This is a genomic window from Priestia sp. JNUCC 25 (genome assembly GCF_053667915.1).
Genome location: NZ_CM132211.1, coordinates 305,172 through 420,265, shown reverse-complemented (window position 1 = coordinate 420,265; position 115,094 = coordinate 305,172). Strand labels below are relative to the sequence as shown.

The 115,094-nt window shown below is 38.8% G+C and carries 108 protein-coding genes, 17 tRNA genes, 3 rRNA genes, 2 pseudogenes and 3 riboswitches (2 of these 133 cut by a window edge); of the genes and pseudogenes, 35 read left to right on the top strand and 95 right to left on the bottom strand.

Annotation, left to right across the window (positions count from 1 at the left end; translation table 11 throughout):
- Positions 1 to 74, top strand: the final stretch of a protein-coding gene (gene thiC / locus JNUCC25_RS02295; protein ID WP_454222713.1) for a phosphomethylpyrimidine synthase ThiC. 1,696 nt of this gene lie to the left of the window's left edge; 74 of the gene's 1,770 nt are visible here — the last part of the coding sequence; its start codon lies beyond the left edge, outside the window; it ends in the stop codon at positions 72 to 74.
- Positions 52 to 240: a hypothetical protein gene (locus JNUCC25_RS02290; RefSeq protein WP_029325275.1), complete on the top strand. Its 189-nt coding sequence runs from the start codon at positions 52 to 54 to the stop codon at positions 238 to 240. Before thiC ends, JNUCC25_RS02290 begins: the two co-directional genes overlap by 23 nt.
- A gap of 315 nt (positions 241 to 555) precedes the next feature.
- On the opposite strand, the gene JNUCC25_RS02285 is transcribed toward JNUCC25_RS02290, so the two are convergent.
- The 8 genes from JNUCC25_RS02285 to queG form a co-directional block, all read right to left on the bottom strand.
- Positions 556 to 1,011 carry a VanZ family protein gene (locus tag JNUCC25_RS02285; protein WP_223269067.1) on the bottom strand — a complete coding sequence of 152 codons (456 nt, stop codon included), beginning with the start codon at positions 1,009 to 1,011 and terminating at the stop codon, positions 556 to 558.
- 260 nt (positions 1,012 to 1,271) lie between these two features.
- Positions 1,272 to 2,168, bottom strand: a complete 897-nt coding sequence (locus JNUCC25_RS02280) for a cation diffusion facilitator family transporter (RefSeq protein WP_029325274.1) — start codon at positions 2,166 to 2,168, stop codon at positions 1,272 to 1,274.
- Positions 2,169 to 2,312: 144 nt separating this feature from the next.
- Positions 2,313 to 3,344 (bottom strand): DUF3231 family protein, encoded by a 1,032-nt coding sequence (locus JNUCC25_RS02275; RefSeq protein ID WP_029325273.1) that lies wholly within the window; start codon positions 3,342 to 3,344, stop codon positions 2,313 to 2,315.
- 104 nt (positions 3,345 to 3,448) lie between these two features.
- Positions 3,449 to 4,627, bottom strand: coding sequence for a sporulation protein YhbH (gene yhbH, locus JNUCC25_RS02270; RefSeq protein WP_013055180.1), 1,179 nt, complete (start codon positions 4,625 to 4,627; stop codon positions 3,449 to 3,451).
- Between the two features lie 324 nt (positions 4,628 to 4,951).
- Positions 4,952 to 6,847, bottom strand: a complete 1,896-nt coding sequence (locus JNUCC25_RS02265) for a PrkA family serine protein kinase (protein ID WP_013055179.1) — start codon at positions 6,845 to 6,847, stop codon at positions 4,952 to 4,954.
- 458 nt (positions 6,848 to 7,305) lie between these two features.
- Positions 7,306 to 7,779, bottom strand: coding sequence for a tRNA (uridine(34)/cytosine(34)/5-carboxymethylaminomethyluridine(34)-2'-O)-methyltransferase TrmL (gene trmL, locus JNUCC25_RS02260; protein WP_016762878.1), 474 nt, complete (start codon positions 7,777 to 7,779; stop codon positions 7,306 to 7,308).
- Positions 7,780 to 7,843: 64 nt separating this feature from the next.
- A complete protein-coding gene (locus JNUCC25_RS02255) occupies positions 7,844 to 8,731 on the bottom strand; it encodes an amidase domain-containing protein (RefSeq protein WP_013055177.1) in 888 nt (295 codons plus the stop codon).
- Between the two features lie 72 nt (positions 8,732 to 8,803).
- Positions 8,804 to 9,940, bottom strand: coding sequence for a tRNA epoxyqueuosine(34) reductase QueG (queG, locus tag JNUCC25_RS02250; RefSeq protein ID WP_029325271.1), 1,137 nt, complete (start codon positions 9,938 to 9,940; stop codon positions 8,804 to 8,806).
- 129 nt (positions 9,941 to 10,069) lie between these two features.
- Here queG and JNUCC25_RS02245 point away from each other — a divergent pair, with 129 nt between their 5' ends.
- Positions 10,070 to 10,735, top strand: a complete 666-nt coding sequence (locus JNUCC25_RS02245) for a B3/B4 domain-containing protein (RefSeq protein ID WP_029325270.1) — start codon at positions 10,070 to 10,072, stop codon at positions 10,733 to 10,735.
- Positions 10,736 to 10,850: 115 nt separating this feature from the next.
- Here JNUCC25_RS02245 and JNUCC25_RS02240 read toward each other — a convergent pair.
- From JNUCC25_RS02240 to JNUCC25_RS02140, 21 genes are all read right to left on the bottom strand, one after another.
- Positions 10,851 to 10,924 (bottom strand) — tRNA-Gly (locus JNUCC25_RS02240).
- 72 nt (positions 10,925 to 10,996) lie between these two features.
- Positions 10,997 to 11,078, bottom strand: a tRNA-Leu gene (locus tag JNUCC25_RS02235).
- Positions 11,079 to 11,108: 30 nt separating this feature from the next.
- Positions 11,109 to 11,197, bottom strand: a tRNA-Leu gene (locus JNUCC25_RS02230).
- Between the two features lie 14 nt (positions 11,198 to 11,211).
- Positions 11,212 to 11,285, bottom strand: a tRNA-Cys gene (locus JNUCC25_RS02225).
- Positions 11,286 to 11,317: 32 nt separating this feature from the next.
- A tRNA-Gly gene (locus JNUCC25_RS02220) sits at positions 11,318 to 11,392 on the bottom strand.
- A 5-nt stretch (positions 11,393 to 11,397) separates the two neighbouring features.
- A tRNA-Gln gene (locus tag JNUCC25_RS02215) sits at positions 11,398 to 11,472 on the bottom strand.
- A gap of 28 nt (positions 11,473 to 11,500) precedes the next feature.
- Positions 11,501 to 11,576: transfer RNA gene (locus JNUCC25_RS02210), tRNA-His, on the bottom strand.
- A gap of 30 nt (positions 11,577 to 11,606) precedes the next feature.
- Positions 11,607 to 11,680 (bottom strand) — tRNA-Trp (locus JNUCC25_RS02205).
- A 5-nt stretch (positions 11,681 to 11,685) separates the two neighbouring features.
- A tRNA-Tyr gene (locus JNUCC25_RS02200) sits at positions 11,686 to 11,769 on the bottom strand.
- Positions 11,770 to 11,779: 10 nt separating this feature from the next.
- Positions 11,780 to 11,855 (bottom strand) — tRNA-Thr (locus JNUCC25_RS02195).
- 25 nt (positions 11,856 to 11,880) lie between these two features.
- Positions 11,881 to 11,956 (bottom strand) — tRNA-Phe (locus JNUCC25_RS02190).
- A gap of 15 nt (positions 11,957 to 11,971) precedes the next feature.
- Positions 11,972 to 12,047 (bottom strand) — tRNA-Asp (locus tag JNUCC25_RS02185).
- A gap of 3 nt (positions 12,048 to 12,050) precedes the next feature.
- A tRNA-Met gene (locus tag JNUCC25_RS02180) sits at positions 12,051 to 12,127 on the bottom strand.
- An 11-nt stretch (positions 12,128 to 12,138) separates the two neighbouring features.
- A tRNA-Val gene (locus JNUCC25_RS02175) sits at positions 12,139 to 12,214 on the bottom strand.
- Positions 12,215 to 12,237: 23 nt separating this feature from the next.
- Positions 12,238 to 12,312 (bottom strand) — tRNA-Glu (locus tag JNUCC25_RS02170).
- A gap of 21 nt (positions 12,313 to 12,333) precedes the next feature.
- Positions 12,334 to 12,425, bottom strand: a tRNA-Ser gene (locus JNUCC25_RS02165).
- A gap of 3 nt (positions 12,426 to 12,428) precedes the next feature.
- Positions 12,429 to 12,503 (bottom strand) — tRNA-Asn (locus JNUCC25_RS02160).
- A gap of 9 nt (positions 12,504 to 12,512) precedes the next feature.
- Positions 12,513 to 12,628: ribosomal RNA gene (gene rrf, locus JNUCC25_RS02155) — 5S ribosomal RNA — on the bottom strand.
- 109 nt (positions 12,629 to 12,737) lie between these two features.
- A 23S ribosomal RNA gene (locus JNUCC25_RS02150) occupies positions 12,738 to 15,673 on the bottom strand.
- A gap of 225 nt (positions 15,674 to 15,898) precedes the next feature.
- Positions 15,899 to 17,450 (bottom strand): 16S ribosomal RNA (locus JNUCC25_RS02145).
- Together the 16S, 23S and 5S rRNA genes with 17 tRNA genes alongside form the textbook arrangement of a ribosomal RNA operon.
- 342 nt (positions 17,451 to 17,792) lie before the next feature.
- The gene (locus JNUCC25_RS02140) at positions 17,793 to 18,659 is read right to left on the bottom strand and encodes a nucleotidyltransferase-like protein (RefSeq protein ID WP_013055174.1); all 867 of its coding nucleotides are present in this window, start codon (positions 18,657 to 18,659) and stop codon (positions 17,793 to 17,795) included.
- A 222-nt stretch (positions 18,660 to 18,881) separates the two neighbouring features.
- Here JNUCC25_RS02140 and JNUCC25_RS02135 point away from each other — a divergent pair, with 222 nt between their 5' ends.
- Positions 18,882 to 19,241, top strand: a complete 360-nt coding sequence (locus JNUCC25_RS02135) for a YgzB family protein (RefSeq protein ID WP_013055173.1) — start codon at positions 18,882 to 18,884, stop codon at positions 19,239 to 19,241.
- A gap of 22 nt (positions 19,242 to 19,263) precedes the next feature.
- Here JNUCC25_RS02135 and perR read toward each other — a convergent pair whose 3' ends face one another.
- From perR to JNUCC25_RS02105, 6 genes are all read right to left on the bottom strand, one after another.
- The gene (gene perR, locus JNUCC25_RS02130) at positions 19,264 to 19,698 is read right to left on the bottom strand and encodes a peroxide-responsive transcriptional repressor PerR (RefSeq protein WP_013055172.1); all 435 of its coding nucleotides are present in this window, start codon (positions 19,696 to 19,698) and stop codon (positions 19,264 to 19,266) included.
- A gap of 254 nt (positions 19,699 to 19,952) precedes the next feature.
- On the bottom strand, positions 19,953 to 20,423 hold the full coding sequence (gene bcp / locus JNUCC25_RS02125; RefSeq protein WP_013055171.1) for a thioredoxin-dependent thiol peroxidase: 471 nt from the start codon (positions 20,421 to 20,423) through the stop codon (positions 19,953 to 19,955).
- Positions 20,424 to 20,492: 69 nt separating this feature from the next.
- Complete coding sequence (locus JNUCC25_RS02120) at positions 20,493 to 20,885, bottom strand: ion channel (protein ID WP_013055170.1); 393 nt, start codon at positions 20,883 to 20,885, stop codon at positions 20,493 to 20,495.
- A 92-nt stretch (positions 20,886 to 20,977) separates the two neighbouring features.
- Complete coding sequence (locus JNUCC25_RS02115; protein WP_013055169.1) at positions 20,978 to 21,763, bottom strand: ABC transporter permease; 786 nt, start codon at positions 21,761 to 21,763, stop codon at positions 20,978 to 20,980.
- A 9-nt stretch (positions 21,764 to 21,772) separates the two neighbouring features.
- Positions 21,773 to 22,564, bottom strand: coding sequence for an ABC transporter permease (locus JNUCC25_RS02110; RefSeq protein ID WP_013055168.1), 792 nt, complete (start codon positions 22,562 to 22,564; stop codon positions 21,773 to 21,775).
- Positions 22,557 to 23,570 (bottom strand): ABC transporter ATP-binding protein, encoded by a 1,014-nt coding sequence (locus JNUCC25_RS02105; protein ID WP_013055167.1) that lies wholly within the window; start codon positions 23,568 to 23,570, stop codon positions 22,557 to 22,559. The genes JNUCC25_RS02110 and JNUCC25_RS02105 overlap by 8 nt, the downstream gene beginning before the upstream one ends.
- A gap of 202 nt (positions 23,571 to 23,772) precedes the next feature.
- Between JNUCC25_RS02105 and JNUCC25_RS02100 the strand changes: the two genes are divergently transcribed.
- From JNUCC25_RS02100 to JNUCC25_RS02090, 3 genes are all read left to right on the top strand, one after another.
- Entirely contained in the window at positions 23,773 to 25,071 is a 1,299-nt protein-coding gene (locus tag JNUCC25_RS02100; protein WP_013055166.1) for a glutamate-1-semialdehyde 2,1-aminomutase, read from the top strand.
- Positions 25,072 to 25,207: 136 nt separating this feature from the next.
- The gene (locus JNUCC25_RS02095; protein WP_170960132.1) at positions 25,208 to 25,381 is read left to right on the top strand and encodes a hypothetical protein; all 174 of its coding nucleotides are present in this window, start codon (positions 25,208 to 25,210) and stop codon (positions 25,379 to 25,381) included.
- 323 nt (positions 25,382 to 25,704) lie between these two features.
- Positions 25,705 to 26,793, top strand: a complete 1,089-nt coding sequence (locus JNUCC25_RS02090; RefSeq protein WP_013055165.1) for an FUSC family protein — start codon at positions 25,705 to 25,707, stop codon at positions 26,791 to 26,793.
- A 35-nt stretch (positions 26,794 to 26,828) separates the two neighbouring features.
- On the opposite strand, the gene JNUCC25_RS02085 is transcribed toward JNUCC25_RS02090, so the two are convergent.
- From JNUCC25_RS02085 to fabL, 5 genes are all read right to left on the bottom strand, one after another.
- Complete coding sequence (locus JNUCC25_RS02085) at positions 26,829 to 28,580, bottom strand: ABC transporter ATP-binding protein (protein WP_013081549.1); 1,752 nt, start codon at positions 28,578 to 28,580, stop codon at positions 26,829 to 26,831.
- 169 nt (positions 28,581 to 28,749) lie between these two features.
- Positions 28,750 to 29,286, bottom strand: a complete 537-nt coding sequence (gene ntdP, locus JNUCC25_RS02080) for a nucleoside tri-diphosphate phosphatase (protein ID WP_013055163.1) — start codon at positions 29,284 to 29,286, stop codon at positions 28,750 to 28,752.
- A gap of 195 nt (positions 29,287 to 29,481) precedes the next feature.
- A complete protein-coding gene (locus tag JNUCC25_RS02075; protein WP_013055162.1) occupies positions 29,482 to 29,742 on the bottom strand; it encodes a YgaB family protein in 261 nt (86 codons plus the stop codon).
- 189 nt (positions 29,743 to 29,931) lie between these two features.
- Positions 29,932 to 30,225, bottom strand: a complete 294-nt coding sequence (locus JNUCC25_RS02070) for a gamma-type small acid-soluble spore protein (protein ID WP_013055161.1) — start codon at positions 30,223 to 30,225, stop codon at positions 29,932 to 29,934.
- Positions 30,226 to 30,322: 97 nt separating this feature from the next.
- Positions 30,323 to 31,072 carry an enoyl-[acyl-carrier-protein] reductase FabL gene (gene fabL / locus JNUCC25_RS02065; protein WP_013055160.1) on the bottom strand — a complete coding sequence of 250 codons (750 nt, stop codon included), beginning with the start codon at positions 31,070 to 31,072 and terminating at the stop codon, positions 30,323 to 30,325.
- Between the two features lie 116 nt (positions 31,073 to 31,188).
- Between fabL and JNUCC25_RS02060 the strand changes: the two genes are divergently transcribed.
- Positions 31,189 to 31,413 carry a hypothetical protein gene (locus tag JNUCC25_RS02060; protein ID WP_025752758.1) on the top strand — a complete coding sequence of 75 codons (225 nt, stop codon included), beginning with the start codon at positions 31,189 to 31,191 and terminating at the stop codon, positions 31,411 to 31,413.
- Between the two features lie 34 nt (positions 31,414 to 31,447).
- Here the strand turns inward: JNUCC25_RS02060 and mutY are convergent, their stop codons facing one another.
- Complete coding sequence (gene mutY / locus JNUCC25_RS02055) at positions 31,448 to 32,542, bottom strand: A/G-specific adenine glycosylase (protein ID WP_013055158.1); 1,095 nt, start codon at positions 32,540 to 32,542, stop codon at positions 31,448 to 31,450.
- 239 nt (positions 32,543 to 32,781) lie between these two features.
- On the opposite strand from mutY, the gene JNUCC25_RS02050 reads away from it, so the two are divergent.
- Positions 32,782 to 33,762: a metal-dependent hydrolase gene (locus JNUCC25_RS02050; RefSeq protein WP_029324552.1), complete on the top strand. Its 981-nt coding sequence runs from the start codon at positions 32,782 to 32,784 to the stop codon at positions 33,760 to 33,762.
- A 63-nt stretch (positions 33,763 to 33,825) separates the two neighbouring features.
- Here JNUCC25_RS02050 and JNUCC25_RS02045 read toward each other — a convergent pair whose 3' ends face one another.
- A complete protein-coding gene (locus JNUCC25_RS02045) occupies positions 33,826 to 34,095 on the bottom strand; it encodes a YfhJ family protein (RefSeq protein WP_013055156.1) in 270 nt (89 codons plus the stop codon).
- A 135-nt stretch (positions 34,096 to 34,230) separates the two neighbouring features.
- On the opposite strand from JNUCC25_RS02045, the gene JNUCC25_RS02040 reads away from it, so the two are divergent.
- Complete coding sequence (locus JNUCC25_RS02040; RefSeq protein ID WP_013055155.1) at positions 34,231 to 34,386, top strand: small, acid-soluble spore protein K; 156 nt, start codon at positions 34,231 to 34,233, stop codon at positions 34,384 to 34,386.
- 78 nt (positions 34,387 to 34,464) lie between these two features.
- Here the strand turns inward: JNUCC25_RS02040 and JNUCC25_RS02035 are convergent, their stop codons facing one another.
- Positions 34,465 to 34,779: a YfhH family protein gene (locus JNUCC25_RS02035; protein ID WP_013055154.1), complete on the bottom strand. Its 315-nt coding sequence runs from the start codon at positions 34,777 to 34,779 to the stop codon at positions 34,465 to 34,467.
- Positions 34,780 to 34,861: 82 nt separating this feature from the next.
- On the opposite strand from JNUCC25_RS02035, the gene JNUCC25_RS02030 reads away from it, so the two are divergent.
- Positions 34,862 to 35,515: an SDR family NAD(P)-dependent oxidoreductase gene (locus JNUCC25_RS02030; protein WP_013055153.1), complete on the top strand. Its 654-nt coding sequence runs from the start codon at positions 34,862 to 34,864 to the stop codon at positions 35,513 to 35,515.
- A gap of 290 nt (positions 35,516 to 35,805) precedes the next feature.
- On the opposite strand, the gene recX is transcribed toward JNUCC25_RS02030, so the two are convergent.
- Positions 35,806 to 36,615 (bottom strand): recombination regulator RecX, encoded by an 810-nt coding sequence (gene recX / locus JNUCC25_RS02025; RefSeq protein WP_098278441.1) that lies wholly within the window; start codon positions 36,613 to 36,615, stop codon positions 35,806 to 35,808.
- Positions 36,616 to 36,711: 96 nt separating this feature from the next.
- Between recX and JNUCC25_RS02020 the strand changes: the two genes are divergently transcribed.
- The 4 genes from JNUCC25_RS02020 (at position 36,712) to JNUCC25_RS02005 (ending at position 39,837) form a co-directional block, all read left to right on the top strand.
- Entirely contained in the window at positions 36,712 to 37,614 is a 903-nt protein-coding gene (locus tag JNUCC25_RS02020; protein ID WP_098278440.1) for a TIGR01777 family oxidoreductase, read from the top strand.
- 61 nt (positions 37,615 to 37,675) lie between these two features.
- Positions 37,676 to 38,803 carry an amidohydrolase gene (locus JNUCC25_RS02015; RefSeq protein WP_013055150.1) on the top strand — a complete coding sequence of 376 codons (1,128 nt, stop codon included), beginning with the start codon at positions 37,676 to 37,678 and terminating at the stop codon, positions 38,801 to 38,803.
- A gap of 255 nt (positions 38,804 to 39,058) precedes the next feature.
- Complete coding sequence (locus JNUCC25_RS02010) at positions 39,059 to 39,619, top strand: GNAT family N-acetyltransferase (protein WP_013055149.1); 561 nt, start codon at positions 39,059 to 39,061, stop codon at positions 39,617 to 39,619.
- Between the two features lie 101 nt (positions 39,620 to 39,720).
- Positions 39,721 to 39,837: a YfhE family protein gene (locus tag JNUCC25_RS02005; protein ID WP_013055148.1), complete on the top strand. Its 117-nt coding sequence runs from the start codon at positions 39,721 to 39,723 to the stop codon at positions 39,835 to 39,837.
- Positions 39,838 to 40,261: 424 nt separating this feature from the next.
- Here JNUCC25_RS02005 and JNUCC25_RS02000 read toward each other — a convergent pair whose 3' ends face one another.
- The 7 genes and pseudogenes from JNUCC25_RS02000 to JNUCC25_RS01970 all read right to left on the bottom strand — a co-directional run bounded on the left by JNUCC25_RS02000 (position 40,262) and on the right by JNUCC25_RS01970 (position 50,561).
- Positions 40,262 to 42,403 (bottom strand): PAS domain-containing sensor histidine kinase, encoded by a 2,142-nt coding sequence (locus JNUCC25_RS02000; RefSeq protein WP_029324556.1) that lies wholly within the window; start codon positions 42,401 to 42,403, stop codon positions 40,262 to 40,264.
- A gap of 332 nt (positions 42,404 to 42,735) precedes the next feature.
- Complete coding sequence (locus tag JNUCC25_RS01995; protein WP_029324558.1) at positions 42,736 to 44,088, bottom strand: amino acid permease; 1,353 nt, start codon at positions 44,086 to 44,088, stop codon at positions 42,736 to 42,738.
- Between the two features lie 159 nt (positions 44,089 to 44,247).
- Positions 44,248 to 44,328, bottom strand: a riboswitch (glycine riboswitch).
- Positions 44,329 to 44,527: 199 nt separating this feature from the next.
- Positions 44,528 to 45,878, bottom strand: a pseudogene (locus tag JNUCC25_RS01990) (FAD-binding oxidoreductase).
- 340 nt (positions 45,879 to 46,218) lie between these two features.
- On the bottom strand, positions 46,219 to 47,604 hold the full coding sequence (gene rlmD, locus JNUCC25_RS01985) for a 23S rRNA (uracil(1939)-C(5))-methyltransferase RlmD (protein ID WP_029324560.1): 1,386 nt from the start codon (positions 47,602 to 47,604) through the stop codon (positions 46,219 to 46,221).
- Positions 47,605 to 47,766: 162 nt separating this feature from the next.
- On the bottom strand, positions 47,767 to 48,576 hold the full coding sequence (pdaA, locus tag JNUCC25_RS01980) for a delta-lactam-biosynthetic de-N-acetylase (protein WP_064471275.1): 810 nt from the start codon (positions 48,574 to 48,576) through the stop codon (positions 47,767 to 47,769).
- 94 nt (positions 48,577 to 48,670) lie between these two features.
- Positions 48,671 to 50,212, bottom strand: coding sequence for a fumarate hydratase (locus tag JNUCC25_RS01975; protein ID WP_013055143.1), 1,542 nt, complete (start codon positions 50,210 to 50,212; stop codon positions 48,671 to 48,673).
- Between the two features lie 163 nt (positions 50,213 to 50,375).
- Positions 50,376 to 50,561 carry an SE1561 family protein gene (locus tag JNUCC25_RS01970; RefSeq protein WP_013081532.1) on the bottom strand — a complete coding sequence of 62 codons (186 nt, stop codon included), beginning with the start codon at positions 50,559 to 50,561 and terminating at the stop codon, positions 50,376 to 50,378.
- Between the two features lie 203 nt (positions 50,562 to 50,764).
- On the opposite strand from JNUCC25_RS01970, the gene yfkAB reads away from it, so the two are divergent.
- Positions 50,765 to 51,883, top strand: a complete 1,119-nt coding sequence (gene yfkAB / locus JNUCC25_RS01965) for a radical SAM/CxCxxxxC motif protein YfkAB (protein ID WP_454222703.1) — start codon at positions 50,765 to 50,767, stop codon at positions 51,881 to 51,883.
- Positions 51,884 to 51,919: 36 nt separating this feature from the next.
- Here yfkAB and JNUCC25_RS01960 read toward each other — a convergent pair whose 3' ends face one another.
- A complete protein-coding gene (locus JNUCC25_RS01960; protein ID WP_013081530.1) occupies positions 51,920 to 52,720 on the bottom strand; it encodes a YfkD famly protein in 801 nt (266 codons plus the stop codon).
- A gap of 141 nt (positions 52,721 to 52,861) precedes the next feature.
- Positions 52,862 to 53,917, bottom strand: coding sequence for a calcium/proton exchanger (cax, locus tag JNUCC25_RS01955; protein ID WP_013055139.1), 1,056 nt, complete (start codon positions 53,915 to 53,917; stop codon positions 52,862 to 52,864).
- A 200-nt stretch (positions 53,918 to 54,117) separates the two neighbouring features.
- On the opposite strand from cax, the gene JNUCC25_RS01950 reads away from it, so the two are divergent.
- Entirely contained in the window at positions 54,118 to 54,534 is a 417-nt protein-coding gene (locus JNUCC25_RS01950; RefSeq protein WP_029324566.1) for a pyridoxamine 5'-phosphate oxidase family protein, read from the top strand.
- Between the two features lie 146 nt (positions 54,535 to 54,680).
- Here the strand turns inward: JNUCC25_RS01950 and JNUCC25_RS01945 are convergent, their stop codons facing one another.
- The 3 genes from JNUCC25_RS01945 to JNUCC25_RS01935 all read right to left on the bottom strand — a co-directional run bounded on the left by JNUCC25_RS01945 (position 54,681) and on the right by JNUCC25_RS01935 (position 55,940).
- Entirely contained in the window at positions 54,681 to 55,064 is a 384-nt protein-coding gene (locus JNUCC25_RS01945) for an OsmC family protein (protein WP_029324570.1), read from the bottom strand.
- 205 nt (positions 55,065 to 55,269) lie between these two features.
- Positions 55,270 to 55,758 (bottom strand): phenolic acid decarboxylase, encoded by a 489-nt coding sequence (locus JNUCC25_RS01940; protein ID WP_029324572.1) that lies wholly within the window; start codon positions 55,756 to 55,758, stop codon positions 55,270 to 55,272.
- Between the two features lie 20 nt (positions 55,759 to 55,778).
- Positions 55,779 to 55,940, bottom strand: coding sequence for a DUF3237 domain-containing protein (locus tag JNUCC25_RS01935; protein WP_157835281.1), 162 nt, complete (start codon positions 55,938 to 55,940; stop codon positions 55,779 to 55,781).
- Between the two features lie 193 nt (positions 55,941 to 56,133).
- Between JNUCC25_RS01935 and JNUCC25_RS01930 the strand changes: the two genes are divergently transcribed.
- Complete coding sequence (locus JNUCC25_RS01930; protein ID WP_064471274.1) at positions 56,134 to 57,318, top strand: MFS transporter; 1,185 nt, start codon at positions 56,134 to 56,136, stop codon at positions 57,316 to 57,318.
- 15 nt (positions 57,319 to 57,333) lie between these two features.
- On the opposite strand, the gene JNUCC25_RS01925 is transcribed toward JNUCC25_RS01930, so the two are convergent.
- On the bottom strand, positions 57,334 to 58,257 hold the full coding sequence (locus JNUCC25_RS01925) for a cation diffusion facilitator family transporter (RefSeq protein ID WP_029324576.1): 924 nt from the start codon (positions 58,255 to 58,257) through the stop codon (positions 57,334 to 57,336).
- A 15-nt stretch (positions 58,258 to 58,272) separates the two neighbouring features.
- The gene (locus JNUCC25_RS01920) at positions 58,273 to 58,590 is read right to left on the bottom strand and encodes an ArsR/SmtB family transcription factor (protein WP_013055133.1); all 318 of its coding nucleotides are present in this window, start codon (positions 58,588 to 58,590) and stop codon (positions 58,273 to 58,275) included.
- A gap of 208 nt (positions 58,591 to 58,798) precedes the next feature.
- On the opposite strand from JNUCC25_RS01920, the gene JNUCC25_RS01915 reads away from it, so the two are divergent.
- Both JNUCC25_RS01915 and JNUCC25_RS01910 read left to right on the top strand, forming a co-directional pair.
- Positions 58,799 to 58,948: a BH0509 family protein gene (locus JNUCC25_RS01915; protein WP_013055132.1), complete on the top strand. Its 150-nt coding sequence runs from the start codon at positions 58,799 to 58,801 to the stop codon at positions 58,946 to 58,948.
- A 224-nt stretch (positions 58,949 to 59,172) separates the two neighbouring features.
- Positions 59,173 to 61,092, top strand: a complete 1,920-nt coding sequence (locus tag JNUCC25_RS01910) for a heavy metal translocating P-type ATPase (protein ID WP_064471273.1) — start codon at positions 59,173 to 59,175, stop codon at positions 61,090 to 61,092.
- A gap of 230 nt (positions 61,093 to 61,322) precedes the next feature.
- Here the strand turns inward: JNUCC25_RS01910 and JNUCC25_RS01905 are convergent, their stop codons facing one another.
- From JNUCC25_RS01905 to JNUCC25_RS01895, 3 genes are read right to left on the bottom strand one after another with little or no spacing between them, the layout of a single operon-like run.
- On the bottom strand, positions 61,323 to 62,162 hold the full coding sequence (locus JNUCC25_RS01905; RefSeq protein ID WP_013055130.1) for a YihY/virulence factor BrkB family protein: 840 nt from the start codon (positions 62,160 to 62,162) through the stop codon (positions 61,323 to 61,325).
- A 14-nt stretch (positions 62,163 to 62,176) separates the two neighbouring features.
- Positions 62,177 to 62,515: a hypothetical protein gene (locus JNUCC25_RS01900; RefSeq protein ID WP_013055129.1), complete on the bottom strand. Its 339-nt coding sequence runs from the start codon at positions 62,513 to 62,515 to the stop codon at positions 62,177 to 62,179.
- Positions 62,516 to 62,554: 39 nt separating this feature from the next.
- The gene (locus JNUCC25_RS01895; protein ID WP_013055128.1) at positions 62,555 to 63,028 is read right to left on the bottom strand and encodes a low molecular weight protein-tyrosine-phosphatase; all 474 of its coding nucleotides are present in this window, start codon (positions 63,026 to 63,028) and stop codon (positions 62,555 to 62,557) included.
- A 176-nt stretch (positions 63,029 to 63,204) separates the two neighbouring features.
- Here JNUCC25_RS01895 and JNUCC25_RS01890 point away from each other — a divergent pair, with 176 nt between their 5' ends.
- Positions 63,205 to 63,432, top strand: coding sequence for a DUF1128 domain-containing protein (locus JNUCC25_RS01890; protein ID WP_013055127.1), 228 nt, complete (start codon positions 63,205 to 63,207; stop codon positions 63,430 to 63,432).
- 182 nt (positions 63,433 to 63,614) lie between these two features.
- Positions 63,615 to 63,716: riboswitch (purine riboswitch) on the top strand.
- An 83-nt stretch (positions 63,717 to 63,799) separates the two neighbouring features.
- Positions 63,800 to 65,536, top strand: coding sequence for an adenine deaminase (gene ade, locus JNUCC25_RS01885; RefSeq protein WP_029324581.1), 1,737 nt, complete (start codon positions 63,800 to 63,802; stop codon positions 65,534 to 65,536).
- A gap of 239 nt (positions 65,537 to 65,775) precedes the next feature.
- Here the strand turns inward: ade and JNUCC25_RS01880 are convergent, their stop codons facing one another.
- The 4 genes from JNUCC25_RS01880 to hmpA form a co-directional block, all read right to left on the bottom strand.
- Positions 65,776 to 66,522 carry a CAP domain-containing protein gene (locus JNUCC25_RS01880; protein ID WP_013055125.1) on the bottom strand — a complete coding sequence of 249 codons (747 nt, stop codon included), beginning with the start codon at positions 66,520 to 66,522 and terminating at the stop codon, positions 65,776 to 65,778.
- A gap of 359 nt (positions 66,523 to 66,881) precedes the next feature.
- The gene (locus JNUCC25_RS01875) at positions 66,882 to 67,394 is read right to left on the bottom strand and encodes a type 1 glutamine amidotransferase domain-containing protein (RefSeq protein ID WP_013055124.1); all 513 of its coding nucleotides are present in this window, start codon (positions 67,392 to 67,394) and stop codon (positions 66,882 to 66,884) included.
- A 143-nt stretch (positions 67,395 to 67,537) separates the two neighbouring features.
- Complete coding sequence (locus JNUCC25_RS01870; protein WP_029324584.1) at positions 67,538 to 68,827, bottom strand: lysine N(6)-hydroxylase/L-ornithine N(5)-oxygenase family protein; 1,290 nt, start codon at positions 68,825 to 68,827, stop codon at positions 67,538 to 67,540.
- A 72-nt stretch (positions 68,828 to 68,899) separates the two neighbouring features.
- Positions 68,900 to 70,081 (bottom strand): NO-inducible flavohemoprotein, encoded by a 1,182-nt coding sequence (hmpA, locus tag JNUCC25_RS01865; RefSeq protein ID WP_029324587.1) that lies wholly within the window; start codon positions 70,079 to 70,081, stop codon positions 68,900 to 68,902.
- 216 nt (positions 70,082 to 70,297) lie between these two features.
- Here hmpA and JNUCC25_RS01860 point away from each other — a divergent pair, with 216 nt between their 5' ends.
- Together JNUCC25_RS01860 and JNUCC25_RS01855 are read left to right on the top strand one after the other, a co-directional pair.
- A complete protein-coding gene (locus JNUCC25_RS01860; protein ID WP_013055121.1) occupies positions 70,298 to 70,747 on the top strand; it encodes an Rrf2 family transcriptional regulator in 450 nt (149 codons plus the stop codon).
- A 173-nt stretch (positions 70,748 to 70,920) separates the two neighbouring features.
- Positions 70,921 to 71,052: a YflJ family protein gene (locus JNUCC25_RS01855; protein ID WP_016762840.1), complete on the top strand. Its 132-nt coding sequence runs from the start codon at positions 70,921 to 70,923 to the stop codon at positions 71,050 to 71,052.
- Positions 71,053 to 71,100: 48 nt separating this feature from the next.
- Here the strand turns inward: JNUCC25_RS01855 and JNUCC25_RS01850 are convergent, their stop codons facing one another.
- Together JNUCC25_RS01850 and JNUCC25_RS01845 are read right to left on the bottom strand one after the other, a co-directional pair.
- Positions 71,101 to 72,186: a nitric oxide synthase oxygenase gene (locus tag JNUCC25_RS01850; protein WP_064471272.1), complete on the bottom strand. Its 1,086-nt coding sequence runs from the start codon at positions 72,184 to 72,186 to the stop codon at positions 71,101 to 71,103.
- 99 nt (positions 72,187 to 72,285) lie between these two features.
- Positions 72,286 to 73,218 (bottom strand): D-2-hydroxyacid dehydrogenase, encoded by a 933-nt coding sequence (locus tag JNUCC25_RS01845; protein ID WP_064471271.1) that lies wholly within the window; start codon positions 73,216 to 73,218, stop codon positions 72,286 to 72,288.
- Positions 73,219 to 73,479: 261 nt separating this feature from the next.
- Between JNUCC25_RS01845 and JNUCC25_RS01840 the strand changes: the two genes are divergently transcribed.
- Complete coding sequence (locus JNUCC25_RS01840) at positions 73,480 to 75,036, top strand: ABC-F family ATP-binding cassette domain-containing protein (protein WP_013055117.1); 1,557 nt, start codon at positions 73,480 to 73,482, stop codon at positions 75,034 to 75,036.
- 194 nt (positions 75,037 to 75,230) lie between these two features.
- On the opposite strand, the gene JNUCC25_RS01835 is transcribed toward JNUCC25_RS01840, so the two are convergent.
- Positions 75,231 to 76,127 (bottom strand): hypothetical protein, encoded by an 897-nt coding sequence (locus tag JNUCC25_RS01835; protein WP_029324593.1) that lies wholly within the window; start codon positions 76,125 to 76,127, stop codon positions 75,231 to 75,233.
- Between the two features lie 163 nt (positions 76,128 to 76,290).
- On the bottom strand, positions 76,291 to 77,628 hold the full coding sequence (locus tag JNUCC25_RS01830; RefSeq protein WP_029324596.1) for an ATP-binding protein: 1,338 nt from the start codon (positions 77,626 to 77,628) through the stop codon (positions 76,291 to 76,293).
- 368 nt (positions 77,629 to 77,996) lie between these two features.
- Between JNUCC25_RS01830 and msrA the strand changes: the two genes are divergently transcribed.
- A complete protein-coding gene (gene msrA / locus JNUCC25_RS01825) occupies positions 77,997 to 78,512 on the top strand; it encodes a peptide-methionine (S)-S-oxide reductase MsrA (protein ID WP_029324598.1) in 516 nt (171 codons plus the stop codon).
- A gap of 49 nt (positions 78,513 to 78,561) precedes the next feature.
- On the opposite strand, the gene JNUCC25_RS01820 is transcribed toward msrA, so the two are convergent.
- Both JNUCC25_RS01820 and JNUCC25_RS01815 read right to left on the bottom strand, forming a co-directional pair.
- Positions 78,562 to 80,199 carry a family 14 glycosylhydrolase gene (locus tag JNUCC25_RS01820; RefSeq protein WP_013055113.1) on the bottom strand — a complete coding sequence of 546 codons (1,638 nt, stop codon included), beginning with the start codon at positions 80,197 to 80,199 and terminating at the stop codon, positions 78,562 to 78,564.
- A 104-nt stretch (positions 80,200 to 80,303) separates the two neighbouring features.
- A complete protein-coding gene (locus JNUCC25_RS01815; RefSeq protein WP_029324600.1) occupies positions 80,304 to 81,458 on the bottom strand; it encodes an endonuclease in 1,155 nt (384 codons plus the stop codon).
- A gap of 287 nt (positions 81,459 to 81,745) precedes the next feature.
- Between JNUCC25_RS01815 and JNUCC25_RS01810 the strand changes: the two genes are divergently transcribed.
- Positions 81,746 to 82,222: a hypothetical protein gene (locus JNUCC25_RS01810; RefSeq protein ID WP_013055111.1), complete on the top strand. Its 477-nt coding sequence runs from the start codon at positions 81,746 to 81,748 to the stop codon at positions 82,220 to 82,222.
- A 50-nt stretch (positions 82,223 to 82,272) separates the two neighbouring features.
- On the opposite strand, the gene essA is transcribed toward JNUCC25_RS01810, so the two are convergent.
- From essA to JNUCC25_RS01745, 13 genes are all read right to left on the bottom strand, one after another.
- On the bottom strand, positions 82,273 to 82,770 hold the full coding sequence (essA, locus tag JNUCC25_RS01805; protein ID WP_064471269.1) for a type VII secretion protein EssA: 498 nt from the start codon (positions 82,768 to 82,770) through the stop codon (positions 82,273 to 82,275).
- Positions 82,748 to 85,930, bottom strand: coding sequence for a type VII secretion protein EsaA (gene esaA, locus JNUCC25_RS01800; protein WP_064471268.1), 3,183 nt, complete (start codon positions 85,928 to 85,930; stop codon positions 82,748 to 82,750). Before esaA ends, essA begins: the two co-directional genes overlap by 23 nt.
- Positions 85,927 to 90,405 carry a type VII secretion protein EssC gene (gene essC, locus JNUCC25_RS01795; protein ID WP_029324604.1) on the bottom strand — a complete coding sequence of 1,493 codons (4,479 nt, stop codon included), beginning with the start codon at positions 90,403 to 90,405 and terminating at the stop codon, positions 85,927 to 85,929. The genes esaA and essC overlap by 4 nt, the downstream gene beginning before the upstream one ends.
- A gap of 12 nt (positions 90,406 to 90,417) precedes the next feature.
- On the bottom strand, positions 90,418 to 91,722 hold the full coding sequence (gene essB, locus JNUCC25_RS01790; RefSeq protein ID WP_013055107.1) for a type VII secretion protein EssB: 1,305 nt from the start codon (positions 91,720 to 91,722) through the stop codon (positions 90,418 to 90,420).
- A gap of 14 nt (positions 91,723 to 91,736) precedes the next feature.
- Positions 91,737 to 91,976 carry an EsaB/YukD family protein gene (locus JNUCC25_RS01785; protein ID WP_013055106.1) on the bottom strand — a complete coding sequence of 80 codons (240 nt, stop codon included), beginning with the start codon at positions 91,974 to 91,976 and terminating at the stop codon, positions 91,737 to 91,739.
- A 93-nt stretch (positions 91,977 to 92,069) separates the two neighbouring features.
- Positions 92,070 to 92,363, bottom strand: coding sequence for a WXG100 family type VII secretion target (locus JNUCC25_RS01780; protein WP_013055105.1), 294 nt, complete (start codon positions 92,361 to 92,363; stop codon positions 92,070 to 92,072).
- A 372-nt stretch (positions 92,364 to 92,735) separates the two neighbouring features.
- Positions 92,736 to 93,128 (bottom strand): SseB family protein, encoded by a 393-nt coding sequence (locus JNUCC25_RS01775; RefSeq protein WP_013055104.1) that lies wholly within the window; start codon positions 93,126 to 93,128, stop codon positions 92,736 to 92,738.
- A 61-nt stretch (positions 93,129 to 93,189) separates the two neighbouring features.
- A complete protein-coding gene (locus tag JNUCC25_RS01770) occupies positions 93,190 to 93,789 on the bottom strand; it encodes a WXG100 family type VII secretion target (RefSeq protein ID WP_029324609.1) in 600 nt (199 codons plus the stop codon).
- Positions 93,790 to 93,898: 109 nt separating this feature from the next.
- Positions 93,899 to 94,216, bottom strand: a complete 318-nt coding sequence (locus JNUCC25_RS01765) for a hypothetical protein (RefSeq protein WP_013055102.1) — start codon at positions 94,214 to 94,216, stop codon at positions 93,899 to 93,901.
- Between the two features lie 252 nt (positions 94,217 to 94,468).
- Positions 94,469 to 95,674: a DEAD/DEAH box helicase gene (locus JNUCC25_RS01760; protein WP_013055101.1), complete on the bottom strand. Its 1,206-nt coding sequence runs from the start codon at positions 95,672 to 95,674 to the stop codon at positions 94,469 to 94,471.
- A 370-nt stretch (positions 95,675 to 96,044) separates the two neighbouring features.
- Complete coding sequence (locus JNUCC25_RS01755; RefSeq protein WP_231101658.1) at positions 96,045 to 97,139, bottom strand: ATP-binding protein; 1,095 nt, start codon at positions 97,137 to 97,139, stop codon at positions 96,045 to 96,047.
- A 293-nt stretch (positions 97,140 to 97,432) separates the two neighbouring features.
- Positions 97,433 to 98,185: an STAS domain-containing protein gene (locus JNUCC25_RS01750; protein ID WP_013055099.1), complete on the bottom strand. Its 753-nt coding sequence runs from the start codon at positions 98,183 to 98,185 to the stop codon at positions 97,433 to 97,435.
- On the bottom strand, positions 98,172 to 98,831 hold the full coding sequence (locus JNUCC25_RS01745) for a cobalamin B12-binding domain-containing protein (protein ID WP_029324612.1): 660 nt from the start codon (positions 98,829 to 98,831) through the stop codon (positions 98,172 to 98,174). The genes JNUCC25_RS01750 and JNUCC25_RS01745 overlap by 14 nt, the downstream gene beginning before the upstream one ends.
- 142 nt (positions 98,832 to 98,973) lie before the next feature.
- Between JNUCC25_RS01745 and JNUCC25_RS01740 the strand changes: the two genes are divergently transcribed.
- A complete protein-coding gene (locus JNUCC25_RS01740) occupies positions 98,974 to 99,123 on the top strand; it encodes a DUF952 domain-containing protein (protein ID WP_350494489.1) in 150 nt (49 codons plus the stop codon).
- 241 nt (positions 99,124 to 99,364) lie between these two features.
- Here the strand turns inward: JNUCC25_RS01740 and JNUCC25_RS01735 are convergent.
- From JNUCC25_RS01735 to corA, 3 genes and pseudogenes are all read right to left on the bottom strand, one after another.
- Positions 99,365 to 99,697, bottom strand: a pseudogene (locus JNUCC25_RS01735) (response regulator); the annotation flags it as partial.
- Positions 99,690 to 101,276 (bottom strand): DcuS/MalK family sensor histidine kinase, encoded by a 1,587-nt coding sequence (dcuS, locus tag JNUCC25_RS01730; protein ID WP_013055096.1) that lies wholly within the window; start codon positions 101,274 to 101,276, stop codon positions 99,690 to 99,692. The gene dcuS and the pseudogene JNUCC25_RS01735, both read right to left, overlap by 8 nt.
- A 154-nt stretch (positions 101,277 to 101,430) precedes the next feature.
- On the bottom strand, positions 101,431 to 102,396 hold the full coding sequence (gene corA, locus JNUCC25_RS01725) for a magnesium/cobalt transporter CorA (RefSeq protein WP_029324616.1): 966 nt from the start codon (positions 102,394 to 102,396) through the stop codon (positions 101,431 to 101,433).
- Positions 102,397 to 102,547: 151 nt separating this feature from the next.
- Between corA and JNUCC25_RS01720 the strand changes: the two genes are divergently transcribed.
- Complete coding sequence (locus JNUCC25_RS01720) at positions 102,548 to 103,003, top strand: ferritin-like domain-containing protein (protein ID WP_013055094.1); 456 nt, start codon at positions 102,548 to 102,550, stop codon at positions 103,001 to 103,003.
- A gap of 54 nt (positions 103,004 to 103,057) precedes the next feature.
- Here the strand turns inward: JNUCC25_RS01720 and JNUCC25_RS01715 are convergent, their stop codons facing one another.
- Positions 103,058 to 104,224: a M20 family metallopeptidase gene (locus JNUCC25_RS01715; protein ID WP_029324619.1), complete on the bottom strand. Its 1,167-nt coding sequence runs from the start codon at positions 104,222 to 104,224 to the stop codon at positions 103,058 to 103,060.
- 143 nt (positions 104,225 to 104,367) lie between these two features.
- On the opposite strand from JNUCC25_RS01715, the gene JNUCC25_RS01710 reads away from it, so the two are divergent.
- On the top strand, positions 104,368 to 105,423 hold the full coding sequence (locus JNUCC25_RS01710) for an aromatic acid exporter family protein (protein ID WP_013055092.1): 1,056 nt from the start codon (positions 104,368 to 104,370) through the stop codon (positions 105,421 to 105,423).
- Positions 105,424 to 105,455: 32 nt separating this feature from the next.
- Here JNUCC25_RS01710 and JNUCC25_RS01705 read toward each other — a convergent pair whose 3' ends face one another.
- A complete protein-coding gene (locus tag JNUCC25_RS01705) occupies positions 105,456 to 106,910 on the bottom strand; it encodes an alanine/glycine:cation symporter family protein (RefSeq protein WP_013055091.1) in 1,455 nt (484 codons plus the stop codon).
- Between the two features lie 254 nt (positions 106,911 to 107,164).
- Between JNUCC25_RS01705 and JNUCC25_RS01700 the strand changes: the two genes are divergently transcribed.
- A complete protein-coding gene (locus tag JNUCC25_RS01700) occupies positions 107,165 to 107,917 on the top strand; it encodes a lipase family protein (RefSeq protein WP_035439339.1) in 753 nt (250 codons plus the stop codon).
- Between the two features lie 25 nt (positions 107,918 to 107,942).
- Here the strand turns inward: JNUCC25_RS01700 and JNUCC25_RS01695 are convergent, their stop codons facing one another.
- Complete coding sequence (locus tag JNUCC25_RS01695) at positions 107,943 to 108,431, bottom strand: DinB family protein (RefSeq protein ID WP_029324622.1); 489 nt, start codon at positions 108,429 to 108,431, stop codon at positions 107,943 to 107,945.
- A 346-nt stretch (positions 108,432 to 108,777) separates the two neighbouring features.
- Between JNUCC25_RS01695 and JNUCC25_RS01690 the strand changes: the two genes are divergently transcribed.
- Positions 108,778 to 109,017, top strand: a complete 240-nt coding sequence (locus JNUCC25_RS01690; protein WP_013055088.1) for a hypothetical protein — start codon at positions 108,778 to 108,780, stop codon at positions 109,015 to 109,017.
- Between the two features lie 45 nt (positions 109,018 to 109,062).
- Here the strand turns inward: JNUCC25_RS01690 and JNUCC25_RS01685 are convergent, their stop codons facing one another.
- On the bottom strand, positions 109,063 to 109,587 hold the full coding sequence (locus JNUCC25_RS01685) for a type 1 glutamine amidotransferase domain-containing protein (RefSeq protein ID WP_029324624.1): 525 nt from the start codon (positions 109,585 to 109,587) through the stop codon (positions 109,063 to 109,065).
- 305 nt (positions 109,588 to 109,892) lie between these two features.
- Between JNUCC25_RS01685 and JNUCC25_RS01680 the strand changes: the two genes are divergently transcribed.
- On the top strand, positions 109,893 to 110,315 hold the full coding sequence (locus JNUCC25_RS01680) for a DoxX family protein (protein ID WP_025601701.1): 423 nt from the start codon (positions 109,893 to 109,895) through the stop codon (positions 110,313 to 110,315).
- A gap of 69 nt (positions 110,316 to 110,384) precedes the next feature.
- Here JNUCC25_RS01680 and JNUCC25_RS01675 read toward each other — a convergent pair whose 3' ends face one another.
- The 4 genes from JNUCC25_RS01675 to JNUCC25_RS01660 all read right to left on the bottom strand — a co-directional run bounded on the left by JNUCC25_RS01675 (position 110,385) and on the right by JNUCC25_RS01660 (position 114,163).
- Positions 110,385 to 111,548 (bottom strand): M20 family metallopeptidase, encoded by a 1,164-nt coding sequence (locus JNUCC25_RS01675; protein ID WP_064471266.1) that lies wholly within the window; start codon positions 111,546 to 111,548, stop codon positions 110,385 to 110,387.
- A gap of 229 nt (positions 111,549 to 111,777) precedes the next feature.
- Entirely contained in the window at positions 111,778 to 112,575 is a 798-nt protein-coding gene (locus tag JNUCC25_RS01670; RefSeq protein ID WP_013055084.1) for a HoxN/HupN/NixA family nickel/cobalt transporter, read from the bottom strand.
- A 134-nt stretch (positions 112,576 to 112,709) separates the two neighbouring features.
- Positions 112,710 to 112,892: riboswitch (cobalamin riboswitch) on the bottom strand.
- Between the two features lie 105 nt (positions 112,893 to 112,997).
- Positions 112,998 to 113,417: an organic hydroperoxide resistance protein gene (locus tag JNUCC25_RS01665; protein ID WP_013055083.1), complete on the bottom strand. Its 420-nt coding sequence runs from the start codon at positions 113,415 to 113,417 to the stop codon at positions 112,998 to 113,000.
- Positions 113,418 to 113,569: 152 nt separating this feature from the next.
- Positions 113,570 to 114,163: an undecaprenyl-diphosphatase gene (locus JNUCC25_RS01660; RefSeq protein ID WP_013055082.1), complete on the bottom strand. Its 594-nt coding sequence runs from the start codon at positions 114,161 to 114,163 to the stop codon at positions 113,570 to 113,572.
- A gap of 152 nt (positions 114,164 to 114,315) precedes the next feature.
- Here JNUCC25_RS01660 and JNUCC25_RS01655 point away from each other — a divergent pair, with 152 nt between their 5' ends.
- Positions 114,316 to 115,047 carry a response regulator transcription factor gene (locus tag JNUCC25_RS01655; protein WP_269150811.1) on the top strand — a complete coding sequence of 244 codons (732 nt, stop codon included), beginning with the start codon at positions 114,316 to 114,318 and terminating at the stop codon, positions 115,045 to 115,047.
- Positions 115,048 to 115,050: 3 nt separating this feature from the next.
- On the top strand, positions 115,051 to 115,094 hold the 5' end (the start) of the coding sequence (locus JNUCC25_RS01650; protein WP_029324631.1) for a HAMP domain-containing sensor histidine kinase. It continues 1,303 nt past the right edge of the window; only the first 44 of its 1,347 coding nucleotides appear in the window; its start codon is at positions 115,051 to 115,053; its stop codon lies beyond the right edge, outside the window.

Genomic DNA, 115,094 nt, shown 5'->3' with positions numbered 1-115,094 from the left:
ACGAAGTAAGAAAAGAAGGAATGAAAGAAAAAGCTAAAGAGTTTGTTAACAGTGGTTCAAATATCTATCAATAATGAAGTAGAACAGCTTAAAGAACAAATTAAGCAGCTTGAAAGAAAGTTATTATTTGTTCAGCAAAATTGTCAGCACATTATCGTTGAATCCTCACATTCTTCCGTAAGACGCTGCATTAAGTGTTTCTATCAACAACAAGCAGAGGCTGAGCCAAAAGTATTTTAGTTGAAGAAAAATCCGAACGAGTTGAATTCTTGATTAAGAATCCAGCTCGCTCGGATTTTTTCATTGGTAAGGTGAACGTAGATTTCATGCATGTAGTTATTTCTAGCGGTTGATTGGAAGGCAAGGCGAAGACTCCTGAGGGAAAAGCAGAATAAGTGAGACCTCGCAGGAGCGTAAGCGACGAGGAGACTCACCGCCCGCGGAAAGCGAAGTCTTGTACGGAAATCAACCGCGATGTAACAAGCTATCCATACTAGCTCCTTAATCCCATTTGTTCGTCTTTAGATTGGATTAATTTCGTTACGTCTCTCAATTTCATCTTTTTTTGAAACGTGCTTTCAGCATGTTCTTAATCCAATATAGTATTTTAATAATAACCCAGCCTATAAATGTACCTAACGTATTCAAAAAGATATCATCAATATCAAATACTCGTTCCGTTAGCTTGTACTGTAAAATTTCAATCAGAAAACTGATTAAGAAACCTGTCGTAAACACTTGAATAAAACCGTCAAACCACTTCATAAACAAAGGGATAAACATTCCAAGCGGCGCAAACATCACGATATTCCCCAGTATATTTGTCAGAGTGAGCATTATATTCCCGCTGTCCCACATCAGACGGATCGTGCTAAATAAATCCAAGTTCATTGCTTTTCCGTAAACATGTTCGTTTTCCCGTATGAGAGTAGCATAAATGACCACTGCCGTATACGCAATAAATAGAATGAACATGACTTTTTTAACGATTGACCTGATGCTTACATTCACTTCAACATCACCTTCTTTGACTCCCAAAACCATTTATTATTATCTATATGTACCCGTCTACTGCTTTCATTCGTAGTGAATTCATTTACATGCTTTTTTATCCTATCACATCAATAAATAAATACAATTCCCTTTATACAATTTTATTAAACTTGATTCTTTATAAATAAAAATCCTCATCATTTTATTCTACTCATTTCATTAATTTCTACATCTATAAATAATAAGAAGCAGCGAGATAACACTTCGCTGCTTCTTATTTAATCTGGATAATAAGGATTCAAATGGATTAATACTTCCTGAATATTATCATGCTTTTTCATAAGTGTTGCTTTGATTTCTCGTCCCAGATCATGACCTTCCTTAATTGTTTTAAAGTGATCAATCGAAATACGTATATCAACTAATATGTAATGGCCATGCTCTCTTGCTCGAACTCGATCAATCCGCTTCACATCTTCAAATTCATAAATGCTTTCTTCAAGTTCTTTCAGTAGCTCTTCGTCAATATTGCCTTCCATTAAGATTTGAAAAGACTCTCCCATCATTTGTCTGGCAATGTTAAAAATTAAATAAGCAACAAAGATACTTGCTATTTTATCTCCGTATAACAGCAGTTGAACGTCCATTTTATCACCAATAATCGATAATAAAACACCAATTGCCGCTGCGATAGAAGCAACAATATCTGCTTTATGATCAAATGCAATTGCCTCAATTGCCTTACTGTGGTGCTGCTTCGCTACGTTCAAAGAATAACGGTACAACAATACCTTTGCTATGTATGAAATAACAGCAATCCACATGGCTAAAATATTTGGAGATTCAACCGGATGGAATAAACCAACGACTCCTTCAAATACCACATAAAATGATACAAGCAATAAAATAATTCCTACGATTCCTGAGACAATCACTTCTGCTTTTCCATGTCCATATGGATGGTCATCATCTGCTGGTTTATTTGCTACTCGTATAACCAACAAGACAATAATAGAGGCAAATACGTCCGCTGCAGAGTGAATACCATCAGCAAATACAGCATCACTATTTCCAATCCATCCTACTATTACTTTTCCTAGCGTAAGGGCAATATTGCTCCATACGCTAATCCATGCTACTTTTTTGGCAATGGACTCCCTTATACTGTTGTTCATTTGCACACCTCGACTTACTTCTTGAAAAATCAGCTTTTTTATCTTATCACTGCTCATTCAAGTGGGTCTAGAGCAATCTATTTTCGCTTAGCTATATATGTTTCAGTACCGCAAAATTAATGATAATCTACAACATACTCCTTATTATTTCTCCGCCAACTTCTTACGGTCTGTTGCCATTGGAGGTTCTTCCATCCAACCTTGCTCAATCATAATCCGAATTCCATCTTTTCCATACTTCCCTATACGCCCGATTAGCTGAGAAAATTCTACTGCGACATCCGAACGGAACGACATAGATAAGCCAGCGCCGCAGTTATCAATAGCAATTGTCACCGCTGTGGAAGTATGATACATCATCAGTTTATCTGAAAACGGTGAAATCGTTGAGTTGGTTACATATGCATCAAGCAGACGCGGACTTGGTAGGTCAGCTTCAGACAATAACTCAGTGAATTGCTTGATTTGCTTACTCGCAAGTTTAACTCCATCAAAAAAATAAGAGCGTAATTTTTGTGTGGTAGCTACTTGACTAAATGCCAGCATCAGCGTTTTACCTAATACATTTGTATTAACAATTTCTTGAATAGCCGTGATCTCCAAAGAAGTTAGAGGATGCATTTGAGAGAAAAATGGTGATATAAACGTTTTCTGGTCCACAAAATTCACTTTTACCGGATAAGGAATAACCGGAGGTCTCATCAGCATGCTTTTTCTTAAAATAACGTGGTTAGAATCCTCTAAAAGACTGTCGCTTTCTTTTACACATCGAGACAGGTGATCATAAATATCTTGCCTTCTCACTGCGCTTAGGGCTCTGGCATATTTCTTCATACCTCCAATTGCCATTTCATTTACATAAATAGCCATAAAAATATCATCAAATAAAGCAGGAACTCCTTTGTTCACATCTTGTTCTCCAAAACCTACTGGTATTGGAATTTTTTCTAAACTGAATAATTCCGTCAATTCGTCTACATGAATTTGTGAAATCTGATGGGCTTTTTTTAAGAGCTCCTTAATCTCGGCATCTTTTACAACAGTTAGAAAATACCCAAGAACACATACATACAGCGTATCACCTAAATATTGCGCCCATAAGTAACCTAACTCAGCTGCGTTCAACCGCTGATTTTGTTGATGTTTTTGCATTTCGCTCTTTATATTTTCGTTCATTCACTTATTCTCCTTTTGGATAAAGTCGTACTTTTACTATCTCCAAAGAAGCGCTGAATAAACCGCATAAAAAAGACCTAGATAACAAGTCTAGGCCTTTTAGGTTAAGCATATTTCTGGTCTTCTGTTTCTTTTCTAAAAAAGCTTTTCATCGCGTGAAAAACGTCTGATTTTTGTTTTAAAATAAAGTGTCTAAAACTTTCGTCTTGAATATTTTTGTAAGCAGACATTAAAGTGGAATGTCGATTGTACTGATTCACTTCCCCATATCCAAACATATTTGACACTTTCATTAATTCATTTACTAACTTTACACACCTTGCGTTATCTGAAGTTAAGTTATCGCCATCTGAAAAATGAAACGGGTAAATATTATAGCGGCTCGGATCATACTTTTGGTTAATTAATTCAAGCGCTTTTCGGTAAGCAGATGAACAGATGGTTCCTCCGCTTTCTCCTTTGGAGAAAAAGTCTTCTTCTGATACTACTTTTGCCTCTGTATGATGCGCAATAAATTCAATTTCCACTGTTTCATATTTCGTACGTAAAAAGCGTGTCATCCAAAAGAAAAAGCTTCTTGCCATATACTTTTCCCATATGCCCATCGAACCGCTCGTATCCATCATAGCTAAGACGACTGCTTTCGATTCTGGCTTTATAACTTCATTCCACGTTTTGAATTTTAAATCCTCCGGATAAATAGGATGAAAAGCAGCCTTTCCTGTCATTGCATTTCGCTTATAAGCGCTCATCATCGTTCGTTTTTTATCAATATTCCCCATCAAACCTGTACGTCGTATATCATTAAATTCAATGTGTTCCACAACAATTTGATCAGATTCTTTTCGCTGAAGATTAGGCAGTTCTAATTGAGCAAATAAAGCCTCTTGAAGCTCCATAAGAGACACTTCTGCTTCAAAGTAGTCTTCTCCAGCCTGGTCACCTGCTCCTTGACCTTTCCCTGCTCCTTTTTGACCATCTCCAGCAGATCCATCACGTGCTACTACATCCCCAACTTTACTGTCTCCATCACCTTGACCCACATGTTTGTTTTTATCATAATTGTACCGAATTCGATATTCATCCAATGATTTGATCGGAATTTTAACAACTTCTCTTCCATTGGACATCACGATATTTTCTTCTGTAATTAAATCCGGTAAATTATTTTTAATTGCTTCTTTAATTTTTTCTTGATGTCTTTTTTGATCATCGTGGCCTTTACGATGGAGGGACCAGTCTTCTTTTGAGACAGCAAAACTTTTATCTACTTCTTTTCCCACGCTATTCCCCTCCTTATTAAAAAAACACTTGCACGTTTTTACTCGGCATGCATAAGCTATACCGAAAGTTTCTGACAAATACCTTTAGTTCAAAGGTTGGTTACTCTTATCCTATGCGCAAGAATGGTATACTTGCTAACTAATTCTTTCACTATTAACTATTCATTTTATAGTGTCTAGTGTCATGTATATGTTTATGACTTATCATATGATGGTTAAGTGCAATGCGTACTACACATTAGCCTAATTATGCAGAGTTTATTTTAAGAGATAAGAAAAACATGGCACAGATCGGAAGTGCCATGTTTTCTTGTTAGTACTGAGTTATCGATTTAACAAACTTCCTACATAGCGCAGCAGTTCATTAGCAGATACTGAATTGTATCCATGCTCATCAATCAATCGAGCCACTACTTCATTTACTTTCTTCAGCTGCTGCTCATCTGGTGTTTTAGTGGACGTTGTAATTTTCACTACGTCTTTTAAATCCGCAAACAATTTTTTCTGAATCGCTTCGCGTAAGCGCTCATGGGAATTATAATCAAATCGTTTTCCTTTACGTGCATAAGCCGAAATACGAATTAAGATTTCTTCGCGGAATGCTTTTTTTGCATTTTCTGAAATACCAATTTGTTCTTCAATTGAACGCATTAATTTATCATCTGGATTTAACTCTTCTCCTGTTAGCGGATCACGAAGCTTATTTTTGTTGCAGTATGCTTCGACATTATCTAAATAATTATCCATTAATGTTTTAGCGGACTCTTCATACGAATAAACGAACGCTTTTTGCACTTCTTTTTTAGCAATTTCATCATATTCTTTACGCGCCAGAGAAATATAATTCAGGTAACGCTCTCGATCCTCAGCAGAAATAGACGCATGCTGTGCTAACCCTTCTTTCAATGAACGCAGTACATCTAATGCATTGATTGATTTAATATCTTTTCGAATGATGGTAGATGAAATGCGATTAATGACATAACGAGGATCAATACCACTCATTCCTTCATCCGTATACTCTTTTTGTAACTCTTCTACGTCTGCATCGTTATAGCCTTCTACAGATTGACCGTCGTATAGGCGCATTTTCTTTAATAAATCGATATCGCCTTTTTTAGGCTCTTTTAATCTCGTTAATGTAGTAAAGATAGACGCAATACGTAACGTATGAGGGGCAATATGAACATCTGATACGTCACTTTCACGAATCATTTTGTCATAAATTTTTTCCTCATCACTCACTTTTAAGTTATATGGAACAGGCATTACAATAATTCGTGAATGCAAAGCTTCATTTTTCTTATTGGAAATAAACGAGCGATACTCTGTTTCATTTGTATGCGCTACGATTAATTCATCTGCACTAATTAAAGCAAATCTTCCTGCTTTAAAGTTTCCTTCTTGGGTTAAAGAGAGTAAATGCCATAAAAATTTCTCATCACATTTTAACATCTCCTGGAACTCCATCATTCCCCGGTTTGCTTTATTAAGCTCTCCGTCAAAGCGGTAAGCACGCGGATCTGACTCAGATCCATACTCTGCAATTGTTGAAAAGTCAATGCTTCCTGTTAGGTCGGCAATGTCTTGAGATTTCGGATCAGAAGGACTGAACGTTCCAATTCCAGTTCGTTTGTCCTCTGAGAAGAAAATGCGTTCGATAATGACGTCTTCAATTCTGCCGCCATACTCTTCCTCTAATCGCATTGTATTTAAAGGAGATAAGTTTCCTTCGATTCGGATACCATACTCTTCAAAGAAGTCTTTACGTAAATGATGTGGAATTAAATGCAGCGGATCTTCATGCATTGGGCATCCTTTAATAGCGTAAACAGCTCCTCGATCAGTAAGCGAATAAGCTTCAAGCCCTCTTTTTAACATGGTCACTAGCGTCGATTTACCACCACTTACTGGACCCATTAAAAGTAAAATACGTTTACGAACATCTAAACGCTTTGCAGCGGGATGAAAATATTCTTCCACCAAGCGTTCTAGCGAATCTTCAAGTCCAAACATTTGTCCACTGAAAAATTTATAATGTCTTTTACCATTTACCTCTTCAATTCCTGCATCCTTTATCATGTTGTATACTCTAGAGTGTGCAGGCTGAGCAATTAAAGGCTCATCTTTAATCAGCTTTAGGTACTCTTCAAATGTCCCTTCCCACTTAAGACGATTCTCTTCTTCGCGGTATCTTTCAACTTTCTTTAATATATCCATTAAAGGACCTCCCCTACTAGTTATGGTGCTAGTGAACAAGATTAATACAATCTATGCAGCAAAATGTTTGAACATGCTTTTTAAATTGTAAAATTCAGAAATTTGTCCTTGCTAGGCATTCACAGTGAAGTATTTATTAGCTATAATAAAAGAGTAAGAAGGAACGGTTAAACTTTGTTAGAGAACTTATGTCTCTAGAAGAGTTATTTTGTCATTATTATCATCATGGGATATGGGAAGTCGGTTTTAACTGCAGTAGCTGTATAATCCTTTTAATTACATTGAGGAGGAAAATCAATGCGCTTACTTTTAGTATTAGGAGTAACAATTGCTTTTTTAGCATCCATCTTCAGAGCGGGATACAATGATAAACCGGGCGTTAAAAAATAACCACTACATATCATCGTCGACATAAATAAAAAAGCGAGGTTCAATAAAATTTGAACCTCGCTTTTTACTTAAGATAAACCAGCATAATTTTGTTGACGCAGCGCTTCATAGATTAAAATAGCTGCTGTATTAGATAAATTTAAAGAACGAACATTTTCTGTCATCGGTAAACGAAGACATCTTTCCATGTTCTCTTCAATAATGTGCTTTGGCAGACCCTTTGTTTCTCTTCCAAATACGAAGAAATGATCCTGCTCTAAGTCACTATAATCAAATGTTGTATGTGGCTGCTGACCAAATTTTGTGATGAAGTAGAAACCTGCTTCAGGATACTTTTCGAATACTTCTTCTAATGAATCATGATACACCACATTTACAAATTCCCAGTAATCCAATCCAGCTCGCTTTAACATTTTATCATCTGTTGAAAAGCCTAACGGCCGAACTAAATGCAGCGTCGTATTTGTTGCTGCACATGTTCGCGCAATATTTCCTGTATTTGCTGGAATTTCTGGTTGAAATAACACTACGTGTACTCCCACAAATTTTCACCTCTGCTAACAAATCTATTCATCATTATACCACTAACTTGCTAAAACGAAAGACTTACCGATCAACGATATGGAAAAAATCATACTTAATCTTTGGCGTGTAAGCCGTTGAATCTTCATAGGCCCAATATCTCATTCGACTATTATACGTGTTCGCATTCACAAGAGGCATACCGTGACCGTCTTTTGCTACAACAATCGTCGTATGATTCCATCTTCCATCTCCTTCAAAATCGTAGCAGATAACGTCTCCCGGGACAAGTTCTCTTGCTGAAGATTTCCTCACAGCCCGAAGTCCTGATTTAGAGTTACTTAAATAGCTGTGCATGGAATGAGCAACTGCCCAGCTATAGCTCCAGGCGTTCCCTCTCATCCACCATCCGTTTGCTTTTTTAGGATATCCCCGCATCGGCGCCTTTCCTGCATGCAAACACTGTGAGATATAGTTGGTGCAGTTTACCTCAAACTGCTTATAACTTTCATTAGGTTTATCCCAATATTTTTCTGCATACTGAACAGCCGCAAGACGATCATAATAAGAGGCTCTTTCTTCGTCTTCCTCTACTTCTTCCACATCCATTTCAACCTCATCTTCAAAAAAGTCCTTTACCAGCAGCTCATCTTGAATAAGCGTATCTTTATAAAAAAGAGCTAAACGATCTTCAATTTCTTCTTCTATATAGAAAAAATCGTTTTGTTTTAAAAATGCCTGAATGTGCACCTTATATAATACTCTAGTTTCTTCCTGATCCGTATGAGCAGATTGAATAGAACCTTTCATATTACATTTTAAAACATCAACTTCTCTTTTTTTTATAAGAGACCGCTTTAGCTCACACTGCTGTTCAATGAAAGGCTTGAAGTCTTCATGCAGCTCACCTTTTACATAGCTGTCCGCACGTGCTTTAATTAAAGTATATAATACATTCCTTTTTGTTAGCATAATGTCACCACTTTTCTAAGCGTTTATTATACGCTATGACTCATTAGCTAACTTTATCAATAAAAATACGGTTTAGATCTCTTGAAGCATCTCTATACCTTTTGACATTTCTTCAATTACTTCTTGGTCCTTTTCTTTTTCTCTTAAGTTCATAAGTGTATCTAACGCTTCTTTATCGCCAATTTTGCCTAACGCCCATGCCGCTGTTCCTCGAATGACAGGGCGAACGTCATTTTTAATTAACTCAATTAAATCTGGAACGGCGGTTTGATCTTTAAAATGGGCCAGTGCAATAATGGCATTACGCTGAATTGGCTTTTTCCCTCTCCAAGAACCTGAAACATGTCCAAATTTCTCTTTGAACTCACGATTACTCATCGTTAAGAGCGGTTTTAATTTAGGCTTCGCAAGTTCTGGGTCAGGCTCCATCTCAGGGTGAAAATGAAAGTCTTTTCCTTTATTTTCAGGACACACAGTTTGACATGTATCACAGCCATATAAACGATTGCCTAATTTACTTCGAAATTCTTCAGCCAGAAACCCTTTTGTTTGGGTTAAAAAAGCAATGCATCGCTGCGAATTCAGCTGACCGCCTGTTACAAGCGCACCCGTAGGACACGCATCAACGCACTTATTACAAGTACCACAACCGTCCTCTATCGGTTTATCAGGAGGAAACGGGATATCTGTTATCATTTCTCCTAAATACACGTAGGAACCGAATTCAGGTGTAATAATGGCACAGTTCTTACCGCTCCAGCCAATACCAGCTCTTTCTGCTACAGCTCGGTCCGACAGCTCGCCTGTGTCTACCATCGATTGAAGGATAGCTGCAGGTACTTTTTCTTTTATGAAGGTTTCAAGCTTTTGAAGCCTATCACGTAGAACCGTATGATAATCTTGCCCCCAAGAAGCACGGCAAAAGATTCCTCGGCGATCTTCCTTTGTGCTCTTTGGTGCATCCTTTAATTTAGAAGGATACGCAAGTGCAATTGAAATAATAGATCTAGCTTTTGGAACAACTAATGTGGGATCTACTCTCTTTTCAATATCAGGTTCTTCAAACCCTGAAGCATAACCTAACTCTTGCTGTGCTAACAATCGATTCTTTAACTCATCAAACATAGAAGCACTCGCAAATCCAATCTTATCGATTCCAATCTCTTTGCTGTATGAAATAATTTCTTCCTTCAACTGATACGCATTCATAGTGAGTAATGGCCTCCTTTCTAAGAAATTCTATATATTCATGCATTGAACTGTTTTCTCGCTCAATGAAATGATAGGATGGTATCTATAAACGAACAAATACTAATTATAATAGAAAGGATCAAAAAAATGAACTTTACATTATCGCCCGCTATTAAACAGCTTTGCCCTTCTTTTAAAATGGGAATCATTCAGTATAAAAATATTGAAGTTGGTGATTCTCCTCAAATGCTAAAAGGACGTCTGCGCCTCTTTCAAGAATCCATTTATTTCGACCTTGAGTCAAAAAAAGTAACAGAATTCGAAGGTGTTAGCGAGTGGAGAAAGCTTTTCAAAACATTTGGAACTGATCCAAGTAAATACCGTCCTTCTATAGAAGCTTTAATTAGAAGAATAGGAAAACAAACGTATTTGCCTTCTATCAATTCTGCTGTGGACATTAATAACTTTTTTTCATTGCAATATGAAGTCCCAATTGGAATTTATGATTCCTCTAATTTAGAAGGCCCCATCGAATTTACTATCGGTAAAAAAGAAGAGTCTTATGAAGCTCTAAATGAACGTAATATTTCTTTAGAAAATAAAATCATTTCAAAAGATGCCCTAGGAGCTTTCGGAAGCCCTTATGTCGATTCTAACCGAGCGTACGTAACTGAAAAGACAACACAAGCTGTACAGTTCATTTATTTAAAGCCTTCACTTTCAGAAGAACAGGCTTATAAACTAACTAAATCCCTAAGTGACATGTTCATTCAAATTCACGGCGGCGAAGCAACCTATCAAGTCATTAACTGATGTACGTAAATATAGCGTCTATCTTGAAAAGATAGACGCTATATTTACGTTAAAAATAAAAAACGCAACATCTCAGCTTTGAAAGCGAGACACTGCGTTGTGATAACAATATGTATGGAGCGGGTGATGAGAATCGAACTCACGACATCAGCTTGGAAGGCTGAGGTTTTACCACTAAACTACACCCGCAAATATTATCAAAATTTGTCGACCGATAAGTAAAAATAAAAACAGGAATCATCCTGTCAAATAAAGCTAAAGTACCGATGGTCGGGGTCGAACCGACACTCCCGAAGGAACACGATTTTGAGTCGTGCGCGTCTGCCAATTCCGCCACATCGGCAAAATAAAAAAGGCAAGTTAAAATTATAAATGGTGCCGAGGGCCGGACTTGAACCGGCACGGTAGTCACCTACCGCAGGATTTTAAGTCCTGTGTGTCTGCCAATTCCACCACCCCGGCAGCTTGTAAATAAATGGAGGCGGCAACCGGATTTGAACCGGTGATAAAGGTTTTGCAGACCTCTGCCTTACCACTTGGCTATGCCGCCATTTACTCAAGACTAAATAACTTTATTAAAATTGGAGCGGAAGACGAGGTTCGAACTCGCGACCCCCACCTTGGCAAGGTGGTGTTCTACCACTGAACTACTTCCGCATATATGGCTGGGCTAGCTGGATTCGAACCAACGCATGACGGAATCAAAATCCGTTGCCTTACCGCTTGGCGATAGCCCAATATTGAAATATGCATATCATTTATAAATGGGGCGACTGATGGGAATCGAACCCACGAATGCCGGAACCACAATCCGGTGCGTTAACCACTTCGCCACAATCGCCACGTATATATGCAATGTTATTTTTATAATTGGCAGGGGCAGTAGGAATCGAACCCACACTGACGGTTTTGGAGACCGTAGTTCTACCTTTAAACTATGCCCCTGTAAATGGTGGAGGGGGGCAGATTCGAACTGCCGAACCCGAAGGAGCGGATTTACAGTCCGCCGCGTTTAGCCACTTCGCTACCCCTCCACAATAACTGTGGTGCCGGCAAGAGGACTTGAACCCCCAACCTACTGATTACAAGTCAGTTGCTCTACCAGTTGAGCTACACCGGCATTTTAAAAACAAATGTTTTTAAAATGGTGGCTCGGGACGGAATCGAACCGCCGACACAAGGATTTTCAGTCCTTTGCTCTACCAACTGAGCTACCGAGCCTTATTAAATTTAAAATGGCGGTCCCGACGGGAATCGAACCCGCGATCTCCTGCGTGACAGGCAGGCATGTTAACCGCTACACCACGGGACCACTTGGTTGCGGGGACAGGATTTGAACCTGCGACCTTCGGGTTATGAGCCCGACGAGCTACCGAACTGCTCCACCCCGCGATGATAATATATGGTGGAGGATGACGGGATCGAACCGCCGACCCCCTGCTTGTAAGGCAGGTGCTCTCCCAGCTGAGCTAATCCTCCACTATTATGTAGATAAAAATAAATGGTGACCCGTACGGGATTCGAACCCGTGTTACCGCCGTGAAAGGGCGGTGTCTTAACCGCTTGACCAACGGGCCACTGTGCTAATTAAATAAAAATGGCGGAGAGCAAGGGATTTGAACCCTTGAGACAGCGTTAACCGCCTACACGATTTCCAATCGTGCTCCTTCGGCCACTCGGACAGCTCTCCAAATGGCTCCACAGGTAGGACTCGAACCTACGACCGATCGGTTAACAGCCGATAGCTCTACCACTGAGCTACTGTGGAATAATAACAGCCTGGCAACGTCCTACTCTCACAGGGACAAAGTCCCAACTACCATTGGCGCTAAAGAGCTTAACTTCCGTGTTCGGTATGGGAACGGGTGTGACCTCTTCGCTATCGCCACCAGACATATTATATTATACATGATTTCCAAAAGAAAGCAAGACTTTTTTGAAAAGTTTTGTTCTCTCAAAACTAGGTAACAGTTTGCTGAGTAAAGCTTACGCTTTTAAAAGTTTGGTTAAGTCCTCGATCGATTAGTATCAGTCAGCTACACATGTCGCCACGCTTCCACCTCTGACCTATCAACCTGATCATCTTTCAGGGATCTTACTAGCTTGCGCTATGGGAAATCTCATCTTGAGGGGGGCTTCATGCTTAGATGCTTTCAGCACTTATCCCGTCCACACATAGCTACCCAGCGATGCCTTTGGCAAGACAACTGGTACACCAGCGGTGTGTCCATCCCGGTCCTCTCGTACTAAGGACAGCTCCTCTCAAATTTCCTACGCCCACGACGGATAGGGACCGAACTGTCTCACGACGTTCTGAACCCAGCTCGCGTACCGCTTTAATGGGCGAACAGCCCAACCCTTGGGACCGACTACAGCCCCAGGATGCGATGAGCCGACATCGAGGTGCCAAACCTCCCCGTCGATGTGGACTCTTGGGGGAGATAAGCCTGTTATCCCCGGGGTAGCTTTTATCCGTTGAGCGATGGCCCTTCCATGCGGAACCACCGGATCACTAAGCCCGACTTTCGTCCCTGCTCGACTTGTAGGTCTCGCAGTCAAGCTCCCTTGTGCCTTTACACTCTACGAATGATTTCCAACCATTCTGAGGGAACCTTTGGGCGCCTCCGTTACATTTTAGGAGGCGACCGCCCCAGTCAAACTGCCCACCTGACACTGTCTCCCGGCCCGATCAGGGCCGCGGGTTAGAATTTCAATACAGCCAGGGTAGTATCCCACCGACGCCTCCACCGAAGCTAGCGCTCCGGCTTCTCAGGCTCCTACCTATCCTGTACAAGCTGTACCAAAATTCAATATCAGGCTACAGTAAAGCTCCACGGGGTCTTTCCGTCCTGTCGCGGGTAACCTGCATCTTCACAGGTACTATAATTTCACCGAGTCTCTCGTTGAGACAGTGCCCAGATCGTTACGCCTTTCGTGCGGGTCGGAACTTACCCGACAAGGAATTTCGCTACCTTAGGACCGTTATAGTTACGGCCGCCGTTTACTGGGGCTTCGATTCAGAGCTTCTCCCAAAGGATAACCCCTCCTCTTAACCTTCCAGCACCGGGCAGGCGTCAGCCCCTATACTTCGCCTTGCGGCTTCGCAGAGACCTGTGTTTTTGCTAAACAGTCGCCTGGGCCTATTCACTGCGGCTCTCTCGGGCTATACACCCTACCAGAGCACCCCTTCTCCCGAAGTTACGGGGTCATTTTGCCGAGTTCCTTAACGAGAGTTCTCTCGATCACCTTAGGATTCTCTCCTCGCCTACCTGTGTCGGTTTGCGGTACGGGCACCTCCCGCCTCGCTAGAGGCTTTTCTTGGCAGTGTGGAATCAGGAACTTCGGTACTATAATTCCCTCGTCATCACAGCTCAGCCTTTATGATGAGCGGATTTGCCTACTCATCAGCCTAACTGCTTGAACGCGCATATCCAGCAGCGCGCTTACCCTATCCTACTGCGTCCCCCCATTACTCAAACGGCGGGGAGGTGGTACAGGAATATCAACCTGTTGGCCATCGCCTACGCTTTTCAGCCTCGGCTTAGGTCCCGACTAACCCTGAGCGGACGAGCCTTCCTCAGGAAACCTTAGGCATTCGGTGGACAAGATTCTCACTTGTCTTTCGCTACTCATACCGGCATTCTCACTTCTAAGCGCTCCACCAGTCCTTACGGTCTGACTTCACAGCACTTAGAACGCTCTCCTACCACTGACATCTAAGATGTCAATCCACAGCTTCGGTGATACGTTTAGCCCCGGTACATTTTCGGCGCAGAGTCACTCGACCAGTGAGCTATTACGCACTCTTTAAATGGTGGCTGCTTCTAAGCCAACATCCTGGTTGTCTAAGCAACTCCACATCCTTTTCCACTTAACGTATACTTGGGGACCTTAGCTGGTGGTCTGGGCTGTTTCCCTTTTGACTACGGATCTTATCACTCGCAGTCTGACTCCCATGGATAAGTCTTTGGCATTCGGAGTTTGACTGAATTCGGTAACCCGTTGGGGGCCCCTAGTCCAATCAGTGCTCTACCTCCAAGACTCTCACAACATGAGGCTAGCCCTAAAGCTATTTCGGAGAGAACCAGCTATCTCCAGGTTCGATTGGAATTTCTCCGCTACCCACACCTCATCCCCGCACTTTTCAACGTGCGTGGGTTCGGGCCTCCATTCAGTGTTACCTGAACTTCACCCTGGACATGGGTAGATCACCTGGTTTCGGGTCTACAACCACATACTAAACGCCCTATTCAGACTCGCTTTCGCTACGGCTCCGCCTTATCAGCTTAACCTTGCATGGGATCGTAACTCGCCGGTTCATTCTACAAAAGGCACGCCATCACCCGTTAACGGGCTCTGACTACTTGTAGGCACACGGTTTCAGGATCTCTTTCACTCCCCTTCCGGGGTGCTTTTCACCTTTCCCTCACGGTACTGGTTCACTATCGGTCACTAGGTAGTATTTAGCCTTGGGAGATGGTCCTCCCAGCTTCCGACGGAATTTCACGTGTTCCGCCGTACTCAGGATCCACTCAAGAGGGAACGAAGTTTCAACTACAGGGTTGTTACCTTCTTCGACGGACCTTTCCAGGTCGCTTCATTTACTTCGTTCCTTTGTAACTCCGTATAGAGTGTCCTACAACCCCAAGAGGCAAGCCTCTTGGTTTGGGCTAATTCCGTTTCGCTCGCCGCTACTCAGGAAATCGCATTTGCTTTCTCTTCCTCCGGGTACTTAGATGTTTCAGTTCCCCGGGTCTGCCTTCAATATCCTATGTATTCAGATAAAGATACTGTTCCATTACGAACAGTGGGTTTCCCCATTCGGAAATCTCCGGATCAAAGCTCACTTACAGCTCCCCGAAGCATATCGGTGTTAGTCCCGTCCTTCATCGGCTCCTAGTGCCAAGGCATTCACCGTGCGCCCTTTCTAACTTAACCATTAGCGAATAAATGGTACAACATAATGTTGTGTTATTTATTGATTTGATTAAAGAAAAGTTTCACTTTTCCTCAGCAATTACTGTTATCTAGTTTTCAAAGAACAATCGCAACCAAAATTCTTCTTATCTAATAAGAAGAAAGTAGTATGCTTTCTATAATTGAGAGATTGAACTCTCAAAACTGAACAAAGTGTCAAAACGTACGTCATGTAAAAATCCTTAGAAAGGAGGTGATCCAGCCGCACCTTCCGATACGGCTACCTTGTTACGACTTCACCCCAATCATCTGTCCCACCTTAGGCGGCTAGCTCCTTACGGTTACTCCACCGACTTCGGGTGTTACAAACTCTCGTGGTGTGACGGGCGGTGTGTACAAGGCCCGGGAACGTATTCACCGCGGCATGCTGATCCGCGATTACTAGCGATTCCAGCTTCATGTAGGCGAGTTGCAGCCTACAATCCGAACTGAGAATGGTTTTATGGGATTGGCTTGACCTCGCGGTCTTGCAGCCCTTTGTACCATCCATTGTAGCACGTGTGTAGCCCAGGTCATAAGGGGCATGATGATTTGACGTCATCCCCACCTTCCTCCGGTTTGTCACCGGCAGTCACCTTAGAGTGCCCAACTAAATGCTGGCAACTAAGATCAAGGGTTGCGCTCGTTGCGGGACTTAACCCAACATCTCACGACACGAGCTGACGACAACCATGCACCACCTGTCACTCTGTCCCCCGAAGGGGAACGCTCTATCTCTAGAGTTGTCAGAGGATGTCAAGACCTGGTAAGGTTCTTCGCGTTGCTTCGAATTAAACCACATGCTCCACCGCTTGTGCGGGCCCCCGTCAATTCCTTTGAGTTTCAGTCTTGCGACCGTACTCCCCAGGCGGAGTGCTTAATGCGTTAGCTGCAGCACTAAAGGGCGGAAACCCTCTAACACTTAGCACTCATCGTTTACGGCGTGGACTACCAGGGTATCTAATCCTGTTTGCTCCCCACGCTTTCGCGCCTCAGCGTCAGTTACAGACCAAAAAGCCGCCTTCGCCACTGGTGTTCCTCCACATCTCTACGCATTTCACCGCTACACGTGGAATTCCGCTTTTCTCTTCTGCACTCAAGTTCCCCAGTTTCCAATGACCCTCCACGGTTGAGCCGTGGGCTTTCACATCAGACTTAAGAAACCGCCTGCGCGCGCTTTACGCCCAATAATTCCGGATAACGCTTGCCACCTACGTATTACCGCGGCTGCTGGCACGTAGTTAGCCGTGGCTTTCTGGTTAGGTACCGTCAAGGTACGAGCAGTTACTCTCGTACTTGTTCTTCCCTAACAACAGAGTTTTACGACCCGAAAGCCTTCATCACTCACGCGGCGTTGCTCCGTCAGACTTTCGTCCATTGCGGAAGATTCCCTACTGCTGCCTCCCGTAGGAGTCTGGGCCGTGTCTCAGTCCCAGTGTGGCCGATCACCCTCTCAGGTCGGCTATGCATCGTTGCCTTGGTGAGCCGTTACCTCACCAACTAGCTAATGCACCGCGGGCCCATCTGTAAGTGATAGCCGAAACCATCTTTCAATCATCTCCCATGAAGGAGAAGATCCTATCCGGTATTAGCTTCGGTTTCCCGAAGTTATCCCAGTCCTACAGGCAGGTTGCCCACGTGTTACTCACCCGTCCGCCGCTAACGTCATAGAAGCAAGCTTCTAATCAGTTCGCTCGACTTGCATGTATTAGGCACGCCGCCAGCGTTCATCCTGAGCCAGGATCAAACTCTCCGAAGAAATGTTTGACTTGCTCAATTAAAAAATAAAATTTAACGTTGACGTTTGTCGCTTTGTTCAGTTTTCAAAGTTCAACCGCCGCTCTTAAGCGACTTTTTAATCTTACCAGTTCATCTCTTTCTTGTCAACAACTTTTTAAGAAGTTTTTTCAAGTTTTTGATAAATTTAGTATCGCTCATCGGCGACGTATATAAATTTATCACGGATATTTTAAAGCGTCAATAGATTTTTTAAAATAAATCGTGTTTTTTTAGAAAAACCTTTTATCCAGGCTATAAAGTCATATGTCAGGGTATCTACACGTCATAACCGCACCGTATCAGATACCCTTTATCCTCTCTATCATTTCGCCACATAGTGTCTATGGTACAAACTCTTTCCCTTGGTTTCTACTTTTTTTACCATAATGATATCTTTTTCAATTAAAAACTCAAGAAGTATTCCTAAATCAATAGCATAAGGGCGTATTTCGGGATGATGAACCAGTTCATTAAACGTCCATTCCTGCTTTTCACTTTTCATAATATGAACAAGATGCTTGGCACCCAATTCAGTTTTTTTATTTACTAGAAATTCACTCGCTAAGAAAAGCAGCTCTAAACGCTTGCTAACCTCTTCTTGGCTAATAATTAGTTCTTCGTAAAGACGATGAATTTCAGGTTCTATTTTTTTCACTTGGTTCCATACTGTCACTTCTGGGTGAAATCCATTTTCCAACACAGACAGTCGTGCTAAATGATGAAGAGCATGAATGACATGATTGAATGCATCTAAATAATGATTAGACGCATAAAAGTCTTTTCCTTCTTTAAATCGGCGAATCAACTTAGCAAACTCGACACCTATTCTCTTTGTCCGATCTTCTCTAGGGAAATCAATTAAGCGTTTCTTTAAATTTTCCATATATTCGTTGCGATCAAATAGCACTTTACCATTTAAGATCCAATCAATAATACGGCGGTTCGTCCCATTCATAATCCATTCACTCATTTGCTGTTCAGAAGCCATATAAAGTGCCGCACGCTCATTTTCATATTCGTATTGTTTAATAAAAAGAGACGTTTCTGTAGTCTTGGTCACAATAAATAAGATAGCATCCAAATTATCCGTCACTGGAGATTCTGATTTCTTTTTTTCAATCAGTAAAATACCTAGTGTGTCTTTATTGCTAGCTCTTTCTTGATATATTGGCCGTAAAACATCTTCCATTTTGAGCTCTCCTAACTGTAATAAACAAATATTTTTCAAACTTTTAAAGGCTATGGACTAAGATTTCTTTTTTTATTATATACGATGTATAACGGATATCCCACTCAGAATTATGGAAATCATTCAGAAAGCTCAAAAACCAACGATAATTTTCCGAAGATTCAATTTTTATCATCATTCACTGTCTCACTCTATGATATATTGGTAACAGGGGGGATACTGATGGGGATAAAGTATTCAAATAAAATTAACAAGATTCGCACGTTTGCACTCAGCCTGATCTTTGTTGGTTTCATTGTTATGTATGGGGGAATTTTCTTTCGGTCTTCAGTCTGGCTAATGACTATTTTTATGCTTTTGGGGTTGCTGTGCATCGTAGCTAGTACCGGCGTTTATTTCTGGATTGGCATGCTTTCTACAAAAGCGGTTCAAGTAACCTGCCCTACATGTCAAAAGCAAACCAAAATGCTAGGGCGCGTAGATATGTGTATGTATTGCAACGAGCCGCTTACGCTTGACCAGTCTCTTGAAGGAAAACAATTCGACGAAAAGTATAATAGAAAAAAACAAAAAGAAAGCTGATAGTATCACTACTATCAGCTTATTAATGCGCTTTTTTAGCCGTACAATCAGGACACGTTCCGTAAATTTCCATTCGGTGGTGACTAATATCAAAGTCAGTAATATGAGCAGCCAGCTTTTCTACTTCGTCTAAACCAGGATAATGAAAATCCACAATTTTTCCGCAGCTTTCGCAAATCACATGGTAATGCTCTGTTGTAACATAATCAAACCTGCTTGATGCATCACCGTATGTTAGTTCCTTTACAATACCTACTTCGCGAAATACTCTTAAATTATTGTAAACGGTTGCTACACTCATATTTGGAAACTTACCTTCCAGCGCTTTATAAATATCATCTGCTGTTGGATGTGTCATTGAATTGATTAAATACTCTAAAATAGCATGACGTTGTGGTGTAATACGAACGCCAGTACCTTTTAACGTTTCAAGGGCTTCTTGTAAATGATTTGACACGTCATGCACCCCTCTTCTGTAAGTATTATTACTTTATAATTCTTATAATTAGTCTACATGTTTTACCCACGTTTTGTCAACTTGATGCCTATTCCTATTTTATGTAATAAGTAGAAATTTTTCATATATTTTATGCAAAAAAAGAAGTGTGGAAATCAATCCACACTTTTAAATATATTAACATCTGAGGAGGTATGCCCTACACTGATATTGTATGTTCAAAGACTAAAACTGCTCTAGTTATCTGCCTGTTTTTATGCCATTTTTTCTTTAATAAATGATAAAGCTTCTTCCACATGCCCTTTCACTCGAACCTTGCGATATTCTTTTACGAGCATTCCTTCTTTATTAATGATAAAAGTGGAGCGTTCAATGCCCATATATTCTTTTCCAAAGTTTTTTTTCAGTGTCCATACTCCATACTCTTCAGCTACGCTGTGATCTTCGTCAGCTAAAAGTAAGAATGGAAGGCCGTGCTTATCAATAAACTTATGGTGTTTGTCGATTGGATCCGGACTCACTCCTAGAATCACCGCATCTAGCTCTTCAAAATTTTCATGCTGATCTCTGAAATCACAGGCTTCTGTTGTACAGCCTGGCGTCATATCTTTCGGATAAAAATACAGCACAACGTTTTTGCCTTTCATCGACGCTAGTGATACTTGCTCTCCATTTGTAGACATCAATACAAAATCGGGTGCTTTTTCTCCAACTACAGCTGTCATATTTATCTTCTCCTTTACGCTTTTCATTTTCTTTGAATAGCGTACCCAATATTAGATAAGATGACAAGTTTAAGTGCGGGTAACAGTTCGCATCACAAAGATTGCAGGCATAATATAGCCGATAAACGCTTCAAAAGTTGCAAATAATTTCCCAATTCCAACCGGATACATATCTCCGTAGCCTACTGAAAATAACGTCGCTGCGCTGAAATACATACTGTTAAACAGGGTATAAAAATAATGACCTTCATGTTCAAACCCTCCGCTTAATACTGGAATACTCCCCATCTCACATACTGTATAAATAAGGCTAAATCCCAATAAAACTGTAATATATGAATAAAACAAGACAAAGAAATGACCAATTGAGAAAAAATGAAATTCTCCAAGTTCTTTTTCAAAGAGAAACTTCATACTACCAATTACAAAAACAATGATAACGAGGATTAGAAAAACAACCATCATTCTACTCCTTTAATTTATACTCTACTACCACTATACGCGCGTTCTTGTCCATTCATTACTACTCCGAAGCCACCAAAAAGAGCAGGCATTTAATTGCCTGCTCCTCTGTATTTTTTGACCCCTGTATTCCATAAGAAAATAGAGATTACAAAAAAGACGATTCCCATAACTGGAGTTAAAAATGCATATCCATACCATTCTGACCTTCCTAAGAAATAAGCAGCTGGATATACGCCTACAAATGCAAAAGGAAGAATCCACGTTAAAACATATCGGATGACATTATTATAAATATCTACAGGATACCTTCCGTAGTTTCCAATATTATAAATAGTAGGCATAATAGAGGTTCTGGCATCGGACCAGAAGCCTATGCTTGCTAAGGCGATGAAAATTCCTGCGTATACAAGCGCTCCTCCTAAAATAAATAATAGAAAAATAAAAACATCATACCACTGGAAATGAAGATGTAAAGAAGACGCAGCATAAGCCATTACTGCAATCCCTGTGATACCACCAAACAATGATTCTAGTTCCATCCGCTCTAAAATAACTTGAAACAAACTGTGAATTGGCCGCGTTAAAATTCGGTCCATTTCTCCTTTAACAATGTACCGCTCGTTGAAATCCCAAATGTTAAAGAAAGACGAAAAAATAGCAAAAGGGACCAAAAAGAAACCATAAATAAAGATAATTTCCTCTCGTGACCATCCGTGCAGCGACTGAGTATGTCCAAATACAACTAAAATAAAAATCAAATTAACTGTTTGAAACAATAAGTCTGAAATGATTTCAACTACCATGTCGGTGCGGTACTGAAGCCTTGTTTTCATATATTGACTAATGTACTGAAAAAAAATCGAAAAATAAAACATTTTCATAGACTACCCTCCTTGAATAACCATTTTTTTCTTCGCTATGTTCCACAAACATGCAATAGGGATAAATAGAAGTCCTGACCAAACTGCTTGTGTGATAAGAGCATTTATTACTTCCTGCCCTTTAAATCCATTTGTGAAAATCATGCTCGGAATATAACTAATGGCTTGAAAAGGGAAATAGCTCATAATATGTTGCGCCCACAAAGGATAGAAGCTGATGGGCAGAAGAAGTCCTGAAAACAAATCAATAACAACGCGCTTCGCTCGAATGAGTCCATCATTGTTAAAGAGAAAGAAAGTCGTAATACCCGTTAATAAATTAATTTGTGTATTAATAATGAAACTAAAAATTAAAGACAGTCCAAAATAAAGCCATGTTGCTGCATTTGCTGAGAACTGTACTGGAAATAAAAACGCGACAATAATCATGCCGGGCACTGAGAAAAACAGCAGCCGAAAAATCCCTTCTCCCAGTCCTTGCATTGTTTTCATACCAAGGTAGCTATAAGGCTTAATTAACTCTACTGCCACTTTGCCATCTTTAATTTCCATTGCCATTTCACGGTCAATGTTATTAAAATAAAAGGCTCTTGCCATCCATGAAACTGCTACATACGTTGTCATTTGGGTAATGGATAACCCTTGAATATTCTCTTTTCCTCCATAAATAGCGGACCATAAAAAGTAGTAAGCACCAATATTAATCGCATAAATCAATATTCCGCTGTAATAATTCGTCCGATACGCCAGCATCATTAAAAAGCGAATGCGTATCATCTCTATATATTTATCCATTCACAACACCTTCTTCATAAATGTTGCGGATGATTTCTTCCGTTGAAATTTCTTCAATGTTAATATCACTGATTTCATGCTTTGCCACCACTTTAGCAATCAGCTGCGACATCAAGTCCCCTTTATTTTGAAGCTGCGCTGTCCACAAATATTTTTGATCACCTTCAATCCAGTTAACAGGCATCCCTTGCGTCAATAGCTTCAACTGTTCTTTATTTGGCGCGGTTCCAAATTCAAACGTAACTTGTTTAAGATCTCCCCAATTCGAACGCAGCTTTTGCAGCGATCCGTCATAAATAATACTGCCTTCATCCAGCATTACGACGCGTTCACATAAAGCTTCAATATCTGCTAAATCATGTGTCGTAAGCAAAATCGTCGTATTATATTTTTCATTAATTTCTTTTAAAAATTGGCGGATTTTTAATTTAACTAGTACATCTAAACCGATCGTCGGTTCATCTAGAAATAGAAGCGGCGGATTATGAATAAGAGCAGCAGCCAGCTCACAGCGCATTCTTTGACCTAGCGAAAGCTTTCGCACCGGCTTATCTAGTAGCGGTCCAATATCTAAAGTTTGAATAACATGCTCCATATGAGCGTTATAATCTTCATCTGACACTTTGTATACTTTTTTTAACAGGCGAAAAGATTCTTGTACGGCAATATCCCACCACAGCTGAGAGCGTTGACCAAAAACAACACCAATCGTTTGGGCAAACTTTTCTCTTTCCTTATGAGGATTCATTCCATTTACGGTAATGTCGCCTGAAGTAGGAGTTAAGATTCCTGTCAGCATTTTGATTGTGGTCGATTTCCCCGCTCCGTTTTCTCCTATATACCCTACCATTTCCCCTTGTTTTACGGTAAACGATATATCGTTCACCGCTTTCATGACTCTATAATTACGGGTAAATAAATCCCGGAATGCCCCTTTAAGGCCAGAGCGGCTAGAATAGGCTTTAAATTCTTTACGAAGTTGATTCACCTCAATAGCATTTTTCATTGTATTCCCTCCGTTACGTGGACGTATTAGTGGTTTCTTTTATTGTTTCCAGCGCCCTTGCTAGCAACTCCTCCAAGAGACGAGGAACTATTTTCTAGCAGTTAGCTCACAAATTTCTATCATACACGTTCTCGAATGTTTTTCAAGAAACAAATAAGTTTGATAGAATAAAGAAGTTGAACTTTTCATTAGGAGGCATACTATGCAATTTACAAAATCAGAACAATTACACGCGGAAGCACTCGAACATATTGTAGGCGGCGTTAACAGCCCTTCACGTTCATATAAAGCCGTAGGAGGCGGAGCGCCTATTGCAATGGAGAAGGCAAGCGGAGCTTATTTCTGGGACGTTGATGGAAATAAATATATTGACTATTTAGCAGCTTACGGTCCTATTATTACGGGACACGCTCATCCTCATATCACGAAAGCTATTACAAAAGCAGCTGAAACGGGTGTTCTTTACGGTACTCCAACTGCTCATGAAGTCACATTTGCTAAAATGCTCAAAGAAGCGATGCCCGCATTAGATAAAGTGCGCTTCGTCAACTCTGGAACAGAAGCCGTTATGACAACGATCCGTGTAGCACGCGCTTATACTGGACGCGATAAAATTATTAAATTTGCAGGTTGCTATCACGGCCATTCAGACCTTGTATTGGTGGCAGCTGGATCTGGCCCTTCTACACTCGGAACTCCTGACTCTGCAGGTGTACCAAAAAGTATCGCTAATGAAGTCATCACAGTTCCTTTTAACGATATTGAGCCTTACAAGGAAGCATTAGAAAAATGGGGCGATCAGATTGCGGCTGTTTTAGTAGAACCAATCGTTGGAAACTTTGGAATTGTTGAGCCTGAACCTGGCTTTTTAGAACAAGTCAACGAATTGACTCACGAAGCTGGAGCACTTGTTATTTACGATGAAGTTATTACAGCGTTTCGCTTTATGTACGGTGGAGCTCAAGATTTACTTGGTGTAAAACCTGATCTGACTGCCTTTGGAAAAATCATCGGCGGCGGCCTTCCAATCGGAGCCTACGGCGGTAAAAAAGAAATCATGGAAAAAGTGGCGCCGCTTGGACCCGCTTATCAAGCAGGTACAATGGCAGGAAACCCAGCTTCTATTCTTTCTGGGATTGCTTGCCTAGAAGTACTAAAGCAAGAAGGTGTTTATGAACAGTTGGATAAGCTAGGGGCGATGCTCGAAGAAGGTATTTTAAAACATGCTCGTACATATAACATGCCTATCACTATCAATCGATTGAAAGGCGCTCTTACTGTCTACTTTACAACGGAAACGGTCAAAAACTATGAACAAGCAGAAAATACAGACGGCGAATTATTCGCACGCTTCTTTAAACTAATGCTCCACCAAGGTGTCAACTTAGCTCCTTCGAAATATGAAGCATGGTTCCTTACTACAGCTCATACAGAACAAGATATTGCCGAGACATTAGAAGCAGTAGAAAAAGCATTTAAACAATTAAGTGAAGAACGCTAATTCTTATTCTAAAGAGGCTGAGATAAAAGAATTTTAGACGAAGTGAAAAATGAACCATTAATCAACATGTTTGATTTGTGGTTCGTTTTTTTTGTTATGGTGAATATAGTTTCATGCGTGTAGGTCTTTCTAGCAGTTGATTAGAGGGCAAGGCGAAGACTCCTGCGGGAAAAGCAGAACAGGCGAGACCCCACAGGAGCGTATGCGACGAGGAGGCTTAGCGCCCGCCCGCGGAAAGCGAAGTCTTGCATGGAAATCAACTGCTGTGTCACAAGCAGTTCAGCTCATGTATCCCATTTGTTCGTCTTGAGATTGAATTTATTTCGTTATGTCTCGACCTCTTTTTCGTTTTACCTTTGGGTTTCCTTATAGAACATTCCCACCTTTCATAACCATTTCTTACGCGTCATCTCCTTTTTGTCAGCCTGTCGAAAAATCCCGAGAAATACCCTTATTTTTCTGCTTGTTTTCTCTTGATATCCATTCTTAAACCTTGTATAGTATGTTATTGTTTATATTATTTCCAACAGGTTATGTAATAAAGAAGGATTGATTTTTGCAATTTATCATTTGTTTTGGGGAACATTCTTCATAACGAAAAAACTTTTTTACAGAAAGGAACTACGAACGCACATGAAACTTGGTGCCCGCATCTTAAAAACGGGAATTGCCATTACACTTTCATTGTTATTAGGTGAATTTCTAAGTTTACCATCTCCAATATTTGCGGCAATTGCGGCAGTTTTTGCAATTCAACCGTCTATTTACAGATCTTATTTAACAATATTGGAGCAAATACAGGCGAATGTGATTGGAGCTGCTTCTGCAGTTTGTTTTGGACTTATTTTTGGTACCCATCCCATCATTATTGGTTTTACCGCTGTTGTTGTCATCGCAGTCAACTTAAAATTACGTATTAATAATACAATTGGGCTTGCGCTTGTGACAGTAATTGCAATCATGGAAAATCCAGGAGATAATTTCGTTGAATATGCACTTATACGCTTTGGTACAGTGTTACTTGGGGTATTCTCAGCATTTATTGTCAATCTTATTTTTATTCCGCCAAAGTATGAAACAAAGCTGTATTATAAAATTGTAAGCACAACGGAAGAAATTATTAAATGGATTCGCATGAATCTTTATCACGCATCTGAGCACACATTGTTAAAAGAAGACATTGAAAAAATGAAAGACAATGTGGCTAAAATGAATCAACTTTTCGATTTTTACAAAGAAGAACGCACTTATTCAACCAAAAAACGTTTTGTTAAGTCACGCAAGCTCGTTTTATTTCGTCAAATGATTACCGTAACAACACGAGCTCTTACAACCTTGAAGCTACTCCACCGAGTAGAAAATGATCTCCAGGTCATGCCACAGCAATTTCAAGATTTAATCAAATCTGAAGTTGAGTGCCTGTTAATGTATCATGAGCAAGTATTATTAAAATTCATTGGGAAATTACGCGTACAGCCAACCACTACTGTACCAAACGAAGCCTGCGTTGGAAAACGAGCTTTAATCGATAAATTTATGCAGTACAAAATATACGATAATGATGAAGAGAATAAGGTTATTTATCATATCTTCCCTTTGATCTCTGTCATCATTGAGTATAGTGAAGAGTTAGAGCATCTTGATAAGCTGATTGATACGTTCCAAAACTATCACAAAGATGATAACTCATTTGATATTAATCATCAGCGACAAGAAGATTAAAAACACCACCTATTGTTAGACAATAGGTGGTGTTTTTAAATTGTATCAAGCTGCTGAACGTTAAAGAGCTGATAGTAATGACCTTTTTTCTTAATTAACTCCTCATGAGAACCTCGTTCGACTACTCTTCCATTTTCTAAAAGTACAATTTCATCAACATGAGTAATTGTAGATAAACGATGGGCTACAATGAAGGTCGTGCGATCTTTTGCTAGTTCAGCTAATGCTTCTTGAATATAGTGCTCACTTTCTAAATCTAGAGCTGAAGTGGCTTCATCAAAAATAAGAATAGCTGGATTTTTTAAAAATACGCGCGAAATGGAAATACGCTGCTTCTGTCCCCCTGATAGCTTCATTCCCCGCTCTCCCACTTTTGTATCATATCCTTCAGGCAAATTCATAATAAAATCGTGGGCATTTGCGGCTTTTGCCGCAGCAATTACCTCTTCATCTGTCGCTCCTGGCTTTCCAAGCAGTATATTGTTTTTAACCGTGTCACTAAACAACACCGTATCCTGCAGGACGATTCCAATCTTATCTCGCAGGCTGCGTACTTTATAGGTTTTGATATCAATGTCATCAATGAGAATTTTGCCCTCTGTCACATCGTAAAAGCGCGGAATTAAGCTGATAAGCGTGGATTTACCGCCTCCGCTCATTCCAACAAACGCAACGGATTTTCCTTTTTCTACATCTAAATTAATATCATGAATCACCGGTTTTTCTTCTTCTTCATAAGCAAATGAAACGTGCTCAAACTGCACCTTTCCATGAAGCTCAGTGCATTCTTTTGCATCTTTCTTGTCTGTAATATCGTATTCTTCATCAATGAACTCAAACACCCGGTCCATAGATGCAACAGACTGCGTGAGCGTAGTCGATGAATTAACCAAGCGGCGAAGCGGATTATACAAGCGGTCAATGTAGGCAACAAATGCTACCATCGTTCCTACGCTAAGACTTTCTGTGATGACTTGATATCCAGCAAATGTAATCACGATTAAAGGCGCCAAATCGGTAATGGTATTTACTACTGCAAATGTTTTTGCATTCCAATTCGTATGATTGATTGCTTTTTGTAGAAAATTTGAATTTTGCTTATCAAATTGTTTCTGCTCATGAGGCTCAATAGCAAAGCTGCGAATAACAGAGATCCCTTGAACCCTTTCATGTAAGTGCCCCTGCACTTCCGCTAAAGCCTGCGAACGGACTCTTGTTAAATGGCGAAGACGACTGTAAAAATATTTTACAGAGAACGCATAAACCGGCAGCAAAATAATCGATACCAGTGTTAAAGGTACATTCATCGTAAACATAATCACAATGGCTATTACAATCGTCATCATATCAAGCCATACATTCATTAAGCCTGTGATAACAAAGTTTTTTGTTTGCTCTACATCATTAATGACTCGTGAAATCACTTCACCCGCTCGAGTATTTGCATAATAACGTAAGCTAAGCTTTTGAATATGGCTAAACAGCTGATCCCGTATATCATATAGTACTTTGCTCGATACCCACTGAGCATAATACTGCCTGTAATATTCAATGGGAGGTCTTAACACTAAAAATATAACAAACGAAATCCCCATAATCGTCACCATTTTATGAACTTTTTCAGAAGAAGACATGCCATGTCCATTTACGATATCGTCCAAAACATATTTCAAAAGCAGCGGAATTAATAAAGGAATAGCAAATTTAATAATACCAATTAATACAGTGCCGACAATTTGCCATTTGTATGGCTGTACAAACTTCATGTAGCGTCTTATACTTCCCATAAAATCTCCCCTTTCTATCTATGAGGGCAAGCTTTCTTAGTATATGTACACGCGTCGATTTTTTAGTGCTTTTATCTCTCCTAAAAGATGGTGAGCATAACGCCAAAAAGAACATTATATCAAACAGTCAGCTTTAGACGGCCTAACATAATGTTCTCTAGATCATTCATCAAGAATGCCGATATGTTAAAAAACGCTCATACCAAATGTCAATGAAATCTGGAGCAAACGGGCCTTTTCGCTGTCGAATCCAACCTTTTAACTCCTCGACGTGATTATGTAAAATACGGTCAATCACTTCTGGATAATTCATTTCTTTTCGATGCTTCTCATATTCATCTTCATCAAGAAGGGTGTATGTCATATCTGGATAGACTTTGATATCTAAATCATAATCAATATATTTGAGCGCTTCATTGTCATCATAAATGAACGGCGAACTGATATTGCAGTAATAATAAATTCCATCTTCACGGATCATCCCAATGACGTTAAACCACTGCTGAGCATGAAAATAACAAATTGCAGGCTCTCTTGTGACCCATGTTCGTCCATCTGATTCTGTAACGACCGTACGATCATTTCCTCCAATCACTAAGTTATTGGTTGCTTTTAATACGGTTGTCCGATCCCACACGCGATGAATATGTCCATTATGCTTGTAGCTGTGTATTTGAATTGTTTCTCCTTCCACCGGAATTCCCATCTCCAATACCTACTTTCATTTTAGCACTTAAAAAAATTCATATAACGTCTCCATTTGTCTTATGTTTATTATAACGGTTTCTCTCTCATTTTAACACAAATGTGCTAACCTTCTTGAGTTCAAAAAAGCCACTCCCCCTACTTTTCCTTTGCTTGGCAGCCTTAAAAAAGAGAGGAAGTGACACATCAATGTTCATTAAGCAAGTGTAGAGCAAGCCCCTTCACTTTTATATGTACGAATAATGTCTTCGGTTTGTGCTTCAAACGTCAATTGAATCTCTTTTAATTTTAGCTTCATTTCACTAATCTCACCTTGCACAGAATGAAGTTTTGCTTCTTCATGAAGTTTTATTAGTTCACCTTCGATTTCCTGACAGCGCTCAATCTCAGACTGCAAAAACAGAAGTTGATCCATGGTCTCCAATTGTTGAGTCACTAGCTCATCAAATTTTTTCATACGATAGCTCCTCCCTATTTGCTTTAACCATACACGCGGCACTTCTGTTAACATTCTGTTTAGGTGATACAGATTCCTTTGACGAGTTGTGTAAAGTTTCAAGAAGTTTTGTCATACTTTGTTGCTTTTTATATAAGAAAAAGCGAACTTAACATCGCCGTATGAAAGACGTTAAGTTCGCTTTTGATATTAACCTTGGTATTTACCAGAGTTTTGGTTTTTCTTTGCTTGAGCTTGTGCGTTTTGTTGTCTCACTTCTTGAGCACTTGTTTCGCTAGCAAATTCAGTACCGAAGTTGTTTTTAGATGCTTGAGCATTTTGGCTTTTGTTTGCCGCTGCTTGTGCATTTTGTTGTTTCACTTCTTGTACATTTGTTTCGCTACCAAATTCAGTACCGAAGTTGTTTTTAGATGCTTGAGCATTTTGTTGTTTCACGTGTTGTGTGCTTGTACCAGATGCTGTTTTGTTTGTTTGCTTTGCCATTGTAATCACCTCCACGAAAATTAATATGCCCGGGAGGTAAATAGGGTATGCAAACTTTTTTCAGTATTTTAAGGCGCAAGCCCAAAATACATTTACCTTACATTAAAAGTGAACGCCCTCCATCAATAATAAGCGTTTGACCGCAAATCATATTTGCTTGATCGGACACTAAGAACATAACTGCATCTACCATGTCTTTTGGTTCCACCATACGACCAGCTGGAGTATGCTTGCGTGCATCATCTAGAAGCTCATCGCGATTTGGGAAATGTTTTAATGCTTCTGTATCCACAGCTCCTCCAGATACAGCATTTACCACAATATTCTTTGGAGCCAGCTCCACTGCTAAATAGCGGGTCAACGCTTCTACAGCAGCTTTTGACACGCCTACTGTTGTATAATTTTCTAAATAGCGAATAGACCCAAGCGAACTGATGGTAACAATCTTTCCTCCGCCTACTTTTTCCATACGTTTAGCCGCTTCTTGTGCACAGAATAAATATCCTTTGCTGTTAATATCCATTGTCCAGTTCCAGTGAGTTTCTTCCAATTCCATAATAGGACGTAAAACTCCTGACGCTGCATTACTTACAAATACGTCTAAGCGACCGAATACTTCATCAATTTGCTCAAACATTTCTTTAATTTTTTCTACTTTTCCTACGTTTGCTTTAACAACTAATGCTTCTCTGCCTAATGCTTTGATTTCTTCTGCTACTTCCTGCGCTGCACTTTTGCTTCGTGCATAGTTTAATACAATATCGTATCCTTCTTTAGCCAGACGTAAGGCAATTTCTTTACCAATACCTCTGCTGCTTCCCGTAACTAGTGCTACCTTTTGTGACATGATGTCATCTCCCTTATGTATCGTATTATCTTTACATTGTACTGATTTTATCGCATAAGAAACAAGTAATATAGGGAAAATAGATAAAACTTGATGAAATGAATGAGGTGAATAGAATGTATGTAGGTAGAGACATGACGGCTCTTTCAATGATTTCTAAAAGCGAGTGGAAAGACAGCGAGCTTGCGTTTTTCCATCATTCTTTACAGCAAATAACGCCGTATTTAAATGCTGAAGGACAAAGTATTCATCAGCAAATTATTAAAGAAATTGAAGCACGGGGCGGGTTACAGCGCCAGGAAGCAGATTACACACACGGCACGCATGTATCATATGATTAAATAAAAAGAAGCGCGGAGTTTATCCGCGCTTCTTTTATTTAACAAGTAAATATTCTTTTAAGATTTTTTGATGGGAAACAGGAAATGCATATTGTTCTAAATCTTTTTCAGAAACCACTTTCAAATTTTTTAATGCACTGATATCACTTATAAGCTCTGCTTCATATACTGTGATATTCCAGACGATATGAGAAAACACGTGCTGAATCGTCGTAAACGGTGCATGGATTTTAATATCGGCTCCGTACTCATTTTGAATAAATGCGTGAAGCTGCTGATGATCTGGCGCTATACTAAGATCTACTTCTATATTTGGAAATTCCCATAGGTTAGCTAAAAGTCCTTTGCTTGGACGTTTATGAATCAGATAATTTCCTTCCTCGTCTCTAATCACCGCTGCAGCAAGCTGAAGAGCACGCGGCGCTTTTTTCTTTGATTTAACAGGAAGCTCATTCTGCACTCCTTCTTCAAATGCACGGCAGTGTTCGCGAACTGGACATAATAAACAGGAAGGAGAAGTTGGTGTACAGACAATGGCACCAAGTTCCATCATGCCTTGATTGAAATAGGAAGGATTATCTTTTGAAATAATTTCATGCACGATATCTTCAAACAGCTTTCTTGTTTTCGGTTTTGCAATATCATCCCAAACGGATAAAATGCGCGATAGCACACGCATGACATTTCCATCTACAGCAGGTTGCGGCACTCCGTATGCAATACTTAAAATGGCTCCTGTTGTATAAGGGCCTACTCCTTTTAGTTTAGAGATTTCTGCTGGCGTATTTGGAACTTCTCCCCCGTATTGTTCGTGAACTTCTCGAACGGCGGTTTGTAAATTACGGGCACGGGAATAATAGCCTAATCCTTCCCACGCTTTTAACACATCATCTTCATTCGCATAAGCTAAATCTTTAATAGTGGGAAATTTGCTAATAAAATTATTAAAATAAGGAATGACCGTATCTACTCTCGTTTGTTGAAGCATAATTTCAGATACCCACACTTTATAAGGGTCCTGATCTTGACGCCAAGGTAGAATGCGCTGTTCCTGCTCAAACCAAGAGATTAAGTCATCTTGAAATGCTCGAATATCGAAATTTTGTACAATATCTTTACTTTGTTTCACGTCATAGCCTCCGAGGTATTAACTATACATATACAATGTGTTGCTTTTTGAATCTTAGTAACTTTATGATAACCTTATAACAACTACAAATATGAATAGTAAAATGAATTGTTCAAATAATGAATAAAAACAGCTAATTTGCTGCGTTAGTAATAAAGCGAGATTTTTCGCCCTAAATCCAGCTTCCATGCTGAATTAGGATAATCTAAGATTGTCATTTTACAAAGGAGGAGTTCGCTCTGGATACTGGTACACACATTGCAATGGGAATCGCTTTAGGCGGCCTTGCAACATTAGACCCCACTGTATCTGCGAATACAGCCACACTGGATGCTGTAATGATTGGCGTAATGGCCGGGTCATTAGCACCTGATTTAGACACTGTTTTAAAGCTGCGAAACAATGCACAGTATATCCGCAATCACCGTGGAATTACACATTCTATCCCGGCTGTTATTTTATGGCCTTTGCTTATTGTGCTCATTCTTTCGCTTCTGCTGCCAGGAGCTAACTTGCTGCATCTATGGATGTGGACCTTTGCAGGCGTCATTATTCACGTTTTTGTTGATATCTTTAACGCTTACGGCACGCAAGCTTTACGACCTTTCACAAATAAATGGATTGCGCTTGGCGTAATCAACACGTTTGATTACGTGATTTTTTCAGCTCACGTCCTTGCGATTATCATTTGGTTTGCTGGAGCAGAGCCGGGACCAACATTCATTACGCTGTATGTGCTATTGGCGTTTTACTATGGACTGCGCTTTTATATGCGCCACCAGATCGCCAAGAAGCTTCGAAAACAGTTTCCTGATGTAATCAAGCTCAATATCTCTCCTACAATGCGTTTCACTCACTGGCATTTAGCTGTGACGACCGAAAAGTATTTTCACGTAGGAAGAGCAATCGGAGAAGAAATTTTTATTTATGATACGTTTGATAAAGTTCCAATCCCTGAATCCGCTGTAATTGAAGTAGCGAAAAAAGATGAAAATTTATCTGCTTTTCTTTCATTTTCACCTATTTATAGATGGGAACTGGACGAATATAACGACCATATTGAAGTGCGCTTTATTGATTTACGCTACCGCAGCAAGGATTACTATCCATTTGTAGCCGTGGTCCAGCTTGATTACGATTTAAATATTATTTGCTCGTACACAGGTTGGATTTTCAGTGAGAAAAAATTGCGTAAAAAGCTTGATTACCTCCCGCACTAATCATAACAAGAACAAATATGAAACCCAAAAACGAACCGTCTTGAGAAGACGGTTCGTTTTTATTTAATGTTTTAAATAGTCATCGTTATTTAATAAATGCTGATATTTAGGGTTTTTAACCGCGATTTCATGAAGTTTGTCACCGTAGCTGTTGATATACATCGTAACAACCTTTTCCGTCGCTTCTTTACCTTTATAATCATATCCTGCTTTTGCGTAAGATGACTCAAAATCTTCCCAGAAAAGTTCAACCCACGTGCGAGCTTGAGCGTATGAGAGCGAACTGTTTTTATTTAATAGCTGATTCGTTAATCTTTCAAATATATCGTTCATAAGAACACCTCGATTACCAAAATTCTTTATGAGTATGTTTGCACTTTTAACTTACACTATAAATGCGGAGTTATTCACTCCCTCATGTACTATATCATAACCGCAACGCTTTCTGTTGTAAAAGGAGAGGTATCGATGCGCAATAAAGCAAAAGATTTTCCAAACCAACATCATACTAAGTTTGAAGGCGAACCTCGAGCAAAAGCTGAGTACGCTTCAAAACGTGCAAATGGAACTATTAACACGCATCCTCAAGAACGTATGCATGCTTCTAATGAGCGCGAAGAATAACCGCTTGCTTTACGTTTAAAAATAGAGTGAATATAGAAATCAAACAAGCAGCACACTTCGTGCTGCTTGTTTATCCCTTTATTTTTTCAACATGGAAATAGGCAATGCCTCTTCGTTTTGCGGTGAGCCAAGCCTAAATCCCCACGCAAAAACTCCGTTCATATAATCAATTTTAAAATATGAACCCGGATCTCCTTGAATTTCATATACTTCCCCTGCTTTAAACGTTTCGGGATCCAATAAATACGACCTAGCCATTGTTACCTTTCTTTCTAATACTGCATACTCATTGACCATGCCAAGCTGTTCAGCTTTTCGTGCTTTTTCTTGAAGAGACCCAATTTCTTGTTGAAGTTCATACGTCGTCATATCGCTGTAACGTTTTTCAGACATGCTGTTTTCCCCCTTGTTTGCTTTCATTTTATTATAACAAAAGGTATAACTAAAGGGAGACTATGAAAAGGGAGTTTTGGGAATGAAAACAGTGCTAATCACGGGCGGTGCGACGGGTCTTGGAAAAGAACTCGCTAAATTTTACGCAAAAGACTACAACGTCATTCTAGCTGGACGCAATCAATATAAATTAAAAGAGGCGCAGCATGAGCTAGGAGACAACGTATATACGATGTCTGTAGATATTACAAAGTATGAAGAAGTAGGAAAATCTGTAGAAAAACTGCTGGTGCAGCATTCAGTAGATATCCTTATCAACAATGCAGGCATTGGACATTTTGGTCCTTTGACCGATTATACAAAACAAGCCATCGATGAAGTCATCGATACAAATGTAAAAGGAACTATTTTTTTAACACAAGCGCTTATGCCTCATCTCTTGACGAGACCTGAACCTAAAGTTATGAATATCATTTCAACTGCAGGACTTCGCGGGAAAGCTAATGAAAGCGTCTATGTGGCAAGTAAGTTTGGCGTAAGGGGATTTACAGAAAGTTTAAAAGTGGAATACAAAGATACCAGCCTTCATGTGATTGCAGCTTACATGGGAGGCATGAATACCCCTTTTTGGGATCACAACAACCACATTAAAGATAAAAGCCGATTGCGCTCGGCTTCAGAAATTGCTGAGATTATTTATAAACAGCAGAATGACTCAGAAGATATTTTGTTTTAAAAAAGAGTGAAACATACCTACATCAATCTAATCTAAAGATAAACAAATTGTATAAATGATCTTATAGGAATTGCTTGTGACACAGCGGTTGATTTCCGTGCAGGACTTCTCCCTTTCCGGGGACGGCAGGAGTCTTCGTCTTGCCCTCCAATCAACTGCTAGAAGCAACTAAACATATGAAGTTTACGTTTACCATCACACTGAAAAAATCCGAACGAGTTGGATTCTCCATCAAGAATCTCGATTCACCGTTCGGATTTCCCTTCAACTAACATACTTTTGTCCCGCCTTTATTCCTCTTCAATAGAATCTAGAAATGATTGAATTTGGTCAATAGAGAATCCTTTTCTATAAAGAGCCTGCTTTATTTTTTGCTGATATTCCCAGCCTTCATACTTTGAAAAACGACGATGAGCTTTCATTCCTTGGTATTGCAGAGCTTCCCATGCTTCATCGCTTTCTTTTTCTGTATTCGTGCGCTGAAATGCTTCTTGAATAATAGAAAATGAATAGCCCTTCACTGCCAATGCTTGTTCCATTTTTTGTTTCATCATTACTTGAGATAATTTTTTATATTTCCCTTTTAATTTTTCAATTAATTTCACAGCAGTTTGAATTTGCTGTTCTTCAGGGTATTCACATAAACTAAGGGTAATAATGGAATCAGAAATTCCCTTTTCTTTTAATTCTCTTTGAATCACATTTGGTCCTTTTGATGTCGTGTTCATTTGAGTTAACACGAATGCTTTTGCAAACTCTTCATCATTTAAATAACGGTGGCTGACTAATTTCTGAATAACTTGTTGAATAATAGTAGAGTTAATTTCTTTTTTCTTTAAATAATCATGTACCTCTTTTTCAGAGCGCATTCGATAAGATAAGTAAGTGATCGCTAAATTATAAGCTTTTTTCTCATCATCTGCGTACTGAATTTCCGTTAATTCAAATTCATCAAGCTCACGACCTTTTTTCAAGTCATATTTGATGAGGACATTTTCGTCAACACCAAAGCCAAACTCTTCACCTTTACCGTAATCTAAATACACATTATAACGTTCACCGCTATTCTTTTGCGTTGTGATTTTTGTGACAACAGGCATAACCTTCACCTCATATTTCTTATTAAATTGATGGCTGAAGAACCGCCAAACGTATCATACACATTTTTATTTATCTCAATAAAGGAGGAAATTCGTATGAAAATTGTTATTGCTGGAGGAACTGGATTCGTAGGTAAAGCTTTAACAAAACATTTTTTAACACAAAAACATTATGTATATATTTTAACACGCAATGCAGATAAAGCTGCAAGAGATCCGAAACTTAAATATGTAGAGTGGATGCAAGAAAACAGCCAACCTGAAGAGCATGTAGAAGGAGCAGACGTTTTTATCAATTTAGCTGGCGTTTCACTTAACAGCGGCCGCTGGACGGACGAGCGCAAAAAAGCCATTGTGGAAAGTCGCCTTTCTTCTACTCAAGAAATCCTTCGTATTATGGCTGCCTTACCCGAAAAACCGTCCCTTTATGTAAACGCAAGCGCAGTTGGTTATTACGGGACATCAACTACAGAAACGTTCACAGAAGCTTCTCCATCCACGGGCACAGATTTTTTAGCTGAAACAGTAAAAAAGTGGGAAAATGAAGCGTTAAAAGCGATGGAACTCAATATTCGTACTGTTTTAACAAGGTTCGGCGTTATATTAGGCAAAGATGGCGGGGCACTCCCTTCTACTGCCCTTCCTTATAAATTATTTGCAGGAGGAACAGTTGGTTCGGGAGAGCAGTGGATGTCTTGGGTGCATCTTCAAGACGTCGTCAAAATTATTGATTATTGTATTCATACCGAACAAATAGAAGGACCTGTTAACGTAACTGCCCCAAACCCTGTTCAAATGAAAGAGTTTGGAAAGACGATTGGCAAAGTGTTAAATCGCCCTCACTGGATGCCCGTACCTAGCTTTGGCCTTCAGCTGCTGATGGGAGAAATGAGTATGATTATTTTGAAAGGACAGCGTGTTTTACCTGAAAAATTGATTCAACAGAATTACATTTTTACATATACTGTATTAGAAGATGCATTGCGAGATTTACTCTAGTTATTTTCTGATATTTACCTAAAACAGGTGACTAAGCTGCCGATAGATAGGAGCATCCTTTATGAAAACCATTCTCTTGAAAAATGCAACGCTCTATCCTATTACGTCAAAACCTATTTATAATAGTGATGTGCTCATTCAAGATGGAAAAATTGTTTTAATTGGGCCAAACTTGCAGCCTCCTCTTCAAGTAGAAGTCATTGACTGCAAACAGCGCTACTTATTCCCTGGATTTATTGATGTTCATACACATCTAGGACTATATGATGAAGGAACCGGCTGGGCGGGAAATGATGCTAACGAAACAATCGAGCCTATGACTCCCCATATCCGAGCTTTTGACAGCGTACATCCTTTAGATCCTGGGTTTAAAGATGCCATTGAAGCGGGTATTACGTCTGTACACATTATGCCTGGAAGTGCAAATGTGATCGGAGGTACAACGTCCGTTATTAAAACAGCCGGAACAAGTATTTCTCAAATGTTGATTCAAGAGACAGCTGGACTTAAGATTGCGCTAGGAGAAAATCCAAAACGAATCCACAGCCATGGCAATAAAGAATCCATTACACGAATGGGCATTATGGGGATGCTGAGAGAAGCCTTTTATCATGCAAAAAGCAGTGACAATAAAGATGATTTGCGAATCAAACCGCTCATTCAAGCACTGAATAGAGAGATTCCCGTTCGAATTCATGCTCACCGAGCCGATGATATTCTATCAGCTCTGCGCTTAGCAGATGAATTTAATTTAGACGTTCGTATTGAACACTGTACAGAAGGTCACTTAATTGCTAAAGAGCTAAGTGGAAGAAACTTAAAAGTAAGCGTGGGACCAACTTTAACACGCCGCTCAAAGGTTGAATTGAAAAATAAAACGTGGAAAACCTATCAAGCTCTCTGCAATGAAGGAGTAGAAGTTTCCATTACAACAGACCACCCTTATACGCCCATTCAGTACTTAAATATTTGTGCATCCATTGCCGTACGTGAAGGACTCGAAGAACAAAAAGCATTAGAAGGCATCACCATTGCTGCTGCTCGAAATCTCCGTATTGATCAGCGAATCGGCAGTATCGAAGCAGGAAAAGACGCTGATTTAGTGCTATGGAGCCATCATCCCTTTCACTACTTAGCAAAGCCCCTTTTCACCATGATAGATGGTAAAATATTATTTAAAAAAAATTAACATTTTACCTATTTTCTTTTTTTATTTTTTTTAGTATGATACGTTTAGAAGCATGTGAATTTCACAAAAGCATAAACATCACACGTTGACTTTTTATGTTTGTTGACTTGTAATGGGAAGGCAAATGGTGCGCCACCAGGTAACTGGTTCTAGTGGGTTCGATTCCCACCCCGAAATTTTTTTAATTATTAAAAAATTTCGAGGGTGGGGACTTGATTGGAGTCTGTATATACCCTCGATCAGGAGGGAAAAGTTATGTTAAAAAAACGTGACCTAAATGACTGTCAATCTCTATACGAACTCATGGTACATCCTGATGTCTTCCCTTTTGTTCGTCATAAAGCCCATTCCTATGAAGAATTTTTATTTGTGACTAAACAAACGATGGAAGCAGAAGATCATGGAGAAATTATTTCTCGCACGATTTTAGACGAATGGGGTAACCCTATCGGCACCATTAATTTATTTGATGTACAGGACCAAGCTGGTTTTTTAGGCACTTGGCTTGGCAAACCGTTTCATGGAAAAGGATATAATCAAATTGCAAAAGAAGCGTTCTTTAATGAACTGTTCTTTGAGTTAAATATAGAGCGAATTTTTATGCGAATTCGCAAAATTAATATTAGGTCTATTAAGGCTGCAGAAAAACTGCCTTATGCAGTACTTGCGAATGAAACACACAAAGCTTTATACGATGAAATTAATCAACATGAAGACGTATATGATTTATACGAAATTCCAAAAGACTTGTATACATTATACTACTTGCGTCACGAGCAAGACGTTCAAGAAGATCACCAGCTTAAAGAAGCGTAAGAGTCTCTCCGTGTAACGGAGAGCTTTTTTTATGATTAAAAACGAGAGATTCTGGAAAAAATAAGTAGCATGATCGAAAAACGTTAATTGGAGGTTTTTTTATGTCTGAAAAAAAACGAAAAGAAAACGCAAAAAATACGTTAAGTAGCGCTCAAGAAATCTATTACGGCCGCGAGTTTAAAAAAGCAGACCGTGCAGGCGGCTACACGAAAAAATAAGTGAGGCAAAACATCTCTATCCAACGCTTGATCATCCCAACATCCTTTCTGTACAGTTTGTATCGGAAGGACGTTTTTATATTATGTAAAAATAATAACACGAAGATTTCAAGCGTATGATTTACGTTTTTTTAACACTCTACTATATCCACAAAGTTTACCCACAATTATGTGGATAATGTGTATAACTTTATTGAATATGCATATTACCGCTTTCATAACTTGAAATAACAGTGGGTAATTTTTATGTAAATTTTCTGATAAAATGTGAATAGTGTGGATAAAGTTGTGAATATCCTATATAATTCAGCAGTTAACTTCTTGTTAACCTGTGGATATCTTCTTTAGCACTTTCATTTATTTTAGTACCATCAACGCTTTTGATATATTATAAGTATAATAATAAAAAGTAGGGGAAGTTCCCCTACTTTTTTATGATTGGAAACAATATATCCACACTTGTTCCTTTATCTAACTGACTAGAAAACGTCATCTGCGCGTGGTGAGCTTTAATAATCCGATAGCTGACCATCAGTCCTAAACCTGTACCTTTTTCTTTTGTACTATAAAAAGGCTCACCTATCTTCGCTAACCGTTCAGGAGGAATACCCTGTCCTTCATCAGCAAGCTGCAGCCAAAGGTGGTTTTCTTTTACTTTAATCGTAATATGAATAGCTCCTCCTTCAGGCATTGCTTCGATAGAATTTTTAATAATATTAATAAATACTTGTTTTAACTGATTTTTATCTCCATACACCTTTGGTAACTGATCGTCTCTTTCAAATATGAAAGCTACTTCCTTTTCTACTGCTTCAGGTTCAAGAAGTGAGCACACTTCTTGAACAAGCGCTTGCATGTTCAAAGATTCAACCTTCATTACCTGAGGTTTTCCTAACATCAAAAATTCTTCTACGATTCCATTCATTCGTTCTAATTCAGTTTCCATGATATCTATATACAAAGCATCTTTAGGATGTTGTTCTTTTAATAAGTGAACAAAACCTTTTAAAGAAGTTAAAGGATTTTTGATTTCATGAGCCACTCCAGCTGCAAGTTCTCCTACCACGGCAAGCTTCTCAGAAGTTCTAAGCTTCTCTTCTGCCTTTTTACGCTCCGTAATATCTGTCGATACGCACAGCATTTGAATCACTTCCTGTTTTTCATTTATAATAGGAAGTTTTGCTGTTTCGACCCAGCGCCGGTTTCCTTTCGAATCTTTAAACTGTTCTTCTAATACCATCCCTTTTTGGGTACAGTTTGAAAACTCCCCTTTATATAAAAGATCTGATTGAAGGTTGAACTGATATTTATCAATCGATTGTCCAATTAAGTCATCAGATTTTTCACCTAAGAGCATCGCAAAAGATTCATTAACGAGAATGAATTCCCTTTTTTGATTGATAGCATAAATATAGCTTGGATTAATGTCAATAACTTGTCTTAAAAACGTTTTTTGTTCCTGCAGCTGATTTTCTTTTTGCTGTAAATTTGCTTTAGAATGGCGTATATAGCTAATCATTTCATTAAACTGTTTAGATAAAATACCGATTTCGCCCCGCTCAATTTCTCGTTCCGGAATTTTTTGATTAAAATTCCCGCGCGCTACTTGTCCCGCCAATTCATATAGTTTATGAATTGGATTCACAATTTGCCTTGCATATAACGCAGTAAAAAAAGAAAGCAGTAAAATCGTAACGCCTGAAACGATCCAAAGCGTTTTTTCAAACATTTCATAAGGCCTGTAAATTTCTTCAACGGGTAATTCAGCGACAATTCCCCAATCCAAAACAGGAATATATTCGAAAGACGCAAAGAAATACTTACCTTCGGTGTTCACAACCCGCTGATATCCTGATTTATGATTCATCGTTTTCTGAACGATTTCATTTTTCTTAGCATTTTCACCGATTCTCTGTTTCTCTGGGTGGGAAATAATTCTACCATTGCGGTCTACAATAAATGTATAGCCGTTCTCTCCTATATCAAACGTTTGAAAGATGGATTGAAAACTTTTATTTTCTTCAATTCGCAGCGCTAAATTTACAACCTTTTTTACATTTTGCTGCCCATCCAAAATAGGAATCGCCATCACCACAATGTAGTGCTTTGTATCTGCTGAAACGACATCGCTTAAATATATTTTTTTGGTTCGCAGCGCTTCTTGAAAATATTTTCTTTTACTTAAGTTCACATGTTTCATATTCTTTAAATCATTCGGGTAATAATGCTCAACATACCCTTTTACATTAAAAATGGTTCCGCTATCGATATACGGTGAAATATTAACTATTTTCTGCAATTCTTCGTCTATTTCTTGTTCATCATCCGATAAAAAAATAGGATCTTGCTGTACCTCGTCTCCCAGGCTCCAAATATCTTTAATGACGACGTTAATTTGCTCTTTCATTCTCTTGACGGTTTTATCAGTTACCTGTCGATATTGATTTTGAGAAATATTAGGCAGCATCACTCTTGAAACAATAAACATTAGCGTCAGTACGGTACAAATAAGAAGCACATTAATCGTGAAGATTTTCCAAAACGTATGAGATTTAAACCATTTCATGTTTGTTCACCTTAATCTAATGAAGTCTACCTCCATTGTACTGCAAAATGAAAACTTTTCCATATAAATGACGGAATTCCATCTTTAGACACAGAAGAAAAGCAATTTGTTCTACATTCCTATCAGAAAACTATGAGCTTTCTCACTGTGTTTTCTGTTAGAACAAATTTTTAGTTTTCTTCTATAAACTTTGCTTCCTGCATTTTATTCATGCAGTAGAAATCAATTATTTATCCTCCACTAAAAAGACCTCATCACGGAGTGATGAGGTCAGAAATTTACTATATTCTTTTATAAAAAATCATGTTTATTCCCTGCTGATTTTCTAGCCTTTAAAGATTTATTTTCTTTTTCCTTCTAGTCCAGTAAAAAATAAATAAGAGAATAAACCAAACGGGCGTCAACAATAAGGCTGGGCGCGTCGCGTCAGAAAACAGCATAATAAAAAGAATCACCGCAAACAAAGCTAGCACAACATAGTTTATAAATGGTGTTAACGGTGCTTTAAATGCTGATGCTGCATGCAGCTGCGGACGCGTCTTTTTATACCTTAGATGGCAAATAAGAATGATACTCCACACCCAAATAAAACAAATAGCGCTAATGGTCGTGACGATGCCGAAAGCTTGGTCTGGTATAAGTTTGCTTAAAAGAGCTCCCGCTGAGATGACCAGCGTAGATACAAACAATCCGTTGCTTGGTACGTGGTTTTTGTTCAGTTTTGCAAACTTAGATGGCCCTTGGTCATTTTTACTTAAATTATATAAGATACGGCTTGTTGAAAACATTCCGCTATTACAAGCAGAAGCGGCTGAAGTTAATACAACAAAATTAATAATTCCAGCAGCAAGCGGAATTCCGACTAAACTAAAGGTTTTAACAAATGGGCTTTCTGCTGCATTTAATTCCATCCACGGGTTAATAAATAAAAGGACAATAAGCGCCCCAACATAGAAAAATAAGATTCGCAGCGGAATTTTATTAATGGCCGATGGAATATTTTTTTGGGGATTTGATGTTTCTGCTGCCGATACCCCTACCAATTCAACCCCGACGTATGCGAATATAACCATTTGGAATGAAAGTAAGAAACCTGAAACCCCATTTGGAAACAGTCCTCCGTGATTCCAAATGTTTTGAACAGTAACGGATCCCGCGTCTGTTTTAAATCCCATTACCAGCAAAATAACGCCAATAATAATTAATGCAAGAATCGTAATAACCTTTATTAAAGCAAACCAAAACTCTAATTCTCCAAATAATTTTACGGTTAATAAATTAAGACCTAATAAAATGATTACACAAATAAGTGCGGGAATCCACTGAGGAATATTGAACCAATATTTCACATATACGCCAACTGCAATCACATCAGCCATAGCTGTCATAATCCAGCAAAACCAGTAGGTCCATCCCGTTACAAATGACGCCCACGGTCCAAGATACTCTTCAGCAATATCTGTTAACGATTGATAACCTGCTTTAGACAGCAGTAGTTCTCCTAGCGCTCTCATCACAAAGAAAAGCGCAATACCAACAATTAAATAAGCAAAGATGATAGAGGGACCTGCAAGCTGTATTGCTTTACCAGAACCTAAAAACAAGCCCGTACCAATGGTTCCCCCAATCGCGATTAGCTGAACATGACGATTGGATAAATCCCTCTTTAATTCTCGTTGTTCCAACTCTAACTCCTCCTAACAATAAAACCTTTGATGCGATCGTGCGGACTACAAATAAAGTCCAATAAAAAAAAGAGATTGGATGCGCTCCAATCTCATGGTCATAAGAATAACAAATATTAAGGTACATGCTACCAATTAGTAACATGCCAAATAAATATCCGGTACTCTTCTGTCCTTTTGCCTGAGATTGTGAACCCTTCGGCGTCGCGAAACTATCGCGATCTCTCCAGAAGCTGCTCCTGCTATAGTGTGATCCATAGCAATCATAGCTTTCTACGTATTAATTTTTTCAATCAATAGAATGACTGTCGAATAGTTGTTTATTCTAATACCAGTTAGATGCTTTGTCAACAGGAAAGATTACTTTCATTTATTTACCTTCTTCGACAGAAGGTAATTGAACAGTTTCAATCGTCAACTTAGTATCCTTTTCCTCGCGCTACCTGAGTCCTTGCGGGAACCTGAACACATTAAACGGATCATACTTTTTGTTCACTCTTTCTAATCTCTCTGCGTTGTCTCCAAAATACTCACGTTCGTAGTTTCTCAGGTTGCTGATAGGAAAATTCACATAGGAATCTACCGTAATACTTTTAATATATTCAAATCGCTTGCGAAGCCAATCTCTGTTTGCTCTTGCAAATACATCTTCTGTCCAGACAGACTGAAACCCCATAATATATCTGGCGTTTCTGTAGAAAAAAGCCGTTTCTCTTTTACCAACACGGCGAATTTCTCCTCCTAGTGCATAAAAAGAAATCGCATCATACACGGAACCTTCTGCCGGACGCTGTATGAGATCTGCAAGATTTTCAAGCTCACCACGTGAATAGCTTCTGTGCACAAATCTTCCCGTTGACTTAAATTTTTCAGATGGAGGATAGGTTGCTTCTATTTTTTTTACCGCTTCAAGAAAAGATAATGATTCCAGCTCTACTTGAAACCTTTCTACTTCTGCAAAAGGCTGCAAAATCTCCCGAGCTCTTTCTGGGGAGCCGTAAAAGAATCCGTTTGCAAATATGCCTAACCCTTCTCCTCCTGCATTATAAAATGCTTGCAACTAGCTTCATACGTTTGTCCAGTTTGGGCAGCCAGTTTTGCCATATATTCATCACTTGTGCCTGCTTCTCCTTTGTAGTACCTACATAAAAGAATCGAACGAGCGTCACAGAGCTGTTCGTGGGCTTTGGAAGCTGAAACGTCATGCTTACCACAACGCCAAAGTTACCGCCACCGGCACCGCGGCATGCCCAAAAAAGATCCGCGTTACACGATTTGTTTGCCTTAATGAGCCTTCCTTCATAATTGACTAATTCTAGCTCTATCAAGCTGTCGCACCCTAACCCGTAAAGTCTGCTCGAAAGTCCCCAGCCTCCACCAAGTGTAAAGCCAGATACCCCAACAGTCGGACACGTTCCTCCTGGAAACACATATCCGTTCGAACCGATGAAATCATACACTTCCGTATTTTCCTCTCCTGCTTTCATCTTTAAAATGTTCCGTTTCCTATCCAATTTCAACCCATTTAATCGACTAATATCAATGACTAATACACAGTCACCCGTAGAATACCCTTCATAATGATGACCGCCAGATCGAATGCGAATATCAACACGATGCTTGCGCGCCCAGCGGATCGCATTCACAACATCCTGCTTTTTTTCACAGTATACAATCACAAGCGGAAATTTATTAACAGCACGATTCCATCCCTGACGAGCTTCCTCATAAATTGGGTCTTTTGGCGTTACCACTTCGCCAGTAAGCCCTTTTAAAAACATTGAGTCCATTTTGACCTCTGCCACCTCTGTACATACTTTTTATTAGTTTTATTAATATAGTATTATCGATGTGGTTAAAGGTTTGGGTTTTGGGATAGAATTTGCGTTTATTATTTGTATAAAATACGTCATTATAGTTTGTTTTAAAAGCATTAATCCTCTTATGTAATTTCTCTTTAGCGATGTAAAACTTTCTAAATCTAGACTTTATGGGAATTTCGATTCACTATACTAAAATATTTTCTACTCTAAAAGAACAGATGTTTAATTTTAACAATTCCCCCATTAATAAAAGTACAGCTCAAAGAAAAAAGAGCAGAATCAAATCTGCCCTTTACTCTTTTTCTATTCATTTCTTTAACGTCAAACTTACCACATTCTCCACATGCGCCGTATGAGGGAACATATCAACAGGCTGAATGTAATCAACATGATAAGCCTTCGACAGCTGCTGCACATCTTTCGCTAATGTGGATGGATTACAAGAAACGTAAACCACTTTCTTTGACTTCACTTGTAAAATCGTTTTTAGAAGCTTGTCATCACAGCCTGTTCGCGGCGGGTCAACGACGATTACGTCTGGCTTCCAGCCTTCTTTTACCCACTTCGGCATCCACTTTTCAGCTGGACCCGTCACATATGTGGCATGCTCAAATCCATGATCTTTGGCATTTTTTCTCGCGTCTACAATCGATTCTTCAATCGTATCCATTCCGCGAATTTCTTTGGCATCTTTAGCAAGCCATAAGCCAATTGTACCTACTCCGCAGTAAGCATCTACAATTTTTTCATTGCCTGTTAGCGCAGCTGCTTTTTTTACTTCATCATATAGCTTCACTGTTTGAAGAGGATTCAACTGGAAAAATGCACGCGCTGAAAGTTCGAACGAGATATCTCCTAACGTTTCTTGAATCACCGACTTTCCAGCGAGTGTAAACGTTTCGTCTCCAAAAATAAGCGATGTTTTTTGGCCGTTTACGTTTTGTACGAGCGATTTCACTTCCGGTAGGCGGCGCTGAATTTCTTTAATCAGCAGCTCTCTTTTCGGAATTTCTTGTTTAGCCGTGATCAAGACAATTTGCACTTCACCCGTTTCAAATCCTACTCGAGATACGATGGTACGTACAATACCACGGCGTTTGCGTTCATTGTAGATAGGAATTTGAAGATCTTGTAAAATTCGTTTTATTTCTTTTGTCACGTGATTCGTGGCTCCATGCTGAATAGGACAGTTTTCAATGTCAATCAGTCGATGAGAATTCAGTCCATACAAACCAGCGATGACTTTTTGTTTATCTACACCTACTTGGAACTGTGATTTATTACGATAGCCCCAAGGATCTTCCATGCCAATTGTTTGGCGTGTTTTTTCCTCTACTTTTTTTAATGAACTGTGACGTTCGAACGCTTGCAGAACAATATCGCGCTTAGATTCTAGCTGACCTTCATAGGATAAGTGCTGAAGCTGACAGCCTCCGCACTGTTCATAAATAGGACAGGGCGCATCTACGCGATGAGGAGATTTTTTGCGAATTCGCTTGATTTTCCCTTCCGCAAACTTATGCTGGACATTTGTTGCTTCTACAACCACTTCTTCATTTGGTAATGCTCCTGGTACAAAGACGACTTGGCGCTTAAAATATCCTACGCCTTCTCCATTAATACCGAGTCTTTTTATCGTTAACGGAAACGTTTGTCCTTTTTGAACTTTCATTTCAGTTTTTGGTTTATTCATGAGACCAACTCCGATTAGTTTAAATTCTTTATATAGTTATTAACGGTCCTTAGCTGCTTAAAACCTATTAGACCGTATCGCTTTAAAAAAGACATCAACGCATATTATAACACTTCAACAGCAAAAAACCGACAGGAGAAACATTCCCGTCGGTTTTTATCTTTATTTCGTTTCAGAAGGACTTTTCTTCATTTGTTTGCGTTCGTTCATTAAATCATCAATACTTTTAAACGTATAGCCCTGCTTTTTTAAATCCACAATTGCTTGATCTAATGCATCTGCGTTATCCTTTGAAACGGTATGCAGAAGCATGATTGCACCTGGATGTATTTGAGCCATCATATTGTCGTATGAGTAGCGCCAGCCTTTTTGTTCATTCACTTTCCAGTCAACGAATGCAAGTGACCAAAATACATTCGTATAGCCCTCTTGCTTTGAAAGAGCTAGCGTTCGTTCACTAAATACACCTCTAGGTGAGCGAAGATACTTCATTTCATCACGACCAGTAATATTCTTGTATTCATCTTTTACTTTTTGTAATTCCTCTTTAAAACGTGCGTCATCCACTTGAGTTAAGTCAGGGTGATGCCATGAATGATTGCCGACAATATGCCCTTCTTTTACCATTCGCTTAATTAGCTTAGGCTCTTCTTTTAAATAGTGTCCTGTTACAAAGAACGTGGCAGGAACCTTTCTTTTTTTGAGCACGTCTAATACCTGCGGTGTATAACCATTTTCATAACCGTTGTCAAACGTTAAATAAATATTTTTTTTATTTGTATCTCCGAGGTAAAAAGCATCATACTTAGCAAGAATTTGTTCATAAGCTGTACCTGCGGATGCGGGCTTGTGATTTTTACTTTTTTGAAATCCCCAGCTGATCGGAGTGTTTGGATACATTTGTGCTTCAACAGATGCTATGCCTGTTGACATCCCGAATAAAAAAACGAGAAAAAAGGTGAACCGGCGCATAAGAAGCTCCTTTCGGAAGTCATTTTACGCTTAGTATCCACTCAATTTTCTCGTTCATGAACGTTACTTTTTACCATACGTTCCGGACGTATGTTTATTTAAATACCGGTTCTTTAAATTGCTCAAGCTTTTCAAATGAAGACTTGTCTACATCTGCATGCAAGCTGTTTCCGTGTGAATCCATCGTCACTACAGCTGTAAAGCCTTCTACTTTTAAATGCCACATTGCTTCAGGAATACCGAACTGCATCAAATCAACGCCTTCTACGCTCTTGATACAATCAGCATAGTACTGTGCAGCTCCGCCGATCGCATTTAAGTACACACCGCCATGCTCTTGAAGAGCAGCAAGCGTTTTAGGACCCATACCGCCTTTACCGATAACCGCGCGGATACCAAATTTCTTCATAATATCTCCTTGGTAAGGTTCTTCACGGATACTTGTTGTTGGTCCTGCAGCGGTTACGTGCCATTTTTCATCTTCATCTTTTAACATAACCGGACCACAGTGATAAATGATTTGTCCATTTAAATCAATTGGCGCATCGTGATCTGTTAAATGCTTATGAATAGCGTCGCGTCCTGTGTAGAGCATACCGTTGATGCGCACCACGTCGCCAACTTTTAATTCACGAATTTGCTCTTCTGTAATAGGTGCTTGTAATACAACTTCTTTTGTTTCATCCGCATTTTGTTTGTCTTCTGCGCCTGCATTTTTATTAAAATCTACTTCTTCGCCTTCTTGATACAGCCACTCTTGAACGCTTCCTGTATCGGCATTAATTTTAACGCCCAAACGACGGTAAGCCCAGCAGTTATACGCAACTGACACATAGAAGCTAGCAGGAATACGATTAATTACGCCGACTTTACAGCCAAGTAATGTCGTTTCTCCGCCAAAGCCCATTGTACCAATTCCTAACTTATTGGCATTTTCCATTACATACTCTTCTAATTCTTTCAGCTGAGAATTTGGATTTTCGTCATCTAAATTTCGGAACAGCTGCTCTTTTGCTAATTCATAGCCTGTTGTACGGTCGCCACCGATTCCAACACCAATGACGCCGGCACTACAGCCTTGACCTTGTGCTTGATACACAGAGTGCATCACACATTTACGAATGCCGTCTAAATCACGGCCAGCTCTACCTAAACCTTCTACTTCACAAGGCAGGCTGTACTGAATGTTTTTATTTTCACAGCCGCCGCCTTTTAAAATAAGACGCGCATCAATATAGTCATTTTCCCACTGTTCAAACTTAATAACCGGCGTGCCGCCGCCTAAATTATTACCGCTGTTTTCTCCCGTTAACGAATCTACGGAGTTAGGGCGAAGCTTTCCGTGCTTTGTTGCTTCTTCAATTGCCCAATAAATTGCTTCTTTAATTTGAAGCTGATTCACTCCTACAGGGGTTTTAATTTTAAATGTTGGCATACCCGTATCTTGACAAATTGGCGATAAATTATCATCCGCCATCTTAATATTATTGGTAATGGTCGCTAAAGACATTGCTGCACGCGTTCCTGCATTTTCACGCGCTTTTGCCTTTGCGATAGCACGTCGAACGTCTTTTGGCAATTTTGTAGATGTTTCAACAATTAAATCGTACATGCTTTGTTTTAAAGCTTCAATCATCACTTAATTCCTCCCATATCCCGCTAATGTATGTATTTATCTATCTGTCGTACAACTTTCAAAATTTATTATACTCCTTCAAAAATTGTTTCGAAAGACCTTTATAGGAGGATTTCCACTTCAAGCAAAAAAGCGCTAGTTTTTCTAGCGCTTTTTCCTTTGTTCATTCTTTATCTTTTTTAAACTGCTCACATTTTGCTTCTAGGTCATCAATCATTGTAATCAAACGGTCAATGTCTTCTAGATCTGTGTTTTCAGGCTCCATAGAGTCTAATACGTGTACAAACATATTTAAACGATCCTTTAAATAACGTACTTGTGAATCTTTATCTCGAACGGCGTTTCCCATTTTAAACCCTCCTGATATAGCTTTTCATTCGTATTTCTTTATATCCTAACGAATACTTTCATATTTGACAACTAAAAGCAATAAAATCCATAATAGTCACTGGTGTCCGTTTTGAATGAGACGTATAATTTAGTCTAGCAGGACGGACCGTGAGATGCTTTCATAACCATTTCACTTTACGGAAAAATAAAAGGAGTTTTTTTATGGCCACTTTACAACGAATTACCCCGGAGTTCGATCCGTGGGAAGCGTATTTAGATATGAAACAATACGGCAAACCGACGCTCACAAACGTTGAATTTACAACAACGACGCTTTGTAATATGCGATGTGAGCACTGCGCGGTTGGATATACACTGCAGCCAAAAGATCCAAACGCACTGCCGCTTGATTTAATTTTAAAACGCCTCGATGAAATTCCAACTCTTCGAGCGTTAAGCATTACGGGCGGAGAGCCTATGATGTCCCTATCTTCTGTGAAAAATTATGTGGTGCCTTTATTAAAGTATGCACATGAACGTGGTGTCCGTACACAGATTAATTCAAATTTAACATTAGACCTTGCTCGTTACGAACAAATCATTCCTTATTTAGATGTTTTACATATTTCTCACAACTGGGGAACGATGGACGACTTTGTTGAAGCTGGCTTTGCAATGATGGAGCGAAAGCCTACTTATGAGCAGCGCACCAAATATTTCGACCGTATGATTGAAAACAGCCGCGCGCTTGTAAAAGCAGGTGTAACCGTATCAGCTGAAACGATGTTAAATAAACGTACGCTTCCTCATATGGAAAAGATTCATCGTCAAATTGTTGATGAAATGCTTTGTCAGCGTCATGAAGTACACCCTATGTATCCAAGTGACTTTGCTAGCACTCTAGAAACATTATCTCTTCCTGAAATGCGTCAAGCTATTCATCACCTTCTTGATATTCGAGATGAAAATGTGTGGATGCTATTCGGCACGTTACCATTTTATGCATGCAGCAATAATGAGGAAGACTTAACGCTCTTACAGCGCTTATATAGCAGTAAAAATGTAACTGTTCGAAACGATCCAGACGGGCGCTCTCGCCTAAATGTAAATATTTTCGACGGAGATATTATCGTAACGGATTTTGGTGATACGCCTCCTCTTGGCAACATTCAAGATACAAAGCTTACAGACGCTTTTGATACGTGGCAGCAAAGCACAATTTCTAAAGAACTTAGCTGTCATTGTTCAGCAGTGTCTTGTTTGGGACCTAATATTTTGGTGAAAAACAGCTATTATCAAGATACTGATTTCAGCAAACTCCAAGCGAGCATTACAAAATAACAAAAAAGAGATTCCATCGTGGGAATCTCTTTTTTGTTATCTCGGCTGGTCATAAGCTCCAAAGCTTAAGGAAACATAATCTTGTACTGGAATCCATGCTCCAATTCCTTGAGACGTTACATTTCTCACAACAATTGAGCGCTTGCTGCCTTTTACTGTGACATACACTTCTCCATATGTTACTTTTCCCTTTTCACTTACAGCAGGCGTATACGCATACAGATAACCTACTTTTTTAGGAGCTACGTTATAGACCTGGTCTTTTTTCGTTCCGGCACCTACAAACGTTTGAAATGATAAAGTGAGCTTTGTTTTTTTAGCTGCTTCAATTAGCATCATTTGTTTAACATGATCAGGCTGAGGCACTTTTGCTGTTAATCCGCCTTTTACATGACTTTGATTTTCCTGACTGTACATCATTTTGTACTGAGTTTTTCCTGCTCTGTTATCATAATGATTTGTATTGATTCGCTGGTGCTGCCAGTTAACGTTTGTTTCTGTTGATTCGTAATTTAATGGCCACTGTCCTAAAAAGACGGTTGCTCTGAAACCAATTGCCCATGGAGTTTTAGAAATGTTTGATTCATTTAATATACGAATTAAATCAGGGTTTTCAATTTTTACATTTGATGTTTCAATGAGCTCTTTTGTAAACTCACTCGGCTGCAAATATGGCGTGTCTTGACTAGCATTTGGATAGGTATTTTCTTTTGAAATATTTAAAGCTGAAGAAGGCACGTTGATGGTAGGCTGAGCTGTTTTAGCAATGGCGATCTTCGTTGAACATGAAAATGAAATAATGATGGTAAACACAAATAAAAGCAATTTACGTAACATCTAGAAACTCCTTTCAACATCGTTAATGAATGCAACCATAGTTTTTTCAAACATCCCCTGTTTTATCCTGAATACCGAAAGGGAAATTCTTCTATTCAATCACACAAAAAGAAACGTCCACATAAAGTGAACGTTTCTTTTTTAAATAAGATAAAAACCAATTCCCATAATAATATAAGCACCTAAAAGAGTTGCGCCTTCAAACCAGTTTGTATCTCCGTCATTAGAAATCGCAATGGTTAAAAATACAGCTGTTACCATCGCAATCAACTCAGGCCAAGTAAAAACAAGAGACATTTGGTTTTCGAACATTAGCGAAACAAGTACTAATATCGGTGCTACAAACATCGCTACTTGTAAAGTTGATCCAACAGCAATTTCAACAGCTACACCCATGCGATTTTTAACGGCCATAATAATAGCGGAAGCATGCTCTGCCGCGTTCCCAACAATCGCTACAATGATGACCCCTATGAACAGCTCACTCCAGCCAAAGCTTTCCGATACAATTTCGATTGTGCTAACCAAGCTTTCGGATACGTAAGCTACAGCTAACGTAGACAAAAAGAGAACAGTAATCGCTTTCCACATTGACCACTCTGGCTCCTCATGTTCTTCCACTTCTTCACTTTTATGCTGATACACGCCTCGATGCGTTACCAGCTTAAAAAATAACGCCGCTAAGTACAAGATGATGAGAATAATGGAGATTCCGACACTCAGGGACATGGTCTTCGCTTCGTTCATTTCGCTAGCAAACACTTCAGGAATAACAAACGCAACGATAACGGCAAAGATCAATAATCCAGAATTATGTCTTGCATCATAGACATTAAATTCTTGACGCTTAAATTTTAATCCCCCGATGAAGAATGAAAGACCGCCTACAAGAAGAAGATTTCCTAATACAGAACCGGTTAACGATGCAAGCACCACCGCTGTAAGGCCTTCTTTCAGAGCAAAAATAGAAATAATTAATTCTACAGCGTTACCAAACGTAGCGTTTAATAGACCTCCTATTCGAGGACCAGCTACAACAGCTAAGCTCTCTGTTGCTCTCCCCATAAAAGCTGCGAGGGCAATGATTGTTAAACAGTAAATAATAAACATAAGAACATCTGACCAGTGCATCATGTGCCCAATAACAGATAGCGGCACCCCAAGAATAACCGCTATAAGAAAAATCCGATTGATCATCGATATGTACACCTACCTTATTCATTTTTTGACAACAAAATCAATCATATCAAATTAATGGAATTTGTATAGACTCACCGTCAATGTTAGTATTTTTAACCTATTTTTATAAATGATAAACCCTTAATTGATTTTTGATTAAGATAGTTAAAAATCAGCCAAACTACCAAGGGTAAAAAGATATAATAAGGAGTGAAAAAATGAGCAATAATGATGTGAAAAATCAAATTTTATCCGTACTGGATGACTATACAATTGGAACGTTAGCTACAATTCAAGATGGAAAACCTTATTCACGCTTTATGATGTTTTTTCATGAAGATCTTGTGCTCTACACCGCCACCAATAAAGATACCCATAAAGTCGAAGAACTAGAAAAAAACTCTTACGTTCATATTTTGTTAGGCTATGATGGGCAAGGTTGGAGTGATCCGTATGTAGAGGTAGAAGCCAAAGTAAATGTAGAAACAAACGAAGAGTTAAAAAAGAAATTTTGGAATAAAAAGTTAAAAGAGTGGATTAAAAGTCCAGATGATCCAAATTATTTGCTTCTTCAGTTGACTCCTGAACGCATGCGCTATTTTGATAAAGCCGGAAGCAAACCGAAGGAAATATGAGATTGAGACGTAGCTAAGTCCATTCCATCTAAAGACGAACAAATGGGAACAAGGAGCTGAACCGCTTGTAACAACACCATAAAAAATCCGAACGAGTTTGATTCATCGTTCGGATCTTCTTCAACTAAAATACTTTTGCCCCAACCTCATTTAATTTCGAAGGTTTCTGTCACTTCTATACTGTCAATAACCGACTGTAGCATCGAACAATTTTTTCGTGCTAGCTCAATTGATTTTTCAATTTTGTCTAATGGCAGGTCTTCTCCTGTGATGATATAGTGCAAATGAATTTTCTCGATTCGCCCCGATTTTTCATCATTTCGTGTCACATCAGCTTGGATGCGTAAATCGGAAAAAGCAATTCTTTTTTTCTCTAGAATTTTTCTTAACACGCCTCCGCTGCAAACAGCAATGGACGATGTCATTAGCTGATACGGACGAAAGCCATACTCTTCATCTCCAGCGATATGTAGCTCTCCATAAGGAAGATTTGTTGTAAATCCCGCCTCTTTTTTCATGTTAAATTCCATTTTTTTCACTCCTTTACTTTATTATAAACCGCTTTTTATATAACTCACTACTCTCAATATGGATACTTGTTACACTGCTGTTTATTTCCGGGCACCATCACAATAAAAAAATCCGAACGAATTTGATTCTTCATCAAGAATCAAATTCGTTCGGATCTACCTTCAACTAAAATAATTTTGTCTCAGCCTCTTTTATGGCTTCATGTTAAATTAGTTTTCCAGCGCGAATATCATTCGTCATTCCTTCATAAGGGGCTTGAGCTACAACTTCCTCATTGTTTTCTCCGACATTTTTGATAAATGTAATGTCAGCAAATTCCGGAACCACATATTTCGGGTACGTTTCATATTTCTCACGAGACTCATACATTAAATCGAGATGATCATTTTGATAGCACACGGTAATTTCAGGATGTTCATGTACCCATTTTGGGAAGAAAATAATGCCGTGCATCCGTTTTTCATCAGGCATAAAGTTCAAAGATACATCTGTTCCAGTCGGTTCAGTCCACGATACTTTATATACACCTTCTGTTAACTTCACGATATCTACTTTTTGGTCACGAACCCATCGTCCTGCCACCATTCCGCTATGAATACGGTAATCGATTGTATTTTCGTTTTTGATATAAATTTCATATTCCCATCCGTTTTCGTATGTGTAAATCATATGATTCCCAATAAAATTTTCCATTTTTATATCGCTCCTTTGATTTATAACACTTCGTATATGTCTGACACAACGCGATCTAAATGTCTCACAGCAGTGCCTAGAAAAAAGCAGTTGTGTAAGCGTTTATATTTTGCACTTCCTGTATGACCAATGACACTCGTTGTACCGACATTGATTGTGAATGTCGCTATTTTCTTAAGCACTGTTTGTATCCTAGCGATCGCCTTTTTGTTGTAAATTAAAACATGTAACTATTTACATGTTTTATTCTACTTTCCTTATAAAAAGATGTCAAATTAACAGCACAGCACGTCTACATCCTTGTCAATAAAGCGTTTTCCTTGTACGATGAAACAGTTAGATTGACAAAATATAGATAAAAAGAGGTTGAATGCTATGAGTGCTACTCATAAACAACGTTTCTGGATTTTAGTTAGCCTTGTCGCCATTTCTGGATTCAGCCAAGGTATGCTGCTGCCTTTAATTGCTATTATTTTTGAGAAAGACGGTCTTTCTTCTACTATAAATGGATTAAACGCAACTGGATTGTACCTAGGCATTTTATTTATTTCTCCTTTCATGGAAGCCCCGCTTCGCAGATACGGATATAAACCAATTATCGCAGCAGGCGGACTTTTAGTTATTGTATCTTTAGCTTTGTTTCCCCTGTGGAAATCTGTTGTTTTTTGGTTTGTGCTCCGTTTATTTATTGGAATAGGAGATCACGCGCTGCACTTTGGTACTCAAACGTGGATTACATCGTCTTCACCTGCTGATAAACGAGGTCGAAACATTTCATTGTACGGGCTTTTTTTCGGTATTGGTTTTGCTGTTGGCCCTTTAATGACGCCGTTAATTGAAATTAATCAAGCGCTTCCTTTTATGATTTCTTCAGCTCTCTGCCTCATAACGTGGGTGTTTTTATTTTTGATAAAAAATGAATTTCCCTTACAGGAAGTGGAGGTTAATTCATTAAAAGAAACGGCTAAGCGATTTTCTAAGGCCGCTAAGTATGCTTGGATTGCTTTTTTGCCGCCTTTTGGATATGGATTTTTAGAATCATCACTGAACGGAAGCTTTCCTGTATATGGCTTACGAATTGGTTTACAAGTAGAGTTTATTTCACTGCTGCTGACTTCCTTTGCAGTTGGAGCTATTGTATTTCAGCTTCCTCTGGGAATACTGAGCGATAAATTTGGACGGAAATTGGTATTAGGATGGATTTTATCAATTGGAGCCGTTACGTTTTTTACAGCAAGCCTCTTGGAAGAGACCGCTATTCCATTAGTAGCCTGTTTATTTATAGCTGGGATGGTTGTAGGCTCGACGTTCAGTTTAGGAATCAGCTATATGACGGATTTGATTCCTGCTCGTCTACTGCCTACAGGTAATTTACTATGCGGCATTGCTTTTAGTATCGGAAGCCTTGCCGGCCCTTACATAGGCGGCACGTTTATTCAGTTCTTTCACCATATCAGCTTTTTTAATATTATTAGCGGGATGCTTGGCTTTATTTTTATTATTCTTTTTGTATTCGGACAAAAGATGCCTAGGCAACAAAAAACAAGCGAGAACCTATAGGTTCTCGCTTGTTTTTTAAACTTTTAGCGTTCGATGCTGAAGAGCTGATTTTTCAATTTGTATCGTTGTATGCTCAATGCCGCAGTGATCATGTACTAAATCGATGGCTTTTTGCAAAATTTGCTGACTATCTTTTTCATCTTCTACGCGCATATGACAGCTCAATGAGTCCAGTCCTGAAGTAATCGTCCAAATGTGTAAATCATGCACATCTTTGACTCCTTCAATGTTTTCAAGAAGGTTTTTTATTTCACTGTGATCTACCCCTTCAGGAGAGCCTTCCATCAAAATATGAACGCTGTGGGCAAGCACGCCCCAAGCGCTTTTTAAAATTAATACAGACACAACTACAGAAATAATAGGATCAGCAATATACCATCCAAACAGCATCATAAGAAATCCCGCTACAATAGCTCCAATAGATCCTAAAGCATCTCCCAGTACGTGTAAGTAAGCGCTGCGTAAATTTACATTTCCTTTTACATCGCCTTGTCTCATAAGTGACCAGGCGCTGATTAAATTAGCGAGTAAACCAACGGTAGCAATCAGCATCATGCTGCCGCTTGCTACAGACTGCGGCTCTAATACGCGCTGATAGGCTTCATAGATGATAAATCCTGCTATTACAAACAGTGCCACTCCGTTAAAAAGAGCCGCTAATATTTCAAAACGATAATAACCGTACGTTTTTTTAGCCGATGCAGCTCGGTTAGCAAACCATATCGCTACAAGGCTAAGAGCAAGTGAGCTTGTATCAGAAAGCATGTGTCCGCTATCGGATAATAACGCTAAACTATTTGTAAAAAGCCCTCCAACAAACTCAAGAACCATAATACCCGCTGTGATAATGAGTGCAATTAACAGACCTTTTTTGTTGCCTTCACGCTGTGTATCAAAATGGTGATGGTGACCATGATGGTGGTGATGATCATGACTCATGCAAAGCCCCTCCTTTTACTCGTTATGTGCGCATTCTACGTGCTGAATTACTTGATGCAGTATTCCGACCACGTGTTCATCATCATACGTATAGAAATACGTATTCCCTTCACGGCGATATTTTACTAAACGTAAATGACGCAAGTGAGTCAGCTGATGTGAAATAGCTGATTGTGAAACACCAAGCACTTCAACCATATGACCGACTGAACACTCTTCTTGAAATAGTAAATAAAGAATTTTCATTCTCGTAGGATCTGAAATAGCTTTTAGTATTCTTGACGCTTCTTCTACTATTTGAGGCGATAAAAACGAATGTTCATCTTTTTTCATAACATCTCTCCGTTCATTATATGCAAGTATATGAGCATATGTTCATATATAAATTATAAAACACCTTTTTCTATATAGTCAATTATTTACGTCTTTCTAAATTTTTTTGCCTATTTTTAAAAAAAATCCACACAAAATACTTTTTCTGTTATATAATACAATTAAATATAATAAACTGTATTAAAACAGATGGAGAGGAGAATAATAAATGAGCAGACAAGAACGCAAAAACATGATTACATTTATTGAAACAATGAAGGGGATTGACCGTGAAACCTTAATGTACATGACGGATGCCGATATCGAGCACATTTACACTTCCGCTTATAAATATTATGAAGAACATTTAGATATGTAGTACGTTTTTTACAGAATGCAGACGTCCAGCTGCATTCTGTTTTTATTTTTTAGGCGTTAGTCGTTACCTCCTTGCTTGTTCCGTGCTATACTATACTAAATATCCCAATTTAAAAGAGAAGAACTGAAAAAATGTGCTGCTATCGCTGAGATGGCAGCTTTCGTGTTTTTTTAGGGGTAATGATTGTGATTATTCTTCTCAATTATCGTTCAAGGAGGATTTGTATGGAAAATGCGTTATCTAAAAAACAAGAACAAACGCCTCAAACATCTTCTGCTGTCAACGTATTAAAAACACATGGTGAACTCATTGCTGCACTGTTAAGCGGCGTGCTGATTTTAGCCGGCTGGCTGCTGTCAAAACAGCAGGATACTGCTGTATCTATTACGCTCTTTGTATTAGCTTACGTGATAGGCGGATTTGCTAAAGCAAAAGAAGGTATTGAAGAAACGATTGAAAATAAAGAATTGAATGTCGAAATGTTAATGATTATTGCAGCCATTGGAGCGGCTGTAATTGGCTACTGGACAGAAGGTGCTATGCTTATTTTCATTTTTGCATTAAGCGGTGCATTAGAAACGTACACCATGAATAAAAGCAACCGAGAAATTAGCGCCTTGATGAATTTACAGCCGCAAGAAGCAACGCGTCTGATTGGAGATCAAGAAGAAATTGTATCCATTTCGGATTTACAAATCGGTGACTTGCTGCTAGTTAAGCCGGGTGAACGAGTGCCATCCGATGGTATTGTTGTCTCAGGTCAAACAACGATTGATCAGGCTGCTATTACAGGGGAATCTGTTCCTGTACTAAAACAGCTCGATGATGAAGTATTCGCGGGCACGGTGAATGTGAAAGGCGCCATTACCATTAAAATGACAAAGCCAAGTGCTGAGACGCTGTTTCAAAAGATCATTCAACTTGTTCAAACGGCTCAAAGTGAAAAGTCGCCTTCTCAATTGTTTATTGAACGATTTGAAGGCACATACGTAAAAATTGTTCTATCGGTTGTGGCAGTTATGCTATTTCTCCCACACTATGTGCTTGGATGGAGCTGGACCGAGACATTTTACCGTGCAATGATTCTCTTAGTTGTAGCGTCTCCTTGCGCTCTGGTTGCATCTATCACCCCTGCTTCGCTGTCTGCTATTTCAAACGGAGCAAAAAAAGGAATTTTGTTCAAAGGCGGCGTGCATTTGGAAAGGTTAAGCCATTTAAGCGCAATTGCTTTTGATAAAACAGGAACGTTAACAAAAGGAAAGCCAGAAGTAACAAATGTCATTGTCCGTTCTGATATGAACGAACAGGAATTTCTTGTTAAAATCGCATCAATTGAACGTCAGTCCAATCATCCGCTTGCTCAATCCATTGTTGAATTTGTGAAAAATAAGCAGGAATTGACGCTCGTTCAGCCAGATTCGCTTGAAGACGTTCCCGGATATGGTGTCATTGGGTCTCTTCAAGGAGATACGTGGAAGATAGGAAAAGCAGATTTTGTAGGTAAAGAAGATGCAGCTGAATTTGAAAATGGGATTTCATCTACGCTTGCCAGTGAAGGAAAAACGATTGTGTACGCAAAAGACCAGCATGGTATTGTGGGATTGCTTGCGCTAAAAGACGTTGTACGAACAGAAGCTGTAGACGCTGTTAAATCTCTTAAAGAGCAGGGCATTCATACCGTCATGATTACAGGAGACAGCGAAAAAACAGCCGAAGCCATTTCAAAAGAATGTGCAGTCGATGAATACATTGCAGAATGTTTGCCTGAAGCGAAAGTAGATAAAATTAAAGCGTTAAAAGAAAAATTCCCTACCGTTTCAATGGTGGGAGATGGCATTAACGATGCACCTGCTCTGGCTACTGCTAACGTTGGAGTAGCCATGGGAGAAGGAACGGATGTGGCACTTGAAACAGCGGATATCGTTTTAATGAAAAATGATCTATCAAAAATTTCGGATGCAGTAGCTCTTTCCAGACGGATGAACTCAATTGTGAAACAAAACGTTATTTTTTCTATTGCCGTCATCTTTTTATTAATTTGTTCGAATTTTTTCCAAGTGCTTGATATGCCATTTGGTGTTATAGGTCACGAAGGCAGCACCATTTTAGTTATCTTAAACGGCCTTCGCTTGCTAAAATCTTAACGCAAAAAAGCCTAACGTATTTGTTAGGCTTTTTATTATGAAAATCAATGCCTTAATGGTAACCGTTTTGTCCATTTTGGCTGTTGCTTGTTTTATGCTTCGGCTGGCTCTTTTTATTCTGCTTTGTATTGCTTCCGTCTTTTTTTGTATGCTTTGTCATGATGTAAAACCTCCCTTTCACTTTGTTAGTATGCTCATTATCTTGCGAATGATTTCATCCCAATTTGTGACTATGAAGATTTGACTCGACGGTCGTAGAAAATAGCGTTAATTTCTCCTCCAATAACGATAATCATCCCCGATAGGTACAGCCAAATAAGCAGGATAATAATTCCACCCAAGCTTCCATATGTAGCTGTATAGTTATTGAAATGATTTACGTAATAAGCAAATAGCATCGATACCACTGTCCAGCCGACCGTAGCAAAAGCCGCTCCTTTTACAACATTTCGAATCAGCAGCTTTTTATTAGGAGCAAAGTAATATAACCCCGTAAAAACAGTAAACAAAATGAGGCCGCTGATAATCCAGCGGGAAGCAGACCATAAAGCGAGAAAAGTTTCTGAAAACCCAAACGTAGACGATAAATAAAGGCCAATCATATGACCGAAAACAGGAAGTAAAAGCGCTACAATAATAACAAATATCATCGCAAAAGTAAGGAGAACTGCCATACCTCTCGCCACTAAAAAAGGCCGATTTTCTTGTACGTGATACGCTCGGTTAAATGCTCTTACGATCGCATTAATTCCATTTGAAGCAGACCACATCGTGGCAATGATACCAAAGGACAATAGCTTTTCATTATGAGAACCAATGATATGGGAAACGTTGCTTTCAATCATGTGCAGCGTTTGCTGTGGCGCTACATTTTCGACCAAGTCAAGCAGGTCTGTTGATTCCAATGGCAAAAATCCAATCAGCGTAATTAAGAAAATTAAAAAAGGAAATAGCGAGAGCAGCAGATAATAAGCCAATTCAGCTGATAAACTGGGCAGCTCATCTCGATGAATGCGGCCCATCAGTTCTTTGCCAAACCTTACGATGTTATTCATGTACATTCCAGCCATATGTGCCTCCTTATTTATTTTTGTTCATCACCATACTTCTCCACAAATGCTTCTTTTGTATCGTTTACAATTTCCATCACCTGAGGCGTTGTTTCTTTTAACTTTTCTACTTTTCCTGCTACAAATGATACATCTTCAGAAACTTGCTCGATGGTCGTACGGATGGTTTCATATTTCTCTTTGACAGTATCCGTTACAAGTTCAGGGTGCTGAATAAGAGTTGTTGTTTTGTCTTTCAGTTTTTTACTTCCTTGAATGACGGAGCTTCTTGTTTCTTTATCAAATAAAGAAACAGCTCCTCCTATAATTGCTCCAATGACAATACCTTCTACTAGCTTATTTCGTTTACCCATTTGTCGTTTCTCCTCCGTTTTTTATTTTTTAAGTATCGCTTATTCCGAGAAATGCTTCTCTATAATTTCGTCTAAAAGAGCCTTGCATCCTTCTTGAACTAAGTCATATACTTCGTCAAAATTTCCCGTGAAATAAGGATCAGGCACATCTTCAATATGTAAATCGGGCACAAAATCCAAAAGCCTTGCAATATAACCTGTTTTAGTATGTCCAGCCATCCTTCTCAGGTTTCCTACATTTTCGACATCCATTCCAATAATATAATGGAATTTAGCTACATCCTCTTGAATCACTTGTCTTGCTGTTTGCCCTTTAAAATCAATGTTGTTTTTCGTTAAAATAGATTGCGTCCCTTCATGAGGAGGATTGCCTTTGTGCCAGCCTCCTGTGCCTGCAGAATCTACGTGAATTTGTCCTTCTAGCCCTTTTTTCTTCACCATATCTTTAAAGACCGCTTCTGCCATGGGTGAACGACAAATATTTCCCAAACAAACGAATAATACGTTAATCATAGTCTCGACTCCTTTCCCTTATTACAAACATTATATACAATCATTTTCAAACTAAAAAATAGTTTTCTTTTATTTATATCGTTTCCACTCTTCTTTGGATAAGAACCTGACATAAAAGTGTTCACACGATAAAAACATGTTACAATAAAAAAAACGCAACTGGAAGGATGAACAAAGTGGATTTATCAGTAAAATCTCCAGAAAATATTAAACATATGGTCGATAGCATTAGTGAAAAACTGCGCATGCTAAATATCGGAGCAATTAAAGCTGAAGCTTTTGACGAAGAAATGTATGAAGACTTAAAGTACTTATACGATATGGTAATGAGAAAAGATTCTTTTAGCCCAAGTGAAATGCAAGCAATCGCGGAAGAATTAGGTACACTGCGTAAACAAGCTTAATGACAACTCCGTCAATGACTAATAGCCATTGACGGTTTTTTCTACATTTTTTTCTATACATGAATGCTGCACCTTTTAGCGAGCAAAGAAGAGTTAAATCGTTTACATACACATAGATGAAATATTCCCAAAAATCTTTCTTTTTTATTAGGAATTGACGTTTTTATTATTTGTCTATAGAATGTATCGAAATACCTAAAGCTCGTATAGTCTTGGAAATAGGGTCCAAGAGTTTCTACCGAACTACCGTAAATAGTTGGACTACGAGGGTTGAACATCATTCATACTGCATTTTTATTCTTCTTTATGTTCTCCCTTACATAGTCCTTCATTGTTATTCAGTTATACAATGAGAGGAGTCACATTCATGTCAAATACAAAAACAATCTTAAAAAAACAGCTTGCTGTTGCCAATAAAAAAATACCTGCAGATCTTGTAGTGAAAAACGGGAAAATTATCGATGTCTTTACGCTTTCCATCATTGAAGCCGATATTGCGATTGCTGATGGAGTGATTGTTGGAATAGGTCAATACGATGGGAATAACGTCGTTGATGCAAAAGGAAAATACATTTCTCCTACGTTCATTGATGGACACGTTCACATTGAATCATCAATGGTTACACCTAAAGAGTTTTCAAAACTTCTTGTACCTAGAGGCGTCACAACTGTCGTAACGGACCCTCATGAAATTGCGAATGTTTCAGGGAAATCTGGCATTGAGTTTATGCTTCAAAACTCGGATTCCATTCCTTTAGACGTATTTGTGAACTTACCTTCAAGCGTGCCGGCAACTCCTTTTGAAAGCTCTGGAGCCGTCTTAAAAGCAGCTGACTTAGCGCCATTTTTCTCTCACCCTCGCGTGCTTGGATTAGCAGAAGTGATGGATTTCCCTGCTGTGCGAGATGGAGATGACGATATGCTCGATAAATTACAAGCAGCTAACGATGCAAACGGCGTAATTGATGGGCACGGCTCAGGGCTAGATGCTACGGGCGTTAATATTTATCGTACCGCTGACATTTCAACAGATCATGAATGCGTAACAGCAGAAGAAGCAATTGAACGTATTCAGCGCGGGATGTATGTTCTGATCCGCCAAGGTTCTGTCGCTAAAGATTTGAAACAACTATTACCTGCTGTAAATGAACGTAACGCGCGCAGATTTTTATTCTGTACCGATGACAAACACCTAGATGATTTATTAACGGAAGGTTCTATTGATTACAATGTTCGTTTTGCTATTGAACTCGGGCTGGATCCGTTAATTGCGATTCAAATGGCTTCGTTAAATGCCGCTGAATGCTACGGGTTAAAAGATAGAGGTGCGGTTGCTCCTGGTTACAAAGCGGATTTTATTCTATTAGACGACTTAACCGATATATCTGCAGCACATGTCTATCAAAACGGAGAGCTTATTGCTGAAAAGGGAGAGATGCTTTCTGTTCAAGAAGAACAAATTGATCTTCCAACAGAACTAATGAATTCTGTTCATCTCAAAGAGTTTTCCATTAAAAAACTTACGATACCACTTCAGCACAATCGCGCTAATATTATTGAAATTAATCCAAACAGCCTGCTTACAAATCATATTGTAGAAGAAGTTCAAGTGAAGCAAAACGAATTTCAGTCTTCTGTAGAAAACGATCAGCTGAAAATGGCTGTTGTTGAGCGTCATCATCTAACAGGGAATATTGGTCTTGGGATTGTAAAAGGTTTTCAGTTAAAAGACGGAGCGATTGCTACCACGATTGCTCACGATTCACATAATATCGTAGCCGTAGGAACAAATGATGAAGATTTAGCAAAAGCAATTGCGGCACTTGAAGAAATCGGCGGAGGTATTGTTATTGTAAAAGGCAATGAAGTGATTGGCTCCCTCCCTCTTTCCATTGGAGGATTAATGTCACCTCACCCTTATAATGAAGTAAACAGCTTACTTAAGCAGCTTCACGGGGCTCTTCATGAGCTTGATATTTCACAGAAATTCAATCCCCTGCTGACACTATCTTTCTTAAGCTTGCCTGTTATCCCGTGTCTAAAATTAACCGACAAAGGATTATTTAACGTAAAAGAATTCAAGCATATCACCGTTCAAGCATAAAATAAAAAGGACTCTTTCGAGTCCTTTTTATTTATATCCTTTAGACGGCGTAGTTCGAGTTTTACGATTTTTATAATGACGATATCCTTCTTTTAAAAGGATAGGAAAAACAGCGACTAGAATTTTTTTCAATATACGTCCCAATTTAAGGCACTCCTTTACGTGTTCTTACTTTACTATACCCAAATTGGACAGCTAAAAACGCAAAAAAAGAGCAGGTATATCCTGCTCTTTTTGTATTACTTACCGATAAATTGTTGAGTCCAGTACGTAGTATCACCTTTTACGTATCCAACACCAATTTCAGTGAAATCAGGGTTTAGAATGTTTTTGCGGTGACCGTCACTATTCATCCAAGCATTCATTACATCTTCAGGAGATTGCTGACCTTTTGCAATGTTTTCACCTGCTGTTGTATATTCAATGCCGAATTGTTTCATCATATCAAATGGTGAACCATATGTTGGTGAATTGTGGTCAAAGTACCCTTTATCCATCATATCTTTTGATTTAGTGCGTGCAACATCACTTAATTTTTTGTTAAGTGTTAGAGGTTTTAAACCTTGTTTTTCACGCTCTTGGTTCACTAAATCTACGACCTTTTGTTCGAATTGACTAGCATCTTTTGTTTGTTCTGCTTTATCAGTATTTTCTGATTGTTGAGCTTTTGTGTTTTGCTGTGTTTGCTCTGGAGCTTTTGCTTCTTCACTTTGCTCTGGTGCTTGTGCTTGTTCCTGTGGAGCTGCTTCAGCTTGCTCTGGTGCTTGTGTTTCTTGTTGTGGAGCTGCTGCTTGAGCAGATTGTCCTTGAGCGTTAAATTTCTTTAATAGCTCATCTACATTTATATTTTGTGCTGCTTGAGCATCTTTAATGTTAATTTGTTTTGGAGTGTTGCAATCAGGGGCTGCTGCATTTGCTTGTCCTGCTGTTAGTAATCCTAATGATACGGCACCTGCGACAGTGGCAATACGAAACCTTTTCTTCATGTTTAAAATCCTCCTATGTGATAATAAAGTTTTTTTGTAAAACCGCAACGCATCTAAGCTTGTAGCAAGCCAATCTCGTGATGCACCCTCATTGTTGCATGAAAACTATGAAACTCGCAACGTCTTTTAAGCTACCAAAATTATACTTTCATTTATGTAAAAAATATTTCGATTGTGTTACGTGGCTTCTATCTATTGGTAGTAAAAGGTTTTCATATTCTTTTAGAAACCGCTTCATCCAATGCAGTAATATAACTGTAAATTCCTCGTCAAAATCGTTACATAAAAAAAAGGCGACAGCAGAGTGGTAAACCACCCTGTTATCACCTTTTACAGAAAGTTTTACTAATATTATTTACTTACTTTAAGACATTTACTGATTCACGTACGAATGCTTCCATATCGTCTGGTGTACGGCTTGTAACTAGTTGATTACCGCATACTACCACTTCTTTGTCATGGAAGTTTGCACCTGCATTTTTCAAATCAATAGCAATTGATTTGAAACCAGTTACGTCACGTCCTTTTAATGTTTCAGCATTGATTAGCAGCTGTGGTCCATGACAGATAGCCATAACCGGTTTGCCTTCATCCATAAATGATTTTGTGAAAGCTACGACTTGATCGTCCGCACGCAAGATATCTGGTGAGAAACCTCCCGGTAAAAACAATGCGTCAAAATCTTCTGGTTTTACATCCGCAATTGCTTTATCAATTGTTAATGTTGTTTCGCCTTGTTTACCTGTTACTTCACCTGTTTTAACATCGATTTTGGTTAGCGTATGGCCTTCTTCTTCAAAGGCTTCGGCTGGATCTGTATATTCCACATCTTCAAATAAATCTGTTACTAATACTGCAATTTTCTTACTCATTCCAAGCAACTCCTTAATTGATTTGTGTACTAATGTTCTATAAATAAAATACCCGTACACTATTCTTTTAAACATAGTTTATGAGTAAAAAACTTTTCTACAATAATCAAAAACCACATTGAAGATTTTTATAAATCAGAAATTCAAAACAAATTAAATGTCTGGAACGTCGTCTCTTCTGGAACTGGATACACGTCTCTCCCTGCAATCACGTTCAGAATACGCTGATTGCGCTGAACGGATAAACCAAGATTTGTTGCGCCAGATCCATGTGAATGTTCGATATTGGTTAACGTAAAAAAGTGGTGGTTACGGGGTTGTTTAAAGACAAGCCGGTAATCTTTTGTGACTTTAAAACGCTTGTCATCTTCCCATTCGATATCATCTTTTATTCGTTCGATGAACGGCGAAATTTTTGGCTTATAGCCCGTGGACAATATCAAACGATCCGCTTCGTATTGAAAAGAGCGGCCAGCCTTTAATTGTTTGCACTCCAGCTCATATCCATTTCCTTTTTTATGAATATCACTTACTTCAGTCGAAGCTTGAATCGTAACTGGTACTTTTCCTTTAAGTGAACGATGATAAAGTAAATCATAGATTTTCGTTAAAGTAGAAGATTCAATTCCGTGACGTAAAGGATTTAAATCTTCTACCGTGCTTGTACGTTCCTCAAAAGACAGCGAATGAAAGTAATTTACATAGTCTGGCGAAAATAACTCTTGAGCAAGCTTGGATTGATCAAGCTGAAAAAAATTCGAGGATCTTGTAAACCATGTAAGGTGGTAATGATGTTCAGTCTGTTCTTCTAGTAAATCAAGAAAAATCTCTGCAGCACTTTGCCCTGAACCAACGATCGTTACATGCTTTCCTTTTTGAATCTCTTCTTTTTTATGTAAATAGCCGCTGCTGTGTAAAATATGCTCATTCAGCTTTTCTTCAAAAGCCGGAGGCACAAGTGGAATGCTTCCTGTTCCCATTACAACGTGTTTAGCATTTACCGTTTGAATTCCCTCAGGTGTTTCTATCTTTACTTCATAATACTCTTCTTCATTTTTTGGTATCACGTCCACAACTTTTGAAGAAAAGTGGCAGGAAGATAGCTGCTCCGCTACCCATTTTGCGTACTCGTTGTATTCTTGACGCGGAATGTCAAAACGATTAAAGAAAAAGAACGGATACAAGCGTTTTTGCCTGTGAATATAATTTAGAAAAGAATAGGGGCTTGTTGGATCCGCAAATGTAACTAAGTCTGCTAGAAACGGAATTTGCAAGTCCGTGCCGTCAATTAACATGCCCGGATGCCATTCAAATTTCTCTTCTTTATCAAAGAAGACGGCATCAATTTCATCAAGAGGCTCAGCAAGGGCCGCTAAGCCTAAATTAAAAGGTCCTATTCCTATTCCCACCATGTCATACTGCTTATTTGTCATCTTTAAACTCCCTTTCATAAAAAAAGCTAACAGTATTGTCTACTGTTAGCTTTTTACCCTTTTTCCATACATTTATGCGGAAGGAGTCATACTCATTTTCGGGCCAAACGATTCATACATGATATTTTCTTGGGAAATACCCATTTCAGCTAGGCCTTCTAACACCATTTGCGTAAATGAAGAAGATCCACAAACATAATAATATCCATGTTTATCGGCGGCATATTTAGCTAGCTCTTTTTTAGTTAAGCGACCATACGTTATATGTTCATCATGCTGTTCTGTTTGCGCTTGACTATAGAAAACGTGTTGTTCAAACGTATATGTCTCTGACAACGATTGAAGCTCTTGTTTCATTGCATGAAACTGCTCATTTTTAGCACTGTGAATAAATGTTACTTCTTGATTGTTTTCCAGTGCTTGATGAAGCATTGACATCATTGGAGTAATTCCTACACCTCCGCTGATAAATAATGATTTACTATTTTCTTTTAAGACAAAATCTCCTGCTGGAACGCTGACTTCAAGCAAGTCTCCTTCTTTCAATTGGTCATGTAAATAAGTTGACACAACCCCGTCTTCCATTTGCTTTTCTTTTTTCACCGTAATTTTATAGTATGGTTGGTTTGGATAGCCAGATAAGCTGTACTGACGAATGGATAAATACTCTTGACCAGGAATTCGTACACTCACATACTGACCTGGCAGAAAAGCAGGCAGCGCTTTTTGATCAGGTGATATTAAATAAAACGAGTACACGTCTTCTGCTTCTTTTACTTTTTTATGAACCATTAGTTTTTTATAATCTTTCCATCCTTTTTCTTCGGCTTCTTCATATAATTCTTGCTCCACACTTATGAATACATCCGCAATGGCACCGTATGCTTCTTTCCAAGCTTCCATAATCTCATCGGTCGCAGCTTCTTTTAAAACATCTTTAATTGCTTTTAATAAGAACTCTCCGACAATTGGATAGTGCTCTGCTTTTACGCCGATACTGCGGTGTTTATGAGCGATTTGCTTTACAACTGGAAGCAGAGTTTCAAGCCGATCGATGTACTGCGCAGCGGCATAAACTGTATTAGCTAACGCCATTTGCTGACGGCCTGTTTTTTGATTTGTTTGGTTGAATACATTTTTTAAAGAAGGATACTGTTTAAAAAGCATCTCATAAAAACGAGTGGTAATTGCTTGACCATGCTGTTCTAAAACAGGAACTGTACTTTTTACAATAGAAATAGTTGTTTGTTTCATAACTTTCGCCTCCGAAAGATTCATTTTTAAAAGATATATTTTTAATACATCTTTATGATACTCATATCCAACTTAAAAAGATATATTTTATATACACATTTAAAGAAATGTTCACAAATTCGCCTCGTCAAAAATGAGAGCATTCTTTCTGTATTTCTTAGATATAGACATGCTATTATAGATATATCAGCTGCTGATAAGAGAAGAGGTAAAAAGATGAGGCTCACACAATATACAGATTACTCACTGCGAGTTTTATTATATTTAGGCGTTCGCGATAATAATAAACTAAGCAATATAAAAGAAATTGCTGAAGCGTATAATATTTCAAAAAACCATCTTATGAAAATCATTCACGAGCTTGGAAAACTTGGCTTAATTGAAACGATTCGAGGACGAAACGGCGGTATTCGTTTAGCTCAGCTTCCAAAAGACATTAATATTGGAAAAGTGGTACGTCAAACAGAAGAAGATTTTCATATCGTGGAATGTTTTGACTGTGAAGGAAACTTCTGCATTATTAGCCCCGTCTGTAAGTTAAAAAGTGTTTTACATGAAGCCATGCAAGCCTTCATTAAAGTATTGGATCAATATACGCTAGAAGATCTAATTCAAAATAAAGATGAATTAAACCTCCTCCTTCTATCTCAAAAAAACGAGGAATGAGTAAACTAAAATTCATTTGAAATCATTCTCGTTTTTTTAACCTTTTTCCCTTTCATCATAAAATAAAAGATGTTACAATGAGGCACGTATTGGAAAGACAAGATGTCTCCATTCGAGCAGACAATGAACCTTATTCTGTTCATCCTAAAAAAATGACGAAAGGGTGTTTGAGTATGCACGTAGGAAGCAAAGGTTGGTATGTTGAGGAACTTAAGAAACGAGGAGTTCGCAACCACGAAGGCCGCAAAGTAGAAAAGTACAAAACATATGTACTTGCTAACTTGCTTGATAAACACAAAAATTAATTAACGTGTAATAAGAGAGTACAAATGCGTACTCTCTTTTTTGTTCATTTAATAAGGAGCGTCTTGATAAAAATAATTTGGTGATAATACTTTATTTTTATAAAGCTTATGAAAAATATGCGTGGTAGCTGGCGAAACCGGCGGAATCAACCATGTCCAGTTCCCAGTCACTTCGCGGCCATTTTTTTGCTCTCTTTCTTCAAACAAGTGAAATTGCTGAGCAGCGGTGTGATGGTCTACAATGCTAACTCTTTCTCGTTTAAAAGAAGAAAGCACTGCAACATTTAATTCAACAAGAGCTTTATCCTTCCAAAGCGTCGCGTTGTAATCCATGTTCAATCCCATCATAGAAGCTATTTTTGGAAGTTGATTATAGCGATACGTATCCGCTAAATTTCGCGCCCCAATCTCAGTCCCCATGTACCATCCATTAAATGGTGCCGCGACGTAATCAATCCCTCCAATTTCTAGCTTCATATCTGAAATCATCGGGACAGCGTACCATTTTAACTGTAAGTCTTCAAATTCAGGAAGTTCTGGATGCGTAATAGCTACTTCTTTCACTAAATGTTTTGGAATCTCAAAACATCGAGGTGACTCTTCATTAACTTGCAGTACCAGAGGAAGAACATCAAAGTGAGTTCTCTCACCTTCCCATCCTAAATTTCGGCAAACCTCCGTAAACGCAATAGAATCAGGATCTCCTACCATACCATATTCCGTCTCATATCCCGCATAGCGGATTAGCTGATGGTTCCATATTCTAACCGGCTCTTTTGCTTTCATTTTTGGTTTAAACACCGTAATAGTAGGCCGGATTTTCCCGTCATTTGTTGCATATTCAATATGGTGAAAAAGGGCGTCTCTTACCTCTTCAACTGTGTTCGCATCTCGCTTATCAAATACATTGAGCGATTGCCAAAATAATCGTCCAATACATTTATTGCTGTTTCTCCAAGCCATGCGAGCTCCGTGCTCTAACTCTTCAAATGTATGATCATAATGTCCGAGTGACATAATTTGCTGATGGATTTCTTTTAACCGCTTGTTTTTATCCGCTTCGCTTTTTTCAAGTTCAGCGTAACACGTCTCTATAAATACACGTGCTTGTTCAAATAATTCTTCTTGTTTCAACGTTTGTTCCCCCCTAGAAGAACAGATTTCATTCTTTTCGTTCAAGAAAAGCAAGTTTCAGTATACCATTCTCATAGCGGAAACGCGCATCATAATGCTTTAATAGCCTCTTTCAATATTAACCAAGTTAGAAGGCAATTCGCCTTGTTCAACTTTTTGCAGTGTTTCAACAAAGCACTCAACGGCTTCTTCAGCCGTAGTCACGGCTGAAATATGAGGTGTTATGATGATGTTTGAATGATCCCACCAAGAAGATTCTTTCGTTAACGGCTCATGCTCAAACACGTCTATGTATGCTTTTCGAATACGTTTTTGCTCAATAGCCTCTACTAACGCATTTTCATCTACAGTTGCTCCTCGTCCAACATTTATAAAGTATGCATTTTCAACTACATTCATCCATTTGGGATCAAAGTAGCTTTTTGTTTCATATGTTAGCGGCATTGTACTAATAATCCATTCGGCTTCTTTTAGCAATTCTTTTTCCTTCGAAATCGAGACTACTTGATCAAATGACGGCTTTTCATTCCCACTTTTAGATACACCTATTACTCGTACACCAAAAGATTTTAAAACGGCTGCAAGACGCCCGCCGATTTCACCTGTTCCGTAAATTATGACCGTTTGAGTAGAAAGCTGCTTAGGCTCTACCACTTTCCACTGCTTTTGCTTTTGCTGTTGCTGAAACTGTGCGTGGTGCTGAAGTTCAGCTAGCATATAGCTAAGACAATATTCACTGATTCGCTGACCGAATGAACAAACCGTACGTGTTAACATCACACTCTTTTTCCAATTACCGCTTTCTAAGAACCGATCGACTCCTGCGCCGAGAGAATGAACCCATTTAAGGCTATGATCTTCAAAGCAATTCGTTGGACCGAAGGATAAAAGCGCGTCAGCCCAGTTTAAATCTTCAATTGTAACGTCTTGCTCTTCCATAAATCGAAACGTCTGAGACAGCTGCTTTTGTTTGATTATCTCCTCCAGCTCTTTATGCATTCTTCCTGCCACTAGTATCGTATGAATATTCATTTCTTTTCCCCCTGCCTTGTTATTCTTTTGTATACTCTATTTGAATGATTCGATATAACCGTCCCTTCGTCATGAAGGATTTTCTACATTGATATATATAGTATGAATGAAGTGAAAGGAAGACGCGAGTGAATTTTATATGACTTTCAAGGCTGGAAAACTCATATGGATTTATGTATATAAGTTCGCTATAATCGTTATGAATCAATTTGTTTATAACGAAACGTACGATAGATATTTTAAAAGAAAAGGTGTGTCAGCATGAGTGTATTAAACGTAAAAAATCTAAGCCATGGTTTTGGTGACCGTGCGATTTTTAACGATGTATCATTTCGATTGTTAAAAGGTGAACACGTCGGCTTAATTGGAGCAAACGGCGAAGGTAAATCAACATTTATGAACATCATTACAGGCAAGCTAGAACCGGATGCTGGAAAAGTAGAATGGTCTAAAAAAGTGCGCGTTGGCTATTTAGATCAGCACACAGCATTAGAGCGCGGCCTTTCTATTCGTGATGTACTAAAAAGTGCTTTTCAATACTTATTTGATTTAGAAGCTCAAATGAATGGCCTCTACGAGAAAATGGCGGAGGTATCACCAGAAGAACTCGAAAAACTATTAGAAGAAGTCGGTACGCTTCAAGACCTCTTAACAAACAATGACTTTTATGTTATCGATGCGAAAGTCGAAGAAATTGCACGCGGATTAGGATTAGAAGATATCGGCTTAGATCGCGATGTACAGGATTTAAGCGGCGGACAGCGTACGAAAGTATTATTAGCCAAACTGCTGCTTGAAAAACCAGAAATTCTTTTACTTGATGAGCCTACAAACTACTTGGATGAACAGCATATTGAGTGGCTGCGACGCTACTTGCAAGAATATGAAAATGCCTTTATTTTAATTTCTCACGATCTTCCATTTTTAAATAGCGTGATCAATTTAATTTATCATATGGAAAACCAAGAGTTAAATCGCTATGTAGGAGACTACGACGATTTTATGAAAGTATATGAGATGAAAAAACAGCAGCTTGAAGCAGCTTATAAAAAACAACAGCAAGAAATGGCAGATTTAAAAGATTTCGTAGCGAGAAACAAAGCACGTGTGTCGACACGAAATATGGCCATGTCCCGTCAAAAAAAGCTCGATAAAATGGAAGTAATTGAACTAGCTCAAGAGCGTCCAAAACCAGAGTTTAACTTTAAGGGTGCTCGTACTTCAAGCAAATTAATTTTTGAAACATCTGATTTAGTCATTGGATACGAAGAGCCGCTTTCTAAGCCACTGAATTTAAAAATGGAGCGAGGTCAAAAGATTGCCCTTGTAGGAGCAAATGGAATCGGGAAAACAACTCTTTTAAAAAGTATTTTAGGAGAAATCAAACCAATTTCAGGCTCTGTAGAAAAAGGAGATTACCAGCATATTGGCTATTTTGAACAAGAAATCAAAACGGCTAATTACAATACGTGTATTGAAGAAGTATGGAATGAGTTTCCTCACTTTACCCAATACGAGATTCGTGCAGCTTTAGCTAAATGCGGCTTAACAACAAAACATATTGAAAGTAAAGTAGAAGTTCTAAGCGGTGGAGAAAAAGCAAAAGTTCGTCTATGTAAGCTGATTAACAATGAAACCAACATTCTTGTACTGGATGAGCCTACAAACCACTTAGATGTAGATGCGAAAGATGAATTAAAACGAGCTTTAAAAGAATACAAAGGAAGTATCTTAATTATTTGCCACGAACCTGAATTTTATCAAGATGTTGTCACAGACGTGTGGAACTGCGAATCTTGGACGACTAAATTATTTTAAAAAAACGGGTTAAAAGAGGCATATCTTTTAGAAAAAGTGGGAATGATAAGATTAAGTTCCCCCCCTTTGTGTGAGTAGCCATTTTTTAAATGGTTACTTTTTTTATGTATAGTCCTTTAATAAAATGGCTATATTGTATCTATACTCCCTAAACCCAAAAAGGCCGCTGCAGCGATGCAGCGGTCTTTTCGTTGTCATGGCTTCATCTGTAGCCAGCTATCAAAATAATGAACAGCTATACTGCTTGGAGGGTTTTCAGCTTGACACTCCGTAAGCAACATACCCAGCTCTTGCATCATCTTTTCTTCTCCTTTAGCAGAAAAAGAAATGTATTCTCCTTCATCTGAAGCCATCGTTTCTACCCCTATTTCAATCGGAGTGGATAGTAAACGTCCCCACTTGCGTTCATTTTCTGTTATTTCAGCAATACCGTTTTCTTGATCTGCGTGGTTTCGGTACGCCATAATTGTGACTTCATCAGCGTACTGAATAACCCACCGCCCCAGCGAACCGGAACCATTGCTATTTTTGAATGGAACTTCGTCAAACCAAAACGGTATATCTACAGCAAGCGGCAAGTGTAACTCATGAGACTGTACAGCGGCTTGAGAAATAACATATTGATACTGCAGAATACTTTTCACGCGATTATTTTCCCAACTTTTATACAAATAAGGCTCTACATCCAAATGAACCCCTGAAAATTGCTGTTGCTCGTCTGCTTCTGCTTGGTAAACTGTTATCCAATTAAAAAATGCTTCCTGCTCTTCTATACCAGAAGGCCCTATCCAATAAGGAGCGCCGTCAAGTGCGTAAACACTTATGCCCTTGGCTTGTGCTTGTTGGATAAAATGCCTATATACGGAAGGTGAAAGATGAGTATCAATTTGTAAATAAACGTTTGTGACCTTTTTTTCTTGAAGCTTTTCGAGGATAGCTTCTTGGTTCAGCATCCATTTCTTTGTATCCCACACCCACGTCGACAGCGGTATATTCATCTCTGCATTCACCTTTGATCCACATCCTATTCCTTTCCCCATATTAAACAGCCATACAACTACCAGAAAAATAAGAACGCACTTGCTTTTCACACTCTTTTTCCTCCTTTATACGAGCCAGAACTCATATAAAGAGAGTCTGACAGCTTGGCACAACTTTATGGTGAATTTCCCCCTTAAATCTGTAGCTTTTAGCAAACTCCTCCTTATCAATTTTTTGCAGCTTAATCTCTATATGTTCTATCGGTTGCTTGATTTATTTCTCTATATCTTTCTTATTAAATAAATATGCCTGTTTTGGATGGTTTGGCTGATTTGGATATTTCAACTGTAATTGTCCTTTTCGTAATAGCTTTGTTAAATAATTATTACGTACTCCATCCGGCGTTCTTTCTAGTAAATAAGCAAACTCTTTAAGCATAAGCGGTTTTTCTTTACATAACTCAAGAATAATATGTTCCATCTGATTCGGCGAAAGCCGTTTTTTTTCACGAGCCAGCGCTGCAATACCCCATAGCTTCGTATCAATATTCTCCACATTTACCAAATTAGAAGAATCCTCTTCTTGTTCCTTATTGCAGGAGTTATGATTTTTATTATAGGAGTTAACATCATTATTATATAAGTTACTCTCATTATTATAGTAGTTATCTTCTTTATTTAAGGAGTTAACATTGTTATTATATGACTTTAACTCCTCTATTAATTCTTTATTATAGGAGTATCTATTTTTATTGTAGGAGTCAATTTCGACATCGTTTTCAGGTGTATTTTGATATTTTTCGACATCTTTAAAATTATTTCCCAAATCGGTTATGGACGTATTGTAAGTGTCTTTTTCAGAAGAACTTACCTGTCTTTCTTGAGTGGACAGAGATAACGTGACCACTGTACGATGCATAGAAACATCTTGATCAATAGCCGGCGTTTTATAATGATGCAAGCTCCAATTTTGCTTTACTTTTTTTAAACCAGAGCCCGAACGTTCACATAACCCTAGTAAACTGAATAACTTAACGATATTTGGGTTTCGAAGCTGACTAACGGTATTGCTAAAAACTGAATCTGTAGGTACTAGCAAAAGACCTGGATTAGAAAAAACGTAATGTGAAGGTTGCTTTTCTAAAATAACGCCGCCCTCGCCATTATAATCTGCATGAATAAGCATATTAATCAAAACTTCTGTTAAAGAGGAAGCGATTGACGGCTGGGGTTCGCTATTACGAACAATTTCATGAATATGAAAATAAAAATCAAAGATATTTCCTGACCACGTCCCGTCTTGAGAGGTAAAGCGCTCTGTCCATTCTTCGTTTCCTTTACTTTCCCGGTATTCTAAAAAGTATTGTGGTAAAACTTCTGTGATAATCCGTTCTTCACTGAATAAAAGCAGGCCTGCGAGTGTGACTCCTTCTTTATGGGTATCTCTAACCTTTCCCCAAGCTCCTACTTTGTATAAAAACTCCTTTGTTTCAAGCGCATTCCAAGGATGAGCTGGTTTTACTTCAGCAAACCGATCCCGGTAGCTTTTGATCGTATCAAAATTTAATTCGTTTAATCCATAGTGCTCTAGGATGAGATTATCTTGTAACATATTCAACTCTCCTATTATCTTTGTATATTTATTTAACAGCGCGAATATGCTGTTTCTTACCTCTTTTTACTAACGTACTAACTTTATTTATCTAGATGCCATCAGCACCCCAAAGTCCAGTCCGTAGATTGTACTTCTGTTGTGCAATTTCTTCTAAATCGATATATACATCTTATCTATTCTATCATTTTTTCTTTATTCTCTCCTTCATTTTTCAATCTTCAAAACAGTCGAGTTTATTGTGTAAAAGCTGTGGATATTCATCTTTATCCACAGCTTTTACACAGACTACAAACCCTTTTCTAGCTGTTTCAATATAAATTTGTTATAATACCCTTCATAACAACGGATTAAGTGAGGGATTACGTATGGAAAAAGCTACATTTGCAGGTGGATGTTTCTGGTGTATGGTTACACCTTTTGAAGAGCTAGAAGGTATTCACGGCATTGTATCAGGATATATGGGGGGAACTGTGGATAACCCTACTTATGAGCAAGTGAAATCTGGAACAAGCGGTTACTACGAAGTGGTTCAAATCACATTTGACCCCGAAGTGTTTCCGTATAAACGTTTATTAGATCTTTATTGGCCGCAAATTGATCCAACAGATGACGGAGGTCAATTTCAAGATCGCGGCTCGCAGTATCGAACAGCAATTTTTTACCATAACGACAGCCAAAAACAAGCAGCTGAAGAGACGAAGCTAGAGGTCGCAGAAAGCGGACGTTTTAAAAAACCAATCGTGACAAGCATTCTTCCTGCCTCTACGTTTTATGAAGCCGAAGAGTATCACCAAGATTTCCACAAGAAAAATCCAAAGCATTATAAAGAAGACCGCGCTAAGTCTGGTCGAGATGAATTTATTCAAACGAACTGGAAATAATTCTTGTGTTCAAAATAAAGCCGCATAGCGTTTGCTATGCGGCTTTGTTTTACCAATTATCTGTATAAGTCGTTGTTGTTGACGGCACGCTCCAATATTGCTGCGAAGGCTGCCATGCTTTTAACGATCCATCAGCTCTCTTCACAATTGCTTTAAATTGAACATTTTGACTCGCAGGAAAATAGACGGTGCCTCTCCAATCAGCTGTAGATGAATTATATGTTAATTTAATTGGATAAATGGACGTATCCCACTGACCTAGCTCAGCTCTGTCTCCAACAATATAAACCGTTTCTCCTAATGCAGTTGGCGCATTTTTTACTACAACCGTTTGCGCAACAGGTGTAACGCCCAACGTATTTTTAAATTGCCCCATCAGCGTATCATTGTTAATAACATCGTAGAAACGAAGCAAAGTAAATCCTGCAAAATTATAGTTAAAGGCCATTTCAGCTGCTTTTTTATATTGATCTTCGCTGCCTATAGTTAAAGCATTTTCCCCGTTTAAAACAACTCCTTTTGCATTCGCAATACCTGCTACCTGGCGTACAAGCGTCTTTGGCATAGAATATTCCGGATAATTTCCGCTGTCCGTCATTTCTAAGCACGTAAACGTTATATCTAATTTAGCTGTTTTAAACGCATCTAAAAGCGCGTTGTAATCATTATATCCAGCAGGTTTTTCTGCAGCATGAGGAATCGTGGGATTATTATACTGCCAATGAATTCCTGCCACTTTTGCACCGATTGGTACGTTAAAGGTGGAATCAAAAGCCTGATGAGCTAACTGTCCAATACGTTTTGTGTGATCTTCCAAAGCTCCTTGATACCATGCTAAGAAATCTTTTCCATAAGCTGTTGAATAACCATCTTTTAAGAACTGATAGCCATCTGATGGCGGTAAAATTTGCGATGCAGACGTTAAATTGGTTCCCCATGCTTGATTAATGCCGGCGAGTGAACCGTATTTAGTCAAAGCATATGATTGAAACTTGCTTTTGGCGAAGTTCGTATACACTTGAAATTTCCCTCTAGACGGATAGCCGGTTCCGTCTGCTGCTGTATAAGACGGATAACGAATTTCACCTGCAGGGCCTCCTGATAAATAGATTTTAGCAATCACGTCTTTATAAGGTGCTAACGCTTGCGCAAATGCCGTATAGAGCTCTCCGTATTGCTTAGAAATAACGTCGGTTGCAAGCGGGCTTAGCGTTTCTTTATTTGTCGTACCTGTTTCAGATTTAAAGTAAAGGCTGTCATCACTTTTTAAGTTCCATACCCAAGACGGAAGCGGAACGTTACAATCATCTCCTACATTACCGCCGCACTGATGAGTAGAAATAATAGGAACGATCTTTATACCCGCGTTACGAGCTGCTTGAGCAAATCGCTGAGCATAGGAAAAATCGAACTGCTGATCGCCGTTTTTCTCCATATCTCCCCACCAGAAGTCTACTGTCACTGCATAAAATCCATTTTGTTTCGCTTTGCGTAAATCGTTCTCAAACGCTTCCCATGTTGTATAGTCTGTTACCTTTTTTAAAGGCGCCATTAAATAGGTTTTGTAACCTGGATTCATTGATTTTCCATCTACGGCAGCCGCTCCGTTAATTGGACTTAAAATGAAAGCGTTAACAAAAATGAACATCAAAACGAAAGCCAATCCTTTTTTACATAGCTGTTTCATATCTTCCCTCCATTTTTTCAAAATCACCTATAGGTATTCGGCAGATTTTAGTTTTTTCCTTTTTCTTTTATAAAAAAAGACGCCCCGCCAGGACGCCTTCTTCATTAGTTCCAAATCTCATTCACCCATTCAGGATGGTCAATAAACGGATTGCGGTTATGCTGATAGTCTGAATAAATAATGTCATTTCTACGTCGTTCTCGATCATCTACTGGGTCTTGGGCATTCCATTGAAGAAGCACAGATAATTTCCCGTGATAAGGAGCAGTGCCATTATTCACTGTGTTATTAAGTTCTAAGTCAGGCTCATCACTTACATCGCCTTCATAGCGCACGGCCATATAAAACAACATACGAGCCACGTCGCCTTTTACTTCATCTCGAGGTTCCCATGAATCACTGTCAAAATAATTTCCGAGTGCTTCGCTATGTTCCGTCCCTCCGTTATCAAAATCTAAGTTTCCTCTCGTACTGTTTACAGACACATCGGTTGGACGTAAGTGATGAAGATCTGTTCCAGGTCCCATAGCTGTTCCGAAATCCCCGTGAGACTTTGCCCAGACGTGCTCACGATTCCAATCGTCCACTCCGCCTCCCTTTGTACCCTTAGCCTGTGAACGCCCCGTGTAGAGCAAAATAACGTTATTTGCGTTAGCTGGATCTTCATCCGTTTTCTTTAAAGCTTCCCATACGGCTGAATACGACAGTTCTGTGTGATGATCAATAATGTTATGAAGCTCTGTCTTTAAGCTGTTTCCTGTTTTTTCAGCTGCAGTACGATAATAGTCTTCTACTGGAACGGTTGGCTCTGTGGGATCTGGAGCGGGATCAGTTCCTCCTGTTTCTGTACTGATAGAAGTAACTGATTTTATTCCAGAGTGCGAAAAATAAGGAGTGAGTGTGCCCGTAACAGTAAGACTTTTCCCTTTTAACTCCGAGTGACTTTGAAGTCCAAATGTACTTCGCAAATTTGAAGGAATTTGAACGTACACCATCTTGTCTGTATTGGTTTCATTTGAACTGTCAGCAAGAGCAAGTGCATAATCGTTTGGGTAATTGCTCTTAATAACTGTAGATGTGCCTGTAGGTTGACCTACTACATATCCTTTAACCGTTTGTACACTGTTGTTTTGATTCTCAAGAGCTTGTGCAACAGATAAAAACGCGGCTGCTTGACTAACAGGAGTTAAGCTTACTAAAAGAACAAAAATAAGCAGGGACATTGCCCATGTTTTTTTACACAGAGCGTATAATTTCACTTTTTTATTCCTCCTTATGATAGGTTTGAAAACTAGTTTTCTTCCACCTCTTTATATTATTTTTTCACTGTGAATTCCCTGCCTCTTTTTTGTTAAGTTTTATAGTGAAAAAGATGTATTCTTCTTTACAGTGACGGCCACTTTATGCGAAGGGTTATCTTTTTAAAAGTCCACATTGGAAAAAGCATTATGTGTCTTTCTTTATATATGGTATAATCAACCGAATCGTAAAAGAGCTTATACTATTTCAGAAAATGAAATGATTTAAATAGAAATGAGGATTGTCTATGCTTAGTTTTGACGAAAAATTAGCTATTATTTCATCGTTTCCAGAGCTGCATCGAAAAGATGTATCTTTAGGACGCGTGAATTTTCATTATGAAGAAAGCGTGTACGATAAAACGGTTGTTGTGCATCATCTGCATCCTAACGGAAATGGATTTGTATATGCAGGGTTTTTAAAAGGATATGAAACAAATGACAAAGGTCTTGTAAATATCCGTGATTATACAGAAGAAGAGCTTCGCTCTATTATTGAAGCTTCTATTGAATCTTTGTCTACCCTTCCTGATACAGCTAGAGAAGAAGCTATTGTAGGGAATGGAAATGAACAGCGCTGGAACGGCCCAGACAATGCAACGCTTTTACTTGTTCATGAAGATGACCTGTGGAATGTTTATTCTGGCTTGAATTTAGAGGCAGCATTTCTATCTTACGAAGAAGCAGAAGATTATTTGTTTGAAGAAGGCTTCCGCCGCCTATAAGCCTGCGTCTATACGAAAAAACCTCGCTGTTGATTAACAGCGAGGTTTTTTCATTTTTTTACAGAAGGCTGAGGGCTGATGCGCGGTATTAAAACCGCAAATAATATAACAACCCCCACACCAATCAATAATAAATAAAACCATTGTAGGTCTGATGACTTTTCAGAAACAGTTTGTTCTGTTCGCTCTTTCTTGTAGGAAGTGTTTTTAGAAGAAAACAAGTTATATTCTTTTGCTTTCGCAGAAATCGTATTATCTTCAGCTGATGCGTTCGCAAAAAGACTTTCTTTTAAGCTCTCTTTCTCTGCATCTTCCTCTTTTTCAAATGTAAGATCCTTTATTTCCTCCGGAATATTTCCTACTTCTTTTTTATTTTCTAGCAAAGATTCGGGGTCCAAATTAATCGGATCATCCTTATATACATTTGGTTTAATCTCTTCAACGTTTCCGTCATCAGCTTCAGCCGCTGCTGCTATAGGGAAACAAAGAAGTAAAAAAATAAGAACAATACTTCCAATCTTCTTATTAAGCACTATAGGTTTCATCATTTTCAACCTCTTTAGTCGTCTTTAAAGCACGAATAATAGATGGCAGAACACTTAAAACGGCAGTCATTCCCAGTAATACAATAAGCGCCTGTCCAAACAGAGACTGCGTATCATATTGAATTGACATATATACTTTAGATACTGGATCTTCGTAATTAAAGTTTGGCATAGATAAGTTAAGAAGCGGGGTAATATAAAATAAAATCAACCCTACTGTCGTCACCCATCCAGCGAAGCTTCCTAATAAGAAAGCAATACGTACGAGTGTAGATGAAGCAAGCAATAAGACGATTGTAAAGATTGACCATTCCATTGCCCGGTCTCCCGATAACGAATAAATATTAAGGCTAAAGATACTTACCATTAACCCTACAATCAAATTCAATAACCCAAACAGCGTACCTTTCACAAGCATAGGTGCATGTCGGTAGTATTGACTGAAATAGCCAATTAGTAAGCTGCTGATTAAGATAATAACCAAAATGACAACTGGTGGAACCTCTTTTACTTTTTCAGCCGGCACTTCACCGCTTACTTGAAGAGGATTCGCTAAATAATGATAAACGTAATCATTATTCTGTCCATCTACTAATGTATTATTTAACAAACGGTATACCTGGCCGCGAACCAACTTCGTTGAATCCACGTTTTGGGCCCACTTGCTGTTAAGTGTGTCAGCTTTATCCTGGACTTCATTTACACGCTTCTGCAATTCATCTGTGTATGTGACAACATTAGCTTGTCTTTCACCTAAAGATGAAATGAGTTCGTTCATTCCCTTCAACTCTTGACCCATGCTTTGCTGCAGCGTCATTAAGCCCGTTACGTCCGGAGCTTCTTTCTTTTCTAATGCTTGATCTTCACCTGCGCTAGATTGAAGCTCTTGATTCATTGCATTTGCTTTTTCTTGAATAGCTGATAGCTCTTCCATAATAGATGCTTGTTCAGCATCAACTGTTTGTCCATATTGATCAGCAAAATCTTGCACTGAACTTTGGAACTGTGCTAACTCTTCTTTTGTTAGAGACAGGTTTTGTTGGATTTGCTTACGTGCATCTTGAGAAGAGACGGTGCCAGCTAACGCCTGCTGCAAACTTCCTTTAATAGAGTCATTGTTAAGGACGCTGTTCTGTATGTCTGTATTTCCTATTTGAGCTAAAGTCAAATCATACTGCGATAAATCACCGTAATACTTTAGCAGATCTTCTGCACTGCTGCTTTGAATCTTACCTGAGAATGTATTGCTCAACTTTTCCTTGCGAGAAGCTGAAAGGTTTGGAGAAGATAAAATTTTATCTTCTTTGTTTTTAATCATCGTAATGAGATTGTCTACATCCACACTACCTTTAGAAGGCTTTTTGCCGTCTTCTTTCAACTTTTCATTCTCTTTTTTTAATCGTTCATTTTCTTCTTGAAGCTTAGCAATTTGACCGCTCGACGACTTGGTTGCTTCTTCTAAGTCTTTCTCTGCTTTGTTTTTCTGTGCTGTCAAAGACTTAACGTCTGCTTCCAAACTGGCAATTTTCTGCTTCAGCGCATCCGTGTTTTCTCCTGAAGCTTCCGGCTGAACGGTTACATTTTGCAGCTCATCTTTGACTGCTTGTACCTGTGTTTTCAGATTAGCCACTTTTTCAAGCGCACTTTTCACAGCATTGGATGTACCTGATGCATCCGCTGTGTCCGATGTTTCAGGCGTTTCCGTTCCCTCAGATGTCTCAGGTGCTTCAGGCGCTTCAGGCGCTTCAGGTGTTTCGTTCACCATTCCTTGGAGCTGCTGTTCTAAGTCTTCAAGTCCTTTTGATATATCATCAAGCTTTGCTGTTTGCTGAGATAAATCCACTTTAATTGGTTCTGACGTTCCTTCTCCTTGACCGGAATCTGGCTGAGTTCCATCATCTTCTCCAGGATCCGTCGGAGTCTCTCCACCTTGACTCGGATCTGGCTGAGTTCCGTTATCTTCCCCAGGGTCCGTTGGCGTCTCTCCGCCTTGATTTGGATCTGGCTGAGCTTCGCCATCTTCTCCTGGATCCGTTGAGCCTCCGCCACCCTCATTTGATGAAGCTGTCTCTAGCTGCGCACGAAGCGGCTTTAGCTTACTTTCAATTTGATTTAGGGTTGTTTGCTCAGACTGCTGTTTATATGAACTGACTATTTGGCCGTTCAAATCTTGCAGAGCTTTTTCTTGTTCACTGACGTTATCCGCTTGTTGTTCTCCAAGTTCTCCGACGGCTTTTTGATTTTGATCCAACTGCTGTTGAATGGAAGATAAGCCACTAAACACTTGATTGGCCTGCTCATTAAAATTTTGCTTAGAGCTTGGCTGATTAGATTCAAGGGAAGACAACTCTTCTTGAATCGCAGCGACGCTTTGAGCCTGCGTTTTTTCAAGCATTTGTTTCTGTGTTTCTTGATATGTTTGATATTGATTTACATATTCAATGAAGCTGTTTAAATTCTTTTCAACCTGTTCTACGTCGCCTTGTCTGTCGCTTGAACCTTTTTCTGCTTTATTTACATTATCTTGGATTTGCTGAAGAATTTTCTTTTGATCATTTAATTCACCTGCTAAATCTTTTGAATTCGGTTTATAAAAAGCGACCATTGTTTTTTGAAAGGCGATTTCTTTATTTAGAATTTTATCGAACTGTCCGCGTACCTTATCTACTTCCTGTGATACATAACTCCAGTACAAAGAGGACATTTCATTATTAACCTTTGTAGTAGCATCTTCTAATTCCCCTACTACTTTTTCCTTATTAACTGCGTTAAGCTGACTTTGAACTTTGTATTCCAAAGTAGCTTTTTCTGGATTTTTTTCCTGATACGATAAAATATTTTGTGAGAAGGTCGAGGGAATATAGATAACCGCATCATATTTCCCATTCTGTAAACCGCTTGTAGCTGCGCTTCGTCCAAGCACGGTCCATTGATAATCCGACCCCTCCTGTAAAAGAGGAGTCACTTTTTCTCCAAATTCTATCGCTTTTTCACTATTTTCTTTTACTCCATTATCTTCGTTAACAACCGCAATCGTTCTTGTTGAGTTTTCTGTGACTTGCAGCGGGTTGTCTCCAATATACTGGAAAAAGAAAGAAGGAAGAGCCAAAATTAAAACAACAGCTAATATGACTTTAAGTGTATACTTACGCTGTTCGGTCATGTTAAGATCTTCCTTTCACTTACACATAGCGGGATTTGAATTCTTGTTTCTTTTCCACTTTTAATATAATAACCGAAGCCAGGGTTAACATCGGCTTCTTTTCGGTCATAAGGAAGTGTAAATAAGCTTTGCTCTGTTTTCCTCATCAGCAACACGGCTTGGCTAATTTGCTTCACTTCTGTTGTTAACGCGTCAAATCCTTTTGAAAACTCATTGTTGTTCCCTGCAACAATCAAGTTAAAGCCCAGGTGACTATAATTTTTCATCAATTTTGTAATACGATCCTGCAGGACGCTGTCTAAGTTTTGCTGGAATCGTACAAATCCGTCTACTACAAGCATGATCGGGGCAAATGAAAGACTGTGTACCGTTCCTTCCTGCACTGCTTCCAAATACTTATTTTCACGTCGCTGCAATCGTTCTTCAGTTAAATCAAGCCAGTCGATAATCTGTTCTTTTGTTTCCATGTAAACAACTTGCTCTTCAGCTGCATAGCTTGATAAACCGCGGTCAACCGAATCAAATAGTCCGATTTGCTTCACGCCTTGTTCAAGCGCTGTTTGCAGTATGACCTTCACTACATTTGTCTTTCCTTTTTGCGTCTGCCCCATGACGATGCAATGCTTATTTTTCGTAAAGTTCATATGCACCGGTCGAACAAACTCTTCATCTAATCCAAGAGGAATGACTCCTTTTTCCCGAATAACCCTTCTGTCCGTCATAAACTCGGCAAGTACAAGTTTCGATGACAGCATTGGTACAGGCTCCGGAACAGTAGCATCAGCATATTGATTCTTTAATCGTTGAATGTGCAGCTTAACTGCATCAAAGATTTCAAAATCATCTTTTCCTTCCACAGGTAAAAACAGCTGCGCAAAATAAGGTTGATCCGTTTTAATAATAGCCCGGCCTGGAATAGACTCTAGCGCATACGGCGTACGTCCTAAAATAGAATACGCTTCTGAATGATCCATTAAATAATGAACAACTTTTGTTTTCAAGTTATTCATAAGCGACTGACGAATAGAATTCACGCGCGTCGCGGTAAAGATCATATAAATTCCTAAAGACTGACCGTCACGCACGAGCTGTGTGAACTGCATTTCTAGATCTTGCATTTCTTCTTTGACAAGATCAAAATTATCAATCGTGATAAAAATTAGAGGAAGCTCTTCTGAACTTAGAGCATTATACATTTTGATATTGCTAACTTCCCGCTGTTGAAATAACTGCTTTCGCCTTGCGATTTCTTGTTTGATAATCGTCATGAATTTTTCAATTTTACGCATTTGATCCATTAAGAAATAATCCGCCGTATGAGGCAGCTGACGAAGCGGCAGCAGCGTGCCGTTTCCAAAGTCAAAAATGTAATAATGAAGCTGCTCCGGGCTCTGTCTTTCAGCTAGACTAAGAAGCAACATCATGACTGTAAACGATTTACCGTATCCTGACGAACCAAATATACCAATGTTTCCATCGTCCATCAGCTGATAGTTATATACCGTTTGGCTTTGCTTTTCCGGTTCATCAATCAAGCCAATTGGGAATACACCGTCTCGCTTCTCTTTGTACTCACTGCGAAGCAATCTTTCTTTAAGAGGCGGCAGCCATGGACTATTTAATTTTTTGATAGCTAGTTCCTGCTGCGTTTTTTCAATTTTTTGCACCACAACATCAATTTCTGCTTCCGCTTGTTTAGATGACGTCTGCTGAGTAGATACATCAGATAAAGGAATCAACCCGAGATCTGTGACAATGGCGACTTCATCTTCAGCCCCATACGTATCTTCCATGTACGGCGCGCCGCTCCAAGCTGACTGAAACAGTTCATACACTTCATTATTTCCAACCTGCAGATAGCCTCGACCCGTCACCGTAATAGAAGCAGCGTCCGCATTTTTTAAAATTTCTTTACTGTCAGCGGCATCTTGGACTTTTAAAGCTACTTTAAAGCGCGCGTTACTCCAAATTTGATCGTCAATAACACCGCCTGGCTTTTGCGTCGCTAAAATTAAATGAACGCCCAGACTACGTCCAATGCGCGCCGCGCTGACTAATTCCCGAATGAACTCTGGTTCTTCACTTTTTAACTCGGCAAATTCATCCGAGATTAAGAATAAATGAGGCAGAGGTTCTTCTGCCATACCTTGCTTATATAAATCTGTATAATCATTAATGTGATTGACTTCATATCTATCAAACAAGCGCTGGCGTCGTTTTAATTCACTTTTAATAGAAGCTAGGGCTCTTGTACTAAAATTCTTACTTCCTTCAATGTTTGTAATGGTTCCAAGCAGATGAGGCATGTTTTTAAACGGCTGAGCCATTCCTCCGCCCTTATAGTCAATCAATAAAAACGCAACTTCATGGGGGTGGAAATTCACCGCTAGAGAAAGAATGTACGTTTGTAAGAATTCACTTTTCCCTGACCCCGTCGTACCTGCAAGTAATCCATGAGGGCCGTGAGCTTTTTCATGAAGATTTAGTTCAACAATATCTTCTTTTCCTTTTAAACCAATGGGAACTGCTAGCGACTTAGCTGATTCATTGCTTTGCCACCTTTGCACGATATCCAACTCACCAATTTCTCTTGCTTTAAATAATTCTAAGAATGAAACGCTATTTGGAATTGAGTTGGTCATGCCGACTTGGTGATCCAATGTTCGCAGCATCCTTGCAAATCTTTCATTATAATCAAGCGTGTGTTTATCAAGCTGAAATGGAATATTCACAGCTTTTTGCTTTTGAATTAATATATCCCCCTCGGATTCGTTAATATAACGGACGAGTGTATGAACATGCTCCGTTAAGCTTTCCTTTGTCTCTGCCGCAAATATCGCAGAGAACCCAAGGTGAGGGTGATATCCTTCTAAATACTCTAAGATAACGTGATCTGCAATTAACTGCTGATTCGTAATAATAAAAACAAAGTGAGGCAAGAAAACCCCTTCTCCTTTTGCTTCATCTAAATCGCGTTCTCTCAGCATTTCATAAATAGAAGATAAAAGCTGATCTCTCGTTTGTTCATTATAGATGAAACCTTTCGCAAAAGAATGCGGAAGCTGAAAATGAGGAAGCCATTTCATCCATTCCCACTCTTTATATTCTTCTTCATCAAAAATGAATACGAATCTTACGTCATGATAACTGTGGGAAAATGCCAGCTGTCCTACAAGCTGATGCAGTTCATTCTTCACCGTTTTCATCTTTCCTACCAGACCGATAGAGCCTAAACCTAAATGAGCGGTAACAGGGGCATTTTTCACTTCTCGATAGACCTTTTCCATGTGCTGAGACTGCTCAAGCAAATCATCAATTTCTCGATTAGCCATATCTCCGCTATTCAAAGAAATTTGGTAGCTTCCCGGAACTGTTCCTGTTCCAAGGCGCACCTGTAAAAAATCACTGCTTTCTACAGTTCGTTCCCAAATTCGATCAGAAATCTGTTCTGTTAAATATTTCATTCGTTCAAACGTCGGAAAATGATAAGATAATACATCTCGTTGAACTGATACTAGTTCTTGTAATTCCTCGCGCTTGTTTTCTAAATACTTTGTATAAATTCGACGACGACGCTCCTGCCGCTTCTTGCGCTGTTTTTTATCTTTGAAGTATTGAACGGTAGATACAATCAGCGTAGTCGTAAACATCATGACAGATATAATAATAAAAATTCCCCTAGGCTGAATAATCGAGACCGTACCCATGACTAAAAGCATGACTAATGGCGGTAAAATAGTAAGCCATAAGCTTCGGTTATTTTCATCATTGTCCTGAGACGGAAAGGACAAGCTTACCTTATCATTAGGCAAATCATATATCATGCGCGGTGTCCGTCTATAAACCGGGTACTTCTTTTTCATTTCAGAAATAGGCTGTGCCGTAGCTGGAAGCTTAGATGCATAATCGTAGTAGCTTTGAATCTTCAGCAAATCTTTTTCGATCAATTGAATCGTCATAGAAGACCATAAAATAAGATCTCCGGGCTGAAGGTTCGTATTCTCTTCTAGTCGGTGTCCGTTAAGATAAAGCGGTTCTTGGTTATAAAAGACCTTCCACTTCCCGTTTATCTTCGATAAGTAAAATCCTTCTTTTGGCTCTACTACACACTTTTGTTTCTGCTGATACACATCAGCTGCTTCATCACTTGTGGAAAACGAAACTTCTGATCCGTAATCAATATAATAGACAGCTTCTTTAACAGCCGTCTCTGTAAGGACAAAGGTTAAAGCATGTCCTTGTTCTCGCCATACAAACGACTCAGAAACAGATAGCTCTGCTATCCTTTCTTCTCCGTAGGAAATTAAGAGCCGGCCGTTCTTTTCAGATGACAGCGTCATTTGCCCTTTCTCAAACGGATAGGAAAACGTAAAAGTTTGATGCTGAGTGTTTCCAACCGTTGCTTGGCGAAAGGTTTTAAAATCTACAGGCAGCTGCTGATACGTTTGCCCACTAACTACCCAAAGCATATTCATACAACTACCTCCCTACTTCGATTGGTCTTCCTGCTGTTTTTTCTGCTCTTCTTGTTTCTTTTTCTCGGCTTCTGCAGCTTTTTGATCTTCTTCCTGCTGCTTGGCCGCCTGTGCCTCCTCAGCTTGTTTCTCTTCTTGCTGCTTGGCTGCTTCCGCTTCTTGCTGATCATTTTCTTTCTTAAATTCTTCAAGTTCGTTCGCTACTTTATCAAGCTCCTCTTGCTTTTTATCAGCCGCTAAATCGTTGTCTGTCTTTAGCTGACCTTCGTATTTCATTAGTGCATAGATAATTAATGAACGTTCTTCTAACAACCTGCTGACTTCTAGCGCTTTTTTGTTGTCTCCTCGGCCAATGTAAAACCAATACGCAAAATACTGAGGATCTGACTGAAGCGTAATAGTCTTTAAAGCATTTGCTTTTTGCTCCTCCCCTAACTTTTCATTAACAAGATAGGAAGTTGCTATTTCGTATTGCACAATTTTAGGCATGCTTTCAATGTCATAATCTTCAAGTGTGTCGACTACTTTGCTGTAGTTTTTTTCAAGAAAGTATTCGTTGCTTTCTACAAATGCTTCTTGTTTCGGCTGAGCAAAAAAGTAAGAGTAAAAAGTATAAATAAGAGCTGGAATTAATAAGACAAGTATACCCACAGATGAAAACTTAAAAATAGTCCAGCGTTTTTGAGGAAGTTGAACGAGTGTCTTTTGATGCTTTTCAATTTGGGTTAGCTTATGCTGAACAAATTGACTCAATTCTTCCTCATTGCTGATATGCATTATTTTTTTAGCGTCTTCTTTTAATTGCAAGGTCTCATATAACTTAAAATACTGTTCAAATGTATGCGATGAGTCAACGGCCGCTGCTATCGTAGCCTTTAACTCTTGAAAGCTTTGTTCCTCGTTAGACTCATAAGGAGGTAAACTTTCTTTGACTCCATAATGTAAAAAAGCCGGACTTAAACTTTTATCAAAAATGATATTTTCTGGACAAATCAACAAATGCAGCCTTGAAAAAGAATGCTGCTTTACCTGTTTGATAAGCTGATCTGCAAACAGCCATTTTTGCTGTTCTTCTTTTCCTCTTAATGCTGTAAAAGGTTGAAATTCGGAAGTAGGCTTAATTGTTATTTTAAGTTCATCATCGCTCATCATGATTTCTTTTTGAAAAGCCGTGTTTACATCCTTTAACATTTCAATCTCAACAGAACGATTAAGTCGAATTTTTTCTTTTTGAAAAATAAATGTATATTCATTATTATGACGTGTCATTACAGCTTCGAGCTGTTCTTCTAAGTAAGTCGGTTTCTTCTCTGACATTCTAATAGACTCCTTTAGAGAATTTCGATACAATCACCTGTGGTAATTCCGCAGTTAATCATCGTCTCATTTCCCGAGAAAATAAGATTTTTATTTGAAACACGTATCCACGCACCGTCCTTTGGTGATTGAGTAATCTTTTTAGCTTGCCAAACGATCTCGACTACTTTTTTGAGTGAATGATAGTTTGATAGTCGCAAATCGAACCGATCACCTGTATAGTGCTTTAAGTCTACTGTTACTTCTATATACATAGGGTTTCATCACCTCAAAACATAGAAAAAGCGCCTTCATCTTTTGAGAATAGGGCGCTCCTTTTATTACTTCACTTAGATTATTAGATGAAGTTAACCGCGGATTTGGCTAGCGATTTGGTTATCTGTATCTTCAAGAACATTTGCAGAGTCATCTAATTGCTTAGCAATCTTTGTAAGTAGGTTAGACATTTCAACGAAAGAAGGCTTTAATTCTTCGTATTGAGCAGCAAACGCTTCGCTTGAAGCACCTTCCCACATGTCTTGAAGTTGATTTTTCATTGTATCAAGACGGCTTACTAATTCTTGAACTTGACCGCTTTCGTTAGTATAACGACCTGCCATGTCGCGAAGCTCTGCTGGTGTTACGCGAATAATCCCTGACATACATATCTCTCCTTCGGTTTATATATTTACTATTATTGTAAGAAACTCTAGTGTTAAGGTCAAAGGTTACTTGCAAAAGCCTCCAAAAATGAGAATATGTATCTACAAATACCCCTAAAAAATGCAAATAAAACCTAAATAACCAAGATTTTGTTCTCATTTAAACCTTTTCTATCTGATCTATAGGTACCTATTTAAAGGAAAATAAAAACTATAAGACTATTAAATTACATTTTTGTTCATTATCTATAGAACTATTTACTAGTAATAAAAAAGCAGCAGCCTATTTAAGGCCCTGCCTCTTTATATATCTTCTATTTATTTAAGATTCAGACATGCTTTGAAAAAGCACATGCGCTTTTTATTTTTTGGCTACTGCTTAAAATAATTTTGATCTTCTTTTAACATCCTTATTTCTTCGGGGATGAATAATTTTGAGAGAGGCGTGTCAGGGTTAAGTAATATCGCTATTTCTTCATTTAATACAGGCAGCATATCCTTAAATGATACGCATACGGTCTTTTCATCTTTCAGCATCTGTTCAATCGGATATTTTGACGAAAAAACAGGTAAATATCGGTACGCTGCGCTTTTCATCGTCTGAACGTAGTGCTCTGCAATTAATATATCTGATGCTCCATGCTCTGAACTAACAACTAGCCATAAATTGCTATTCATTAAAGTTTTATAAAATTGAGCAATTTTCTTATTATCTTTCATTGCTTCAATTAATGATTTTTCTAATAAGTTAAATGTATATTTCATTGCCGAGACAACCCTGTAAGGAACTGTACTATTTCACTTCCAGCGCCATCATATACTTCATTCATTCTCTCTTCACTTCCTCTGTGCTGTCACTAAACATAATGTTTGAAGAATTCATTTCCTGACTTAAAATGCCCAACCCCATTTGAATAACGCCATAAGTAAAAAATTCCGTTCGACTGCATGTAGAACCATTCACTACTTTTTCTTCCCAAGACATAGAAAGCGAATTCCACATAACATTAAGAGTACCTAAAGGTTTTTCAATCGTTCTATGCATATTGTCATACGTATTCCATTCTTTTAAGTTCTTTATGTCATTCCATGTATCTTGTGAATGGGTGCTCCCATCGCTCCACACGCTCGACCAAAACTCCGTCCAGCCTGAAGAGCCTTCTAGCTCTCCATCTGCTTTTCTCATTTGTTCTGCAGTGTCTTTTACTAATAAATGTGCGTTTTCCGTTAGCGAATCAAGTTTGCGAATCATATGCTGTAACTCTTCCTGCAAGTCCAGCACTTTATCAATATCTGCAACAGACAAGAAATGTAGATTTGTAGCTTCCCAGCTTAGTTTTTGAAGTGCATCAGCCGTCTGTGAATGAGACTGCTGAATTCGCTCTGCAAATGTCTGCAGCACCTCTGGATTTACTTTTATCTCCATGTATGTCCGTCCCCCTATCTCTTGTAAGCCTTCAGTCATCATCCAAACATTTTTTAAGCCTATACGGAAAGACTCACTTTCTAAAGGAGTGAGTCGATAATGTTATTTATTACGCCGATGCTAACTCTCTTAATCGTGAAATTTCTAAGCGTAAAGTTTGAAACAATTCATCCCTTACGTCGTACAGATGAAAAGTAGATTGCGTAATATCATTATAAATATCCTCATATGAGCTCTTAGAACGCCCTGACCAATCTGACGCATATTGTTGGTGCGAATTTTGAAACAGATAGATACCCTCTTCAAGAAATTCCATGATACGTTGAACTTCATGTAAATATGATTCTAATTGATCTGCATCTCGACTATATTCTTTACTTTTTCTTCTTCGCTCTATGTCGTCAAAGAGATCATCAATTGCATCCATAAAATGTCCCCACGTCCTTCTTCCTCTTTTATTAGAAGTCTCTTAAAGTAATGTTAAAATAAGGTTACAAAAAACAAAATCCATCATTCAAACTATTTTCATACCTAGGAAAAAATATCTACATTTCTCTTTTTTTACTTATTTATACAGGTAAAATAGAGAAAATAAACAACGCCAGGCTGCTGTAATAAAGCAGTAGACGTTGCTTTTTAGGTTGTGACACTGCTGTTATAAAAAGGAATAATACCTAGTTTACATTCGGCCTTTTTGTTTCTTTTTCTTGTTAAATGGCTTTTTTGAAGGTTTTTTAGCTGTACGGGACTGCTCTTTTGTTCCGTCATCCACGATTTCACCCATATAAAGTTCTTTTTTCACTAATGAAAGTTGAAGTTCACGTGCGATTTGTTTTAAATTTCGTTCTTCACGTTCAGTCACAAGAGAAATGACTGTACCTTCTGCTCCCGATCTGCCTGTTCTACCTGAGCGATGTACGTATTGATCTGCATCTTGAGGAACATCGATGTGAATTACATGCGTCAATCCCTTAATATCTAATCCTCTAGCTGCGACATCCGTTGCTAATAAGACAGGGAAATCTCCTTTTCGAAACCCTTTAATCGTCGTAGCACGATCTTCTTTTTTCGTTTCACTGTGTAAAGAGCCTGCTTCTACACGCTTAAATGTTAATTTCTCTTCAAACTCGATGAGAGTATCAATCCCTTTAAAAAAGGCTAAAGCTTTCATTTGTTCTTGACGAACTAGTTTTCTAAGCACGTCCACTTTATCTCTAGCTTCACTTTTGATGTATACATGCTCTACCTTCGAAGCTGGAAGTTCGTCTCTTCCTACCTCTATTTCAAGAGGATGGTTCATCATATCTTTCGCTAGCGATTTGGTACGTTCTGATACAGTAGCTGAGAAGACTAGGATTTGACGATCACTTAAAGCCATTTTTACAATCTGTTGAACCGTTTGAAAATGCTCAGGTACAAACAATTGATCCGCCTCATCAATCACAATTGTTTTGACTTCGTGCATTTTTAATTTCTTCATTTTAATTAGCTCGTTCAAACGTCCTGGGGTACCAACAATGATATTAGGACGTTTTTTGAGTTTTTCTAATTGTCGTTTCATATTTGCTCCGCCAATAAACGCAGCACTTGAAATACCGCTTCCCTGCGACCAAGTTTGAATTTCACCGTGAATTTGCATAACTAATTCATGGGAAGATGCTAAAATAACTGCTTGAATATGAGATGGTCCCGGCTGAATGCGATGTAAGACAGGCAGCAAATATGCCAGCGTCTTTCCTGTTCCCGTTGGGGATTCTCCTATTACATCTTTATTAGCTAAAATCTCTGAAATAGCTTTCGTTTGAATAGCAGTAGGCTCATTGAACCCTGCTTTTTTCCACGCCTCTTGTAAAAAAGGCTGTAAAGTCTCTATAAACTGACTCATATCTATCTCCTTTTCCATGCTTTTCTCGATATTATAAACGATTTTCTTCATTTCAATTAAACGAATGTATCAGTCGCCATGTGATGTGCGTTAATACTGACCTTAATTTCCATTTATAAATAAACCTTCCTTATCCCAAGGGACCCTGTCAATCCGTCAGTAGAAAAATCGGTTGTTGCCTTAACTTTTCTACATCAATAAACATAGCTTCAACTATGATACACTATTGCTTCTATAGAAAACAATATGATCCTCTTTATTATGAACGAAAACTTGTATAAGAAGGAGGTTTTATGTCCTATATGGATCCAGACGCAAAGGGCTCATCTGCTTACTGCCTCTTTTTCAAGAAAACAGCCGCCTCTCTGAACTACGAGAGGCGGCTGTTTCGTTCTATAATTGGCATATCAATAGTAACCGTTGTCCCTTTTCCTTTACCGCTTTTAAAATGCATGGTACCTTGATGACGCTCCATGATTTTGTAACACACGGCCAGCCCTAAGCCAGTGCCAGCTTCTTTTGTAGAATAAAACGGCGTTCCTACTTGTTCAATCCTCTCTTGACTCATTCCGATTCCATTGTCTTCAAAGTGAATCAATGCTCGTGTATCTTTTTCTTCAACTGTGATTGTAATATGACCTTTCTCCATAATAGCTTCTACACCATTTTTAATCACATTGATGAACACTTGTTTCAACTGATTTGCATCAGCTGAAACATAAATAGGCCTTTTGGCTGTTTCTTTCAATAAAATAGAAACATTATTTAAATTGGCCTGCGCTTCCATTAGGGTAATAACTTGTTTTAAAATCTCGCATAAATTGGTCTTTTCAAAAGATACATGCTGCTTTTTTCCAAGAATGAGCATTTCACTGGAGATTAAGTTGATGCGGTCGATTTCAGACATCATAATATCTAAATATGTGTCATTTGTTTCCTTAGAGGCTTGCATAACCTGTACAAAGCCTTTTAAAGAAGTAAGCGGGTTTCTAATTTCATGTGCGACGGCACCTGCCATTTGTCCAATAACCGACATTTTTTCCGAGGTTATCATAAGCTCTTCATCTTGACGGTATGTAGTAATATCGCGTGCAATCATAAATACACCTACTACCTGCTTATGAACGATGATGGGAAGCAAAGAACACCTAAGCAACCGTCTTTCTCTCTTTCTATTGATCACATTCATTTCGAACTTAGCACCTTTTCCATTCAGCACTTCTTTAAAATACTCTTTACACATATCAAACTCTTCAGCTGCGATAAGAGCTGAAGGTTTCATCTTTTGTAATTCTTCACTGGAGTATCCAACGATTGCTTCACCTTCTGGATTAGCAAGAAGAACTTCACCCGTTTTACTTATTTCAAAAACGCCATCGGGATTATGTTTGAATAAAGATTGATAGTGCTGATTGCTCGTTTGAAGTTCGTGTTCTTTTACTACGAGCTCTTGCTGGGACTCCACTAGTTTATAAGCTCTCCTATATACCAACCCATACAAAATAATCCCCGTAGCTAAAATAAAAAACCAACCTTTGTATTGTTGAAAAAAAATATATACTTCAAAACGACCTTGCGCTAATGTTCTAGATATATTATCAGATATCAAGATCCATACAGCGCCAATAATGATATATATAATTGAAATTCTTAAAGCTACTTTACGCGCGTGTTTCACCAAATTTTAATCACCTGTTTATCAGTATTGATCCCCTGTCTTATTGTCTTTATATGAAGTGTTCACTTTTTGTAGTCATTTCATGCCGTTGTAAAAAATTGATGAATGACCTGACCTAAGTTACTAATAGATTTTACATTTGCTTGAAAATGATACTGGTGAAGCCATTGACTATGATCGGGTGTCACACCTGTTAAATAAATCTGTACACCCATTAGCTGAAATTCCCATATTAAATGTTCTAGGGCTGCAACACCTCGTTCATCAATTTGACCTATTCCATTAAAGTCAATGATAACTCGATCAACCGTTTCTTCATCTATTTGTCTGAGCAGCCGATGTTCATTTTTCATGATGACTTCCTCAAACAAATCGCCAAACAGAGGTATAAGCACCATGTTGTTCGATAAATGAATAAACGGTCCCGACAGTTCTATAACTCGGTTCATTGCTTTTTCTAATCGTTCTTTTTGCAGCAGCAGTTCTAAGTCTGTTTCAGATAAACGCGCTGTATGTTGTTCGATTTTCTCTGAAAGAATTCTAATTTGAGAATCTTCCTCTACACATATTACATGTGCCTTATCTTGCTCCCATTTGCAATTCACGGTATAAAGAGACATTTTAGCTTTGCGCGAATGCATGACTAATTCTGTTTTTATTTTTTTCTTCTGCCCTAATCGTTTTCTAGCTTTGTTCTGACTATCTTCGTCAACAATTTCTAAAAAATGTTGAACCTCTCCGAATAAAGCGGCTGCTTCATCAGATTGCGCTAGAATATTCATTTCCTCATCCATAATAAAAACAGGAAGCGGAGCATATTTAATAGTCGACAACCTTAATCCCCCTAATTGATTGATAATGAAAAAACTCTTTCAACTCCTCTAACTGTGCAATAAATCGAACTTGATTTGTTTGAACAAGAGGAAACTTATAGTTTGAAACTACTCGGCCTCCAACTAAAATAAGCGGCTGATGTTTTGTCTTTTGTAATCCTTCTATATATTCGCTTGCTTTTTCTATATGATGAGTTAAACTGAACGAGATTCCTACTAAATCAGGTTTCCATTGTTCAACAGCGTGCGTTGCATGTAAAAGCGGAGAATCTGCTCCTAAAAGTTTCGTCTGCCATCCGTGCTCTTCAAAGAGAATGGAAATCATTTTTAAACCTAAAAAATGCTGTTCATTTTCTATGCACAAAAACAGACCTTTTTTTTCATCTTTAATAACTTCTTGTCTTATACACAATTGATAGCGTGACAAAACATAGTCACAGGTAGTAGTAGCTAAATGTTCATCAGCCACTGAAATTTCATCTTCTTCCCACATCATACCGATTTGAGCCATTGACACTGAAATGAATTGCTGAAAAATATAAAATGTATCGAAACCCTGCTGTCTTTTTTTCCACACAATATTCCAAGCTTCATCTTGATTCCCTGATAACAGTAATTCAGTCAAGCGTTCTATGCTTTCAATCAAGAAACCACCTCTTTTTCAGTCAAACGACTTGTTTTTTCCTTTGTTATTATCAACCATACCACTTAACTCACCCGCACTCTACAGTAAAATATTATCACACTGACAAAATAGCACCGGACGTCTCTGCCAGGTCAATCTCTTTATTTTTCAAAGTCAACGAGGTAGTGATGCAGCAAGTGACGGTTTTGTTCATTGTATAAGTACGCATACACAGGTCGTCCTATTGTGCCGTAAGTCATTCTTTCTCCAAGAAGACCTATATCTGTTAGAAATTTTAAATATTTCCGAATAGACACTCTTGAAATTCCCGTTTTTTCAGCTACATCATCAGTCGAAAAAGGGTGATCTTTAAGATGCTCAATGGCTTCTACGATAACTTCTAATGTTCCTGTCGTTAAACCCTTAGGCAACGGCTCTACCGGAGCTTCTTTTATTTTTTTATTAGACAGCAGCCCGTCTAATTCCTGTTGATTAAGCTGAGGTTGCTGTTTTAACGTACGAAATGTTTGTTTGTAAGCCGAAAGTGCTTGATAAAAGCGTTCAAATGTAAAAGGCTTAATCAAATAATCAATCGCTCCGTAGCGTAGAGCTTGCTGAATCGTTTGGGCATCCGAAGCAGCGGTGATAAAAATGACATCTATTTCCTCTTGTTTTGTTCGAATCTCTTGTAAAACTTTCAAACCATTTTGTCCAGGCATAAAGACATCAAGCAGCACTAAATCAACTTGATATTCATTTACCTTCACCAAGGCTTCATGACCCGAATGAGCAACAGCGACCACTGTAAACCCCTCTATCTCTTCAATGTACTTTTGATTAAACTGAGCAACCATTGGGTCGTCTTCAACAATTAATACTTTAATCAACTTGATCTCTCCTTGTTTCGTACGGAATATCAATATAGAATGTGGTACCGCTATTTATAAATGAGTCAATGACGATTTGGCCACCTAGTTCATCAATCGTTTGCTTCACTAAATGCAGCCCAAACCCTCTGCTCGTGCCTTTTGTAGAAAAGCCTTTCTTGAAAATCTGATTCATTGTATCGGAAGGAATGCCGCAGCCTGTATCCGTGACTTGAATCGTAAGTTTATTGTTTTTATACACAAGCATAACGGACACTTTTTTAGAGGCTTGATGACAAACTGAATCAATTGCATTATCAATTAAATTCCCAATAATGGTAATGAGATGATGAGTAACTTGTGGATCTGAAGGTTCTGGAATAACTTCATCAGCGGAAAACGTCAGTTCTACGCTTTCCTCTCTAGCATAACTCATTTTGCCCATGAGAAACCCTGCCAACGCATGATCTTTAATAGATTTAGTCACTGAACTAGATTCATCGACACGGTGATTAACAAGCTGATGAATATACGTTTTTAGCTCATCATAATAATTCATCTGCACCATTCCTAAAATCACATGAAGTTTATTCATAAATTCATGCGATTGTGCTCGAAGCGCTTCCACATACATTTTAACACCTGTTAGCTGTTCTGCTAAGATATTAACTTCTGTTTTATCCCGAAACGTAGAAAGTGCCCCTACAATCTCTTCGTTTACTACTAGCGGAACCCTATTAACCACAATGGCTACTCCATTTATGACTTGCTCTTCATCGTAATGAGATTCCCCCGTAGACAAAACGTCGTCCAACCTGGAGGTGGGCATATATTCTCGAATAGACAAACCGATTGGCTCTGGTGCTAACCCTGCTTTAACAAATAAGCGGCGTGCAGAACGATTAGCAAGTGTAATATTACCTTCTTTATCAACAGCTATCACTCCTTCACGAACCGACTGCAGCATGATGCTTCTCTCTTCTAGAATTTTAGCAATTTCAGAAGGTTCCAAGCCAAATAAAATTTTCTTTATGTAATTCGCTAATAAAATAGCACCAAGAACGCCTACAAGTAAACCAATTAATGAACCTAAAACAATTCGGCGATGCCCATCTCTAATTGCTTCATTTACATTATTCAAAGAAATCCCCACAGCTACTGCGCCAATTTGTTGATTTTTTTCATTATAAATAGGTGCAAAAGCGCGCAGAGATTTATCGAGCGTTCCTTTTGATACAGATACATAAGATTTTCCGTGCAATGATTTTTGCTCATCGCCTCCGGCAAACCTCTTTCCTATCTTTTTAGGATCTGGGTGAGATTGCCGAATTCCATTCATATCCATAACAACGATAAACAAGACGCTTGATTTTTTACGAATTCGTTTAGTGAATTCTTGAATTGACTGAGGTGTTTTTGTTTCTAGTCCTTCTTTCACGTTCGTTGATTCTGAAATAATCGTAGCAATAGTCCGAGCTTTTTCAGCCTGTTGATCTCGAATATTTTTTCCAATTGAACTGCTAACTAATAAATCCGTTAACAATAGCGATAGAATCACCACCATGCATACAAGCAGCACCGTGATGCTTCGCAGCCCCATTCTTCCGTGTTTCACATTCTTTCCTCGCTTCCCTGCTTTTCTTGTTTATAGCACAAGAAAAAGATCTTATCTAGAGTCAGATAAGATCTTCGCTTATTTAATTTCAGTTTTACTGAGTTGATTAACATTTATACAGGAAGGTTAACAATCTACTTTATAGTTTAGGTCCTTTTCGATATTTGAACCATCCCATTTTATAAAAGGCAAAGACCATTACGCCTACAAGCCCAATCATAATGCCAAGTACAATAAAATAATTATATTTCCCCTTCAGTTCCGGCATATATGAAAAGTTCATGCCATAGAGACCAGCAATAAACGTCAACGGTAAGAAAATAGCTGACATAAGCGTTAGCGTAAACATGATTGAATTCATACGATCCGAGTTAATGGACATAAAGCTTTCTCGAATATCATTTGACAAATCCCTGCTCGCTTGCATAATTTCAATCATATTTAATAAGTGGTCATAAATATCATTAAAATAGCGAACCTGCTCTTTTGCTTTTAACGCATTAGTTGACATAATACGATACATTAAATCTCTCATGGGGTTTAAAATGCGGCGCATTCGTGACAAATCACTTCGGATGTCATAAAGCTGCCTCATTAATTCATCCATAGGTTCGTCTTTTGCATTGTCTTCAATGTCGTCTATGTGATCTTCAAATTTATAAAGCACAGGGAAGTATTCGTCAACGGTATGATCTAAGAGTTCATACATGATATCCCATGTTCCATCTTCGGTAGCCTCAGGGTCTTTTTTGATAAGCTCCCACACCCTAGCCACGCTCGTTAGCTTATCCATATGGTAAGTGACTAAAAAGTTATCCCCTACAAACGCAGATACTTCTAAGTGCTCAAGCTCTTCTTTATGAAGGGCATAATAGACTAAAAAATAATGCTCATCATACAGCTCAAATTTAGCGCGCTGACCTTGATTTAAACAGTCCTCAACTGCTAAAGGATGAAAATTAAATTGTTCAAGCTTCTTTTTTTCTTCCTCGGTGGGATTGTAAAAATCAACCCAATACCATTGAAAGTCATGGCTTGAACGAATCTCATTCATTTCTATTTCTTTAATAGCTCCTTCTTTGGTTTTAGCTACAATTTTAATCATAAGATAACCTCTGTCTTTTTTGATACTATTCTCTGCACATACCCTTTTTACCATTTTGTTAAACTTTTTTCTTTTAATGTACGCCTTTTCTCGTCTATACATACGATGATGGTGACGACAAGAGAACAAAACGGTGAGGAGGTATATCCATATGTATGAATTTTACTCCCGGCATGAAGAATATTGGGAAGATGATACAAGACTAGACGAACAGCTTCTAAGAGATATAAACAAAGCTGTAAGCGATGAGTTTTCCGCTATTCACTACTATACACGCTTAGCAGAACTGGCTCCTAATAATCAGTTTCAACAAGCTATATTAGGTATTCGGCAGGATGAAATTAAACACTTTGACTGGTTTTCTAAAGCCTATTATGATTTATCAGGCAGCTACCCACAGATTTCATTAAACATAAAACTGCCAAATACTTTTCAAGAAGGGGTCTCTGAATCCATTAAAGATGAAGTAGAAACCGTTCCATTTTATCAATCAATCGCTAGAAGAATCACAAATGCTCGAATTCAAAGCCGCATTGTTCGAGCTGCGAGCGATGAACAGCGCCACGGTCAAATTTTCCAAACCATTCAGTCCCGCTTCTCATACTAAATAATACGCTTGCAATCGCAAGCGTATTATTTAGTATGGTTTTATCATTATCTCTTACTTTGTAGCATTAAATTCTTCTTTGATTTTTTGGAGCAGCGTTTGATTTGTTAATACGTCATACCCTGTTAATGCCATTGTTTGTGCCCCAAGTATCATTGCTTCTCTTCCTTGCTCACTTAAAGCTGCTTCTCTAAATTCGTGCGTATGACAAACAAAATAATCATCACAAATTTGAATATACGGATGAATAGCCGGAACAACCTGACTTACATTCCCCATATCTAAAGATCCATGATCGCCTTGGTCTTCCGTAATGCTTTGTTCGCTCACGCCTAATGAGATGAGATTATTTGTATAGACATCGGATAATGTTTGATTCGTTTGCATATCATCATAAGAAAACTCATAGTTTGAGATTTTTAATTTTGTTCCCGTGGCTAGAGCAGCGCCGTTTGCACATGCCTTCACCTTCTCTGTCACTTCATCTACATATGCACGAGTTGAAGCGCGGACATAAAATTGTGCTACTGCATAATCCGGTACAACGTTGGCCGCCTTGCCTCCCTCTGTAATCACTCCATGAATGCGTACATCCGGCTTCACGTGCTGGCGAAGCGCATTAATGCTGTTGAACGTTTGTAATACGCCGTCTAACGCGTTGATTCCTTCATGAGGAGCAGCAGCTGCGTGCGCGGATTTTCCGAAGAACTCAAACTGAATTGCATCCATCGCAAGAGAACGTCCGCTTTTTTGGTGGCAGTAATAAGGATGTACCATCATAGCTACGTCTAAATGATTAAAAATGCCTTGCTCGGCCATCGTTACTTTGCCGCCTCGTGTTTCCTCTGCAGGCGTTCCATATACGTATACTTTACCGCCTGTTTCTGCAACTGCTTTACTAAGACCAATACCAGCTGCAATCGACATGGTTCCAATTAAGTTATGTCCGCATGCATGGCCGAGATCCGGCAAAGCATCGTACTCAGCCATAAACCCAATCGACGGACCTGGCTTTTGACTGTCATAAACAGCAGTAAAAGCCGTTGGCAAGTCACATGTACCAATTTCAACTGTGAACCCTTGTTCTTTTAAAACATCCGTTAATGCTTTGCACGCTTTGAATTCTTCGTGACCAAGCTCAGGATTTTGCCCAATATATTTGCTTACCTCATAAAATGTCTCCTGTAAGTTATTAATTGTTTCATTTATTAATTGTTTCATTAGTTGTACTCCTCTTTTAAATATTTAAACAAATTATAGTATATTTATTCGTTTTTTAAAAGCTAGTTTTTAAGACGGGTTTTCCTATCACCTTAATATGCCTTATAATTAAATTACTAACTGTTTTAAAGAAGGTATGCATAATGATTAACATAAAAAAATTCAATTTTTTAGGCGGTCGTATTATTAAAACAGGCATTGCCGTTTTTTTAACTGCGCTCATTTGCCAGTCCATTGGCTGGCCGTATATGCTCGCTGTTATTACAGCTATTGTTACGATTGAACCAACAGCTGCCGATTCTATTAAAAAAGCTTTCATCCGCTTTCCTGCTTCAGCAATCGGAGCTGCTTTTGCCATGCTTTACACATTTCTATTAGGAGTGACGCCGCTTACCTATATGCTTGTTGCTGTTTCTACTATTATATCCTGTTCTAAATTGCGTTTGCATGCAGGAACACTCGTTGCCACGCTAACAGGGGTGGCTATGCTGACGATTGTGCACGATCATTATTTCATCTCGTTTTTAATTCGGTTAGCGACCACCAGTATTGGGCTGCTTACTTCTTCACTTGTGAATATCATCGTTCTTCCTCCTAATTATACACCGATTATTACGAGGAAAATTCAAAATCTCTCAAAACAAATGAGCAGCGTTTTACAGCAAAGAGGAAGCGAACTTTCCCAAGTACATGCTTGTCATAAACAAACAAAGCTTCAATTTCAGCAGCTTTCCGCTGAAATTGAAAAAATTGAGACGCTTTGTGAGTATCAGCGAAAAGAATGGAAGTTTCATCATTTCACTCGTACAGCTATGAGAAAATTCCACTATGAATATAAGAAACTTTCTCTTATGAGGCAGCTTGTCTACCATATTGGTAATTTAATTTACTTGCCTGCTCATCAGCTGCAAAGTGCAAGACATCAAGTAATATGGGATACATTCACTTCCTTTCATAATGTCTTACAAAATGAACAATATAAAAGCTCTTTGCAGCATCAAACGCTTGTTTTGACTTTAAAACAAAGGTTTTGGGCACATAAGCAGGAGGAAAACAGAGGGGATCACCCTTTTTCAACAGAAACAACAATGCTTTACGAACTGCTTGCAATTCACCATCTGCTTGAAGAACTACACCGTATTCATTGTTTGAAGGATCGATATAACTTAAATAACTCATCTGTCTCACTTTCTTCATAAAAAAATCCTCACATATGTGAGGATTTTCTTGTTTACGAAACTTGTGACTCATCTTTCTTATATTCTTTCTCCCAGTAGTCTGCATTTTTAATTCCCAGCTTAACAGGATCAAATACAGGGTCTACCCCTTGTTTTTTCTGAGCTTCATAGTCTTTTAATGCAACTAACGCAGGCTTAGCTAAAATTAAGATAGCAATTAAATTTAGCCATACCATGATACCAAGCCCGACATCTCCTAACGCCCAAGCTAGTGATGCTTGTTTAACTGAGCCGTAGAACGTAGCTCCTAGAAGGACAAGCTTTAATGCAAACATAGCCCACTTTCCGTTCTTTCCGCGAGTTAGGTAAGCAATATTTGTTTCAGCAATGTAATAATAAGCCATGATCGTTGTAAACGCGAAAAAGAATAGGGCAACTGCCACGAAGCCAGCTCCGAACCCCGGCAACACTGTTTCAATAGCAGCTTGTGTAAATCCAGGTCCTGCTTCTACACCCGGTAGATTTGAAATAATAAATGAACCGCCTGGTCCTTCCGTATTGTACATGCCTGTAAATAAAATCATAAACGCTGTCGCTGAACAAACGAACAGTGTATCAATATAAACCGAAAAAGCTTGTACAAGACCTTGTTTCACTGGGTGTGAAACTTCTGCTGCAGCTGCTGCGTGTGCACCTGTTCCTTGCCCTGCTTCGTTTGAATAAATACCGCGCTTAACTCCCCAAGAAACAGCTAAACCAACGATTCCTCCAAAAGCAGAATCTAATGCAAAAGCACTTTTAAAAATAAGAGCGATAACTCCCGGCAACTCGGAAATGTTCATGGCAATAATAATAAGAGCTAAAATAATATACCCAAGTGCCATAAAAGGTACAACGAATTGGGCCACTCCTGCAATACGCTTAACGCCTCCAAAGATAATAAAAGCAAGAATAATAACTAATCCTACTGCTGTAACCGTTGGACTAACGCCAAATGCGTTGTCGATGCCAAGCGCGATGGAGTTAGACTGAACGCCCGGCATTAAGATACTCATTGCAACAAGTGCTGCAATAGCAAATAAAATGCCATACCATTTCATACCTGTTCCTTTTTCAATGTAGTACGCTGGACCACCTCGATATTGGCCATCTTGTTTAACTTTATAAATTTGAGCAAGTGTTGATTCGATGAATGCACTAGAAGCACCAATAAAAGCAACTGCCCACATCCAAAATACAGCTCCTGGACCTCCAAAAGCGATAGCTGTTGCAACTCCAGCAATGTTTCCTGTTCCGACTCGTCCCGACAGCGCTAAAGACAGGGCTTGGAAGGAAGAAACTCCTGCTTCTGAGCTTTTACCCTGAAACATCAGCATAACCATGTCTTTTAAGTGTCTTACCTGCAAAAACCTCGTTAAAATTGAGAAAAACAGGCCGATCGCAAGACACCCATAAATAACAGGTGTGCTCCATAGCACATTATTCAAACTCGTTACAAATTGCTCCAAACGATAACCCCCTTATTTTCTATTCAGACTATTTTAAATTATAAGTTAAATTATAAATTTTAACAATAAAACTCTAAATTAAAACTCATTTTTAGTTAAAATACACAAAAAAACTTATAAAATCCTCAAAAACATCCAACGATAAACCGTTTACATTCCGTAATTATCGCCTTCAAAAGAGAGATATCTGCACCTTTCTTATCAGGAACACATAGGCTGTAGGAGTTATTTTCTATTAGAAGGTGTGAAAAACAATGATGAGAATAGAGCCTTTATTTTATCGTCCTTTAGCTCTAGACCTTCTTTATGCGTGCGTCTTAGCTTATAAGCAATACGCACAGGGAGGCACATTTGATGTACCTGAAGGCTACCGGCTTATTAAATCGTTTAAAGCTTCTGCCGTAGGGGTGCAAGAATGGTTTGGTTTTATTTTAGAATCTGATGACTCTATCGTAATTGCCTTTCGAGGAACTCAATCTGAGGCAGACTGGATTGCTGATGCTCGCATTAGGCAGCGCCCTTATCCATACAATCAACAAGCCGGTCTCGTCCACGAAGGTTTTTTAGCCGTTTACGAATCATGCCGTGATGAAATTTTTGAAACGTATCAGTCCCTTGCCCCCAAGCCACTTTATATAACGGGGCATAGCCTAGGTGGCGCACTCGCTGTTCTTCATGCCTTAGATGTCGCCACAAACGCATCTTTTCCAGAAGTTACAATGTACAACTACGGAGCTCCTCGAGTAGGTGACCCTCAATTCGTTCAAACATACACAAATCTTGTTTCAAATAGCCGCTGTTTTGTTAACACGACGGATACGGTTCCTAAAATCCCGCCGAAGCGCCTTTATTCCCCTTCCACCAAGCAAACAATTTATTACGATCAGGATCCTCTGCAACTCTCGTTTACGATTCAAACAGGCTCTACCGTAGGGAACCATAATCCCCAAACATACAGTGTTGGTATTTGGATGATGTCGGACTATCCTATTTTGGTCCAAAAATAAAAAAACAGGCGGACTGCCTGTTTTTTTATGCACCAATTACTGCTTTGATTTCTTCTATTTGTTCTTGATGACGCTTTTCATGATAGCCAATAAAATCAATCCACTGCTTTAAATCCATTAACCCAAACACAGGGTGTGGAAATGATTTTTGCTTTAGCTTGTCTTCACTTGCTGTTTCTTCTAGCTCTATTAAAGCCGCTCTTGATTCTGCCAGCTTACTCTTCATTTCTTCTAATGTCTGCTTTTCATTAGAAGGCGTAACTTGAGCCGGTGCATCTACCTTCCGTGAACGGTCTACCGCTAAATGAAACGGCTTATCTTCCGTCGGCTGATCCACACCGTTTTCTAACTGATCCTTTACACGTGAAACAATCATGCGCTCCATCAAATATAAATGTTCTAATACTTGCATAACGCTCCATGTATTAGATGCTGGCTGTTGATTTAATTGTTCATATGTTAATGATTCTACACTGCTCAATACGTCATTTCGAAACTGTTCATTTTTATTCATATTTAATCCTCCTCTAGGATTCCTCTAGCTTATCGTATCAAAAAACTCTTCTATATAAAAAGGATATCCCTTTACTTAACTATGTTTTAGCTGCAATTGTTTCACGTGAAAAAATCATATTTTCTATTTGACATAGATCAACTGAGGTGTTATATTTAGACTTCTGGCTTTTCTTTAAGAGCTGGACATAGTGAAAGTAACTTGAAAGGATGTATCGTACAATGCAAGGTAAAAATACTGGCATTCGACACATGTCTTTGAACAAAACTTATTCACACTGGATCGGCTTCGGAGCCGTAAGGATGCAAGAGAGGTAGGGCTTGCGTCGTTTAGGTTAATCGATCATGTGGAAAAACAAACCGCGGCAATGGATGAAATCCATGCAAGCACAATCAATGCTAATTGTGCCCTAACAACAACGAAACATACAAAAACCGTAATCATGGATTTTATAAAGAAAGTAATCATTTTGTTTTTACACTTGCAAAAGCAAGTTACTGATAAGAAACACGAACAAAAGCGAGCAGATGCATCTGCTCGCTTTTTTAATGATGGTTTTTTATTTACTTTATCATTTCTTTTTTAGCGGATCTTACAAAAAAGCCGAAACCACACTGGTTTCGGCTTTTTCTTATTGCTCTGCTAGTACATCAGCAAATGCTTTTGCATAAGGAGGAAGGTCTGGCGGGCGGCGGCTTGAGATGATGTGACCGTCGATTACGACTGCTTCATCATGCCAAATAGCTCCCGCATTTTCCATATCATCTTTGATTCCTGGCGTACTTGTTACGTTTCGGCCATCTAAGATTTTTGCAGAGATTAATACCCATCCTGCATGGCAGATTTGGCCGATTGGCTTTTGCTGTTCATCCATATAACGAACCATTTCAATTACTTCAGGGTAGCGGCGCAGTTTATCCGGCGCCCAGCCTCCAGGTACTAAAATAGCGTCATATTCAGCTGGATCAACATCTTTAAAAGCGTAGTCCGATACGGCTGGAACACCGTATTTCCCCATGTACGTTTCGTTTGCTTTTTCTCCAACTAAATGTACTTCTGCTCCTTCTTCTCGAAGACGCATCACTGGATACCATAGTTCTAGATCTTCAAAGTCTGCACTAACAAGCGCAATAACTCTTTTATTTTCTAAACGCATCGTAACACCTCCGCCATCAGTATAGCATGTTGGAGAATAAGATTGAAAATAAGGGACTAACTTGTACATAATTAAAGGATTTTTCAAGTGCTCTTCAGAAAATTTTTGTATGCCAAATGGTCTAATTTTATATTTTCACTTGACTGGGGACAAACATCACACTACAATGTGTAGTGTGATGTTCATAATGTTGTAAAATTATCCAAATAAGAAAGAGTTTCTGATTTAATCACTACATTTCTTTTTTCGGGCTTTTACACTACATAATGTAGTGTTTTTCAAATACACTTAAAGGAGGAAGTAAAGTGAATAAAAACGTCGAAATTGGTTCACTTATTATTCGTTTAGTATTAGGTTTTACATTTTTAGTACACGGCTTTCAAAAATGGCAAGGCGGGATTGAAAATACAGTAGGGTTCTTCGATAGCTTAGGAATCCCTGGTTTCATGGCATATATTGTTGCAACCATTGAACTTGTAGGTGGGGTTCTTATTATTCTTGGCCTAGCAACAAGAGTTGTATCTGCTTTATTTGTGGCAGTTATGCTTGGCGCCATTTTTACAGCCAAGCTTAAAAGCGGATTTGTTGGCGGGTTTGAGTTTGATATTGCCTTAATTGCCATGTCTGCTCACTTATTTCTTGCAGGAAGCCAGTTCCTTGCTCTTGATGCAGTGGTATTCAAAAAGAAAGAAACTGCCTTTTCTCTTCAAGAAGAAAGCAGTAAATAAAAAAAGAAAGCTTATACTCTCCCAATATAAGCTTTCAGATTAGTCCCCGCCGTTTAAGGCGGGCTTTTTTTATATTTGCAGCAGCAAATTGGCAAATAAAGAAGAACGCTCGGACAACGTATCAATTTGAATATGTTCATATTCCGCATGTATTCCTTTTCCGCATGCTCCTAATCCATCCAACGTGGGAACACCAATGGCCGCTGTAAAATTGCCATCACTTCCGCCGCCCACAGCTGCTTCTTCCAATTTCATACCCAGTTTGGCCGCGATTGATTGAGCACATTCAAATAGCTCTTCCGTTTGTTTAGACTTGACCATCGGAGGACGATTCATTCCTCCCGTTACTTCGAGCTTAATCCCTTTTAAAATGGGTGTTAAATTCAAAATAATATCCGTCATGCGTTTTGCTTCTTCTTCTGTAGAAACACGTAAATCCACGTGCGCTTCTGCATATTCCGGCACTACATTTGTACCGCTGCCTCCCGTAAATGTCCCAACGTTCACCGTTGTACCTTTTTCATAATCTGTTAAGCCCTGCAAGAAAATCACTTGGCGCGCCAGCTCTTCAATCGCATTGATTCCTTCTTTGTGGTGATTACCCGCGTGTGCTGCTCGTCCCCATGCTTTTACGGTGAAAATTCCCGCTCCTTTGCGCGACGTTTTTAACGCGCCTGAACCCGCCACCGCCGGTTCCGCTACTAGCACTGCTTCACTCCTTTGTGCTTCTTCTTCAATGTATTTTTTAGAAGAAATTGACCCAATCTCTTCATCCGAATTGCAGAAAAACACAATTTTTTTATCGAGCGATAAGCCAAGCTCTTGAATCGCTTTAATCGCCCATATAGATTGCACAATGCCGCCTTTCATGTCTAAAATTCCCGGACCGTACAGCTTGTTTCCCTCTGTTCTTAGACTCAGCCTTCCCTTTTCCCATACCGTGTCAAAGTGACCGATAATTAAAAGCTGCTTTGCTCCTTCTCCAATCGTAAATTTCAAATGGTTTCCTACTTCTTTTTCTTCTATGATTTCGTATCCTACCCCCAACCGTTTATGAAACAGCTGCGTTAAATACATTCCACACTGATCTACTAACTCTTTACTGTAGGACGGTGATTCTTTTTTCACAAATCCAACTAAATCTTCAAGCATCTCTTGTTCGTGTTCTTTTAAATAACTAAACACGCTTTGTTCTACCATTACCTGACTCAAATCAATTCCTCCTCCAAACAACCCCTGCTGCTTGCATTAAATGCTTTTATTTATCGTACGTATAACTATGTTCTACGTTTCACATAACGACCTTAAATTATCCTTAATTATAATGGTTTTCAGACAATTTTCCATCCTTTAAATACAGATAATACTTTAACTTATTCATAACCGACCGAAAATAGCCATAAACTTCAACAAATTCATACAAAAAAGCTTCAATCTTCAACAGATTAAAGCTTTCGTTTGACTAATTGACATTTATTTTAATATTTTTCCCTTTTGACTTCACACTCACAAAAACAAACATAGACACTAAAAAAATAAACAGAATAACGCCAACCATTTCAAAGTTTACTTCGGCCCATGGGTTAAAGAAAGTGAATGCTAAATAGAATGACACACCATACGCGAGGACAACAATAACCCAGCCCATCAAGCGGGAAGCAGATTGTCCAAATTTACTCGATTCATTCACCATTTTATGTACAATCATCGAATCGATTGTATCTGTAAGCATCATACCAAACATAAACACTAGTCCTAACAAAAGCGGCGTATACTTGCCTGCGTTCCCTACAGCTAGAGACCACACGGCCGTTTGACTGACCGTTTCGGCTGCTAAAGCGAACAATGCTCCTACAAGAATAATTAAAAAAGGATTCGTTGTTCCTTTTGCGATTTTCGGAATAAACTTTCCTTTTAACCCGCTCAGCTGAAACTCTTCCTCTTTATTTTTGGTTCGAAGCAAATGATATGTGTTTAATGTCCCGATTAGAAAGAGAGAGATAATGGATACCCAAGATGCAAAATGATCGAAATACGATGGAAACGTAAAATTCTTCATCACCACGCCCAGCACTCCGGCCGTGACGGCCACCATTCCTCCGTGACCTAGTGAAAACAGCGTTCCGACCCAAGGGGCAAAACGGCTGCCCATTCGCCAATTATATCGAGTCTGGCCATCAATAAAAGCTAAGTGATCTGCATCCAATCCGTGCCTGATTCCTAATAAAAAGACAAGTAAAAAAACTGATAAACCTTCCATTTCCTACACTCCTTTTTTTAAAAATAAAACGTAAAAAAGCCTCAATTCTATAGAAATTGAGGCTGTGTCGGCATATGAAAATAAACAGCAATTGCTCACTGCGTACCTTGATACACCGCCTCTTTCCTAGAAGAGTCAAGTGTACAGAATAGGTAGGTCTCCTGGCTTGAGATCATCATTTTCTACCGCCTTCCCCGTTTTGAGTGACGATAAGATAGAAAACTCCCTGCTTACAGTGGCTGGACCGCTCGAGATTTGCACTCGATTCCCTGTTACCTCTTACGCTATGTAAGAGCACCTAAACTGTGCGAATAATTCATTTTCTTCCTCATTATACTAGTACCTCTTACAAATGAATAGAGAAAATTCAAATAAAAAAGCCCTGCTAAGCTTTACATGCTTAGCAGGGCTTTTTAAAGCAATTAAACTACTTCTACCGTTACGTCTACGTTACCGCTGATTGCTTTTGAATACGGGCAGTATGAGTGAGCTAGGTCTACATATTTTTTCGCTGTTTCTAAATCTAAGCCTTCGATATGAGCTTCAAGCGCTACTCCAATTTTCACTCCTTGATCAGCTTTATCAGGAAGCAGCTGAACAGTAGCTTTTACTTCACTGCTTTTGATTTCTACGTTATGTTTTTTCAACATAAATTCTAACGCGCTGTTGAAACAAGCACTGTATCCAGCTGCAAACAGCTGCTCTGGGTTTGTTGCTGTTGTTGCTTCTCCACCAAGCGCTGGAGGTGTTGCAACGTCTAAGTTAAAGATGTTATCTAAAGAGTGAACTTCTCCTGTTCTTCCACCTGTGTTAACGACTGTTGTTTCATATAAAGCTTTCATGTATAAACCTCTCCTCTTTTTCGTTAATTTTATTAAAAGTTTTTTATTTATCGTCTCTGTAATTTAATTGTACACAATTTAATTTTAAAAAACAAGTATTAAATACATTAAAAATTTCCCAATAAAAAAAGCCGCTTATTTGCGACTTTTTCTTAATAATATTGAGACTGTTCGTCATAAGCTGATTTTCGAAAAATAGACAAGTTGGTAATAGCCCTCATCAGTTTCGTATTAAAAATAACATAATGAATAAACAGCGCCAGCACGCAGCCTAAAACGGCTCCTGTTAACACATCGAATGGATAATGAACGCCAACCCATACGCGTGAAAAGGCAATGAGTACGCCCATGACAACCCACATGCGCCCTGAACGTTTGAAATGCAGCCAAATGGTAAAAGTGATAACTAATGCAGATGTAGCATGATCGCTTGGAAATGAAGAATTTGCGGCGTGATCAATAAGCTGATTCACGTGGTGAGAGATAAACGGACGATCTCGATAAGCAAATAAACTAATCACTTTATTGATAATGACTCCTGTGGCACAAGCACATAAAGCTTGAAATGCTACAACACGGCTGCCGTTTTTATTAATAAGTAAAAACAAGCCGAGTAAAACGATAAGTACATACTGGGCATAATCTGCAAAGAATACCATCAGCGAATCTAGAGGCTTTACGTGTGAGGCATACTGATTCACCGCGTGGAAAATGGTATAATCTACTGAATTGATAGCTGATAACATAATCGAAATCCTTTCTTATTTTTAAATGTCATTAGCTATCTTATCAGTTTCTTGAGAAAATGAACATTATTTCTCGGGCTATTGATGATATATTTAGTAAATAACTATTGATTTCCTTACCATTTATACAACCCGAATCTCTCCGTGCTATAATGTACGCAACTATACATAGACACAAGGGGGAATTTTTGTTGAGTAAAGGCAGAATTTTAATTGTAGAAGATGAGCGCAAAATTGCTCGTTTAATTCAGCTCGAGCTTGAACATGAAGGGTACGAAACGGGCATGGCTTACACTGGAACAGAAGGATTGGCAGAGTTTCAAGAACACGATTGGGATTTGCTGCTTTTAGATGTGATGCTTCCTGAACTGAGCGGACTCGAAGTACTTCGTCGCATTCGAGCAAATGATGATCAAACGCCCGTTATCTTATTAACAGCTCGAGACGCCCTTCCTGATAAGGTAAGCGGACTAGATTTAGGAGCGAACGACTACATTACAAAGCCTTTTCAAATTGAAGAGCTTTTTGCACGCATTCGCGTATGGCTTCGCCATCCTGCATCAACATCGCCTGCTGAACAAGAAACGGCCACTCTTCAACTAGGCAATTTAGTCGTTAACGAAAAAACGCGAGAAGTCACGCGTGAAAATGAAGCTATTGAGCTGACTCCTAAAGAATATGATTTGCTTGTCTATATGCTTCAAAACAACAATCAAGTGCTGAGCTTTGAACAGCTTCTTACAAACGTGTGGGGATTCGATTACTACGGAGACACCAATATTGTATACGTATACATTCGTTATCTGCGCAAAAAGATTGATGCACCATTTTCAACTCCTTACATTCAAACAGTGCGCGGCGTTGGCTACATGCTGAAGGAGTAGCTTATGAAACTACAAACAAAGATTATTCTTACATCAACTGCACTGCT

What these genes read in the sequence shown, in the direction of transcription:
- JNUCC25_RS01950 (WP_029324566.1), top strand. Translation starts at nt 54,118, where the DNA reads ATGAGCAATAATGATGTGAAAAATCAAATTTTATCCGTACTGGATGAC.
- corA (WP_029324616.1), bottom strand. Translation starts at nt 102,396, where the DNA reads ATGATTAAAATTGTAGCTAAAACCAAAGAAGGAGCTATTAAAGAAATA.
- JNUCC25_RS01830 (WP_029324596.1), bottom strand. Translation starts at nt 77,628, where the DNA reads ATGTTACAAGATAATCTCATCCTAGAGCACTATGGATTAAACGAATTA.
- JNUCC25_RS02275 (WP_029325273.1), bottom strand. Translation starts at nt 3,344, where the DNA reads ATGAACGAAAATATAAAGAGCGAAATGCAAAAACATCAACAAAATCAG.
- JNUCC25_RS01770 (WP_029324609.1), bottom strand. Translation starts at nt 93,789, where the DNA reads ATGGAGATAAAAGTAAATCCAGAGGTGCTGCAGACATTTGCAGAGCGA.
- JNUCC25_RS02035 (WP_013055154.1), bottom strand. Translation starts at nt 34,779, where the DNA reads ATGTCTGAAAAACGTTACAGCGATATGACGACGTATGAACTTCAACAA.
- JNUCC25_RS02110 (WP_013055168.1), bottom strand. Translation starts at nt 22,564, where the DNA reads ATGGATAAATATATAGAGATGATACGCATTCGCTTTTTAATGATGCTG.
- JNUCC25_RS02040 (WP_013055155.1), top strand. Translation starts at nt 34,231, where the DNA reads ATGCGCAATAAAGCAAAAGATTTTCCAAACCAACATCATACTAAGTTT.
- pdaA (WP_064471275.1), bottom strand. Translation starts at nt 48,576, where the DNA reads ATGCGCCGGTTCACCTTTTTTCTCGTTTTTTTATTCGGGATGTCAACA.
- JNUCC25_RS01915 (WP_013055132.1), top strand. Translation starts at nt 58,799, where the DNA reads ATGAGCAGACAAGAACGCAAAAACATGATTACATTTATTGAAACAATG.
- JNUCC25_RS01695 (WP_029324622.1), bottom strand. Translation starts at nt 108,431, where the DNA reads ATGAATAAAAATGAACAGTTTCGAAATGACGTATTGAGCAGTGTAGAA.
- JNUCC25_RS01975 (WP_013055143.1), bottom strand. Translation starts at nt 50,212, where the DNA reads ATGATTGAAGCTTTAAAACAAAGCATGTACGATTTAATTGTTGAAACA.
- JNUCC25_RS01715 (WP_029324619.1), bottom strand. Translation starts at nt 104,224, where the DNA reads ATGAAACAATTAATAAATGAAACAATTAATAACTTACAGGAGACATTT.
- JNUCC25_RS01880 (WP_013055125.1), bottom strand. Translation starts at nt 66,522, where the DNA reads ATGAAGAAAAGGTTTCGTATTGCCACTGTCGCAGGTGCCGTATCATTA.
- ntdP (WP_013055163.1), bottom strand. Translation starts at nt 29,286, where the DNA reads ATGGGAATTCCGGTGGAAGGAGAAACAATTCAAATACACAGCTACAAG.
- ade (WP_029324581.1), top strand. Translation starts at nt 63,800, where the DNA reads ATGTCAAATACAAAAACAATCTTAAAAAAACAGCTTGCTGTTGCCAAT.
- JNUCC25_RS01720 (WP_013055094.1), top strand. Translation starts at nt 102,548, where the DNA reads ATGTATGAATTTTACTCCCGGCATGAAGAATATTGGGAAGATGATACA.
- JNUCC25_RS01905 (WP_013055130.1), bottom strand. Translation starts at nt 62,162, where the DNA reads ATGGCTGGAATGTACATGAATAACATCGTAAGGTTTGGCAAAGAACTG.
- essA (WP_064471269.1), bottom strand. Translation starts at nt 82,770, where the DNA reads ATGATGAAACCTATAGTGCTTAATAAGAAGATTGGAAGTATTGTTCTT.
- JNUCC25_RS01855 (WP_016762840.1), top strand. Translation starts at nt 70,921, where the DNA reads ATGCACGTAGGAAGCAAAGGTTGGTATGTTGAGGAACTTAAGAAACGA.
- JNUCC25_RS01780 (WP_013055105.1), bottom strand. Translation starts at nt 92,363, where the DNA reads ATGTCAGGGATTATTCGCGTAACACCAGCAGAGCTTCGCGACATGGCA.
- dcuS (WP_013055096.1), bottom strand. Translation starts at nt 101,276, where the DNA reads ATGGGGCTGCGAAGCATCACGGTGCTGCTTGTATGCATGGTGGTGATT.
- JNUCC25_RS01920 (WP_013055133.1), bottom strand. Translation starts at nt 58,590, where the DNA reads ATGAAAAAAGATGAACATTCGTTTTTATCGCCTCAAATAGTAGAAGAA.
- bcp (WP_013055171.1), bottom strand. Translation starts at nt 20,423, where the DNA reads ATGACAGCTGTAGTTGGAGAAAAAGCACCCGATTTTGTATTGATGTCT.
- rlmD (WP_029324560.1), bottom strand. Translation starts at nt 47,604, where the DNA reads ATGAATAAACCAAAAACTGAAATGAAAGTTCAAAAAGGACAAACGTTT.
- JNUCC25_RS01875 (WP_013055124.1), bottom strand. Translation starts at nt 67,394, where the DNA reads ATGAGTAAGAAAATTGCAGTATTAGTAACAGATTTATTTGAAGATGTG.
- JNUCC25_RS02075 (WP_013055162.1), bottom strand. Translation starts at nt 29,742, where the DNA reads ATGAAAAAATTTGATGAGCTAGTGACTCAACAATTGGAGACCATGGAT.
- msrA (WP_029324598.1), top strand. Translation starts at nt 77,997, where the DNA reads ATGGAAAAAGCTACATTTGCAGGTGGATGTTTCTGGTGTATGGTTACA.
- yfkAB (WP_454222703.1), top strand. Translation starts at nt 50,765, where the DNA reads ATGGCCACTTTACAACGAATTACCCCGGAGTTCGATCCGTGGGAAGCG.
- JNUCC25_RS01910 (WP_064471273.1), top strand. Translation starts at nt 59,173, where the DNA reads ATGGAAAATGCGTTATCTAAAAAACAAGAACAAACGCCTCAAACATCT.
- JNUCC25_RS01900 (WP_013055129.1), bottom strand. Translation starts at nt 62,515, where the DNA reads ATGGGTAAACGAAATAAGCTAGTAGAAGGTATTGTCATTGGAGCAATT.
- JNUCC25_RS02115 (WP_013055169.1), bottom strand. Translation starts at nt 21,763, where the DNA reads ATGTTTTATTTTTCGATTTTTTTTCAGTACATTAGTCAATATATGAAA.
- JNUCC25_RS01945 (WP_029324570.1), bottom strand. Translation starts at nt 55,064, where the DNA reads ATGGAATTTAACATGAAAAAAGAGGCGGGATTTACAACAAATCTTCCT.
- JNUCC25_RS02105 (WP_013055167.1), bottom strand. Translation starts at nt 23,570, where the DNA reads ATGAAAAATGCTATTGAGGTGAATCAACTTCGTAAAGAATTTAAAGCC.
- JNUCC25_RS01665 (WP_013055083.1), bottom strand. Translation starts at nt 113,417, where the DNA reads ATGAAAGCTTTATATGAAACAACAGTCGTTAACACAGGTGGAAGAACA.
- JNUCC25_RS02020 (WP_098278440.1), top strand. Translation starts at nt 36,712, where the DNA reads ATGAAAATTGTTATTGCTGGAGGAACTGGATTCGTAGGTAAAGCTTTA.
- JNUCC25_RS02120 (WP_013055170.1), bottom strand. Translation starts at nt 20,885, where the DNA reads ATGGTTGTTTTTCTAATCCTCGTTATCATTGTTTTTGTAATTGGTAGT.
- JNUCC25_RS01925 (WP_029324576.1), bottom strand. Translation starts at nt 58,257, where the DNA reads ATGAGTCATGATCATCACCACCATCATGGTCACCATCACCATTTTGAT.
- cax (WP_013055139.1), bottom strand. Translation starts at nt 53,917, where the DNA reads ATGATCAATCGGATTTTTCTTATAGCGGTTATTCTTGGGGTGCCGCTA.
- esaA (WP_064471268.1), bottom strand. Translation starts at nt 85,930, where the DNA reads ATGACCGAACAGCGTAAGTATACACTTAAAGTCATATTAGCTGTTGTT.
- JNUCC25_RS01810 (WP_013055111.1), top strand. Translation starts at nt 81,746, where the DNA reads ATGCTTAGTTTTGACGAAAAATTAGCTATTATTTCATCGTTTCCAGAG.
- JNUCC25_RS02135 (WP_013055173.1), top strand. Translation starts at nt 18,882, where the DNA reads ATGGGGATAAAGTATTCAAATAAAATTAACAAGATTCGCACGTTTGCA.
- recX (WP_098278441.1), bottom strand. Translation starts at nt 36,615, where the DNA reads ATGCCTGTTGTCACAAAAATCACAACGCAAAAGAATAGCGGTGAACGT.
- JNUCC25_RS01785 (WP_013055106.1), bottom strand. Translation starts at nt 91,976, where the DNA reads ATGTATATAGAAGTAACAGTAGACTTAAAGCACTATACAGGTGATCGG.
- JNUCC25_RS01840 (WP_013055117.1), top strand. Translation starts at nt 73,480, where the DNA reads ATGAGTGTATTAAACGTAAAAAATCTAAGCCATGGTTTTGGTGACCGT.
- JNUCC25_RS01775 (WP_013055104.1), bottom strand. Translation starts at nt 93,128, where the DNA reads ATGAAATATACATTTAACTTATTAGAAAAATCATTAATTGAAGCAATG.
- JNUCC25_RS01845 (WP_064471271.1), bottom strand. Translation starts at nt 73,218, where the DNA reads ATGAATATTCATACGATACTAGTGGCAGGAAGAATGCATAAAGAGCTG.
- essB (WP_013055107.1), bottom strand. Translation starts at nt 91,722, where the DNA reads ATGTCAGAGAAGAAACCGACTTACTTAGAAGAACAGCTCGAAGCTGTA.
- JNUCC25_RS01960 (WP_013081530.1), bottom strand. Translation starts at nt 52,720, where the DNA reads ATGTTACGTAAATTGCTTTTATTTGTGTTTACCATCATTATTTCATTT.
- JNUCC25_RS02085 (WP_013081549.1), bottom strand. Translation starts at nt 28,580, where the DNA reads ATGGGAAGTATAAGACGCTACATGAAGTTTGTACAGCCATACAAATGG.
- JNUCC25_RS01860 (WP_013055121.1), top strand. Translation starts at nt 70,298, where the DNA reads ATGAGGCTCACACAATATACAGATTACTCACTGCGAGTTTTATTATAT.
- JNUCC25_RS02090 (WP_013055165.1), top strand. Translation starts at nt 25,705, where the DNA reads ATGAAACTTGGTGCCCGCATCTTAAAAACGGGAATTGCCATTACACTT.
- JNUCC25_RS01820 (WP_013055113.1), bottom strand. Translation starts at nt 80,199, where the DNA reads ATGAAACAGCTATGTAAAAAAGGATTGGCTTTCGTTTTGATGTTCATT.
- JNUCC25_RS02010 (WP_013055149.1), top strand. Translation starts at nt 39,059, where the DNA reads ATGTTAAAAAAACGTGACCTAAATGACTGTCAATCTCTATACGAACTC.
- hmpA (WP_029324587.1), bottom strand. Translation starts at nt 70,081, where the DNA reads ATGAAACAAACAACTATTTCTATTGTAAAAAGTACAGTTCCTGTTTTA.
- JNUCC25_RS01710 (WP_013055092.1), top strand. Translation starts at nt 104,368, where the DNA reads ATGATTAACATAAAAAAATTCAATTTTTTAGGCGGTCGTATTATTAAA.
- JNUCC25_RS01940 (WP_029324572.1), bottom strand. Translation starts at nt 55,758, where the DNA reads ATGGAAAATTTTATTGGGAATCATATGATTTACACATACGAAAACGGA.
- JNUCC25_RS01895 (WP_013055128.1), bottom strand. Translation starts at nt 63,028, where the DNA reads ATGATTAACGTATTATTCGTTTGTTTGGGAAATATTTGTCGTTCACCC.
- JNUCC25_RS02245 (WP_029325270.1), top strand. Translation starts at nt 10,070, where the DNA reads ATGAACTTTACATTATCGCCCGCTATTAAACAGCTTTGCCCTTCTTTT.
- JNUCC25_RS02140 (WP_013055174.1), bottom strand. Translation starts at nt 18,659, where the DNA reads ATGGAAGATGTTTTACGGCCAATATATCAAGAAAGAGCTAGCAATAAA.
- JNUCC25_RS02015 (WP_013055150.1), top strand. Translation starts at nt 37,676, where the DNA reads ATGAAAACCATTCTCTTGAAAAATGCAACGCTCTATCCTATTACGTCA.
- JNUCC25_RS02255 (WP_013055177.1), bottom strand. Translation starts at nt 8,731, where the DNA reads ATGCTAACAAAAAGGAATGTATTATATACTTTAATTAAAGCACGTGCG.
- JNUCC25_RS02000 (WP_029324556.1), bottom strand. Translation starts at nt 42,403, where the DNA reads ATGAAATGGTTTAAATCTCATACGTTTTGGAAAATCTTCACGATTAAT.
- JNUCC25_RS02030 (WP_013055153.1), top strand. Translation starts at nt 34,862, where the DNA reads ATGAAAACAGTGCTAATCACGGGCGGTGCGACGGGTCTTGGAAAAGAA.
- JNUCC25_RS02045 (WP_013055156.1), bottom strand. Translation starts at nt 34,095, where the DNA reads ATGAACGATATATTTGAAAGATTAACGAATCAGCTATTAAATAAAAAC.
- JNUCC25_RS01685 (WP_029324624.1), bottom strand. Translation starts at nt 109,587, where the DNA reads ATGCGTTTAGAAAATAAAAGAGTTATTGCGCTTGTTAGTGCAGACTTT.
- JNUCC25_RS01670 (WP_013055084.1), bottom strand. Translation starts at nt 112,575, where the DNA reads ATGGAAGGTTTATCAGTTTTTTTACTTGTCTTTTTATTAGGAATCAGG.
- JNUCC25_RS01930 (WP_064471274.1), top strand. Translation starts at nt 56,134, where the DNA reads ATGAGTGCTACTCATAAACAACGTTTCTGGATTTTAGTTAGCCTTGTC.
- JNUCC25_RS01660 (WP_013055082.1), bottom strand. Translation starts at nt 114,163, where the DNA reads ATGTTATCAGCTATCAATTCAGTAGATTATACCATTTTCCACGCGGTG.
- JNUCC25_RS01870 (WP_029324584.1), bottom strand. Translation starts at nt 68,827, where the DNA reads ATGACAAATAAGCAGTATGACATGGTGGGAATAGGAATAGGACCTTTT.
- essC (WP_029324604.1), bottom strand. Translation starts at nt 90,405, where the DNA reads ATGAATATGCTTTGGGTAGTTAGTGGGCAAACGTATCAGCAGCTGCCT.
- fabL (WP_013055160.1), bottom strand. Translation starts at nt 31,072, where the DNA reads ATGTCACAAAAGGTAGCACTAGTTACGGGAAGCAGCAGAGGTATTGGT.
- JNUCC25_RS01655 (WP_269150811.1), top strand. Translation starts at nt 114,316, where the DNA reads ATGTACGCAACTATACATAGACACAAGGGGGAATTTTTGTTGAGTAAA.
- queG (WP_029325271.1), bottom strand. Translation starts at nt 9,940, where the DNA reads ATGAATGCGTATCAGTTGAAGGAAGAAATTATTTCATACAGCAAAGAG.
- JNUCC25_RS01970 (WP_013081532.1), bottom strand. Translation starts at nt 50,561, where the DNA reads ATGGGAAACGCCGTTCGAGATAAAGATTCACAAGTACGTTATTTAAAG.
- JNUCC25_RS02265 (WP_013055179.1), bottom strand. Translation starts at nt 6,847, where the DNA reads ATGGATATATTAAAGAAAGTTGAAAGATACCGCGAAGAAGAGAATCGT.
- JNUCC25_RS01765 (WP_013055102.1), bottom strand. Translation starts at nt 94,216, where the DNA reads ATGGATGCAATTGATGATCTCTTTGACGACATAGAGCGAAGAAGAAAA.
- JNUCC25_RS02060 (WP_025752758.1), top strand. Translation starts at nt 31,189, where the DNA reads ATGTATGTAGGTAGAGACATGACGGCTCTTTCAATGATTTCTAAAAGC.
- JNUCC25_RS02005 (WP_013055148.1), top strand. Translation starts at nt 39,721, where the DNA reads ATGTCTGAAAAAAAACGAAAAGAAAACGCAAAAAATACGTTAAGTAGC.
- JNUCC25_RS01760 (WP_013055101.1), bottom strand. Translation starts at nt 95,674, where the DNA reads ATGAGTCAGTTTATAGAGACTTTACAGCCTTTTTTACAAGAGGCGTGG.
- JNUCC25_RS02070 (WP_013055161.1), bottom strand. Translation starts at nt 30,225, where the DNA reads ATGGCAAAGCAAACAAACAAAACAGCATCTGGTACAAGCACACAACAC.
- JNUCC25_RS02280 (WP_029325274.1), bottom strand. Translation starts at nt 2,168, where the DNA reads ATGAACAACAGTATAAGGGAGTCCATTGCCAAAAAAGTAGCATGGATT.
- JNUCC25_RS01700 (WP_035439339.1), top strand. Translation starts at nt 107,165, where the DNA reads ATGATGAGAATAGAGCCTTTATTTTATCGTCCTTTAGCTCTAGACCTT.
- JNUCC25_RS02100 (WP_013055166.1), top strand. Translation starts at nt 23,773, where the DNA reads ATGCAATTTACAAAATCAGAACAATTACACGCGGAAGCACTCGAACAT.